This is a genomic window from Lacimicrobium alkaliphilum, assembly GCF_001466725.1.
GTDB lineage: Bacteria > Pseudomonadota > Gammaproteobacteria > Enterobacterales > Alteromonadaceae > Lacimicrobium > Lacimicrobium alkaliphilum_B.
On the sequence record NZ_CP013650.1, the window covers coordinates 113,463 to 228,805 of the forward strand.

A 115,343-nucleotide genomic window follows, 5' to 3' on the forward strand; every position below is an offset into this window, starting at 1 on the left:
AGGGGGTATTCACCCAACAGCGCCGGATAACCTCATGGATTACAACACCTCAGAACTGTGTGACTTGTTTGCCGATAATGTTGACGTGGTTGAACCCATGTTTGTCAGTTACGGAGGGCGGCGTTCTTACGGCGGTGAAATTACCACAGTAAAATGCTTCGAAGACAAAGGCCTGCTGGAAAAGGTTCTGGCACAGCCGGGTAAAGGTAAGGTCTTGCTGGTGGACGGCGGGGGCTCCCTGCGTCGCGCCCTGATCGATGCCAATACCGCTCAACTGGCGGTGGAGAACGACTGGGAAGGCATTGTTTGCTATGGCAGCGTCAGAGATCTGGACACTCTGGAAGATCTGGATATCGGCATTCATGCGCTGGCCTCCATTCCGGTATCGGCGGATTATGAGCAAACCGGTGATGCCGATATCGCGGTGAACTTCGGTGGGGTGACCTTTTTGCCCGAAGATCACCTGTATGCCGACAGCACCGGCATTATCCTCTCTCCCGAGCCACTGGATATTGAATGAACCCGGCGCTTATCCGCACGCTGGATAAGCAGCGTATTCTCAGTCTGGTCAGCCAGCGCCCCGGTGAAACCAAGCTCGGGCAAAGCCTTCGTTTGCCTGCTGAATACCAGAATTGGCAAGCTGTGCGTGGCGACGGCTGTCGCTATGTGTTGCTGGGCGTGCCTGAGCAGGTTGGTCCACGTGCCAATTGCGGTAAAGGCGGGGCGCACCAGGGCTGGCAGGCATTTTTATCCGCCTTTTTAAATCTGCAGGACAATCAGCTGATGGGCGGTGGACAGCTCCTGCTGCTGGGTGAACTGATCTGCGATGATCTGCCGGATACTGACGATCTTGTGCAGTTGCGAGAGCAGTGTGAAGAGATCGACAGGCGATTGCTGGAAGTCTTGCGACCCATCTTTGCAGCCGATCTGATCCCCGTGGTGATTGGTGGTGGCCATAACAATGCCTACGCCATAATCCGTGCCTGCAGTGAAGCCCGTGGTCAACCCCTGGCGGTGAGTAATCTCGATCCCCATGCGGATTTTCGTCAACAGGAAGGTCGCCACAGCGGCAATGCTTTTCGCTATGCACATGCACAGGGTTACCTGTCTCACTACAGTATTCTTGGCTTACATGAGCAGAAGAATTCACAGGAAGCCCTGCAGGCACTGGCGCAAAACGGTTTTCCCTGGTTCAGCATTCAGCAGATTCAGTGGCGCAGAGAGCTGACCTTTACACAGGCCCTGGAAAAGGTGTTGGCTTACCTTAAAGGCCCGAATCTGCCGGTGGGCGCAGAACTGGATCTGGATGCCATCAGCGATATGCCCACCAGTGCCATAACCCGTGCCGGTGTGGCTCTGGATGATGCCATTTATTATCTGCATCGGCTGGCGTCCCAAACCCGGGTGCAATATCTGCATCTGGCCGAGGCCGCACCACAGAGGCATCCTGCAGGCGAAGAGGCTGGCATGAGGGTCACTGGTCAGGCGCTGGCGGAGTTGGCCTGTACTTTTATCAGTGCGGCAGGATGATGAAAACCATAGGCTTGTTGGGTGGTATGAGCTGGGAATCCAGTCTTGGCTATTACCAGAAAATTAATCAGGGTATCAGGCAGCATCTGGGCGGTTTGCATTCCGCTCAGATTGCCATGTACAGCGTGGATTTTGCGCCCATTGAGAGATTACAACATCAGGGTGACTGGCAGGGCGCCGCAGAACTGTTGATCCAGGGAGCCAGAGCGGTGGAAGCGGCCGGTGCGGATTTTTTACTGATTTGTACCAACACCATGCACAAAGTCGCGCCGGAAATTGAGGCCAGTATTTCCATCCCCCTGCTGCATATTGTTGATGCCCTGGCGGCCCATTTGCAGTCGCAGAATATCTCCACGGTAGGATTGCTGGGTACCCGTTTTACGATGCAGGACAGTTTTTTCAGACAGCGTCTGCAACAGCAATTTGGTATTCAGGTACTGGTGCCATCAGAACCTGACATGGAGATTGTTCACCGGGTGATCTATGAAGAGTTGTGTCAGGGCAGAATTGATGAGCAATCCCGGGAAAAATACCTTAGTATTATCAATCAGTTGTCCGGGCAGGGTGCGCAAGGTATGGTGCTGGGTTGTACTGAGATTGGCTTGTTGTTGCAGCAACATCACTGTGCGGTGCCATTGTTTGATACTCTGGACATACATGTTGATGCGGCTGTACAAAAAGCCCTGATTGATTAAAAAGTACTGGCAGGAGAGTCCACTATGGGTTTGCAAGGGCGTGTTGACCCTTCATCTTTGTCGCTGACAAGAGCAAAGGCCTGTTCAATTGAGACGGCTAAAACGGCGCTTGGTCAGTTAATCCGGCGGGCAGGGATCTTTTGTATCGCCTTATCCCTGGCTGGCTGTGAGCTTATCTCTGCCTTGCAGGTGAAACAGGATAAGCCAGTGGAGTTTTCCCGGCAGCAACATTATCAGTGCGCCTCCGGTGAAAACATTATGATCTCTTACAGCCAGGCCGGTGATTCAGCCATGCTGCTTTACAGTGGACAGACACAAGTACTGCCCAAAGTGGAATCTGAAACCGGTATGCGTTTTCAGGGGGGCCAGTGGGCCTGGCAACTGAACGGGGATAAGGGGGAGCTGTTTTATGATCGCCAGCAGCAACCCAAAGAGCGCTGTACCCGGGTAGATGAAAATAAAGGCAATAGTCGTACGCTGGTGACCGGCAATATCAATCTTCCTGCCTCCCTGGCATCCATAGACAGAGCGGTGCTGGATCTGCGGTTGTACAAGTACGAGCCCTTTGCTGCGGATCAGCGTGCCGAAATGGTGGATTGGGTACAGAGCCCGGCTTTTGTGCATCAGCAGGGCAGCAGTACTGAAAGACCCTTTCAGATTGGCACACAGGAGCCTTATGATCCGCAAATGGGCTACTATCTGACATTATATCTGCTTGAAGATGGCCACCGTACCCACATCGGTCAGTGCCGGCATAATAAAAAGGGGCTGTGCAAGGTGCTGACCCGGGAGCAGCCGGATGAGGTTGAGGTGGTATTTAAGAAACTTGGGCTCTGACTCACCGGCACAAAAGATTCTGATTATGTCGCAACATCCATCACCGGCCCTGGTCAGTATCAACTGGCTGAAGCAGCATCTCCAGGATAGAGAGGTACGGGTGCTGGATGCCAGCATGGCACCTCCTGGTCAGTCGCAGAATAAGACTTCTGATACCGCTGTTATCAGTGGCGCGCAGGTTTTTGATATGGACAAGGTCATCTGCGACCCGGATTCTGCCCTGCCTCATATGCTGCCCGATGCTGGCCGTTTTACCCGCCTTGTACGACAACTGGGCATTAATCACAACACTCAGGTTGTGGTCTACGACAGTCAGGGCCTGTTTTCTGCCGCCAGAGCCTGGTGGATGTTCCGTCTGATGGGCCACCAGAAGGTGGCGGTGCTTGATGGCGGCTTGCCGGCCTGGCAGTCGGCAAAGGGTTTAGTCGCCACCCGTCATAGTGTTGCAACTGAAAAGGGGGATTTTACTGCACAGTTTCATGCCGATGCTGTAGTCAGTGCCACCGAGGTATTAAAGGCCATAGATAGCAAAGATAGCCTGATTATTGATGCCCGCAGTGCCGGACGTTTTGACGGCACTGAGCCCGAACCCAGAGCGGGACTGCGGCCCGGCCATATTCCCGGCTCTGTAAACCTGCCATTTACGCGGTTGCTGGATCAGGGCCATTTATTGCCGGTGGCGGAACTGCAAAAACACTTTCAGGCACAGGCAGCGCAGCAAAACCAGCAGCTGATTTTCAGCTGTGGCTCCGGGGTCACAGCCTGTATTCCTTTACTGGCGGCCTGGCTTTGCGGTTATCGCAATCTCGCCCTGTATGACGGCTCCTGGAGTGAATGGGGCAGCCGGGATGATTTGCCCGTTGAGCTCAGTCACTAAGAGTTAAAATAATTGCGGGTACCATGGGCCTCTACCGCTTCGCCAAGACGTTTGAGGGCCAGGATATAGGCCGCGGCCCTTAAGTTGGTCTGATGCTGCTGTGCCTGCTCCCAGATATCCTCAAAAGCTTTTTCCATGCGTTGTGACAGTTGATCCTGCACGGTGTCAGCATCCCAGCTGTAGCCCTGGCGATTCTGCACCCATTCAAAATAGCTGACGGTAACGCCGCCTGCATTGGCCAGCACATCGGGCACTACGATACAGCCCTGCTCCTCGAGTATGACATCGGCATCCGCCTCTACCGGGCCGTTGGCAATTTCCACCAGGTGCCGGGCCTGAATTTTCTTAGCGTTGTGTTTGGTGATCACGCCCTCCAGCGCGGCAGGGATAAGAATATCCACGTCCAGTTCCAGCAATTCTTCATTGGTAATAACATCGTGGTCCACTTGTTCGCAAACCGAGGCATTACAATACACGGCTTTGACTTTCCTGTTACGTTGCTTTTCTTCGTAAATGCTGTCGACGTCAAAGCCTTGTGGGGAGTAGATTCCTCCCTGAGAATCACTGATGGCGACAATACGAAAGCCTGCTTTTTGTAGCAGGTGGGCGGCATGATAACCGCCATTACCGAAACCCTGAATGGCGACAGTGGTGTCCTGAGGCTTCAGCTTCTGCTTGCGGGCCAGTGCCAGAGTGCAGAGATAGGCGCCACGGCCGGTGGCATCGTCGCGGCCAAGACTGCCTCCGAGTCGTACTGGTTTGCCGGTGATCACGCCGGGGGCTTTAACACGTTTGATGGCCTCGTATTCATCCATCATCCAGCCCATGATCCTGGCGTTGGTATACACATCCGGCGCCGGAATATCGGTTTGTGGACCGATAAAATCTGCCATCGCCCTTACATATGCCCGTGACAGGCGTTCCAGTTCCATCGGCGAGAGCTTCTTCGGGTCGACGATGATACCGCCTTTGCCGCCACCAAAAGGCAAATCCATCACCGCACACTTGATCGTCATCCACAAAGCCAGTGCCTGTACCTCTTCGATACTCACATCTGGGTGAAAGCGGATACCGCCCTTGGTGGGGCCAAGCTTATTATTATAGTGGCATCGAAAGCCCGGAAAGTAACAGGTTGAGCCATTGTCCATACGCACCGGCAGACTGGCGGTCATGGTCGCCTTGGGCTGCATCAGACTGTCGATGACTTCCTGGGTGATTTTTGCCTGTTTGGCAAAACGGGTGATTCTGCTGAGTGCATCTTCGAGCAAATTCGCGGACATGCTTCTCCCCTGTTTATTATTGGATTACCGTCATTACACCAATATCCGTCAGTCAGACAAAGGGATCAACTCTGTTGTCTTTACGGTCAATCCAGATTCCAGTTCCAGACCTGACAGGTAGTGATGCCGGTTCTCTGGATGGCATGGCGGTCACGCTCTGCGGCACGCTTCCTTTCATAGGGGCCGAGAATGACCCGGTACCATCTGCCATTGCTACCTTCACTGGGGCGGATTTGTGACTCCAGCCCCTGGAAGGCGATTTTCGCGCGCATCTGTTCTGCCTGATCGCTACTGCGAAAAGAGCCACATTGCATCAGCCAGCGTACATCCGATTCGACCTCTTCCGGCAGCTCTACTTCAACGGTTTGCTGTGGCAGAGTTTCTACAAATTGCCACTCTTCCTGGGGTAATTCCGGCAACACTTCCTGTTGTTCAGTCTTTGGCATCTGAATAATTTCCGGCTTTTCCTCGGCGCTGTTGCGGATACTCCAAAGGAAATAGGCAAAGGCCATTATCAGTGCCAGCGTTACGATAATACGCAACCAGGGAACCGGTGCCTTAGGTGGAGGAGTTTTGGCGGAGCGACCGCGGGAAATATAATCTTTATGTGCCATAGTATTGTGAATACCTTATCTCTTTTTGAGAACTGCTAAGCAGGCCGATTCTACTGTATACCCGGATAACCTCAAAATCAGAATATTGGCGCTCTAGGTGAAATCCATCGGATCCATATCTAGCGACCATCTGACCTTGTTCGCCAGCGGCAGTTTCTCAATCCGGGTCATCATATTACTGAGCCACTGCTGAATGCCGGTACGTTTGTCAGACTGTAACAGCAATTGCATCCGATAGCGGCCCTGACGTTTTTCCATCAGCGCAGGTAACGGGCCGATAAGGCTGATATCTGTCTGGCGCAGGCAGGCTTTAACCTGTTCCAGAAAGTCATAGGCCAGATTGCCGTTAACTGCTTCTGAGCGAAACAACGCCTGATAACTGTATGGCGGTAGAGCGGCAAACTGACGTTCTTTTAAGGCGAGTCGGGCAAAGTGCTGATAGCCATTATTGAGCAGGTCCTGCAACAACGGATGGCCCGGGTTATGGGTCTGAAGCCACAATTCGCCCTGAATCTGCGCCCGTCCGGCGCGTCCGGCTACCTGGGTAATAAGTTGTGCCAGGTGTTCGGCAGCACGGTAATCGGCGCTGAACAGGGCGCTGTCTACATCGAGGATCACCACCAGCGATACTCTTGGGAAATGATGGCCCTTGGCCAGGATCTGGGTGCCAATGAGTAACTGACTATTGCCCTGATTAATCTCATCTAACAGCCCGTGCAATTTTTGTTTGCCACGGGCTGAGTCACTGTCGATGCGCATGGCAGTGTATTGTGGGAATAGCCGCTGTATACCATGCTCCAGCTGTTCTGTGCCCATGCCCACCGGCTGCAGATCAGGATGGCCGCAGGCGGCACAGCGCGAAGGCACAATTTTGGCGTCGCCGCAGTGGTGACACTGTAATTTGTTCAGTTGCCGGTGCAGGGTGAAGCTGCGCTCACAACGGTGGCATTCTTCCACATGGCCACATTGATGGCAGATCAGCGCGGGCGCAAAGCCTCGTCGGTTAATAAACAACATCACCTGATGGCCCTGCTGAAGATGCAGCCGGATACGTTGTTGCATACCTTTGGCCAGCCCGTAATCCAGTGCCTGGCCTTTGATATCCAGCACCTGATGCTGCACCGCTTTAGCGCCCCCGGCCCGTTGTTTCAGCGACAGGTGCTGATATTTTCCGGTAAGGGCATTGTTGAGGGTCTCCAGTGAGGGCGTGGCGCTGCCGAGTATCAGCGGGATATTTTCCAGCCGTGCTCTGACGACGGCCAGATCGCGGGCATGATAGCGCCAGCCATCCTGCTGTTTGTAGGAGCCATCATGTTCTTCATCGACGATGATCATGCCGGGGTTGGCCAGCGGCGTGAAAATCGCCGAACGGGTACCAATAATAATCCCCGTTTCACCCAGCCCGGCCTGCTGCCAGACTGTCAGCCTTTCTTTGTCGGTCAGGCCGGAATGCAGCACGGCCACATCAATACCAAAACGCTGTTCGAAGCGGGCGACAGTTTGCGGAGTCAGACCAATTTCCGGCACCAGGATCAGGATCTGTTTACCCTGTTGCAGCAAAGGCGCGATGCATTGCAGATAGACTTCTGTTTTTCCGGAACCGGTGACGCCCTCCAGCAGAAAAGAGTGAAAGCCCTGAGCCTGATTATTGATGGCGGTAATCGCCAGTGACTGCTCCAGATTGGCGTTGAGCTGGCCACTGATTTTGATGCGTGCTGGCCAGTCAGTATCCGGGATATAGGCATCATCTGTCGCTTCAATCAGCTGTTTTTCCTTAACGGCCCGGATTATGGCTGCAGAAAATTCCTGCTTCAGGATTTTGTCTTCGCAGCGTCCTGCCCGCAGCCGCTCAATAATAGCCTGCTGCTGCGGGGCTCTTTTCAGACTATCGCTATTCAGCGCCTGGCCTGTTTCGGTTAATCGCCAGAAACTTTGCTGGCTTGTGGCCGGTTCGCCTTTACGCAGGCGGGCCGGCAGCGCAGTGCTGATGACATCGCCCACAGGATGCTGATAGTAGCGACTGGCCCAGTTCAGCCAGTCAAGCATCAGTGCGCTGAGTACCGGTTTATGATCCAGCAACGCCGTTATCCGGCGTAACTTATCTGTTGGTTGGTCGGAGTTCTGTTTGATTGCGGTAATCACACCTACCAGTTGTCTGGAGCCAAAGGGGACGCGCACCCTGGCTCCCGGCGTCGGCTGAGCATGGTCTTCGGGCAACAGATAATCAAACCCGCCGCGCATGGGTACGGGCAGGGCAACTTCTACTATCATTAAACTTCTGTTCCGTATTGCTGGTGTGTTGTGATTGTGGTGATAATTCCAACGATTTATTCTTGAACCCCACATCAGGATACATTAATATGCGCGTCCCCCGGCGGCAAGCCGCCAGTTTTTAATTTTTCGTATGGTGTTTGGTCAAGCCCGTTGTGTTTGGATCAAATAGCGGTACGGCCTGATGATGAGGTAACCCATGAAAGACGGTATCCACCCGGATTATCAAGAAATGACTGCAACCTGTTCTTGTGGCAACAAGATCCAGGTTCGTTCTACCCTGAAAAAAGATATCAACCTGGACGTATGTTCTGAATGTCACCCATTCTACACTGGTAAGCAGCGTAATGTTGATACCGGCGGCCGTGTTGATCGCTTTAACAAGCGTTTCGGTGCTTTGGGTAAGAAATAACACCCGGAACTATCCGTTAAAAAAGCGCCTCAGGGCGCTTTTTTTATTCATATCTGAAAATATTAATCCTCTCTTTATTCATAACTATTCGCTATATTCAAACTGGTTTTTAATTAGATGAAATTGTGTGTCGCTATATAGGTTGCTGATCTGATATGTTGATATCGGATTACGTGATAGATTCGCGCGTCAACAATAAAGGCCAATAATAAAAAGCCCCACCAACAGGGGATGCAGAACAATAAATCTCCAGTACCCAACAATATCAGAGGCAAGCATGTCTGACTTTCGTCAAAAAGCCTTGGACTACCATTCCAAGCCCGTCCCCGGAAAAATCAGTGTTGAGCTGACTAAGCCAGCAGAGAGTGTCGGCGATCTGGCCCTGGCATACAGCCCGGGTGTGGCTGAGCCGGTAAAAGAAATTGCCGCTAATCCCGATGCGGTGTACCAGTACACGGCAAAGGGCAATATGGTGGCGGTGATCTCCAACGGCACCGCGATTCTGGGGCTCGGTAACCTTGGTCCCATGGCCTCCAAGCCGGTGATGGAAGGTAAGGCATTATTGTTTAAACGCTTTGCCGGGCTGGATGCCATAGACATCGAAGTCAGGCATCGTACCACTGAAGAATTTATTACCACTGTGGCCAATATTGCCGATACCTTCGGTGGTATTAACTTAGAAGATATCAAGGCACCGGAGTGTTTTGAGATTGAACAGGAACTGATCAAGCGCTGCCGTATTCCGGTTTTCCATGATGATCAGCATGGCACAGCCATTGTAACGGCTGCCGGCATGCTGAATGCGCTGGAGATTCAGGGCAAGAATATTCATGATGTCACCATTGTGTGCATGGGCGCCGGCGCTGCGGCTGTGGCCTGTATGGAGCTTTTGATAAAATGTGGTGCCCAGCGTGAGCGTATTTATATGCTCGACAGAAAAGGGGTGATTCACACCCGCCGTGATGATTTGACCCCTCATAAGCAGTTTTTTGCCAATAACACCGATAAGCGTACCCTTGAAGATGTGATGGAAGATGCCGATGTGTTTGTGGGCGTATCGGGCCCTGATGTGTTGCCGCCGGAGACCCTTAAGCTGATGGCTCCAAACCCGGTGGTGTTTGCCTGCTCTAACCCGGATCCTGAAATCAGGCCGGATCTGGCTCATGCTGCCAGAGACGATTTGATTATGGCCACCGGTCGTTCTGACTATCCTAATCAGGTTAACAATGTGCTTTGTTTCCCCTTTATCTTTCGTGGAGCGCTGGATGTCAGGGCGTCGACCATTAATGATGAGATGAAAGTGGCGGCGGTTGAGGCCATTCGCAGTATCGCTAAAGAGCCGGTTTCTGAAGCGGTGCTTAAGGCCTCCGGAGTGGATTCACTGACCTTTGGTCGGGAGTATATTATTCCCAAGCCTATGGATCCGAGGTTGTGCCAGCGGGTAGCGAAAACCGTTGCTCAGGCCGCCATCGATACCGGCGTGGCCCGTATTGAAACCCTGCCGAAAGGGTATATGGAATAAGTAGGAAAAGTGGGGTCAGAGTAAACTTTTCCGTTTTATCGCTGGTCTGCTTATCTGGAAAGAGAGAAAAGTTTACTCTGACCCCACTTTTCCTCACTCCTCACATACAGATTAGTAGCCCGGATTCACTCAATATTCGTCCTTCCCGCAATCCGCTGCGCTCCTTGAAGGCTACAGTTGCCTGGCGGAATAGAAAAAGGCACTGGATTCCCGCCAACAACACGCGGGAATGAAAACCGGTCATGCCCGAAAGCCGTTATCGGGCATCCAGTGCCCTTTGAGAAAAACAAAGATACAAAGAGTGCGGACAGAAGTGGGAGCTAATCCCTCACGCCTGCCCCCTCACTCATCACTCCTCACTTTTCATATAATCCAGCGTCAGGTTGGTAAGCAGTTCAACCCCCAGCTTCATGCCGGCTTCATCGATTTTAAACTCAGGGGTATGGTGAGCCGGGGCTTGTTCCCTGGGCAGATCCAGTGGTTTGCCGCCTACAAATAAGTAAACCCCAGGCACTTCCTGCTGGAAAAATGAAAAGTCTTCGGCACCGGTGACGGCCTTCACTTCTTTAACCTTACCCTCGCCTGCTGTGCGATGCAGGGTTGGTAACATCTTGTCCATCAGTGCCGGGTCGTTATAGGTAACCGGGTAGCTGTAATCCAGCGGCAGGGTGACTTCCGCTTCAGCCCGCATACTTTCGGCGATACTGGTGGCTTTGCGGTGCACAGCCTGATGCAGCTGATCGCGCATATCCTGGTTCAGAGTGCGTATGGTACCCACCAGTTCCACTTCATTGGGGATGATATTCGAGCGGTTACCACCGTGAATTGACCCTATTGTCACTACGGCCGCATCTTCGGTCAGGGGCAGTTCCCGACTGACGATAGTCTGCAGGCCCATCACAATCTGGGCTGCGGTTGTAATGGGATCCACACTCAGCCAGGGGTAGGCGCCGTGAGCCTGTTTACCTCTGACCACAATTTTAAAGGGATCCACCGCCGCCATAATGCCGCCGTGGCGATACTCTACGACACCGACATCGGTATCGGAGCTGATATGCAGGCCGAAGATCACATCCACATCTTTCATCACGCCTTCTTTAACCATCAGCTCGGCACCGCCTTCTTCACCGGCTGGCGCGCCCTCTTCGGCCGGCTGAAACACAAATTTGATTTTGCCGGTCAGCTCAGATTTCATTTCTGTCAGGATCTTCGCTGCGCCCATCAGCATCGCCATATGGGTATCATGACCACAGGCATGCATTACCGGTACTTCATTGCCGTTATATTCACCAATAGCTTCAGAGCGAAAAGGCAGTTCGTTTTGTTCCGGTACCGGTAATCCGTCCATATCCGCTCGCAGGGCAATAGTGGGACCAGGCTTGCCTGTGTCCAGCACTGCCACCACGCCCGTTTTGGCGACGCCTGTCTGCACCGGTAAACCCAGACTACGCAGATACTTTTCAATATATTTGGCGGTTTCAAATTCGCGATTCGATAATTCAGGGTATTGATGAAAGTGTCGGCGCCACTCAATGACCTGGGGCTCGAGCTCGGCGGCTCTGTCACTGACTTTATCAGCCTGGGCAAAGGGCGCTGCACTGAGCAGTGCAATAAACAGGATGCTGGGTTTCATTATTATTCTCCGCTGGGGTAATGCCATAGGTACAGAGCCAATGTATGGCCTGAGTGCACAGCGCGTCAATGCATTTGGTCGGCTCAGCCAGTGATTTCCCCTTGATTATCCTTGTAGCAGCCCCGAATATGATGACGTATTCAGTAAAAAAACCTCAAAGCAACAGCAATAAGGACAGTATGAGCTTTACAGATGACAAGCAGGTGCCTTGCTTTGCCGTGGTGGCAGAGGGCGGCGGTCAGAAGGGAATTTTCACCGCCGGTGTGCTGGACAGTTTTCTGGACCAGCAATTCTGGCCTTTCCATCTCAAGGTAGGTGTGTCAGCGGGAGCGCAGAATCTTACTGCTTATTGTGCCAGGGCCAGACAGTATGCCAAGACCGCAATTCAGCAACTGACTACCAATCAGTCTTTTTTCCGGCCTGCCCGGTTCTTTACCGGCGGTAATGTGATCGACCTCGATTGGTACTTTCAGCAAGTGAGGCCGCAGGGGCCGCTGCGTTTTCCCACAAACCCGGCTGCGCTCGACAAGGCCTCGAACCTGTATGTGGTAGCGGCCGATGCCGATTCTCTGGAGCCGGTGTACCTGCATACCTGGCATGAGAATATGCACGAAAATCTTAAAGCCTCCAGTGCTATTCCTTTTTTGTACCGCCAGGGCGTGGAAATTGATGGCCGCAGACTGATCGATGGTGGTGTGGCCGATCCTATTCCGGTTCGCTGGGCCTATCAGCAGGGGGCAAGAAAGATTCTGGTGATCCGCACTGTGAGTGAAAATTTTAACGGCCAGTCACCTATGCTGGAGCGTTTGCGACCAATACTCAGGCGGGCAAAACAATCCCCCAGAATGATGGAGATGTACGTGAATTATCAGCGTCATTATGCCGATGCCCTGCAGTTTATTCAGACTCCGCCTGAGGATCTGGAAATTGTGCAGATTGCGCCCCCCACCAACCTGCGAAGCATGGTGCTGGGCTCTTCCAACGAGGTACTCAAATACGATTATCTGATCGGCAAAAGAGAAGGGCGCAAATTTTTGCGCCAATGGTTAAGACAGCAGCGCCAACGAGCCTGATTAATCCAGACTCGGTGGGTGGCTGAGGCGATCGATAAGCAGATCCAGTACCCGTTGTTTATCCACTTTGAAGCAGACTTGTTGGTTGGGTTTATTTTCCCAGCCCGGGTACGGGTAACGCCGCCCGGCCGGAGCGAAGATGGTCTGCCCCATTGCCAGACCGTCGGTGGCTACTCTGATGGGGCCTGAAAGTATCTCGAATAAACTGGAGTCGATAAGATAGGCGATGGTAGAAGGATCATGAACCATGCAGCCCGGTATGCCCAGTTCATCCCGATAATAATCAATATAGAAATCGCAGGCCCGATATAATAATTCACCCTGTCTGGGATTGGCTTCGGCAATGGCGGCGGTATGTTCCTTACTCAATAAGACCTGACTGGTGACATCCAGCCCTACCATTACCAGTGGCCAGCGCGCGGTCATCACCTTGTCTGCTGCGTGGGGGTCGCCGATGATATTGGCTTCGGCTACAGGTGAGACGTTGCCAGAGGTATGCACAGCTCCGCCCATAATCACCACTTCTTCAACCAGTCCGGCAATATCAGGGGCCTGCTCCAGCGCTTTGCCCAGATTGGTCAGGGGACCCAGGGCCACCAGGGAGATCTGGCCGGGATTGGCGCGGACCTGCTGAATAATAAAATCAACTGCGTTCTGTGATTCAGCCTGCTTATCAGAGGCCGGCCAGTCAATATTACCGAAACCGTCTGCACCATGAACAAAATCAGGATAGTTGGGTGTGTCCCGTTGCATGGGCGTACCCTGGCCCTGATAAACAGGTACAGGATAACTGGCAAACTCAGACAGGATCAGGGCATTGGCAGTGGAGCGCTCAACGGCGACATTGCCAAATACGGTGGTGAGTCCGATGACGTTCAATTCCGGTGAATTAAAGGCCAGCATAATCGCCAGCGCGTCATCCACGCCCGGATCGGTATCGATGATGATTTTTTTAGTCATGATGAATGGGTTTCCAAAAAAGTCCTTACCTGCTCTGCATCTGGTATGGATGCAATAGCTCCTGCTTTGGTGACACACAACGCGGCCGCCGCACTGGCTTGCTGCAATGCTTCACCGAGATTGTCGCTGACACAACGCCTTGCCAGAAAATAGCCGATAAAGGTATCGCCGGCGGCGGTGGTATCTGTGGCATCCACTCTGAACGCCTTGACCTGTTGTCGTTGGTCGGCAGATACATAGAGTGCGCCCTGACTACCCAAAGTAATCAGCAGATTGACTGATGACTGGCGCTGAATCGTTTCTATTGCCGCCTCCAGCTCGTTCTCCTCGCTGAGATCCTGCAGCTCGACCTGATTAACGATCAACAAATCCAGTTGTGGCAACAGTTTCAGTGTGATGGCTTTGTCCATAGGTGCTGGATTAAAAGCCACCTGCATACCCTGTTGACGGGCAAAGCGGGCACTTTGTTCCAGCAGGTTAGTCTCATTCTGCATCAGTAACCAGTCACCTGGTTGGCCCTGACTGAGTTGCTGCTGTACCCATTGCCAGTTCAGCGCACCATTGGCACCGGAGTGCAGTACGATGGCGTTCTCGGCGTCACTGTCAATCTGAATAATGGCATGGCCTGTGACCCGCTCCGTCTGCTGTTCAATACCAGAGGTATCCACGCCCAGTTGTTGTAATACCTCAATGGCAGCGTCCCCTTTGGCCACGGCACCGATATGTTTAATACTGGCCCCGGCCTTGCTGGCGGCGACCGACTGATTGGCACCCTTACCGCCGAGATTGAGATTGTAGCTCTTTGCGCTCAGCGTCTCACCGGGTCGCACAAAATGCGAAACCTGATAGCAATGGTCCCAGTTTATGGAACCGAGATTAAAAATTGTCATGATGATTTAAGACTGATAACAGTAGCTCGCCACAGGATATATGACAGGTTGAGCGAGCGCCAGTTATTCCATTTGCTATTAGGTAAAGGCCGGTTAATCCAAAGGTTAAAGCTTTGCTATCTATGTTTGTACGACTATGTTGTTCAATACACTCACAATTTTTGTTTGCATAACACTTCAGATAAGGAGCCAGGATGTTGGGACTTAGCGACAAAGCGCTGGTCAGAACCGGTGCGTTTATTGATGGCCAATGGTGCGACAGTGATGAAAGCTTTGCCGTCACCAATCCGGCCAATGGCGATACCCTGGTGCTGGTGGCCAATCACGGCGCCGGGGGAGCAGAGAAGGCTGTGGCTGCGGCACATAAGGCGTTTAAGGCCTGGGCGGCAAAAAGCGCAGGTGAGCGTGCCAGCCTGATGCGTAAATGGTACGAACTGATGATGCAGCATCAGGATGATCTTGGGCGTCTGTTGACCCTCGAGCAGGGTAAACCGCTGGCCGAGGCAAAAGGTGAAGTGGCTTATGGTGCCTCCTATATTGAATGGTTCGCAGAGGAAGCTAAGCGTGTTTATGGCGATACCATCCCTGCGCCCTCGTCGGATAAACGTGTACTGGTGATCAAGCAGCCTGTTGGCGTGGTATCCGCAGTGACACCCTGGAATTTTCCTAATGCCATGATCGCCCGTAAGGCCGCCGCAGCCTTAGCCGCAGGTTGTACTTTTGTGGTTAAGCCGGCGGCGGAAACACCGCTTTCGGCGCTGGCGATGGCGGAGCTCGCGCAGCGGGCGGGGATCCCGGACGGGGTGCTGAATGTGATCACAGGTAAAGATTCCAAAGCCATAGGTAAGGTGCTGACCGAAGATCCGCGGGTCAGAAAGTTTACCTTTACCGGTTCCACCCAGGTGGGCAAAGTACTGATATCCCAGTGCGCGAGCACGGTTAAAAAGGTATCGATGGAGCTCGGCGGTAATGCGCCTTTTATTGTTTTTGATGATGCCGATCTGGATGCGGCGGTGAAGGGGCTGCTGGCGTCTAAATTCCGCAATGCGGGTCAGACCTGTGTCTGTGCTAACCGGATTTTTGTGCACCAGAAGGTATATCAGACTTTCAGCGAAAAACTTATCGCTGCGGTGGCAGACCTTAAAATCGGCGATGGCCTCGAGCAGGGCACCACTATCGGGCCTTTGATCTCCAGTGATGCGCTGGAAAAGGTTCAGGGTCTGATTTCTGACTCCGTGTCCCAGGGCGCCAAAGTGGTGGCCGGTGGTGAAGCCGTCGATAAAGACTCATTATTCTTTAAACCAACCGTGATGACAGGTGTTACCAACCAGATGCCGGTGGCCAGCGAAGAGATCTTTGGCCCTGTGGTGCCATTGATCGCCTTTGATGATGAGCAGCAGGTGATTGATATGGCCAATGATACTGACTTTGGTCTGGCTGCCTATTTCTATGCCCGGGATATGGGACGTGTCTGGCGGGTGGCCGAAGGGCTTGAATACGGCATGGTCGGCATTAATGAAGGGGCGATTTCGAACCCGGCGGCACCTTTTGGTGGGGTTAAGCAGTCGGGTAACGGACGTGAAGGTTCCAGATATGGTCTGGATGATTATTTAGAGTGCAAATATTTGTGCATGGGAGGAATCTGAGTGAGTACCAATGCAGAGTTGCAAAGTCGTAAGCAACAGGCCATAGCCCGGGGCCAGGGTAATGTGTATCCGGTTTATGTGTCACACGCCCGCAACGCCGAAGTCTGGGATGTAGAAGGTAACCGCTATATCGATATGGGTACGGGTATCGCTGTGTGTAATACCGGTCATGCCCATCCGAAAGTGGTGGCGGCCATCACTGAGCAAGTGCAAAAGTTTTCACATACCTGTGTGATGGTCAATCCCTATCCGCAGGCGGTGGAGCTGGCAGAGAAGCTGAATAAACTGGTGCCAGGCCCGACACAGAAGAAGTCGGTATTTGTCAGCACCGGTGCTGAAGCAGTGGAAAACGCGATTAAAATTGCCCGGGCGCATACCGGGCGTCGTGGTGTGATTGCCTTTAATGGTGGTTTTCATGGCCGCACTAATATGGCCATGGCGCTGACGGGTAAAATTACTCCCTACAAATATCAGTTTGGGCCGTTTCCGGCAGATATTTTTCATGTACCTTTTCCAAATAGTCTGCATGGGGTGTCGGTAGAAGACGCACTCAAGGCATTGCAAAATCTGTTTAAAGTGGACATTGCGCCGCAGGATGTGGCGGCGATTATTATTGAGCCGATTCAGGGCGAAGGTGGTTTTTATCACGCGCCGCCAGAGTTGTTGCAGGCCCTTCGTCACCTCTGTGACGAACAGGGTATCGTGCTGATTATGGATGAGATCCAGACCGGCTTTGCCCGTACCGGCAAGTTCTTCTGTAGCGAATATGCCGATGTGGAAGCAGATATTATGACGGTGGCCAAGGGCATCGCCGGTGGTTTTCCGATTGCCGCTGTGGTGGGCAAAGCTGAAGTGATGGATGCGCCACTGCCTGGCGGTTTAGGGGGTACCTATGGTGGTTCGCCGGTAGGCTGTGCCGCAGCGCTGGCGGTGCTGGAGGTGATTGAGCAGGAACAGCTGTGTCAAAGGGCGCTGGCCATTGGCGAACAGGTGCAGGCAGCGCTGGAAAAAATCCGTGGCAAACACCCACAGGTGATCGCCGAGGTGCGTATTAAAGGGGCGATGATCGCCATTGAGCTGATGCACGACGGTGATCCGAATCAGCCGAATACTGCCCTCACCCAGGCATTGATTGCCAGTGCTGCAGAGCAGGGTCTGATCCTGCTTTCCTGTGGTTTCTATGCCAATGTTATCCGTTTGCTGCCAGCCCTTACCATAGAGGATAAGGTGCTGCAGGAAGCACTGGAGAAACTGGCAGAGCTGTTTGACCGGCTGGCCTGATCGGATCACTTAGAGTAAGAACGTTTGTTCTTACTCTAAGCCGGAGCGACCAACAATCTTCTTAACAAAGAGTAAAAATCCTACTGACGATTATCATATCCCCAGCGCTGCATCAGTTGCTGTTCTATGCCCAGGTGATCCAGCACCCTTGCCACCACAAAATCTATCAAATCGTCGATACGCTGTGGCTGGTGATAAAATCCCGGGCTGGCCGGCATAATGGTGACGCCAAGGTTGGAGAGTTTGAGCATATTCTCAAGGTGCAGGCTGGAAAGCGGCATTTCTCTGGGTACCAGAATTAACTGACCCTTTTCTTTGAGCACCACATCGGCTGCCCGCTCTATCAGGTTGTCGCTGGCGCCGCAGGCGATGGCCGATAAGGTGCCTGTGGAACAGGGGCAGACGACCATTTGTTTTGGGGCCGCCGAACCTGAGGCTACCGGTGAAAACCACTCGTCTTTACCAAAAACCCGAATCTGCTCGGATTTTGCAGCAAAGCGTTTACCCAGCCAGCCAGCGCACTCATCGGGGCGGGCCGGCAATTTAATATCCTGCTCGGTGGCCAGCACGACCCTGGCGGCTGAGGATATCAGCACAAACACCTGATACTCTGCTTTTACCAGTATCTCAAGCAGGCGAAGCGCATAGGGGGCGCCTGAAGCGCCGGTGATAGCCAGAGTAATTTGTTTTCTAAACGCCATGGTTGTTCTCCAGAGCCTGTTGCAGTTTCTGATGAATACCGCCAAATCCGCCATTGCTCATTATCAGTATATGATCACCGCGTTGTGCCTGTGTGACCAGCGCTTCGATCAGCGTGCTAAGGGTTTTGTAACAGGATAAAGGCACGACACTCGATTGTTTAAGTTCATCCACAGACCAGTTTAATCCATCGGGTTCAAACATATACACCAGATCAGCCTGCTGCCAGCTTGTTGCCAGGCTGTCCTTGTGTACGCCCTGCTTCATGGTATTTGAACGCGGCTCTAATACCGCCAGTATGCGATCTTTACCGACCTTATCACGCAAGCCCTGCACCGTTGCAGCAATTGCCGTGGGATGGTGGGCAAAATCATCATAGATACGGATATCAGCCACCACAGCTTTGAGCTGCATACGTCGTTGTACATTTTTAAACTCGCCCAGAGCGGCAATGGCATCGGCAGGCCAGACGCCTGCGTGGCGGGCGGCGGCTATCGCCATTAAGGCGTTGTGCTGATTGTATTTACCCATCAACGACCAACTGACACGACCCTGAATCTCATCATTAAGCAGGATATCGAAGCTGCTGCCATCGGCAGCGCCGTTATCGATTCTCCACTGCTGACCGGTTTTTTCGGTCTCTGTCCAGCAGCCCATTTCCAGTACCTGTTCGAGATTCTCATCATCGGCAGGGCTGATAATGCGGCCATTACCGGGCACCATTCTCAGCAAGTGGTGAAACTGGGTCTGAATTGCTCCCAGATCAGCAAAAATGTCTGCGTGATCAAATTCAAGGTTATTAAGAACTAACGTTCTTGGTCTGTAATGGACAAACTTAGAACGTTTGTCGAAAAAGGCGCTGTCATATTCATCGGCTTCGATGACAAAAAAAGGTGATGCGCCGAGTCGGGCGGACAGATTAAAGTTCTGAGGAATGCCGCCAATCAGAAAGCCGGGTTCAAGGCCAGCCGATTCAAGGATCCAGGCCAGCATACTGGCTGTGGTGGTCTTGCCATGCGTGCCAGCCACTGCCAGCACCCAGCGATCCTTAAGCAGATTATCCAGTAACCATTGTGGCCCGCTGGTATAAGCAAGGTTACGCTCCAATACGTACTCAACAGCAGGATTGCCGCGACTTAAGGCGTTGCCGATGACCACCAGGTCCGGTTCGGGTTTTAACTGCTTTGGATCGAAGCCCTCGGTCAGGGTGATCCCCAGTTGCTGCAATTGGGTGCTCATAGGGGGATAAACATTAGCATCGCTGCCGGTAACCTGATGCCCCATGGCTTTGGCCAGTGCCGCAATGCCACCCATAAAGGTGCCACAAATGCCAAGAATATGAATATGCATAAAAATAATAGATGGACGCAAGTGCCGGCAAGCCTATCAGAATCAGGCTGACAGCGACAGACTAACTGATCTGGGTTACAATCCCCGGAAAAATATAATACTAACCAGACCAGTATTTGATCCGGTTGGTATAACCCCTGTACCTACACACTCAATCTGAAGACGTAAAGGTTTAACCTATGAAACGACTTAATACACAATTACAGGAAGACGATTGTCCTCTGGAGTTGATTCTTCTTATTCGCACACTGCTGGCAGCCTGCAAGGAAATCTCGTTCCGGGTCAGTCAGGGAGCGCTGGCCGGTGTGCTGGGCTCAACCCTGAGTGACAATGTTCAGGGTGAAAGGCAGAAAAAGCTGGATGTCATCTCCAATCAGATCCTCAAGGACATTCTCAGTGAGTCAGGCTATGTCAAAGCCGTGTCTTCTGAAGAAGAAGATAAGGTCATAGGTTGTACCAATGATGGTAAATACCTGATCAGTTTCGATCCGCTGGACGGTTCTTCCAATACCGACATTAACAGTCTGATTGGTACCATCTTCTCGGTGATGCATGCGCCCCAATGGATGGAGCCGGATGATCCTTCAGCCTTCCTGCAGCCCGGTACGCAGCAGGTTGCTGCAGGTTATGTGTTGTATGGTCCTTCTACCATGCTGGCCATGACCACAGGCCGTGGAACCCATTTATACACCCTGGATAAGACTCATGGCGGCTTCCTTTTGACCCGTGAACGGGTGCAGGTGCCCAGAGAAACTCAGGAGTTTGCCATTAATACCTCTAACCAACGTCACTGGGAGCCCTGCATGCAGAAGTATATGGCTGACCTGCTGGCCGGTGATCAGGGGCCCAGAGGCAAAAATTACAATATGCGCTGGGTGGCGGCAATGGTGGGCGATATTCACAGGGTGCTGTGCCGAGGCGGCATATTTGCTTATCCCTGGGACAACAGAGAACCTGAGAAAGCCGGAAAGTTACGCCTGATGTATGAAGCCAATCCCATGGCCTTTCTGATGGAGCAAGCCGGCGGCGGTGCCTCTACAGGAAAAATGCGTATTCTTGAAGTAATGCCCGAAGATATCCATCAAAGGGTGCCGGTTATTCTGGGCTCTGCAGATGAGGTGGAAGCCTGTCTGGAGTATTTCAAGGGCAACTAATATATCGGCCAATAAAAATCTATCTGGCGCCGCCGGAAGCGATAGCGGCGCTGATAACACTGGCAATGAGTTGCAGTATCTGTACATCTACATCGTCAAAAGCATTGGTTTTTGCGGAAAAGACTTTCAGTACACCGACCAGCTGTCCGTCAGTCTGTAGCGGAACGACCAGCATGGATCTGAGCCCGACTCTTTCACAGGCCTCGGCGTCCACTCTGTTATCTGTGTTGGCGTCCTGGCAATTCAACACCTGACCTTTCTGAATACACAGGCCTGACAGGCTGGTATTGGCTTTGAGTCTTAATCCGATATTGTTTCTGGCCAAGCCCGTGGCAGCCATATAGACCATTTCATCCCCTTCAGCCAGTTCCACCACGCCGCCACTGGCAAAGGTCAGGTCTGAGGCCAGTTCTGCCATGCGCTCCATAATCTGTGTGGGATTAAGATGCTTACGGATAATTTCGGTTTGGGCGTCAATAACAGACAAAAGCTGCTGCTTAGTTAACAGTGAGGTAGAAATCGGCGATTTGCTTAGCATGGATGCCAGAGCTCCGGGTTATACTGAGCATCCATGCTTTGTTATTATTATTTTTGCATTCAGTACATTCTGTTACATTTATTTTAGCAGATGGGGATCGAACTCGTGACCTAATTTTTGTGTTTTGGTGCGGATATATATCCTGTTGTCATCGGTGATGCCGTGATCTATCGGGGTGCGGGCAACCACCTCAATCCCCAGATCTCTGAGGGCCTGAATTTTACGGGGATTATTGGTCATCAGATTAACCTTGCTGACTTTCAGACAATCAAGCATATAGCCGCAAATACTGTAGTCGCGCAGATCCGCGTCAAAGCCCAGATGTTCATTGGCCTCTACCGTATCCATGCCTTTGTCTTGCAGATGATAAGCACGGATTTTATTCAGCAGTCCTATGCCCCTGCCTTCCTGGCGTAAATAAAGTAATACCCCCTTGCCCTGCTCGACAATATTCTGCAGCGCTTTTTCCAGTTGAGCTCCACAATCGCAACGGGTACTGAAAAGGGCGTCACCGGTCAGACACTCAGAGTGAATACGTATGGGCACCACATCGTCTTCCTGCCATTGTCCGTATGACAGCGCCACATGCTCCTGTCCTGAATGTTTCTCAACAAAACCATGGATAGTAAACTGACCCCAGCGGGTCGGTAAGCGGGCAGAGCTGATGTAATCAAAAAGCGGATCTTGGTGTTTCATTAGCGTCCGGGAGTCAATCGTCTTAGGGTATAAGCAATGGGTATCATTGCGGCCATTATACACCCAAGGCGCATCTTACGCCCTGGATATTAGCAATATACTGGTGCAGAGATGGCATTAAAAACCTGAAATTCCGGCTCATTTAATCGATTTTTTCTGCTGATATTGTCAGTGGCGCGAATTCTCTGATACTGGCCGGCCTGGCAACGCCATAACCCTGGGCATAATCGACACCGATTTTTCCCAGTTCAATCATGATTTCCTTACTTTCTACGAATTCAGCCACAGTCTGCATGCCCATGGCCTTTGCCACTTCTTTTATTGAGCGAACCATGGCCATGTCCACCGGATCAATAAGCAGATCCCTGACGAAACTGCCATCGATCTTAACGAAGTCTACCGGCAGGCTCTTCAGGTACCCATAGGAGGAGAAACCACTGCCGAAATCATCCAGTGCAAACTGGCAACCCAGCTGATGGAAAGTCTTTATAAACTGTAAGGTCTCATCCATTTTGATAATGGCAACGCTCTCGGTGATCTCAAAACAAATCTTGTTATAGGGAATGGCATATTTTTCAAAGGCGTTGAGCACGAACAGACGCAACTCTTTGTCACCCAGAGAATGGCCACTGAGATTGATATTGGCCTTAACCAATTGCTGTTTATGCTGAGGATTATCAGCCAGCCACTTAAAGTAATGTTCTATCACCCACTTATCGATCTGGGCGGTCAGATTGTAACGCTCCGCTGCGGGTAAAAAGGTTCCGGGTGAAACCATTTCTTCGCCTTCCTCGCCGCGCATCCGCAACAGGATCTCGTAGTGATAGCCTTCGGCCAGTTTATGCAAAGGATGGTAATGCTGATAAAACAGTTCAAATCTGTCGTGTTGCAGTGCCTGATTAATCAGCGACACCCAATGCAATTCGGTTTCGTACCGCTGAATTTTCTCATCTTCCTTGGAGTAGGCGTGAATCTGATTACGGCCCTCCTCCTTGGCCATATAACAGGCAGAGTCAGCCATGCTGAGCAACTGTTCGGAGGTTTGAATCTGTTCGTCATAGGGCACCAGACCAATACTGATACCGAGAGTGAAAATGCGGTTTTCCCACACAAACCGGAATTGCTGCAATACATTCAGTAGTTTGTTAGCCAGCAGAAAGGCGTTGTCTTTGCTGGCCTGTTCCCCCTGGAGTAGCACGCCGAATTCATCGCCGCCGAGTCGGGCCAGCAACCCTTTGCCTTCGACCACATCATTAAGTTGCTTGGACAACTGTTTAATCAGGACGTCGCCAGCCTTATGGCCACAGGTGTCGTTGACCACTTTAAACTGATCCAGATCCATATACAGCAGGGTAAGTTCTTCGCCGCTCTGATTGGCCTGCTCCAGGGCAGATTTCAGACTGCGTTCAAACTCTCTTCTGTTATGCACGCCGGTGAGGGGATCATGGGTGGCCATATATTCAAGGCTGAGGTTGGACTCTTTACGTTCGGTAATATCGAAGATGGTGCCAAACAGATAATCTTCGTTATGCTCCCGGCGCAATTGCACCGATATGGAAAACCAGAACTCAGAGCCGTCCCGGCGTACGCCGCGGATCTCTTTGCCCATCACCACACCTTTTAGCCGCAGGTCATCCACCAGGCTGAGTCTGTCCTGCTGATTAGCATAAAACTGGGCCGTGGTCCGGCATTCCCGCAGCATCTGTTTTTCATCATCGTAGCCAAATAAGCTGCACATGGCGGGGTTTGTGGTGATCAACCGGCCGTCCATGGTTGAGGTGTACAATCCCTCCGCCGAATTGCGGAACAGATCATAGAAGCGACGCAAATCATTGATGGTATCGCTTTGCCGCTGCTGGCGTTGTTGATGCTTAACCTGCTCATGAGCTTCCAGTGCCAGTGCAATCAACAGCACCCCAAACAGGATCAGCAGCATCATATACAGGCTCAGGTCAGCGTCCAGTATCACGCCACTGAGATAGAGCCCGGCCTGTACCAGCGCCACCAGCGCAATACAGGACCAGCCAATGGCGTAGATGCGATTGGGTCTGCCATCCCGACGATTACTGAAGCGCCAGGCCAGCACAAATTGCAGGGCCACAGTGGCGCCAGCGAGGCCGATGGCTGCGATCAGTTTCCAGTAATCATTCAGTACCAGCGCAGAGAAAAACAGCAGATATGACAACACATAAGAGGCGTAGCGCCAATAAAGGGGGACGCCTCGTAACATCAGGTGAGAAACTTTGGCAGCATTGAACAGAACCAGGGCCGCCAGCACCGAGCTGATAACCGAAATATACAGAGACAACCCCGGGATCAACTGCGCCAGAATGCCTTCAATATTCAGAAATAACAGCATAAAGCTGAGGCTGGCCAGCGCAAACCAGAAGCGTACCGGGCTTCTTAACAGTACATAAGTGATCAGATAGTAGAAGAACAGGATCGCCAGGGCTCCGCCGATCATGCCGATCAGGGCCATGTTGACCTGTTCGGTTTTTATCAGACTCTCGTCATGCCAGAGTTCGGCCGAAAACACCATGGGGCCACTATCGGCAATGCGGAAGTAGACATCTAATTGTTCGCCGGATGACATATCCAGCCGGTTAACAAAGTGTCTGTGATTGACTTCTCTGGCAGACAACGGGCGCATGGCGCCCATCATCAGGGCTTTGCGAATACGCCCCCGGTCATCGAGTACATGAATATCCACTTCATCCAGACTGGGATTGGCAATAATCAGGTCAAAACGTTCCGGAGCACCGCTGTCATTGCGCACCCTGAAGCGTCCCCACAGACTCTGGTCTTCAGTCAGTGGCTCAATACTGAAACCGTTCTGCCAGCCAGCCATGTGCTGCACTTCCGAGAGCAGGGCATATTTTGGAGTACGCAAAAACTGGGCATACTCCTTGACGTCCAGATGCCCGAACCGGGCATCCAGTGTCAGAGTTTCCAGTGATTGTGCCGGAAACGGATTCAGCAGGGCGCTGAGCAACCAAATCAAAAAGCCTATTCGCTTCAAAGCAGGACTTCGTTATTGTGATTATTTGTGCCAGTATAAATTCTTTGCCAGCCCATGAAACCCCAAAGCGTAAAATTCAGCCAAATATCCGGACCGATCGGTATTCCTATGCAAATGCCTTGAGAAGCTGATACTTTATCGCTGGTGTCTATTTGCAGACGTTGCGTTATAGCAATCCACATAGATAATAGATCTCCCAGAGCGGACAATTATCTATGTGGATTGGTATTAAAAAGGAAAAAGAATGAAAATCATTTTACTGGTATCTGCTTTACTTGTGAGTACCCCGATTCTGGCGGCAGACAAAGACGCTGGCAAGGCTAAATCAGCCACCTGTGTGGCCTGTCATGGCAGCAACGGTATCTCTGCTATTCCAATGTATCCGAACCTGGCAGGACAAAAAGAAGCCTACCTGGCCATTGCCCTGAAAGCCTATCGTGACGGAACCAGGAAAAACATGGTAATGGCGCCGATGGCTAAGCCTCTCAGCGATGAGGATATCGCTAATCTGGCGGCCTATTACTCCAGCCTGGATCCCAGCGGCAAATAATCAGACATAGCAGCGTCAGATGCGGATTTTACTGATTGAAGCCGACAGGCAGTTATGCCAGCAACTGGCGCTGGTTCTGCAAAGTGGCGGTGGTTACAAGGTCACTCAGGTTTCATCGGCGCAACAGGCGGTACCGCTGTTGCTTAGTCAGCAGTTTGATCTGGCAGTCGGGCGTGCTGCAGCTCTTTGCCAGTTGCCGGTGCAACTTACCAGGATTGGTTTTGGTGCCCGGCCCGACGAAAAGCCACCCCGTTGTCTGGGCTGGATCGATTCGGTGATGCCGCTGCCCGGTTTCGCCGAACAGGTGCGACAGCTCTGGCAGCAGCATACTACCGGCAGCGATCAGTGATCCCCGCGCTCCAGTGCCAGTGCCGCCAATAACAACAGGACTACCAGTAACGCCGGCACGCCGATAAATTGTACCGCAGGTGCCAAAGCTATGGCCTGTTGCAGCCAGAAAGTCAGCCCCCAACCCGCCGCCAGGATCAGCAATATCAGATAAAATTTTCCATGGGTACGAAACATTTTTCACACCTCTTAGTTGATGGATTTTTAGTCTACTCTCTTGCATAGACAGCGATTAGTGGCAATAATGATAAAAAAGATGCTGATATTGACATATGAAACATATTGCCATTCTTGCCACTGATAACGCGCTGGGTTCAGAGATAATGGGGATTAAGGATTTCCTTGCCTTTGCCAATTCCTATCAGCGTTTCCTTCATCCTGGTGCCAATCCCTTATTCGACAGTGAGATTTACTCTTCGAAGGGCGGAGACATAGTCTGTTCAAACGGTCTGTCGGTGCCGAGTAGGGGGGTAGCGGAGCTTGTTCCGACGGATGCCTTAGTGGCTGTGGCAGCCTATGCCTATGACAAAGAATCGTTGTTTTCTTATTTGTGTCAGGCCGAAGCCGTGAGCAGTGTCTTACAGCAGGCCGCATCCTCGGGCCAGTTAGTCGCCAGCCATTGCGTGGGCACGTTTGCACTGGCCGAAGCGGGGATATTAGAGGGTAAACGCGCCACCACCTGCTGGTGGATGAAAGAGGTGTTCTCCCGGCGGTATCCGGGGGTGGAGATGGTGATGGATGAGCTGGTGGTGCAATCTGACAACCTGATCACCGCTGGCGCAACAACGGCGTTTTCCAGCATATTGATGAAGCTGGTGGAAGAAATGGTATCCACAGAGTTTGCCAATGGACTGTCTAAGATTCTGCTGCTGGACAGGCAAAGATTGTCGCAGAAGGTTTTTATGAATCCGGCGATGGTAATAGGACACAGAGACAGCCTGGTAACCAATATTCAGCTATGGATGCGTCGTCATTACACCGAATCTGTTTCGCTGGACCAGCTCTGTGACAAGTTTGCGGTAACCAAACGTACCCTGATACGCAGGTTTAAGGCGGCGACCGGACAAACACCGCTGGTCTATTTGCAACAGTTGCGTATAGAAAAAGCCAAGAATTTGCTGGAGGCCACTGATCAGCCCATCGAACGTATCGTCGAGCAGGTAGGTTATGACGACCCTGCTTCGTTTCGCCGCTTGTTTGTCAGTCACACGCAGCTTACACCCAAGGTGTATCGGCAGCGATTCAGCCTCAGTCCTGACTGAGCTGTTTCTCCAGTTCACCGAGGCGGGCTTCCATGGCTTCAAGCTTTTCTCTGGTGCGCTGCAGCACATGGGTCTGCACATCAAATTCTTCGCGGCTGACAAAATCCAGCCGGCTAAGCTGAGACTGCAGCACCTGCTTGACCCGGGTTTCAGCACCCTCGGCCATATTTTTAACGCCCGGGGGAATGGATTCGGCAATCTGCCTGGCGATCTCTTCAATTTTCTTTGGGTCTAACATAAGACGGTTTCGCTCCTGATAATTCTGGCAATAATAGCAAGGTATCAGTGCCTTGGCACGCGTCGCTGCGGCACTGATACTTTGCTGACTCGCGCATAATTATCTGCCCAGTTTCTCAGCCATTTCTGAGGGGGCCATAATCAGGCCTTCTTCAGCAGGCAAGGGAAACAGCGCAATCTGGATTTCATCTTCTTCAAGTCCGGGAAGCCATCGCTGTTGCCACTCGTCCAGGCTGATGCTGTGTGCCCGGCAATGAGACCATTCGTCATTAACCCAATCCATAGCAAAGATTTCATCTGGCCAGACAGGAATGCAGTCTTCTTCATCTGTGGTCAGGATCATCGCGCCGTCGTCATCCACCAGAGTCCAGATTATCTTGTTCTCGACCAGTGCTGTAAGCAGATAAGCAGAGCGTTGTTCAGGGTTCTGAGCCAACAGGCTGTGCCTGTCTTGTGGGGTTGTGCTCATATTGTTACTCCTGAGAGCCGGCAAGTGCAGAGGACAGAATCTGCGCATGCTCAATAAGATCATGGCCGAGATCCGTGAGGTAGCCGCCATCTGCCCGGTCGATGATACCTTTTTCAAACAGACGCTTTGCGGCGGCTATGGTACCAGGGTCGGCATCCTGGTGAATCTTCAGACCCTGATGGAGGCTGGACAGAGGAAACTTTAACAGCAGGTTCATTTCTTCAAGCATGGGTTGGGTAAAGGGCATGTCTATCTCCGCATTATTCATTTCAGCATCAGGCCAGCCGAATGATCCAGAGCAGGGTCATTTGGCTGTGTCACTGATCTTCTTATACCGACCATCGAACAGACTCGACCAGCTCTGTCCCATGTCTTTACTGTATTGCCAGTGTTGACGAACAGTGTTGTCTTCCATATTGGGTGTCCAGGTGATTCGGTGCAAGACTTTTTCGCCCTTATCGGTGATCCCCTCACCACTTAACTGCATATTGCCCTGTTGAAAACGGCCTTCAAGGACTAATAACAAACCGGTATTATCGACCCAGGTCTGATGCCAGAGGTCTCGTTTGGCGTCATAGATGTTGAAGCTCCTTCCTTCATAACCGTTGTCGGTTTTGTAGTGTTCGCGGATAACACAATTATTCAGGTCTTTACTGATATGATTGAGCCCGGCAAGCTGACCCTCAGCAAAGACGCGCCAGCTTCCCAGCCAGAAATCGAACTGATTGAAAGAATCTGACTGGCATTTGGCCATGGCAGGTAATGAAATCAGGGTGAGCAGGATGCAGACTGTCAGGATCCTCACGGGCTTCTCCGATATACTATTTGTTTGTTGTGGCTAACAGCAAAAGTTAACACACTCTAGTTCAGGCAGAATGAAATTGGCAGCAGCCTGGTATCAACCGGGTCGAACCGGGGATCAGGAGCGGTCTGGCGGGTATCAATGTTGTCTGCATCGGCTTTCGTCTGGTAAATCGCATTTGTAGTTGTGAAATAAGCAGCGCCCCGAGGAAATAAACGAACCTTATGAAGTACAAAGACTTACGGGACTTTATAGACAAACTGGAACAGGCCGGTGAACTCAGACGCGTCACTCAGGAAATTGATCCGGTTCTGGAGATGACAGAGATCGCCGATCGGACTCTGCGTGCAGGCGGGCCGGCAATACTGTTTGAGAACCCCAGGGGGCACAACATGCCGGTGCTGGTGAATCTGTTCGGCACACCGAAGCGGGTTGCGCTGGGTATGGGACAGGATTCAGTCGAGGCGTTGCGGGACGTCGGCAAATTACTGGCCTACCTGAAGGAGCCGGATCCGCCAAAAGGCTTTAAGGAGCTATGGGAAAAGCTGCCGCTGTTCAAACAGGTGTTGAATATGCCCGCCAAAGAGCTTAAGAAAGCGCCCTGCCAGCAAGTTGTCAGAACCGGTGATGAGATGGATCTGACAAAGATACCGATTCAGACCTGCTGGCCGGAAGATGCTGCCCCGCTGATTACCTGGGGCCTGACCGTTACCCGCGGGCCCCACAAGAAACGCCAGAATCTGGGCATTTATCGTCAGCAGTTGCTGGGCCCCAATAAGCTTATTATGCGCTGGCTCAGTCACCGTGGTGGTGCGCTGGATTTTCGTGAATGGTGCGAGCAGCATCCCGGAGAGAACTTTCCCGTGTCTGTGGCATTGGGCGCCGATCCTGCCACTATTCTTGGCGCGGTGACGCCGGTTCCTGACACCCTCTCAGAATATGCTTTTGCCGGATTGCTGCGCGGCGACAAAACCGAGGTAGTGAAATGTATCAGCAATGATTTGCAGGTGCCGGCCAGTGCCGAAATCGTGCTCGAAGGCTATATTGCGCCGGGCGAAACGGCTCCGGAGGGCCCCTATGGTGACCACACGGGCTATTATAACGAAGTGGATGACTTCCCGGTTTTTACTGTTACTCATATCACCCATAGAAAAGACCCTATCTATCACTCTACCTACACAGGCAGGCCGCCGGATGAACCGGCCATCCTTGGCGTAGCGCTGAATGAAGTCTTTGTGCCGATACTGCAAAAGCAATTTCCGGAAATTGTGGACTTTTATCTGCCCCCCGAAGGTTGCTCTTACCGGATGGCAGTGATCACCATGAAAAAGCAATATCCCGGCCACGCCAAGCGGGTGATGATGGGAGTCTGGTCATTTCTGCGCCAGTTTATGTACACCAAATTTGTGGTGGTCTGCGATGATGATGTTAATGCCCGGGACTGGCAGGATGTGATCTGGGCGATTACCACAAGAATGGATCCGGCCAGGGATACCACCATGATTGAGCATACGCCTATTGATTATCTGGATTTTGCCTCACCGGTTTCCGGTCTCGGTTCGAAAATGGGCCTGGATGCTACCAATAAGTGGCCCGGTGAGACCAACAGAGAATGGGGGCGCCCTATAGTGATGGATGATAAGATCAAACAAAAGATAGACAGCATCTGGGACCAACTGGGGCTGGATTAAGGTAAAGAACACAGAAGATGTCAGAATTTGAATGCCAAGTAGTGACCATTGAACCTCTTACTGCCAACGTACAGCGGATCCTGTTAAGGCCCGAGAATGCGCCGGATTTCAAAGCCGGGCAATATATCCGCGTGGTGATGGATGAAGGTGATAAACGCCCCTTTTCTATTGCTAATGCCCCGGATGAATCGGGTCTGATTGAGCTGCATATCGGCGCTGCCGAGCATAACCCCTGGGCCATGCAGGTGATTGAGAAAATGCAGTCCGCACCCGGGATAATGCTGGATGGTCCTCATGGTAATGCATTTTTGCGTAACGACAGGCCTCATCCGACTATTCTGATGGCTGGTGGAACGGGCTTTTCTTATACCTGGAGTATTTTGCAACAGTTACTCAGGTCACCTTTAAAAGAACCATTATTCCTGTATTGGGGCACCCGCACCCAGGATGATATGTACGCCTTACAGGAGTTAGAGGAACTGGCTCAGCAGCATTCAAAATTCCGCTTTATTCCGGTACTGGAAAATCCGGACTCCGACTGGCAGGGCCGCTCAGGGCTGGTGCATCAGGCGGTACTGGAAGATTTTGTCAGTCTGGAACCCTATCAGGTGTATATCGCCGGGCGATTTGAGATGGCCGGCGCGGCGCGGGAAGATTTCCATAATCAGGGGCTGATGCTGGAAAACCTCTTTGGTGATGCTTACGACTTTATCTGATCAATTCCGGATATTGTCGGGACTCTGTCGCCGATTGTCCGGAGCTGGGCCGTCAAGGCAGTGTAGGTCGGAATTTATTCCGACAACGATATAAGTTCCTGCCATCCAAATAAAAATGCCAGACAGCTGTCTGGCATTTGTTGTTTATCTGGAGCGCTGTAGCGTTATTTTTGCTTAGACAACCAGACCACCAGTTCCACTATCTGATCCGGTGTCATATCGCGGGTAAATTTGGCTTTGTACTTGCCATTAACAATAAAGGCCGGAACGCCACCAAGGTGCTGACGATACTTTTCAATATTTTTATTGTTACGACCCATCATATTGTTCACACCAAAGCTCTCTGCAAGTTTGTCGAACTCATCGGCTTCAACACCCTGAAGCTGGAATATATTCCGTAGATCTCGCATTTCAGTGATGCTGGCACGCTGTTTGTGGATATAGTCGAAGATGGCTTTATTCATCTTCTCTTCCTGCTTCAGTGAGCGGCCAACCAGCATGGCACGGGTGGCACTTTCCTGAGTTTCCTTTTCTGCGAATCCCATAAAGTTCACATGTACTTTCTCAAACTTGACGTTGTCGTCAATTTTGCTTTTCATCTGTGCCACTAAGGGCTCAAAAGCGTTACAGGCGGGGCACCAGAATGAGAAAAATTCCAGAATTTCAGGTTTAGAGGTTGCCTCGTCGGCAATCACTTCGTAATGGGTACCCTCCTGCCATTGCTGTTGCTGAGCGCAGGCTTGCAGGGGAAAAATCAGAACAAAGGCCAGCAGGCCGAACAACTTTTTCATAGCGTTTGTCATCCTTTAATGTAAACCGCAGCAAGATTACCACTATTTTCAGTAAATGCCGATCCTGCTGCGACCTTATGCATTTTTAGTCAGTCAGGGTTCAGGTAACCGGCATTGCGCCGGTCTAAAACTGATAGCGGGCAGACAACCAGAATTGTCGTTGCTGACCCACAAAACCCAGTACATCCTCATGCTCTTTATCAAACAGGTTTTCTGCTCTAAGCCGCAACTTCCATTGCTCATCCAGGCGGTAGCTTAGCGCCAGATCCACCAGCGTATAGGCAGGCAACTTGACCGTACTGAAGGTGAGAAAATTGGTATCCAGCTGGGTGCCCTGATAACTGGCCCTGATAAAAAGCTCAAGGGGTAGACGGGGAAAGCTGTAATCTGCCGAAATGAACCCGGAGTGATTTGCGCGGCGCAGTTCAGGCTGCAGTTCGCCACTAAAATCGGGCTGTTGTGAGTCGAGGTAACTATAGGCCCCGGTCAGTTTAAGCTGATGCCATTGGCCTCTTATCTCCAGTTCGGCACCTTTGCGTTCGCTGGTGTCCTTAAGATTAATGGAACTGGTAAAATCAGCACTGCTGGCGATTTCGTCCTTGAGGCGGGCTTTATATAAAGCCCCGCTGAGCTGCCATTGTTGCGACAGTTGTAACTCCCCGCCAATTTCCATGCTTACGGAGTGTTCTGCCTGAAGATCCGGGTTGCCAATGAAACTGCCGGGGAAAAAGCCGAACAATTCGATAAAGGTCGGGTTCTTTATGGCCTTGCCGGCACTGATATAGAGCTTATGGCCCTGGCCCGGATAAAAGCTGAGTCCGGCCTGATAACTTTCTGCATTCTCAAAAAAATTGTTGTTGTCATGGCGCATACTGGCAGACACCGACCATTGCCCGCTGAGCTGATGCAGCCAGTCAATACCTATGCTGTTAGCATCGTTGGTACGTGCCTGGTCAGAAAAACCGCTGGGGTCCTGCTGGTCAAAGTCTTCCTCAACCCTTTCTGTCAACAGACTCAGATGGCTGTTCTGCTGATATTGATAGCTACCCTGCCAGTAAAGGCGCAGTTTTTCACTTTGATTGGCGTTAGTGTAGGCGCCATTGGCAAAGTTCTGGTTGTCATTATGATTCAGTTCCAGCCCTAAATCCTGTTGCCATTCTGTGCCTTCGGGGGCGAACAGCCAGTTTAGTTTGCCCTGATATTGTTCGATTTCCGTATAGTGATCGGTATCCTGCGGCAGGCCGGTAACCGCATAGTCTGTTTCATCGTAGTCACTGCTGGCGCTGACATGACGCACACTAAGATTAACCTTCGAAGCAGGGGTGATTTGCCAGCCCAGCCCCGTGCTGAACTGCCTGTTCTCATAGCCGTCTTTTTCATTGCCCTGACGGGACACATTTTGTCCGTCACTGTTGTAGTCACTGGCATTCAGCGCATAGTTAAACTCGCCCTGTTTGCCGCTGATACTGGCAGCCAGATTGGAGCTGCTGGCGTCTCCGGCTTCCAGTTTCAGCTGTCCGGAGAGCGGTTCCTGTGCCTGCAGGGTGGTGATGCTGATCACTCCTCCTACAGCGCCGTTGCCCCACAGTGCACTTTGTGGGCCGCGCAAAATCTCGATGCTGGTGATGTTATCCAGGTGCAGATGGGCAAAATCCACGCCGCCATCGCTGAGATCGTTGATCTCAACGCCATCTACCATTACCAGTACATGGTTGGCTTCGCTGCCACGCATCCTTACCTGGGTAACGGCCCCTCTGGCGCCGGACTGACTGAGACTGATACCAGCCTGACCACGCAGCAGTTCGGTGACGCTGATGGCTCCTGATGCTTCAATATGGGCGCGGTCTATTTTCGTCAGCGCCGCACTTAGCTGAGCTTGTTGCACTGGCAACCTGGCACCAATAACGCTGATAGTTTCGATTTGTTGTGCTTGAGTCTGGTGGCTGGCAAACAGCACAACCGCCACGGCCGCTGCGGCCTTGGAATAGGAATGGGTCATAATAATAAATCCGGATTGGCACTCCGCCCGAGCGCGTTTTCTTCATACCGAAAAGTATTTCTCGGCAACCTGATCAGGCCGGTATCCGGGCTGGCAAGGCTTATCTGTTAGTACAGATAAGTTGTTGCAGCGCCTTCCCATCATTATATGACAGTGGCACCGTGCTGCAGTCTCTTGCTTACCGTTGCGGGGGCAGCGTCTTGCGAACTTCCCGTTTAACTTTTGGTTATCACCAAAAGCACCATAATCGGCGGCCATTATAATTGCATGGTATAAAAATGATAGGCCTGAACGGGATTAAAAATGCACTGACGGCGGTTTCCTGTCCGCTCTTAACCAATCCGTTATTGAATCTGATTGGTATTGGCTATGCTTTAAGCTGACACAAAGATCGGGAGGGGTTTATGACACAGTGCTACAGGAATTATATTCACGGTGAGTTTATTGATAACACCAGCGGTGAAAGTTTTGAGGTCATCAATCCGGCCACCGGGCAGGTCGCTTATGAGGTTCAGGTGGCCGATGAAACTGTACAGCAGGCCGCCATCGAAAGTGCACGCAAGGGTTTTGCCCAGTGGTCGGCGATGATGCCGGTGGAGCGCAGCCGGATACTTTACAAAGCGGTGGCACTGCTGCGCGAAAAAAATGATGAACTGGCCAGACTGGAAGTGATCGATACCGGCAAACCTATTCAGGAGGCGAGTGTGGTGGATGTGGTCACCGGAGCCGATGCGATTGAGTTTTTTGCCGGCCTGACTGCCAGCATTGAGGGGAATCAGCAGGATCTGGGCGGTGATTTTTATTACACCCGTCGCGAGCCCCTCGGTATTTGTGCGGGTATTGGCGCCTGGAATTATCCCATACAGATTGCCTGCTGGAAAGCCGCCCCGGCTCTGGCCTGTGGTAACAGCATGATTTTCAAGCCTTCAGAGGAAACGCCGATGGGGGCTATGCAACTGGCGCAAATTTTTACTCAGGCCGGGGTGCCTGATGGCGTGTTTAATGTAGTGCATGGCGATGGCAGAGTCGGCGCCTGGCTGACAGCGCACGAAGCCATTGCCAAGGTGTCTTTTACCGGCGAGGTGGGGACAGGTAAGAAGGTGATGGCTGCAGCCGCGGCGAGCCTCAAAGAAGTCACCATGGAGCTGGGCGGCAAGTCGCCGTTGATTGTGTTCGAAGATGCCGATATTGAGGAAGCTGTATCTGCCGCCATGTTAGGAAATTTCTATACTCAGGGTGAGGTGTGCACCAACTGCACCCGGGTTTTCGTCCATGACGTCGTCTACGACAGTTTTATGCAACAACTGTTAAGACGCACCCGCGAGAATATTGTTGCCGGCGATCCGCTGGATCCTGACACTAATCTCGGTGCGCTGATCTCCGCTAAGCATCAGCAGCTGGTGCTGGATTACATCGAAAAGGGTAAACAACAGGGCGCGACACTGGCCTATGGCGGGCGGGCCATTCAGCCTGATTCGTCTGCGGGCGGCTTTTTTGTGGAGCCCACCATATTTACCGATTGCAGCGATGATATGACCATTGTCAGGGAGGAAATTTTCGGGCCGGTGATGTCGGTGCTGCGTTTCAGCGATGAACAGGAGGTGATTGACCGAGCCAATGATACCCCTTATGGTCTGGCCGCCGGTGTTATGACTCAGGACTTGCGTCGGGCTCACAGAGTCATTCACCAGCTTCAGGCTGGGATCTGTTGGGTCAACAGCTACGGTGCCTCGCCTGCTGAAATGCCGGTTGGTGGGTATAAGCTGTCCGGTATTGGCAGAGAAAACGGCATGGAAACTCTGAAACAATATACCCAGCTGAAGTCTGTCTATATGGGTATGAGTAAACTGGAGTGTCCTTTTTAGTGTAAAGCGCGAAGATGTCCCTTGGCATGGGTAGACGATACCGTATACTTACCACTAAAGTTGTCGCAGAGTTAAGAACAGATATTCTCTGAGGAGAGGTTGTGGGACGCAGTGACGATAAGCACCAGGATATTCTCTGTGCGGCGATCAGGGAGTTTGGTGAAAAAGGCATGATGGCCACCACCATGGAGTCAATTGCGAATCAGGCCGGCGTGTCCAAGCGTACATTGTACAAACACTATTCGTGCAAGGAGGATTTGCTTGATGCTGTGGTCACGCTGTTGTTGCAGCGTATTGAACCGCTCAAAAATATTACTTACAGCCCGCAAAAGCCCTTGCTTGAGCAGTTAAGAAATATCGGAGAAAAAACCCTTCAGTTGGTGTGCGATGAAGACTATTTGCGTCTGTCACGGATTATCATTATTGAGTCTATGCGCAGTGAGCAGGCGGCCAAAGTTCTGAACCAGAAGTTCAGTGATTGTGAAAAGCAGTTGTATCAATGGTTTACGCAGGCTTCGGAAGCAGGTGCGTTGGGCACTATGAAACCGCAACTGGCTGCCACTCTGTTTTATGGTGCAATCAGGGAAGGGGCTTACTGGGATCAGGTGGCGCAGTGGAAACCTGTGCTGAAAAAAGAACAGGGAAAAGAACTGATCGACAGAGTGTGCTGCTTTTTTGTCAAGGGTATGCAGTAATCCTGACTCAGAATTCTACTTTGCGTATTTCTGAGCATAAGTAAATGCGGGTGTTTCCATACACATAGGGATTCTTGTCATCTGTCTGGCAATAGTAACGTTGAAAGTGCTCAATCTTGCCACGGCTTGAAGTGATATCCATTATATAGTCATGCTGATACTCGTTCAGGTTGGCAATGTAAGGGCTGATCCGCTTCTGTAAATCAGACAATACTTTACGCTCACCCATTTCTGCCACATGGGCGATCCAGCCAGACAGGGAATGTTGCATATCTGTCAGCAGATACTGAGCAAAAGAAGAGCGCAGTATTACCAGCAGCGAGGCAATTTCCAGTAACAGTACAACAGTGCGTTTCATCTCTCAGACCATTTTTAAAACCTGTGTGGATTATACCCGAGCATATCGGAGCTGCCTATGACTGTTACTTATGCAATTAGATAACAAAGTTTACTGGTCAATATTTAAACAGTTCTCAACGGAAGGATAGCGCGAGTTTTGATGCAGAACAAAGCAAAGCAAGTGGGCTGATGGTATACTGCCGCCACACTGGTCAGTGCTTTTCGTGAAATATACAGTCAGATGCGGCTAACGCCGCATACTAAAAGTAATGCGATGGGTATAGCAAAGAGATCCTTATGAATAATCAGATCCCTGTGAAAGATGTTACTCAGGTGAAGATTCATCAGCCTGACAAAGGCCGCCATGAACAGCAGGATCCTTCCAGAAAACGCATTTATGTGCGTGCAGTGCAGGGGCCGCTGGAAACTTTTCGGCGTTATTTCGGCTTTATTTTTCTGGCGCTGTTCGCGTTGCTGCCGTGGATTAGTTACAACGGCGAACAGGCTATTTTGCTGGATATCGCCGAACAACGATTCAGCTTTTTCTCGTTGACCCTGTGGCCACAGGATCTCACTCTGCTGGCCTGGATCTTTATTATTGCTGCCTTTGCGTTGTTTTTTGTGACGACTTTCGCCGGGCGGGTCTGGTGTGGTTTTATGTGCCCACAAACCACCTGGACTTATATGTTTGTGTGGCTGGAAGAGAAAATTGAAGGCGGTCGCCACCAACGCATGAAGCTGGATCAGCGCCCTATGGACTTCGACAAGTTCTGGCGTAAGAGTCTTAAACATCTTTGCTGGCTGATCATTGCCCTGCTCACTTCCCTGACCTTTGTCGGTTATTTTACACCCATAGATGAGCTGTTTGTGGACTTTGCTCTTTTCGAAACCGGCTTCTGGGCGGCGTTCTTCATATGGTTTTTTACCTTCTGTACTTATGGTAATGCCGGCTGGATGCGGGAGATCATGTGCACTCATATCTGCCCTTACGCCCGATTCCAGTCGGTGATGTTCGACAAAGATACCTTTACCGTTGCCTATGACAATCAGAGAGGTGAGCAGCGTGGCCCCCGTTCCAGAAAGACTGACAGGCAAGAATTGGCGGCTAAAGGGCTGGGGATTGTATCGATTGCCATTTATGCGTGCAGGTCTGCCCTACCGGCATAGATATCCGCAATGGTCTGCAATATGAGTGCATTAACTGCGGCGCCTGTGTAGATGCCTGTAATGGCGTGATGGACAAAATGGGCTATCCACCGGGGCTGATTAGCTATACCACAGAAACCCGCCTTAAGGGTGGTAAGACTCATATTGTCAGGCCAAAGCTGGTGGGTTACGCCGTGGTATTGGTCGTTATGCTGGGCTTTCTGGTGTTTGAAATTATGACAAGGGTACCCTTGCAGGTGGATATCATCCGGGATCGCAACCAGCTTTACCGTGAGACGACTGACGGTCTGGTGGAGAATGTTTACACACTGAAAATACTCAACAAATCGCAGCAACTGCAACGCTACAGCATTTCCGTGGAAGGCCTTGAAGAGCACCGGCTGATCGGTAACAGCGAGGTTGAGGTCAGAGGCGGTGAGGTTTATGTGGAGCCGGTGAGTGTGGCGGTTGATCCCTATAATTTAGAAGACACCATGCAGGATATTGTTATTGTTGTTCAGGGTGTAGATAAACAAGGACAGCCGGTAGAAGTGCGCACCAAGACACGGTTTTTGTACCGCTGATGGCAGATTTCAGTTATGCCAGCCTGACACCCGATCTGATTCTGGATGCCATTGAAAGTACCGGCATTTTAGTGGACTCTGGCCTGCTTGCTCTTAACAGTTATGAAAACCGGGTGTACCAGTTCGCCGATGAACACAAGCAGCGCATGGTGGTTAAGTTTTACCGCCCTGCCCGCTGGAGCACTGAGCAAATACAGGAAGAACATGATTTTGCCCTGGAACTGCAGGAGCAGGAAATTCCGGTAGTGGCCCCCCTCGTGCTGGGTGGAAGCACTCTGCATCAGTATCAGGGCTACGCCTTTGCGTTATTTCCTTCTGTGGGCGGCCGTCAGTTTGAGGTGGATAATCTGGATCAACTGGAGTGGATGGGGCGTTTTATCGGTCGTATCCATGCCGTGGCCGCCACCCGCTCTTTTGCGCACCGCCCTGGTGTCAGCGTCGAAGCGTTTTTGTACCAGCCCCGTAAGGTGCTGGACCAAACAACATTGGTGCCCGAGGAGCTAAGACTGCCACTGTTTACGGTCATGGATCAGGTCATAGTACAAACCGCCGGGCAATATCAACAAGGCACATTTACGCCCATACGCCTGCACGGTGACTGCCACCCCGGTAATATTCTCTGGCGTGACGGCCCCACTTTTGTGGATCTGGATGATTGCCGCATGGGGCCACCGATTCAGGATCTATGGATGATGCTCTGTGGAGACCGCCCCCAGCGTCTGTTACAGATTGATACCCTGATTTGTGCTTATGAGGAATTTTGTGATTTTGACCATCGGCAACTGGTATTGATCGAGCCCCTTCGGGCCATGCGCATGATCCATTATATGGCCTGGTTAAGCCTGCGCTGGGAAGATCCCGCTTTTCCGCGAGCCTTTCCCTGGTTCAGCACACCGAAGTACTGGGAGCAGCAGATCCTGTCCCTGAAAGAACAGCTCTCCGCTTTGCAGGAGGAGCCACTTTCCCTGATGCCCTAGAGCGCCATATAGTTTAAATAAACAACACCAGCGAGAGTTCAAAAAGCGCGCAGGCAAGGCAAATTTTTGAAGGTTTAGTGGGCCTAAATCAAGAAAATTTGCCGCCGGATGCGCGTTTTTTGGGCCTCGCCCTTCGGGAGCGCCTGAAAAAGCCTCACTCTGCGTTCTGGTTGCTTAAAAGAGCACCACTATTCCTGCGCAACCACGCCTTGATTGAGACTCTTTCAGGCAGCTCTGCTGTTCGTTTTTTAAACTATATGGCGCTCTAGTTGCTTTCTTTGTGTCAGTCACTTAGCATAATTTCTAGGGCCTGTTGATCTTTTCTGTATGAATTTTGTTCTAATTAAACGCTTTTTAATCGAGGCGCAGCGTTGAAGGCCTAATGGATTAAGTCGAAATGCTGCAACAAAGAGTAAAAAGCGTTTAAGACGAATCCGAAGGACAGCGTTTGTGCGGCATTTCTACTGCTTTAGCACTCATTCATGTAGAACAACTACACTACAATCGTGCTTCATTGTATAAATACCGCACAACTCGCTGCAAAAGCATACAGCAAAGATCAGCAGGCCCTAGTCAATATAGTCCGCAGCCGTATCACACTTTCATGCAGTACTTCATTAATGGAGAGGGTCATGTCAGAAGAGACAGCAGGAACAGATAACAAGCTCGACAAGTACAGCAGCGTACCGCACGGTACAGCAAAGGAAGTACCATCATGGCTGGAACACCTGCTCAGTTCCACTGGTATTACCGTCAATGGTTCCAACCCCTGGGATCCACAAATTCATGATCACCGTTTTTACCGCCGGGTGCTACAGGAAGGCTCCCTGGGTGCCGGTGAAAGCTATATGGATGGCTGGTGGGATTGTGCCAGGCTGGATGAATTCTTCACCCGGCTGATGAGCCGGCATCTGGAGAAGGAGATCACCGGCAAATGGGTGGCAGTCAAGCACTGGATGATGGCCCGGCTGGTCAATCTGCAATCTGTCAGTCGCGCCTTTCAGGTGGGGGAGCAGCATTACGATGTAGGTAATGATCTGTATCAGGCAATGCTTGACCCGACTATGTGTTATTCCTGCGGGTACTGGCATCAGGCTCAGGATCTGCATCAGGCCCAACGACAAAAACTGGATCTGGTATGCCGTAAGATGGATCTGCAACCCGGTGACAGGGTACTGGATATCGGCTGTGGATGGGGCAGCTTTGCCGAATTTGCCGCCCGCCAATATCAGGCCAGTGTCACAGGTGTGACGATCTCCAAAGAGCAGCAAAAACTGGCTACAGACCGCTGTGAAGGTCTGCCTGTAGATATCCGCTTGCAGGACTATCGTAGCCTGCAGGGGCAGTTCGATAAACTCGTTTCTATCGGCATGTTTGAACACGTGGGGCAGAAAAACTATGACACCTACTTTCAAAAAGCCAGAGAATTAATGGAGGACGAGGGCATATTTGTGCTGCACACCATCGGTAAGATGGAATCCCGGCTGGGCACTGATCCCTGGATCCATAAGTATATTTTCCCTAACGGGGCTATTCCGTCACTGGCCCAGATCAGTAAGGCCTGCGAGCCCTATTTCGTGGTGGAAGATGTGCATAATTTTGGCCCGGACTATGACCACACCCTGATGGGCTGGCTGGACAACTTCAGAGCCGCCTGGCCACAATTGAAACATCAGTATAATGAGCGCTTTTACCGCATGTGGACCTATTATCTGCAGTGCTGTGCCGGTGCCTTCAGAAGCCGTAATCTGCAATTGTTTCAGGTGGTATTGCGTAAGCCAGGCTCAGGCCTGAGCCGATACCATAGTCCCAGATAAGAATAAAGGTTCTCAATCGCGTTTAATCCGATAAAATACGGTATAGAGTACCGGCACTACACCTAAGGTCATTAGTGTGCCGATGCCCAGCCCAAAAGCGATGGCGCTGGCCATGCCATAAAACAGCGGGTCTTTGCCGATAATCAGTGGCATCAGCCCCATAATGGTCGTGATGGTGGTCATGGCGATAGGCCGGACCCGCATCAGGCAGGCATCGATTACCGCCTGGTAGTCGGACTTGCCTTCCTGCTTTTCAAGATTGATGCGATCAATCAGCACAATGGCATTGTTGATGATTATACCGGCCAGGCTGTACAGCCCCAGCGATACCATAAAGCCGAAAGGCGCCTGCATTACGAACAAGCCAATTACCGCGCCAATAAAAGACAGAGGGATGGTGAGCACTATCACCAGTGCAGGCCGGTAAGCATTAAACTGGGCTATCAACAGAACCAGAATCAGGCCCAGCACCATGGGCATACTGGCACTCAGCGCCCGCTGAGCTGCTGCAGACTCCGTAATGGCGCCATCATACTCGATACTGTGGTTCACCGGCAGGTCGGCAGCAAGAGCCTGGATATCGGCGTCGATCTGCCGCTGCAGATCCTCCGCTGACAGTTTGATATTACGCGCTTCCACACTTACGGTTCTGAACATATCCTCGCGGTGGATAATGGCGTACTGATTTACCGGTGCGAATTCGGCCACCTGAAACAGCGGCACAGCACGCCCGGTGCTGTGGGAATATACATTTCGCGTGCGCAGGCGATCGAGGTTGGAGCGCTCTGCATCCTCAGCCCTGAGCATAATAGGAATGATCTCATCCTGCTCCCGGAACTCGGTGATGGTGAGTCCTGAAAAATACCCTTGCAGGGCGTTGGCAATGTCCTGTGAGGTGACCCCTGCACGGCGGGCACGGTGCTGATCAACCCGCACTTCTACTTTGGTGATACGGTTTTCCCAGTCACTGCGAATATCCAGGGTGTCGGGAATTTGCTGTAACAAGGCCATAACCTGCTGTGCCTTGTTATAAATCACTTCTTTGTCCGGACCTTTAACCTGGATCTTAATGGTGCTGGAATCAGAGGGGCCAAGAAACATCTTTTTCACCCGCGCCACCAGGTTGGGAAACTGTCGTTCCAGTTCATTATTCAGCTTCAGCGTCAGCGCGTTAAGATTCTGCCCGGGGTGAGTATTCAGCACAATGAAACCCTTATTCTCGGCAGGATCCTCGGGGTTGAGTGACAGCACAAATCTGGGGCCGCTAAAGCCCACATAACCGGAATAGGATTCAATCACATCATTGAACCTGTCCTGATCCAGCCAGGCAAACACTTCCTGCATCTGGCGGTTGGTTGCCCGTGCCGAGGTGCCGCTGGGTAAATCGATATTGATCAGAACCTGAGTACGATCCGAGTTGGGAAAGAACTGCTTGGGTAGCTGCCTGATCCCCATCACACAAACTACAAATACCAGAACCAGGGCCCCCATAAACAGGGCCTTGTGTGCCAGTACCCAGGTGAGAAACTGCGCATACTTATCATGCAGCGCCCAGTGCCGTATGGGTTTATCACTGTCGCCTCTGGTTTTAACACGGATAAAGAAATAACAAAGTACCGGCGTGATACACAGCGCCAGCACCCAGCTGGTAAGCAGAGTGATCAGGATCACCAGTGAAATGGAGCGGGTGTATTCACCTGCAACATGATCGGCCAGCATCAGCGGCAGGAAAAACAATACCGTGGTAGCCGATGAACTCAGCAGTGGCAGCGCCAGTTCTCTGCCACTTAAACACATGGCTTTAAATCGCTCTTCACCCTGCTCCAGCCGTCGTTTGAAGTCTTCCGCCAGCACAATACCATTGTCTACCAGTAAGCCCAGCGCGATAATCAGCGTGGCCAGACTCATTCTCTCCAGTTTAATATCCATAAACTGCATGATGGTGAGGCTGGCGAGCATCACCATAGGCACTATGGTGCCCACGATCAGCCCGGTGCGCACACCGAGAAACAACACCACTACAACCAGCACTATGGCCAGCGTCTGCAGCACGCTGATGGAGACATTATTCACGGTCTTTTCCACCTGTTCTGCCTGATAGGTGGCGATATCTAACTGGTAACCGATAGGGAGGCTGGACTCAATTTCCCTGATTTTGTTTGTCATCCGCGGCGCATATTCGAGAATGTTGTATCCGGGTAGCATGGCGATGGCGAAAAAAATCGCAGGCTCGCCGTTGAAGTAAGCCGGTTTTTCAGGGGGATCCTGCAACCCCCGCCGGATTTCCACCACATCTTTAAGGGCGATAAATTCACCGCTGCCGGGAATGGTGATATGTGTATCGGCGATTTCACTGAGGCTGTTAAAGTTGCCTGAGGGCTCGATAATAAAGCTGCGGGTGCCAGTATCTACCTGCCCACCGGGGCTGATAATATTCTGATTCTGCAACTCGCCGATCAGTGACTGGGGTGAGATACCCAGCTGTGCCAGGCGGGCATTGGAAGCTTGCAGATAGATACGTTGCTCCTGTTGGCCGAGCAGATCGATCTTCTTGGTACCCTCTACCCCATAAAGGCTGTCGCGGATATGCTTGGCCATTTCGTGCATGGCTGCCATATCAAAACCGTCGGCGGTCAGGGCCAGGGTGATCACCGAGACATCACCAAATTCGTCATTGACCATAGGTGTGCGGGTACCCTCAGGCAGACGCCGCTGGGCTTCGAGCACTTTGTTGCGTACGTCCTGCCAGATTGCATCCAGATTGAAATAACGGTCATAAATTTTCACATGGATGATGGAAAGCCCCGTGGAAGAAGAGGAAGTGAGCTTTTTCACCTCAGGGATTTTGCGGATCTCCTCCTCCAGCTTTTTGGTAATCAGCTGCTCCACCCGCTCCGGCGCCATACCCGGATAGGCCGTGGTAACAATGGCTTCGCGGATGGTAATGCTGGGATCTTCCTGGGCGGGCATGGTGAAGTAGGCGTATACGCCGTTGATTAACAGCAGCGCCAGTATCACAAACAGGGTTTTACGGTATTTAAAGGCCAGCTCGGTGAGATTCATATCCGGCCCTCAGTTAAACAGCTTCACTTGATGATCCAGCAGCGTAACCGGCTGGCCATCACGCAAAAAGGCCACACCCGCCACCGCGATAATCTCTCCTGCTTCCAGCCCGGATGAAATATACACCTCATTATTGAGCAGGTTTTCCGTCTGTACCTGACGTTTGTTTACCACCTGTTTTTCGCTGTCATACACGAATACGTGAGCGGTTTGTCCGGTGCCTGCTGCTACAGCGGCCACCGGCACTCTGATGCTGGTGTCGCGATGCCCGCTGCGTCCGGCCGCTTCAAAGGTAAAATCCACTTCTGCCGTCATACCACCCCGTAGCCGTGAAGGCGCCTCCTGCAGCACGACTACCACCGGAAAGGCGTTTGCGGCCTCGGCCCGGGTGCCTATTTCACTGACAATGCCGGGTACGGTCAGGTTATCGGCGGCGGGAAAATGCACCGGTACCTGCATATCCCGGTGCAGTTCCTGAATAATGGTTTCGGGCACCATTACCCGGGCTTCCAGGCCATGATTTCCCTCAATTTCAAACACCGTCTGTCCCGGACTGACTTGCTGAGAAGGCTCAATCAGACGGCGTGTGATTACCCCATCATAAGGTGCAGTGAGAATGCTGTCCTGGAGGTTTTTGCGGGCGATATCCAGTTGCGCGTTAGCGACCGCCGCAGCGCTGCGGGCTGTTTCGTAGGCACCTTTGGCATTGTCAAATCCGGAGCGAGAGACGACCCCTTCTTCCACCAGTTCGGCATAGCGTCTGTATTCGTTTTCTGCTTCGGTGAGGGTGGCCTGAGCCTGTGCCAGAGAGGCCTGAGCTGACTGCAGGCTCAGTGAGAAACTGCGCTGATCCAGTTGGGCAAGTTCTTGCCCCTGGCGGACCGATTCGCCCAGTTTTACTGAAACTGATTCGACCTTACCATTCACTTCGAAACTTAAACTTGCCGCCTCAACGGGGGCCAGGGTGCCGGACAAGCGACGGATTTGTTCAAGTTGCACTGGCTGTACCTGCATCCAGGCAATCGGACGGATGTTCTCTGAAGATTCCCTGACAGGCTCGTCACATCCGAATAGCGCTAAAGCGCTCACAGCAAACCAAAACGTGCGCATAACCGTATCTCCTTGTGGCAGTGGTAGTATCCTACAGATCCGATGCGTATTGGAAAAGGCTTTACCCGTGATACCGGGTCGTTCTTTGGCAATGGCTGTCAGACCTTTGTTATGATGCCAGGATACCGGAGTGCGATTTCCATTTTATTAAATCAGTTGGCGACGAGCAAAGATGACAACACCTTACCCAATAGGAATACCGGGCAAACCCTGGACAGATAAAGAAAAGGCCCAGTGGCTGGCAGTGCAACAAATCAGGCGCAGCTATACACAAGAAGTGGCGGAGCAACTGGATCGTTTGCCGGAAGGCTTTGCAGTCGAGCAATATGGTCAGCTCGACTACGGTGATAATTCCTACCCCTTGTATGGTGTAAAAAGCCCGCAGTGGCAGGAAGGCAGGCCTACCGTGCTTGTTACGGGCGGTGTGCACGGCTATGAGACCAGTGGTGTGCAGGGGGCATTGGGCTTTCTGGCCCGGCGTGCAAAAGATTATAACCATAAGCTTAATTTATTGGTCGCACCCTGTATCAGTCCCTGGGCTTACGAAACCATCAACCGATGGAATCCCGAGGTACTGGATCCAAACCGGAATTTTACCCCTTATAGTCCGGTCCCGGAATCGGCGCTGCTGATGGCCTGGGTACAACAGCAAAGAACAGATATTCTTGCTCATATAGATTTACATGAAACCACAGATTCAGATAATGCAGAGTTCAGACCGGCTCTGGCGGCAAGAGACGGCATAACCAACCATAACTGGAATATTCCGGATGGTTTCTATCTGGTAGGCGACAGTGATAAGCAGGAGCCGGATTTCCAGCAGGCAGTGCTGGATTCGGTGAGCAAGGTCACCCATATCGCCGACGCTGACCATGAAGGCAAACTGATTGGCACACCTATTGCGCGGCGGGGTCTGATCTATTACCCCACCAGACAATACGGGCTTTGTATCGGTTTCAGTGAGGCAAAATTTAAGACCACCACAGAGGTTTATCCTGACAGCCCCCGCGCTACGCCCGAGCAGTGCAATCAGGCGCAGATAGCAGCGGTGATAGGCGCACTGGATTATATTCTTAAGCAACTACCCTGATAAGCCACAAAAGAAGCTTTTACCGCAGAGAACGCGAAGAGATAAATATCTGTTCGTGTTTTTCGTGTGGTTGGTAGGAGAAACTTTTAACCACGAAAAACACTAAAACCACGAACAAAGCATGGTCCTGTAGCCCGCGATGCAGCGCAGCGGAATCCGGGGGTACCTTAGCCTGAGAAAGGCTGAATTAACCACAGAAGCACAGAGAACACAGAGGTATTAAGGGTGGAATCTCCTTTGCTTCTCTGTGCCCTCTGTGACTCTGTGGTGAATAGCGTTTTAAAACAAAAAAAGCCGCAGAAGAAACTCTTCTGCGGCTTTGGCGGCAACCCCGGTGGGCGGCGATGTTAATCGCTGCTTCTGGAAGCCCGCTTACGTTCGTTTTCAGTCAGGAATCTTTTGCGTAAACGAATATGGTTAGGTGTGACTTCTACCAGTTCGTCATCGTCGATAAATTCCAGCGCCTGTTCCAGCGTCATCTTAATTGGCGGTGACAGGGTCAGTGCTTCATCAGTACCGGCCGCACGCACGTTAGTCAACTGCTTGCCTTTGAGACAGTTCACGGTCAGGTCGTTAGAGCGGCTGTGAATACCGATAACCTGGCCTTCATAGACTTCTTCACCATGGCTGGTAAACAAACGGCCACGCTCCTGCAGGTTGAACAGGGCATAAGCCAGGGCCTTGCCTTTGCCGTTAGAGATCAGCACACCATTGTTACGCTGGCCGATACGACCACCAACATGGGGCTGGTAACTGTCAAACGTATGGTAGATCAGACCACTGCCCGAGGTCAGGGTCATAAAATCGGTCTGGAAGCCGATCAGACCACGGCTGGGTACGAAAAAGTCTATACGAACCCGGCCTTTACCATCAGGGTTCATATCGCGCATTTCTGCTTTACGCAGGCCCAGTTGCTCCATGATGGCACCCTGGTGTTCCTCTTCGATATCCACAGTCAGCATCTCAAAGGGTTCCATGAGTTGCTCGCCTTCTTTCCTGAGAATAACTTCCGGGCGCGATACGGCCAGTTCATAACCTTCACGGCGCATATTCTCAATCAGTACACCAAGATGCAGCTCACCACGGCCGGAAACACGGAATTTATCCGGGTCGACGGTTTCTTCAACACGCAGGGCAACATTGTGTTTAAGTTCGGTTTGCAGACGTTCAAGGATCTGTCTTGAGGTCACAAACTTGCCGTCCTGGCCGGCAAAAGGAGAGGTATTGACCTGGAAAGTCATGGTCACGGTCGGCTCATCAACGGTCAGTGCCGGCAGGGCCTCAACCGCATCTACGGCACAAACCGTATCGGAGATCTTCAGTTCACCCAGGCCGCTGATGGCAATGATGTCACCGGCGGAGGCGCTCTGGGTCTCATTACGATCCAGGCCCAGATAACCGAATACCTTGCCAATTTTGCCGTTACGCTTGCTGCCATCGGCACCAACAATAGTCACCTGCTGGTTGACCTGAACCTGGCCCCGTTTCAGGCGGCCAATACCAATAACCCCAAGATAGCTGGAATAATCCAGCTGGGAAATCTGCATCTGCAGTGTCCCTTCAGGATGGGCATCAGGCGGGGAGACTTTTTCCACAATGGCTTCAAACAGCGGGGTCATGTCACCGCCAGTGGCGGATTCGTCCATACTGGCCCAGCCCTGCAATGCAGAAGCGTAGACAACCGGGAAGTCCAGTTGCTTATCATTGGCGCCAAGGTTGTCAAACAGATCAAAGACCTGATTCATTACCCAGTCAGGGCGTGCACCAGGGCGGTCAATCTTGTTGATAACCAGAATAGGATTGAGGCCATGAGCAAAAGCTTTCTGAGTCACAAAGCGGGTCTGCGGCATGGGCCCGTCAACGGCATCTACCAGCAGCAGTACCGAGTCAGCCATGGACAATACCCGTTCCACTTCGCCACCAAAATCGGCGTGCCCCGGGGTATCAAGAATATTTATCCGGTAATCCTGCCAGTTAATAGCGGTGTTCTTGGCCAGAATAGTGATACCGCGCTCTTTTTCCAGTGCGTTTGAGTCCATCACCCGTTCATCAGCATCTTTGCGGCTGTCCAGGGTACCGGACTGCTGCAGCAGTTTGTCTACCAGGGTGGTTTTACCGTGGTCAACGTGGGCGATAATGGCGATATTCCTCAGTTTATCAAGTGAGGTATGTTGTGAACTCATAATGCATTTCTCAGTAAGTGGCTTGGCAAAGACAGAGCGGATCGCTGCGCAGATGTGCAGAATTTAATCGAAAGCCGTTTTTCAGGCGGCGGATTGTACAGTTTTATCGCATAGACCAAAAGCAATAAATGCGTTTACCAAGAATAGCAGGGCAATGATGACCTTTCGATGACAATTATTTGCTGTCATCAATATTTATGCAGGCTGGCATATTGCACCAAATTGGAATTCGGCTACCTTTAGGTGCAACCGCCACAGATTTATAGTCCATAATGGTGCAAGGATGCACTAAAATGGTGCCTCTTATTCTTGAGAGGTCAGTGGTTAGCGGATTATGCACCGGCGAAGTGCGGCCTGTAGCCAAGTCAATGTGATTGGCACGATTATCGCTTCATCAGGAGAACTGAGCGTATCACGTATAAATCAGCCTTGAAATTTTAACCTGGAGGACAGTATGTCAGTACAAAAGGCCCTGGATCTTATCCAAGAGAGCGAAGCGAAATTTGTAGACCTGCGCTTTACCGATACTAAAGGTAAAGAGCAGCATGTTTCTATTCCTTGTTCACTTATTGACGAAGAATTTTTTGAAGAAGGCAAGATGTTCGATGGTTCATCCATCTCCGGCTGGAAAGGCATTAATGAATCCGACATGATCCTGATGCCAGTTCCTGAATCCGCAGTACTGGATCCTTTTTCTGAAGAAACTCAGGTGAATATCCGTTGTGATATCGTTGAACCTACGACTATGCAGGGTTATGACCGTGATCCGCGCTCTGTGGCCAAGCGTGCAGAAGAATATCTTAAGTCGACCGGTATCGGTGATACCGTGCTGATTGGCCCTGAGCCAGAATTCTTTATGTTTGATGATATCCGCTTCCATACTGATATGGCCGGTTCATTCTATGAAATTGATTCCATGGAAGCCAAGTGGAATTCAGGCGCCGATATTGAAGGCGGCAACATGGGCCACCGTCCCGGCGTCAAAGGGGGTTACTTCCCGGTTCCACCCGTTGACTCAGCCCATGACATCCGTACCGCCATGTGTCTGGTGATGGAAGAAATGGGTCTGCATATCGAAGCCCACCACCACGAAGTGGCAACCGCCGGGCAGAACGAAATTGCCTGTCGTTTCAACACCCTGGTGCTCAAGGCTGACGAGATCCAAATCTACAAGTATGTGGTACATAATGTGGCCGATGCCTACGGTAAAACGGCGACCTTTATGCCCAAGCCGCTGGTAGGGGATAACGGTTCAGGTATGCACGTGCACCAGTCCATCAGTAAAGACGGAAAAAACATCTTTGCCGGTGATAAATACGCCGGTTTGTCTGAAGAGGCGCTGTACTACATTGGCGGCATTATCAAACACGCCCGTGCTATCAATGCCTTTACCAACGCCTCTACCAACTCATACAAGCGTCTGGTACCCGGCTTTGAAGCACCTGTGATGCTGGCCTATTCGGCCCGTAACCGTAGCGCGTCAATCCGTATTCCTCATGTGAGCAGTGCCAAAGCGCGTCGCATTGAGGTGCGTTTCCCGGATCCCACAGCCAACCCTTACCTGGCCTTCACTGCCATGATGATGGCTGGCCTGGACGGCATTCGTAACAAGATTCACCCTGGCGATGCCATGGACAAGGATCTGTATGACCTGCCTGCCGAAGAAGCGAAGGAAATCCCAACCGTTGCTTCTTCTCTGGAAATGGCACTGGATGCATTGGATGCAGACCGTGACTTCCTTAAAGAAGGCGGCGTGATGTCAGACGATATGATCGATGCCTATATCGGCCTCAAGCGCGGTGAAGTGGAGAAACTGGCCATGACGACGCACCCGGTAGAATTCGATATGTATTACAGCGTCTAATCGCTTAACTGATACAAAAAAGCCCGCAAAGCGGGCTTTTTTTATGTCCAGGGGCCGGGCACGCCCGGGAAATGCGCAGCATTTTCAGTGGCCGGCGCGGAGGCATGGATGCCGCAGCTGGACTTTTGATAAAGGCAGGAAGCCTGATTCAAAAGGACGGTATGTCGGGAACGTTTTTCCGGCGATGTCCGATAATGGGAATCAACAGACATACCTTTGGGCCAGAGCAGTTTTCAAAAAAAAGGCGTAAACTGAGTCAGGAATGGTTTTAGAGTCCGGCCAAGGGGGCGCAATGAAATACTGTTGGTTATTCTTGTTACTGGTAGCGGTTGTTCAGGCAGACACGCTGTATAAAGTGGTGAAAGCAGACGGCACCGTTATGTATACGGATCAGCCTGTGGCCGGTGCTGAACCTGTTGCGTTGCCCAGGATTAATTCTGCAGATTCCCTCGCTCCCAAAACCAATACAGCTCTAGCCAGCAAATCGGATCGACCCGAAGTGCAGTATCAGCTCTCTATTCTGTTTCCGAAATCACAACAAACCCTGCGTGATAATCAGGGCAATATCACTGTTGTTGCCCAGATGGAGCCTCAGACTACAGGGGCTGGTATCTTTGAACTGTATATGGACACAGAGCTGGTGGCGGCTAATCCTTCCCCCCGCTTTGAGCTTACCGAAGTCAATCGGGGCGCCCATACTATCGAAGTGCGCTATGTGGACAATTCAGGCAAGGTCCTTGCATCATCCCCTTCAACAGAGTTTTTCCTGCATCAGGCATCGGTACTGAACAGGCCCCAATAGCCCCGGCGTGGCCTGAAAGGGCCAGGCATAAGTACTGATACTGATATGGCAAATATAAGTTGCACTATTATGGTGCATTGCTATCTTTGCAGGCAGCGTCAATTCATAAGGGGAAGCGGTGACTACCTGGTCAGCACAAAATCTGGTGAGCAATCTGTCAGTAGGCATACTGGTTGTAGATGAGTCCCTGAAGGTTTGCTTTGCTAATGCTGCGGCGGAGTCGTTTTTCGAGCAGAGCTGTAATCAGCTCCAGGGGCAGCCGCTGAACAAAATCCTCCTTTATTCGAGTCTGGAAACGGCGCGCTTACAAAAGGCCATACGTTATCGGGACAGCTTTTCCGATGGCGAAGTGCAACTGACCTTTGCCGATGGTCGTCACAGCCTGGCCGAAATCACCGCTACCAGCATCGAAAAAGAAGGCAACAGCTATTTGCTGCTGGAAATAAAGCAGATCGACAACCTTAAACGCATCAGCCAGGAAAATCAGCAGTGGGCCCAGCAGCAGGCGGCCCGCGATCTGGTGCGGGGATTGGCACATGAGATCAAAAATCCGTTGGGTGGTTTGCGGGGGGCGGCGCAACTACTGGAAAAAGAACTCGCCGATGACGAATTGCGGGAATATACCGGGCTGATTATCGAGCAGTCCGACCGGCTCCGGAATCTGGTAGACAGGTTGCTGGGCCCCAACCAGCCGCCGCGGTTCAGATGGCACAACCTGCATAAGGTGCTGGAAAAGATTCGTACCCTTTTAAGCCTGGATGATATCGCCGATATTGAGTTATACCGTGATTACGACCCCAGTATTCCGGAGGTGTGGATAGACGATGAAAAGATCCAGCAGGCCGTACTGAATATCGCCCGTAATGCGGTACAGGCGCTGAAAGGCAAGGGGCGTATCGATTTTATCACCCGGATCGAAAGGCAGGTGACTATCCATGGCAAACGCTATCCGCTGTGTGCCCGCATCCGCATTATCGATAACGGCCCCGGTATTCCCGAGCAATTAAAAGATACGCTGTTTTACCCCATGACAACCGGCAATCAGGACGGTACCGGTCTGGGCCTGTCGATAGCCCAGACCCTGATTGACCATCATCGGGGCAAGATCGAAGTGGACAGCTGGCCTGGCCATACCGAATTTACCATTTACCTGCCAATAGATAAGAAGGAGCCAGCCTGATGAGTGCTGCACCGGTTTGGATAGTCGACGATGACAGCTCGATCCGCTGGGTATTACAAAAAGCCCTGAAAAGCGCCGATATTGAATGCTACAGCTTCGATAACCCGGAGGACTTACTGTTGCAGCTCAATGCTGAGCAACCCCCGCAGGTAATTGTATCGGATATCCGTATGCCGCAGATGGACGGCATGGAGCTTTTGCAGGAGGTACACAAGCAGTTTGCCAACATGCCGGTGATTATTATGACCGCACACTCTGATCTGGATAGTGCGGTGAACGCTTACCAAAGCGGGGCCTTTGAATATCTGCCCAAACCCTTTGATATCGATGACGCGGTCAATCTGGTGAAAAGGGCGTTGTCTCATGCCCGCGAACAGCTAAAGCAACAATTGCATCAGGAACCGGCCATCGCCACCGAAATCATCGGCGAAGCCCCCGCCATGCAGGAGGTATTTCGCGCTATCGGCAGGCTGTCACGTTCCAGTATCAGTGTGCTGATCAACGGTGAGTCCGGTACAGGTAAAGAGCTGGTGGCACAGGCGTTACACCGGCATAGTCCGCGCTCAAAAGAGTCTTTTATTGCCCTGAATATGGCGGCTATTCCCACGGACTTGATTGAATCGGAACTCTTTGGTCATGAGAAGGGCGCTTTTACCGGCGCCCAGACCACCCGTCAGGGGCGTTTCGAACAGGCCAATGGCGGTACCCTGTTTCTGGATGAAATCGGCGATATGCCGCTGGATGTTCAGACCCGCTTGTTGCGGGTTCTGGCTGACGGCCAGTTTTACCGGGTCGGCGGCCATAGCCCGGTAACCGTAGATGTACGTATTATTGCCGCAACACACCAGAACCTGGAGCAGCGTGTGGCCCAGGGTAAATTCCGGGAAGACTTGTTTCACCGCCTCAACGTGATCCGTATTCATATTCCCCGCTTGTCGGAGCGGCGTGAGGATATTCCGTTGCTGGCCGGCCATTTTCTGATAAAGGCGGCAAAGGAGCTGGAGGTGGAAAGTAAGGTGATGGGTAAGGAAACCCGCCAGATCTTAAGCCAGTTGCCCTGGCCCGGTAACGTCAGGCAACTTGAAAACCTGTGCCGCTGGCTGACGGTAATGGCCAGTGGCCAGGAAATTATTCCGGCAGATTTACCGCCTGAGCTTTATGAACAGCCACTGAGCAGGGAAGAACAGCAACATGGCAGTAACTGGCAATCATTGCTCAGCCATTGGGCGGATAAACAGTTACAGGCCGGAGAGCAGGATATTCTCAACGAGGCACAGCGGCTGATGGAAAAAATCCTGCTGGAGCGGGCCCTGCATTATACCCATGGCCATAAACAGGATGCGGCCAAAAAGCTCGGTTGGGGCCGTAATACCCTGACCCGCAAACTCAAAGAACTGGATGTGCAATAGTTAGGATATGGTATAGGGTTATCATAACTGTCTTTAATGAGGACATTTATGAGCCGTTATTTGCTGGGTATCGACCAGGGCACCACCAGTTCAAGAGCCATATTGCTGAACCCACAGGGACAGATAGTGGATATGGTGCAACAGGAGTTTCCTCAGCACTATCCTCAATCAGGCTGGGTTGAACACTGCCCCGAAGATCTCTGGCTAAGCATACTGTATTGCTGCACCACGCTGCTATCCCGCCACAAGCTGAGTGGCAAGGACATTATTGGCCTTGGTATCAGCAACCAGCGCGAAACCACCCTGGTCTGGGACAAGGAGACCGGTGAGCCGGTATACAATGCCATAGTCTGGCAGGATCGGCGTACCGCTGCCTATTGCCAACAACTTTCTGAAGATGATCCAAAGCTGGAGCAGCGGTTGCAGGCTAAAACCGGGCTGCTGCTGGACCCGTATTTTTGTGCCAGCAAGATTCACTGGATCCTGAAGCATGTCAGTGGCGCCCGTGAGAAAGCCAGCCAGGGCAGATTGCTGTTTGGCACTGTAGAAACGTATCTATTGTGGAAGCTTACCGGTGGCGAGCGCCACTGCACCGATGCCAGCAATGCCTCGCGGACCCTGCTGTTTGATATTCATACCCAGCAATGGGATGAAGAATTATTAGTCTTGTTTGATATCCCCCGCAGTATATTGCCAGAGGTGTGTGACAATGCTGCCGATTTTGGTTGCACCCGGCCAGAGCTGTTAGGTGAGCCGGTACCGGTTCTGGCCATGGCCGGTGATCAGCAGGCGGCGTTAATAGGCCAGTGCTGCTTTGAATCCGGTATGGCCAAAAGCACTTATGGTACCGGCTGTTTTCTGATGCTTAATACCGGCAAACAGGCCCTGCAGTCACAAAACCGCTTGCTGACAACTGTTGCATATCGCTTAAAGGGTGAAGTGACCTATGCCCTTGAAGGCAGTATTTTTATGGCCGGGGCGACCATTCAGTGGCTACGTGACGGCCTTAAGCTGATTCAGCAGGCCGGAGAATCCGAGGCCCTGGCCAAAGAAGCGGATATTGATCATGGTGTGCTATTGGTGCCGGCGTTTACCGGCCTCGGCGCACCTTACTGGGATCCCGATGCCAGGGGGGCCATTTTAGGGCTGACCAGAGATACCGGGATCAGAGAAATTGTCAGTGCAGGGTTGCAGGCGGTATGTTACCAGAGCAAGGACTTACAGAAATCTATGCAGGCCGATGGGGTGAGGCCAACAGACTGGCGGGTGGATGGCGGCATGGTGGCCAATGACTGGCTGATGCAGTTTCTCGCCGATATGCTCGGTGCCAATGTCAGGCGCAGCAGTATAGCGGAAACCACCGCGCTGGGGGTGGCCTATCTGGCCGGGCTTCAGGCCGGAGTGTTTAAATCACTCGAACAAATCGCGACCCTCTGGCAGCAGGATAAACTCTTTACCCCGAAAATGGCTAAAGCCGAACGTGACAGACTCTATGCCAGCTGGCAGCAGGGTGTAAAGCGAATTCAGACCAGGGACTGAAAATACCACTGTATTTGATTATTCAGGACATCAGTACAATCTGCGTCTTTGCACGGGCTGATGGCAAGCTCAGATATAAAAATCGAACTGTTGCATTAGCCCCAGTTGGTTGCCCTGGTAGATAAAGGCCCCACTGCGACGCAGTCGGGCCTGGTCTTTTCCCTGCGGAGCGATGTCGGCCTGAGTGTCAGCACCTTGCAGGAGCAATCCGTCAACCTTGAGATCTGCAAGTGAGAAAAGCTGCCTGCCGGCTCCTGGTTGCCACCAGTATAGCTGCTCAAAGGATTTATCATCGCTATTCAGCCAGCCATCACCGTTACTGTCCATCTGGCGGATATCGGCCCAGGCATCACCACTTTTTGCGCCTGCCAGTTCTGCTGGTCCATCTATTCTGGTGTTGTTGTTAATATCTTTGACCAGATAACCGGCGTTACCCCGGGGGGTAGGCAGAGCGTCAGTTTTGCCATCACCGTCCAGGTCAAAAGAGGTGTCGCCATCAAAGCTTACCGCCTGCCAGTCAAAGTTCAGTACCAGCGGATCTTTAAGCTGTTGCGCTGTCATCACAGTCAGGCGCTCGGTGATATTCAGTTGCTCCCAGTCCATTGAGGCAGAAAAAGCGCGGCTCAGGCCATCTTTACCCTGCACCTGAAGCTCAAATTGTAACTGATAGGCCTGATAATCCAGCGTTTGTTCCCGCACCAATAATCTGGTTCCAGGCTCAGGCTGCGAGGATTGCGGCTCTGATTCAGACTGATTATTCTTGTTGCTTATTTGACTGGGATCGTACCATTCCAGTTCACGACCTGACATCAGTTCAATCAGCCTCTTCTTAAGGATCTGGCGGTAGTCTTCATCAGTTGAGGCGATATCTTCGCTTTGTGACTGCTCTGCTTCGGTTTTTGGGAATGGGGCACTGTGTTGCTGCTGATTATCACCTGCCGGATTACGTGCAAATTTTTGTTCGCCAATAACCTGGCGCTGATGATGAAATAACCGCTGTTGTGCCAGTTCAAAGCTGGCCTGGTGTGATTCAATCCGCATAACCTTACCCCCTGACTTACTATCGGCCCGAGATGGTGGTTTTTTATACTGGGGAGGGGATTTAACCTTTGTTGATTATTACAGCAGCGAAATACGCCCGGCAACGGAATTGCCGGGCTGTTTGACGAATTACCAGCTATAACGCAGGCTGACCTGCAGATTACGCTCCGGACCCCAGAAACCCTGATTATAGAAATCTATGCTGGAGTAGTATTTTTTATCCAGCGCATTGTTGAGGTTGATTTGCGCCTGTAACTGTTCACTGATGTCATAGCTGGCCATCAGGTTGACCAGGGTATAGGCATCCTGTCGGGCACTCTCGCCGTTGGGGCCCACGCCAGGGTTCACCATTTCACTCTGCCAGTTGATATTGGCACCAACTTTTATCTGGTCGCTAATCCGGTACAGGCCACTGAGCCTTATCATATCTTCAGGCAGGTAGGTTTTAAAAGGACTGCCATTGGCCTGCTCAGATTCACTGTGGGTAAAGCTGAAATACAGATCCAGCTGGTCATTGGGATTACCGTTGACTTCCAGCTCATAGCCTTTGTTCCGGGCACCTTTGACGGCAATATAGGGGAAGCTGCCATCGGGTAAAGGCTCAGTGAAGTTGGGATCGAGTATGGCAACATTGTCTTTTTCCACTTTAAACAGGGCAAAACTGGCGGTCAGCGCCTGGCCGAAGAAATCTCCTTTGACGCCGATTTCGGCATTGCTGCCCTCAACCGGATCCAGCCGTCTGCTGTTGATGTCTTTGGCATCCTGAGGCTGAAAAATCTCGGTATAGCTGACATAGGCAGAAATCATATCAGTAAGATCGTACACCAGCCCGGCGTAAGGGGTGGTGACGCTGCCGTGTTCGTAATTGCCTGTTGCACCCTCTACTTCATAATCGCTGAGACGGCTGCCGAGGATCAGATTGAACTGATCATGCAGATTGAACTGCGCGGCAAGGTAGCCGCCTTTTTGAGTGATGGTCTCAGAACCTGAGCTCGAGGGTTCTTCAGTAAACGGCGGTTTGGCTGCACTGCCGTCCCATTCCAGAAAGTTGCCTACAGGTACGGCCTCCAGAGCGCTGAATGAATCGGAGCTGATGTCCTGCTGCGAATAAAGTAAACCTGCGGTGAGGTTATGCTCGCGGCCCAGAGCAGAGAAGGGACCGGAGGCCATGACACGTAACGCATCCTGTTCGCGCTTTGACTGGTAAATCAGCGGGCTGGTGCCCATGCCCAGGCCTGTCTCTTTATCCGGCAGGCCGAACACATAGAGCAGGTGGCCATCCATTTCGCCTTCACGGCGCTCCAGCTCGGCATGCACATCCCAGCCGTTATCAAAGGCATGTTCGATCGCAGCAAAGGCATTGGTGCCGTCCCGCTCCCACTTTGTCCAGTTAGCCGCAGTGGTGGTGGACACAGGTAAATCGTCGGCCGGGCTGCCGTCGGCATAAAACAATGGCAGGGCACCCCAGGTTGAGCCCTTCGGATTGCGGCGGCTGTGATCCAGACCCACAGTGAGTCGGGTCTGGGTGCTGAGATCGGCTGTGATCACGCCATAGAGTTGCAGATCGTCTTTTTCAGCCAGATCCACGTAGCTGTCACCCTGTTCATAGGCGCCGGCAACACGGGCATTGACCGCCCCGTCTTCGGACAATGAAAGAGAGTGATCCAGCTCCAGACGCCGCTGGTTCCAGGAACCGAGACGGGCATTGATATATCCGCCGCCTTCGGCTTTGGGGCGTTTGCGGATCAGGTTGATGGCGGCCGAGGGTTCACCCGCTCCCGTGAGCAGGCCGGTTGCACCGCGTACCACTTCGACCCGCTCGAAAATGATGGTGTCGGTGACCGCATCGTTGAAGAAACTGTTGTAATTAACCGGTACACCATCGAACTGGAAGTTAGTGATGTCATTGCCCCGGGCGCGGAAAAAATAGCGGTCAGTTTCGGCCCGCTGGGCCTGAAGCCCCGGTGCGAAGGTCATAATATCGGCGATACTCTCAAGCGCGAAACTGTCGATAAATTCACTACCGATAATGGATACCGATTGTGGGGTCTTGCGCAGGGTCAACGGTAAACCTGTGGCCGTACTGGCCTTATCCAGACGGCTGCCCCGCACTTCCAGGCGCTCGACAGACTGTTGTTCATTTTGTTCCTGTGCGTTGGCGAGTGGCAGGCTGCAGACGGACAGCAATGCCAGAGACAGTGCCGTGTTGAGTCGCGAAGGGGTGAACGTGCGTGGTCCGGTTGGGGTCATGGAGGCTCCTGCTGATTGAATAAAATTAAACAGCGCGGAGTATAAATGAAAACTATTTGCATTAACAGGAATTGATAATCGTTCGTATTCCTTTTATTATCCTGCCATTGGATTTTACTCTTTTGCGGGCAAGATAAAATGAGTCAACGTTTCTGGTTCAGGCTGCATGGCTGGTTTTCCCTGCCGATCTGGCTGATATTCTGTTTTGTGTGCATCACAGGCACCATCGCCGTATTCAGTCACGAGCTGACCTGGCTGACCAACCCCAATGCCCGCGCCAGCAACCCGGATAATCTGCCGGCCAAGCCTGTGGCGGAATTGGTTGAGCGGGTTGAGCAGGCCTACCCAGGCGCCGATGTGAGCACGGTAATGACCTTTGAACCCTATCTGGTCAACGCGGTGGTTTTTACCGATGCTGACAAACCTTATGCTATCGCCTATGTGAATCAGTACAGCGGTGAGATCCAGCAAATTAACCAGGACATCACCTTTATCAATTTTATGCGTTCTTTACATGGCTGGTTGTTGTTTCCCTGGCAAAGTAGCTACAGCCTGGGCTACTACCTGGTATCAGCCATGAGTATTGTGATGCTGGGTGCGCTGGTAACCGGGCTGGTGATATATAAAAACTTCTGGCGTGCTTTTACCCGCCCCAAAATACGTGTTACTCAGGGTCGTAAGACACTGCTCACCGATTTGCACCGGCTGGCTGGTGTCTGGTCTATCTGGTTCCTGATGCTGATGAGTCTGACCGGTTTATGGTACCTGACCCAGCAAATTTTCTGGCATGCGGATATCGATATCGAGCCCCATGCTCCGCTGGTAGAGGCCCGCCAGCTGCCTGTAACCGGCCAGCAGGCACCGGCTATGATCAGTTTCTCCGAAGCCATGGATGTTGCCAGGCAGCACTATCCTGACTTCAAGGGCGCTTATCTGATGATGCCAGAGCATAACCGCGATATGTATAAACTGATGGGGGGTGGCGATCATATCTTTTATGATCAGTATTCATACCGCCTCTCCATCAATCCCTGGACCGGAGAGCTTGCAGAGGCCATTGAACCGGCCAATATGACGGCATTGCAAACCCTTTCGCATATCGCCGACCCGCTGCATTACGGCACTATTGGCGGTATCTGGACCAAGATTATCTGGTTTATATTCGGTCTGATCCTCTCTGGCATGTCGATCACCGGCTTTATGATTTGGGGCAGTCGTACGGTACGTGCCTCACGTCAGCGCCGGGCAAAAGTGCAGGGGCAAACTCTGGCTGAGGGGATGAACTGATGGCAAGACGCAAGGATACCTTCTGGCAGCGGCACAAGTACAAACTCAATGGCCTGGTGTTGATCCTGCCGTTCTGGTTTTTATATCAGCAACTGACGCCCGTGTTCCCCGATGCCTGGGCCAGTCAGCAAGTGGGGCCTTATGAAATTACCCTGATGCCGGCGGATATGGAGCAGCCCTACGCCCACCACGATGACTATGTGAAGGATTTTACCCTGACTTTCTCGTCAGGGCGGATTGACAGTATTCGCCAGGGTTTTGTGAGTATCGGGCCAGAGCCGCTACCTTTGAGTCGCCTGCAACAGGGAGACACCGGGATATTGCACGGCAATCGTCATTCTCAGCATGTGCATGCTATTGCTCCAAAGCAGATAGGTGCCGGCGATAAGTTATGGCTGAGAATACAGGACTGGCAGGGAGAGCAGTTTGTGGCAAGCTGGCCCCTGCCAGAGGTGCTGATCAGCAAAGGCTAAACCTGCATCAGGCATGACTTGGGGAATCACCGGTGATAGCCTTTTAGCTGTGGCTTGGATTTTTGGCGGCGTTTGGAAATGTGCGGCAGACTCAATGTAATCGACGATCCTGGTGTCAGAGAACTCTGTGATCAGCTCGACATAGCGCTGTGGCCTGCACAGGGGCAACTATTCAGCCGTTTTATTCGTGCTGCGCAGCCGGTATCTGTAGTGCGACAAATCCAGGGCAAACGCTGCATGCAAAACGCTATTTGGTGGTTGTTACTGGAGCCGACAATTGAGGGGTTTAAGCCTTCCCGCTTTGCCAGTTTTAATACCCGTTTCGATAAACTGGATGTTCCCAGTAGCGCAGGATTCCATGCTTACCGTCATAGCCGTTGTATCATTCCTGTAAAAGGCTTTGGTGAAACCGAGTACCAGAATGGCAAGCCTGTTCATTACTATGATCTGGAAGCGGCGCCTGGTGAAGCGCTTGCTCTGGGGGGGTTGTGCAGGGAGTGGCATCATCACGGAACGGGTCAGCACATGCTTTCCTGTTCCGTGATTACGCTACCACCACATCCTAAACTGGTGGATATTCATGTTAAATCCATGCCACTGATTCTGCCGCAGCAAGATGACACGCTGTCACTCTGGCTGGATGAAAGTGTTACCAGTACTGACATTTTCAGTGACTTGTTAGCCCCGCAAATTCCGGCGAAACTGATCGTTACCCCAATCGATAAGCCGGCTTCATATCAACCTATAGCTGATCCATTTCTGGTAGAAGAGGATTGAGTAAACCGGTTTCCGTATGACTAAAATGCCCTGTTAGCCGGATTGCTCAGGTTGCCAGAGCTCTATCGGGTTGCCTTCAGGGTCGTACAGGCGGGCAAAGCGGCCATTGGGATAAGACTCAGGATCGACTTCCACCGGAATACCGGCGCTCTCCAGTTGCTTAACCATGGCACTAAGGTCAGTCACACGAAAGTTGATCATCCACATTTGCTCTGGGCGGCCAAAATAATCGGTGTCTCTGGAAAATGGTGCAAATACGGTTGGCCCCGCGCTTTGCTGCCAGGGTTGAGTATCATAATCCTGTGGAACCCGAGTAATGCCCAGGTTGCGCTCATACCAGGCGGCCAGGGATTTGGGGTCTTTGGCGCGAAAAAAGAGACCACCCATTCCGGTTACTTTTTGCATTGCTGTATCCTCATCTTTGCAGATCAACGTATAGGCGTTTAGCAAATCAATCGCCAGTAATCCCCTCTCATTGTCCGGTATAACCGTATTGATCAATATTGATGAAGTTCGGAATAAGTCTGTCAGACCGGACACGGATAAGGCATGCCGGCCTGATATTCGGCAACCAGAAGCGATTACTGTTTTTGGTAAAGTTCCAGTTCGTCAATTTCGATATAGTTAGCATCACCGAAATTGTTGAGTATCTGCAGGCGCAGGTATCTGGCCTCAATCGCAGAATTGAAGCTACCGGTTTGGTCGGCGATATTAGACAGCCTGAAGGACTCATGATCAGCGAAGTTTTCGCCGTCATTGGATACCTGCACAACTACATCTCTTGGCCCTCTGCCCAGCTGTGAGGCTTTTTCGTTGAGTATGATACGCATACCTGAAATGTTGGCTTTCTGACCGAAATCGACCTGGATCCAGGCATCCTTGTTTTCTTCCCTTCGCAACAACCACAAGCCACGATTAATTTTCTGCCCGGCGTCTTCATTCACTTTGTCAGACCAGGTATGGCCATCGAATGCAGCAGCAGGAACGTCATCCCGGTAATAACTGCTGGCTGTGAAACTGGCCTGAGTGAGGCCGTTACTGTCAATCAGGGCGATATTACCGTAAATGCCGGTTTCGATCAGTTTGTCATCCTCACCACCGATAGGATCAGAACCATCACCGTAGCCATCTGCAGCGGTTGCCGCCACGTATTCCACGGCGCACCGGCTGCTATGGGCGGGCAAATAGCCGATGCGGATTTTCTGATTGGTATTACGTGCCAGCATCAGAAAATCCAGCCAGTTCTGACCGACACCGGAATCTGACTGGAAAATCAGCGGCCAGTCACCTTCCTGACAAGCCAGCACGTTATCGTCATCCTGATTCACGCCGACCAGAACATTACCGGTTTTAGTGATCATCAGGTCGGTGACCTTACCTGCATATTCCTGAACAGAATCCTCTGCCGCAGGCCCGGCAATTGGCGTTAACAGAGCCAGTGTTGCTGCAATTTTTTTCATCATATCTCCATATTCCGGAACTCATTCCACTACCTGCTCAAATCCGTAACAGGATTAGCAAGTTATGTGCCTGAAACAGGAGACAAAAATATGGCGGTCCGGGGTGCAGGTGCAAAATAGCCCGTATGAAGGCCAAATTCGTTGCGAGTTTAACCCGTGCTTTTCTCGCTCAGACTGGCGACCAGGCGCTTAAGCCAGCGTTGTGTTCCTGTTGGCTTCATTATCGCGCCGGTGTTTTCAGGTGTTGCTGGCAATGAGGAAAACTCGGTCAGCGATGGCAATCTGGTCTGCTGTTTGGTGATGAAATCGCCCAGATGCGGAGCAAACTGATAATCTTCAGCCCAGCGTGAGGCATTTTTGACCACTTGCGCCACCGCATCGACAATATAACCGGCTTCTTCGTTCGTATTGGTGGGATGCAGAGAGATTCTCACCCAGCCGGGTTTTTCTGACAAATCACCCTGATCGATCTTACTGGTAATGGACTCGGACTGTATCTTGTCGACTTGCAGCAGAATATGGCCATAAGTACCGGCGCAGCTACATCCGCCGCGAACCTGGATGCCGAATTTGTCATTCAGCAATCTGACCATCAGATTGTAATGCAGATCTGTCACGTAAAAAGACACGATGCACAGCCGGTCTCTGATGTTTTCTTCCAGCACACAGACACCGGGAATGGCCGCCAGACCGTCCATCAGTATCTGCGTCAGTTCTGCCTCCCGTCTCAGCATCGCCGCAGTGCCCATGGCTTCTTTCACCTGAATTGCCAGCGCTACCCGGATAGCTTGCAGAAAACCCGGGGTGCCACCGTCTTCTCTGATTTCGATATCATCGTAAAAGCCCTGCTGCCCCCAGGGGTTGGTCCAGCTCACTGTGCCACCGCCGGGTTGATCCGGATACTGGCTGGTGTAGAGGGTTTTATCAAAGATCAGAACTCCACTACTGCCGGGGCCACCCAGGAACTTGTGTGGAGAGAAGAACACCGCATCCAGCTTCTGTTCCGGATCCCCAGGGTGCATATCAATATCCACATAAGGCGCCGAGCAGGCAAAATCCACAAAGCAGATACCGCCGTGTCGGTGCATAATTTTCGCCAGGGCGTGATAGTCGGTCTTGATTCCTGTGACATTGCTGCAGGCGGTAAATGAACCGATTTTCACGGCTCTGCTGCGGTATTTTGTGAGCAGTTGTTGCAGGTGTTCAGCACAGGGTTTGCCGTCATCTCCTCTGTTTATTACTTCGACGGTGACCTGGCAGGTATTCCAGGTGGTCTGATTGGAGTGATGTTCCATATGGGTCACAAACACGACCGGTTTTTGCTCTTCGTTAATCTCTGCCCGGGCATGTTGCGGTAATCTCAACCCCATCATCCGCTGCAGCTTATTGATCACCGTGGTCATGCCGGAACCGGCACAGATCAGGGCATCATTCTCGTCTGCATTGACATGACGTTTAATAACTTGCTGTGCCTCATGATACAGATGGGTCATGGTTGAGCCGGTCAGATTGGTCTGGGTATGAGTGTTGGCCACATAGGGGCCGAGCTGATGGGTAAGATATTGTTCAACAGGCGCATACAGACGGCCGCTGGCTGTCCAGTCTGCATAAAGGATATGCCGGGATGCACCACCCAGCTGGTATTCCAGATCCTGGCCGATAATCTGATTTCTGAATCTTTCGAAGTGCTGTTCTGACTGACTCATTTCCGCTCTCAATCCGTGCGTGTAGGTCAGTTATTGTGCCTGTGCAGCCTTAGAAAAAGTTTACGCAATCAGGCTCAAAGCACAGAAGATTAGAACTGTTTTCTTCAATTAATATAATCGTAGAAAATTATTCCTGGCAGGCCCTTTTATTTGTGAATATAGTCCAGAGGCACCTCGGTGGAGTACTTCATCTGCTCCATGGCAAAACTGGAACTGACATCAGAAAAGCCTGCCTGGCTGATTAAGCGTTTATAAAATTCATCATAGGCCTTCATATCCGGCACCAGCACCTTAAGCAGATAGTCGGTTTCACCGCTCATACGATAAAACTCAGTGATCTCAGGCGCGCGTTCGGCAAAGTCCGCCACAGAGCCAAGCCACTCGGGATTATGCTGGTTGGTTTTCAAGTGCACAAAAACCGTCAGGCCAAGGTTTACCGCTTCGGTGTCAAGTAACGCTACCCGTTTACGGATAACTCCCTGTTTTTCCAGCATCTGAATACGCCGCCAGCAAGGCGTCTGGCTGAGGCCCACACGCTCAGACAACTCCGCCAGTGACAGCGAGCAGTCACGTTGCAGTTCGAATAATATTTTCTTATCGAAGCTATCCATAGATATATTTTCTTATCTGGATGTAAATGTTAGAAAATACCGTTGATTGGCAGAGAGTCAAGTGGGCACAGCATTTCTCACTATGCTCTGTACAGATATGCGTAAGGGGAAGGCAGATATGAACATTAGACATCCGCAGGATGGTCGCTAAGCAACGAACTACAGGGATGTAGTGAGTCGAGAGGCGGAATGCTCGTCCCGTCCCTGGGACTCGGCCTTCGGCCCGCCCTCCGGGCGTCCAGCCTGATTGCCGGGAGCAATCCGCAACCGCTCAAGCGGGCCTGCGAAGCAGGTGAGCCACAAGGATGTGGCGAGTAAAAATGCTCCCGGCATTTTTGTCGAACAAGGCGGTGGTTCTCATCCGCCTCTGAGCCCCAAAAGAAAAGTTGTATGTAAAGAGGCGGACCAAATGGTCAGGAACCATTTTGGACATCCGAAGGATGGTCGCGAAGCGACGAACTACAGGGATGTAGTGAGCAATCTAACGCGGCTTGCCGCGTGAGAGCGTCTGGCAGTGTTTTAAATAAAAAAAGCCCCGCTGTATTTCAAGCGGGGCTTTTTTTATTTATTAATGGTGCCCAGAGGCGGAATCGAACCACCGACACGAGGATTTTCAATCCACTGCTCTACCGACTGAGCTATCTGGGCGCGCTGTGGGTGCGTATTAAACGGATTTGCACCGCGCAAGTCAACCTCTTTTTTTGCTATTCGGTGCCTTTGCGCAAGGAATAAACAGAAAAGGGCGGAAAACCCCTTAAAGGGATCTCGTTATCAGTCTTTCTGCTGCGGCACATAGCCGTCGATCTTCACATCCTTACCTTCAAACAAAAATGCCTGCATTTCTTTTTCCAGCATGGCGCGGTGTTCGGCGTCCATCATATTGAGCTTTTTCTCATTGATCAGCATGGTTTGTTTTTTCTGCCACTCGGTCCAGGCCTGCTTGGAAATATTGTCGAAGATGCGCTTGCCCAGCTCGCCGGGGTACAGCTGGAAGTCCAGCCCTTCGGCTTCTTTGTTGAGGTATTGGCAAAATACGGTGCGGCTCATGTTCACTTCCTAATTTTGTTGTCGGGGCGTTTTGCTCAGTGTACTAAAAAGTTTGCTGGTTGGCGCGGCCAGTCCTACGTTGGCTGGCTTGCTGAGATCGTACCAAAGCTGTTGATCTTCATGCACGGCACCGGCATTTGGCGGCGCTTTAAGCTCCAGCAACAGCGGTTGTATATGCAGATGAAAATGACTGAAGGTGTGGCGAAAGGGCTCCAGCTCCAGCGTTTCAAATAAGCTCAGGCCCAGTTTTTCTGCCATTGCCGCTACCTGCTGTGGATGTTCCACTTCATAAAAGCCCCACAGCCCGCCCCATAACCCTGAAGGGGGGCGTTTATAGAGCAGGATCTGCCCCTGCCAGCTTGGCAGCAGCATCACAGTGTGCTTTTCCGGCAGGGTTTTGCGTGGTTTTTTGCCGGGAAATTCATGTTGGCGGTCGCTGAGCCTGGCCTTACATCCTGCATTTACCGGGCATGCTTCACAATCGGGTTTGCTGCGGCTACAGAGGCTGGCGCCGAGATCCATCATCGCCTGATTATAATCGGCAACCCTTTGCTGTGGGGTCAGCGCCTGTGCCAGTTGCCACAGGCGTTTTTCCACCGCCTTTTCGCCGGGCCAGCCGCCAATTGCGCGGTAGCGGCTCAGTACCCGCTTTACATTGCCATCAAGAATCGCATGGTGCTGGTTTTTTGCCAGCGATAACACCGCCCCGGCAGTAGAGCGGCCAATACCGGGCAGGGCCACCACCTGTTCAAATTCATCGGGGAACCGGCCCTGGTACTGATCGCGGATAATCTGTGCGGCTTTGTGCAGGTTCCTGGCGCGGGCGTAGTAGCCCAGGCCTGTCCAGTGGTGCAAGACCTCATCTTCCGGGGCATCGGCGAGGCTTTTGATATCGGTAAAACGCTGCATAAAGCGCTGATAGTAAGGGATGACGGTGCTGACCTGAGTCTGCTGTAACATGATCTCTGAGACCCAAACAGAATAAGCAGTCTTGTTTAACTGCCAGGGCAGATCCTTGCGTCCATGATCATCGAACCATTGCAGAATGTTATCTGAAAACTCTGTCACGGGGCGGGTTTGTCCTGAATACTGCGGATTGAGCTGATATGATAACCGCAACCATGAGTCCTCACCAATAAAAGGCAGCATTGAGATGCAAAAGCAGCAACCTGTTGTGTTTCTTCCCGGCACTCAGTGTGATGAACGGGTGTTTCTGCCCCTGTGGCGGCAAATGCAGCTGGCTGAGCGGCGTTATGTACCCCTGCAATGGGCCGAAACGCTGGAGCAGATGGATGGCCTGACTGAACATGCCGTGGCGGCAGATAAAGTGCATCTGTTTGGTTTTTCCATGGGCGGCTATATCGCCTGTCGTTTTGCCCTGGCGAATCCGGAACTGATAGCGTCTCTGACGCTGGTGGGATTTTGCAGTGCCGGCCTGACCGTCAATGAGAAACAGCAGCGCCAGCAGATTATCCGGGCACTGGAAAAAGGGCCGGTGGGGCCGATGCCGGAAAAACGACTGGCGCAGATGGTGAATATCAATGGCGCCAATGGGCAGCAGGCGGTGCAGAGCATCCGCGATATGGAGCAGGATTTGGGCCCCAGCGTACTTAAATATCATCTGCAGTCGGCCTCACAAAGGAGCGATCTTACCGACGCGCTGGCCAGCAGCGGCCTGAATATTCATGTTATCGGCGCTGAATATGATCAGGTTGCGCCGGTTGAGAAAATGCAGCAGATGCACAGGCAGATCCCCGGCAGTCGTTTCACCCTGCTAAAGGGCTGTGGCCATATGGCACCACTGGAGTGTCCACAGGCGCTGGCAGAGGCTTTCCATTCGCTTATCCCTGAGGCTCAGGTATAATACGCGGCCGTTTAAGTTAACCCTGACCAGATTTAAGAGTGCCACAAACCATGACCGAGCAGCAGGCAGACACCCAACAGGGTGTGTATATTCGCAAGATCCGCAGTTTTGTTAAGCGCGAAGGCCGCCTGACTCAGGGCCAGGCCCGTGCCATCGACAAAAACTGGCCGGCCATGGGCCTGACCATGGAGCAGGGATTGCTGAATCTGACTGAAGTGTTTGGCCGCACTGCGCCTGTGGTGCTGGAAATCGGCTTTGGTATGGGTAAGTCACTGGTAGAGATGGCCGCTGCCGAGCGGGATAAAGATTTTATCGGCATCGAAGTGCACCGCCCGGGCGTCGGTGCCTGTTTAATGGATGCCGAAGCCAGTGAGCTGACTAATCTGCGTGTGATTGAGGCCGATGCCGTGGAAGTGCTGGAAAAGTGTATCCCGGATAACAGTCTCGCCCGCCTGCAATTGTACTTTCCCGATCCATGGCACAAAAAACGCCATCATAAGCGTCGCATCGTACAGCCGGACTTTGCTCAGCTGGTGCGCCGTAAACTTCACACAGGCGGTCTCTGGCACCTGGCCACAGACTGGCAAAATTATGCCGAACATATGCTGAAGGTGATGTCTGCGGCCCCCGGTTTCAGAAATCTCTCTGCCAGTGGCGACTATGTGCCACGGCCCGAATTCAGGCCACAAACCAAATTTGAACAGCGTGGTCAACGCCTGGGTCATGGAGTATGGGATCTGATGTTTGAGCGGGAGTCCTGATGTTAAGTCCGGTCAGTCAGTTATTAATACGCAACCGTGCCCGTTTCACCGGGCGCTGGTTACTGGTCAACCCTCAGGATGCGCAGGTATTTCAGGAGCTGGACGGGGATATCAGCGGTTTTCATCAGTATTTTGATATTTATTCCCAGGCCTGTGCGCAGGGGCAGAGCGAGAAGCACTATTTTGGTGTCAGCTACCCCCTCGAGGCGACCTTTGATGGCATTGTGATCATGATGCCAAAGGCCAAAGAACAGGCACAGATGCTGATCGCTAATCTGGTTCATTGTCTGGTGCCGGGCGGGCAGTTGTTGCTGGCCGGCGATAATAAAGGCGGGGTAAAAAGTGCGCCCAAAATCTTTGCGCCTTACAGCGAACATTGTGTGAAACTGGATTCGGCCCGCCACTGTGCTTTGTTCGGTATGCAGCCGGATAAGGCGACATCTGAATTTGCCGTCGACAACTGGCTTAAATTCGTGGATATGGCAGTGGCTGAACAGCGTTATCCCATCGCTTTTCTGCCGGGCGTATTCAGTGCCGGTAGCCTGGATCCCGCTACCCGTATGTTGCTGGAAAATCTGCACCCGGTGCCAAAGGGCCGGGTACTGGACTTCGGTTGTGGTGCCGGGGTGATTGGCTGTTATCTGGGCCTGAAAAATCCGGATGCAGAGGTGGTAATGACAGATGTCAGCGCCCTGGCATTGTATTGTGCTGAACAAAGCGCTGCCAAAAACGCCGTCAAAGCAAGGGTGATTCCGTCTCATGGCCTGAGCGCGGTCGAGGGTAAATTTGCGGCAGCTTATACCAACCCGCCTTTTCATACCGGTCTGAACACCGACTATGAAGTGACGCTGGGGTTTATACGTCAGCTGTCAACATACCTGCAACCGGGTGCCTGTTTACAACTGGTGGCCAACAGCTTTATTCCCTACCTGCCGATACTGCAGGAAAGTTTTAAAGCGGTAAAAGTGCAAACCGAATCGAGTAAGTTCCGGCTCTATCTGGCGAAATAGCAGTGCACTATTAAGGTGCTCTGCTGCCTTGTAACGACGCATTCACCAAAGTGTCACCCTCCCTTCACGCAGCTGTCATCCTCCTTGAATAGGCTTTAAAGCCCTTAATTCAGCCACTTCGGCTAAATATGATGTTTCTGGCACCAATTTTGTACCATCCGGCAATAGTACTGTTCTGTCGGTAGCGTAATTTTTCCGGGAAACCCCGAGGAGTATCACTTATGTCCAATGTGACCCCAATTTGTCAGAGATACGGCCATACAGAGACGATTTCAGCGATTAAAGAGCGTATCCGCACCATATTGGCAGGCATTCAGTTGTGTAATGAGCTGATCGCTGAAGAGCCGGAGTTCAGGTACCAGCATGAAATTCAGCGAGACAGGCTGGTTGATGAGCTGAACTATCAGCAGCAGCAAATAGCCAGTCTCAGAGGGCGCTATCTGGCACAAACTGCCTGAAGCAAAACCCGACGTGCCCTAATCCGGCACGGGAAAGTTTCCAGGGAAGCAAAGGCTCAGGGACTGAGCTCCCTTTAATCTGGGTTCCGCAGATGCGCTATCGGGCCATTCTTTGATCAGGATCAGCAACACAGTGCTGTAGGCCTGAGCCGGTTGACTATACTTTTCGCTGATACCCGGGCTCCTGATCGGGAGCCCAAAACCAATCCATCTTAATAGTATCAGGAGTATTCATGTCACGAACCCTAGCAATGATCCTCGCCGGCGGCGCCGGTACCCGTCTGTTCCCTTTGACACAGTCCCGTACCAAACCCGCAGTACCCTTCGCAGGAGGATTGAGGCTGGTTGATTTTGTTCTTAATAACTTTGTCAATTCGGATTTGCTGAAGATTTATCTGCTGACCCAGTTTAAATCTCAGTCTCTGAATATCCATCTGCGTCAGGCCTGGTATCTGTCCGGGCTGACCGGCAACTTTATCGACGCCATACCGGCGCAGATGCGCATGGGCGCCCGCTGGTACGAGGGTACCGCCGATGCCATCTACCAGAATATCAAGCTGATTGAAATTCATGACCCGGATAATGTATGTATTTTTGGCAGCGATCATATCTATAAAATGGAAGTCAGGCAGGTGATCCGCTATCACGAAAAGCGCGATGCCGCGCTGACGGTCTGTGCCACCCGGGTTCCTATTGAGCAGGCCAGTCGTTTTGGTGTGATAGAGGTTGATGATGACTACCGCATGATTGGCTTTGAAGAGAAGCCGGCCAAACCTAAACCCCTGCCTGATGACCCCGGCATGGCACTGGTCTCCATGGGTAATTATGTATTTGATACTAAGGTGCTGTTCAAGGCGCTGCACAACGATGCCGAAGACAAGCTTTCAAGCCATGATTTTGGCAGAGATATTATCCCCCGGTTGTTCCGCGATAAGCCGGTTTATGTGTATGACTTCACCCAGAACAAGATCCCCGGGGAAGAGCAGAGCAGCCATTACTGGCGTGATGTGGGTACTCTGGAGTCATACTGGCAGGCACACATGGACTTGCTGGCGTGCAAGCCGCCCTTTGAGCTGAATAACGAGAAGTGGCCACTGCGCAGTTATCATCCGCCGGTGCCGCCGGCCAGGATCCTGGCTGATGAAGAGGGCAATCACTCCGCTATCCTCAATTCCATCATTTCTTCGGGCAGTAAAGTGGTGGGGGCCAGAGTCGAACGCTCGGTGTTGGGCTTCAATACTTATCTTGGTGCTGGCTCAAGGCTTAGTGAATGCGTTATCCTCAGTAAATCTCATATTGGCGCCGGTTGCCTCCTCAACCGTGTGATTACTGACAAGGGTGTTAGCATCGCTCCCGGTACCGAACTTGGCGTCAACCCGGCACAGGATAAAGCCCGCGGGTTGACGGTAACGGACCAGGGGCTGGTGGTGATCCCCAAAGACATGAAGGTTGGCTTTGAATGAAAATACTCTTTGTGGTTTCCGAAGTGGAAGACCTGGCAAAAACCGGTGGTCTGGCTGATGTAGCCAAGTCTTTGCCGATGGCTTTGCGCGCTTTGGGCCATGATGTCAGGATTGTAAAACCTTATTACCGGCAACTGGCGGAGAAGTTCAACCTTGAGAATCTGACAGAGCCGCAGAAGCTGGTTTCGGGTGATAAAGAATACCGTTTTAATATCAAGCGTCTGGAGCTTGAATCCGTGCCGGTGTATTGCATTGACTATCCGGACTATTTTCACAGGAACGGGCTTTACTCTGATGGCTATGAGGCTTTCGGAGACAACGCCGAGCGTTTTGCCTTTTTCTCAGCCGCGGCACTGCAGGCGGCCAAAGCGGTTAATTTCCAGCCCGATGTGATTCATTGCAATGACTGGCATACTGCACTTTGTCCGTTTTTTGTGAAGCAGGACGAGAGTGAGTTTTTTGCCCGCAGTCGCACCCTGTTTACCCTCCATAATGGCGCTTATCAGGGCATCCACAAATTTGCCGATATCCCCTTTATTCGCCCTTACGGGGAACTGGCCTCACAGATAGACAGCCAGGGTAATCTTAATTATCTGCGCATGGGGCTGCGTTATGCCGATAAAATCAATGCGGTCAGCCCCAATTATGCCCGTGAGCTGCTGACCCCACTGGGTTCCCATAATCTGTATCAGGATTTCCAGCTACGGGCCAACGACGTCAGCGGCATACTCAATGGTTGTGACTATCAGCAGTGGGATCCGGCCACAGACAAGTTTCTGCCGAAAAATTATAATTCTGAATCTCTTAAGGGCAAGGCCGCCTGCAAAGCCGCGTTGCAGGAAGAAGCGGGCCTGCCGGTAAATGACAAGGTGCCGTTGGTGGGCATGTTATGTCGCCTGACTGAGCAAAAGGGCTTTGGTTATTTATTGCCGGTACTCAGCCAGTTACTTCAGCATAATGTGCAGCTGCTGGTAATCGGCACCGGCGACCCGGTGATCAGTGATGTACTCGAGTTTAATGCCTCACAGCACCCGGATAAGCTGGTGTTTCGTAATGATTTCAGTACCCGCATTGCCCATTTACTGGAGGCGGGTTGTGATTTCTTTCTTATGCCCTCGTTATTCGAACCCTGTGGGCTGAATCAGATGTACAGTCTGGCCTATGGCACTATTCCTATAGTGCGCGCTGTAGGAGGCCTGCGGGACACGGTGCTGGATCTGCAGATGTTGCCGGATCAGGCTACCGGCTTTATGTTCGAAGCCCCCGACAGTTCGGCGCTGTTAAACTGTGTACGCCGTGCCTTGTTGTTTTATCACGAGTATCCGCAAGAGTTTATAGCCATGCAGAAACGGGCCATGCGCCATCGTTTTACCTGGTATGACGCGGCACTGAATTATCAGGCGTTGTACCAGCACTGCTTACCTATGGATTAGTCGTTCGGCGAAATGCCCCAAAGAGCGTGTTGGCATGCCTTGCAGCAGGCAGGGGCAAAGGTAAAGTTCATCATTCTCAATCCAGAAAAAGGCATTCTGTTTAAACTCTCCGGCCAGGCTCATGGCCTGATCCTGTGTACAGGATACCAGCAGGCTGGGCTCCCGGTGCCTCAGATCCGGGCTGCAGCCAGAGAGTCTGATATATGGCAGGCTGAGCCGGTGAAGATGGTTGCTTAGCTTGTCGTTAAGTGCCGCGTTCTCGTTATCACTGAGTACTTTTCCGCGCGGGTTGCAGGCTGTCACAATGCCAGCCTGCGGCCAGTCAGGCAGCGGCTGCTCAGGCAGAAAAACCGTTTCACTGTAATGCTGCCAAAGCTGCCGGATCGCACAAGAATCTGTATTTTCAGTCATTTGAACGGTAAAAATTGTTAATTTCGGCAAGATTGTATCAATATGGTGATAAGCTTATCGATAACCTGGTGCAAGAATTAAAGCCTGACCATGCCAGAACATAAACGCACATTGTCTATCAAGAACCTGTTTATCTGGGTTGTGATGTCTATTACAACCATTGTGCTGATCCTGGCATCCACTATCTCCCTGTACATGCAGATTACCAATGCAAAAGAGGAAATGCAGGGTGAAGTGGTGACTTTCGCCAAGATCATCAGCCACAACGCCGCCAGTGGCATCGTCTTTAATGACAATGTTACCGAAGAGAAAAGCCTGGAAGCGCTCGCCGCGGCTACGGTTATCAATAATGTTCACCTGTATAAACTCAACCCGGCCAACGAACCTGAATTTTTTGCCAGTTACAATAAAACCGGTCAGGCGCCGGTGCGGGCAATGTTTGACCGCGTACAGGAATTGTCAGAGCCCAGATTCGGCTCAGATGGACTGGAACTGATTACGCCAATCAGGCTGGATGGTAATCACGTCGGTTATGTTTATGTGAGGGCGTCGACGGAGCCGCTTAATCAACTGACACTGAATACCGTAATGATCACCCTTTCAGTGCTGTTGCTGGCTCTGGTTCTGAGCTTTTTACTGACGCTGAGGTTACAGAAAATCATTACCCGTCCTATTGAGGACCTGGTGTATCTGGTACAGCAGATTTCCAGTCAGAAAGATTATTCTAATCGCGCTAATGCATCCAGTTTGCGGGAACTGGATATTCTGGCGGAGGCCTTCAATGGCATGCTGGAGAAAATTCAGCAGCATATCCAGCGCCAGGAGGAGGCCGAAGAAGAGCACCGCCGTCTGAATCTGAGCCTGGAGGAGAAGGTCAGTCAGCGCACCACTGCCCTTAAAGAGGCCAATAAGGAGCTGATTCAGACCCTCGAGAAGTTGCATCAGTTCCAGCGCCAGATCGTGCAAAATGAAAAAATGGCATCCCTGGGTGATATGGTGGCGGGAGTGGCCCATGAGGTTAATACGCCTATAGGCCTTGGGGTTACGGCTTCGACTATGATGCTAGACAGGCTTAACCAACTGCAACTGGATTTTAAGAACAAAACCTTAAAAGCCAGTGCACTGGCAAGGTTCCTGAATGAAGGGGAAGAGAACCTCAATATTATTTACCGCAACCTTAACCGTGCGGCTGAGCTGATCTCCAGCTTTAAACAGGTGGCCGTAGATCAAAGCAGTGAGAATACCAGGGTCTTCAGCTTCACTCAGTTGATGGATGAGATCCTGATGTCACTGCGGCCGAGATTGAAGAAGGTCAACCATGAGATCAATATAGATTGTGATCCGGATTTGGTGATTGAGAGCAAGGCCGGACCGATAAATCAGGTCATCATTAACCTGATTATGAACTCTCTGATTCACGGTTTTGAATTTATCGATAAAGGCCGCATCGACATTATCGTCAGGATGCAGGGCAACGACAGATTACATATCGACTATAAAGACAACGGCAAGGGTATCCCTGAGCACTTGTGCAAGCGCATTTTTGATCCCTTTGTTACCACCAAACGCGGTCAGGGTGGCAGTGGTCTGGGTATGCATCTGGCTTTTAATCTGGTCACTCAGGCACTGGACGGCTCGATCACGGTCAGCAGTGAGGAAGGTCATGGTGTGGCTTTCGAAATACTCTTTCCGGTGAGAAAGGTCGAAAGTCAGGCAGCTCAGGTAAGGAACCGGTGATGCTGATAATGGCAAGTTGCAAGCGCCTTTTATTGGCCGCAGTGTTGTTTACCTCTTTGTCAGCTACTGCCATAGGTTTTACCTCAGAGCAGCTAAGGGCGCCATTTTTACTGCATATTGCCGGTTTTACGCAATTTTCCGGGCCGTTGCCTGCGGCCTCGACTCTGCAGTTCTGTTTTCTTGAAGGAGAAGATTTTCCTCATGCACAGATATTTCGACAGGCACCGGACAAGACGGTGCAGGGCCGGGACGTTAATCTGCTGACCCTGAGTGATATCAGTGAAATACCCGATGACCAGCGCTGTCATCTGTTGTTTATCGGTGAAGAGCGGGAGAGTGAAGAGGTATTTGAATTATTGAACGAGTTAAATCAGAACACCATTTCCGTTGGTGAAAGCCTGAACTTTATTGAGCAGGGTGGCATGATGGCAATATTGCCTTTGCAGTCAAAGATGAAAATATTTTTTAATCGAGACGCGTACCAGAAGACCCAGTTGAAATTCAGTTCGGCGCTGTTAAAGCGAGTGAACTTTCGATAACAAAAGCCGTCCTAAGGGACGCGAGTTTCTGGTAAACTAAAGGGCTAGAGGCCCAGTGCCAGTGATAACATTAAATGCCGACAGGTATAACAAAGCGTGGAATTGACAAGATGCAGACTCCAAACATTCTTATAGTCGAAGATGAGGTAGTGACCAGAACAACCCTGACCAGCCTGTTCGAGGCTGAGGGCTATCAGGTGTATGAAGCTGAGAACGGTGAAGAAATGCATGACATCTTCGCTAATCACAGCATCAACCTGGTGATCATGGATATTAACCTGCCCGGCAAGAATGGCCTGATCCTGGCCAGGGAAGTACGAGATCGCAAGAATGTGGGATTGATCTTCCTGACCGGACGCGACAACGATGTTGATCGTATTCTGGGGCTGGAAATCGGCGCCGATGACTATCTGACCAAGCCTTTTAACCCCAGAGAACTGACCATCAGAGCCCGTAACCTGTTGTCACGCACGCTCAACAGCAGTGAAGATGATGATCTGCCGAATAAGGTCAGCTTCAATGGCTGGGTGCTCGACAGCGACAGTCGCAGTCTGATTTCCCCTTCTGGTAAAGAGTTCCGCCTGCCGCGCAGTGAATTCCGTGCCATGCACCTGTTTCTGCGTCACCCCGGTAAAATCCTTACCCGTGAACAGTTGATTATGGAAATGACCGGTCGTGAACTGCGCCCCAACGACAGAACCGTGGATGTGACCATTCGTCGCATTCGTAAGCATTTTGAGTCTGAGCCCAGTGCCGAGGAACTGATCGTCACCATCCATGGTGAAGGTTATCGTTTCTGTGGCGAAGTGGATGGGTGATTTTTTGTGAGGTGTGAGGAGTCAGGGGAGAGGTGATATCCTCCTCACTCTTTTCTCCTCTCACCTCACCAGATATCCTACTCCCCTGCTATCTGCATTCCATCCACTAATACCGAGCCACATTGCACTGCGCCACGTGTTTCGGTATCGGTACCGATGGCTCGGATATTCATCAGCATCTGAGCCAGGTTGCCGGCAATGGTCACTTCATGCACCGGATACTGAATTTCACCGTTCTCTACCCAGAAACCGGCGGCGCCACGTGAATAATCACCGTTGACGATGTTTACGCCCTGCCCCATGAGTTCGGTCACCAACAGGCCGGTACCCATCTGCTTAAGAAGCTGGTCAAAGTCCTGGCCACTGTTACTGATCAGCCAGTTATGTATGCCACCGGCATGACCATTGGTGGTCATATTCAGCTTTCTGCCAGAGTAGCTGGTGAGCAGATAGTGTTGTAAGACGCCCTGCTCGACGATGTCCATATCCCGGGTTGCGACACCTTCATGATCAAAAGGCGAACTCGCCAGGCCTTTTAGCAGATGAGGGCGTTCCTTAATCGTTATCCAGTCAGGCATTACCTGATGGTTTAACTTATCCAGTAAAAAAGAAGATTTACGGTACAGGCTGCCGCCACTGATAGCAGACACAAAATGGCCAAATAAGCCGGAGGCGATTTCATGATGGAAGATCACCGGCACCTTTGCCGTTTTTGCCTTGCGGCCGCCCAGTCTGGAAAGGGTGACGCGAGCAGCTTCCAGGCCAACCTTTTGGGGTGTATCAAGTTTATCAGGCTCACGACTGAGGCTGTAGGCGTAGTCCCGCTGCATGTCGTCGCCCTGTTTGCCGATCAGTACACAACTGAGGCTGTATCTGCTGCTGGGATAACCGGCATTAATACCATGACTGTTGCCATAAACTTTGACGCCGAGATTGGCGTTATAGGCAGCACCATCGGAATTAACGATGCGGTTGTCTGATTCAAAAGCCGCCTTTTCTGCTTCGATGGCGAATCGGATACCGGCCTCGGCATCCAGCTCCTGGGGGTGATATAGATCTAAATCGGGAATATCACGGGCGATAAGGGCCTCATCAGCCAGTCCGGAAAACGGATCTTCGCTGGTGTAGCGGGCGATCTCAATGGCTTTTTCTACCGTCATTTTCAGTGCCTGTGGGCTCAGATCTGCCGTTGAAGCACTGCCCTTGCGCCGGCCCACATAAACGCTGATGCCCAGACCACCGTCATTGGTAAACTCCAGCGTTTCGATCTGCTGCATTCTCGAAGACACAGAAATGCCCTGAATTTTGCTCATGCTCGCTTCAGCCTGAGTGGCACCGAGTTTTTTCGCCAGTTTCAGGGTGTCTTCTACTATGTTTTGAATATCTGTCAGTGTCTGTTCTGGATTCATATTCTGGAACTGCTGCCTTAGTGTTACAATCGCTCGTATCTCGGCACAGTGTAACATTAAAGATTAAACGATGACTGAAATGTGGCAAGACGAAGAGGATTTTGAACCCAAGAGTAAGACCCAGCTCAAGAATGAGATGCATGAATTGCAGCAACTGGGTGTGAAACTGGTGGATCTGGGGCAGGGGGCGCTGGATAAAATCCCTATGCCAGCGGATCTCAGGGAAGCGGTTATGCTGGCCCGACGCATCAACCGTAAAAAGGAAGGTTTCCGTCGCCAGTTGCAGTTAATCGGTAAACTGATGCGCAATACCGATGTGCAGCCTATTCGCGAGGCGCTGGATATACTGGAGAACAAGCACCAGCAACTGGTAAAACAACACCATCATCTTGAGCAGCTAAGGGACGATATTATCGCTCAGGGAGACGATGTGATTAATCAGGTGGTTGAAGAACACCCTGTGCTGGAGCGGCAGAAACTCAGGCAGCTCAGTCGCCAGGCAAACAAAGAAAAGGCGGCCAACAAGCCGCCAAAATCATCCCGTGAGTTGTTCCAGTATCTTAAAGGTGAACTGGAATAAGCTGGGGCTGGTATCAGGCAGTCCCGCCAACGGTAAGCTGATCCACTCTCAGAGTGGGTTGGCCGACGCCCACAGGTACGCTCTGGCCATCTTTTCCGCATACACCCACACCTTTATCCAGCGCCATATCATTGCCAATCATGGACACCTGACGCATGACTTCAGGGCCGTTACCGATCAGGGTGGCCCCTTTGACCGGGGTGGTGATTTTGCCCTTTTCTATCAGATAGGCTTCTGAGGTGGAAAACACGAATTTACCTGAGGTGATGTCCACCTGGCCACCGCCGAAGTTCGGCGCATACAGCCCTTTATCTATACTGGCGATAATTTCTTCGGGCTGATAGTTTCCGGCCAGCATATAGGTGTTGGTCATACGGGGCATGGGTAAATGGGCATAGGATTCACGTCGGCCATTGCCTGTGGCGGCCACGCCCATCAGCCGGGCATTGAGTTTGTCCTGCATATAGCCCTTTAATACACCATCTTCGATCAGTACATTGGCCCGGGTTGGTGTGCCCTCGTCATCCATATTCAGCGAGCCGCGTCTTTGGCTCAGGGTGCCGTCATCCACCACGGTAACGCCTTTGGCCGCCACCTGTTCGCCAATACGGCCGCTGAACGCCGAGCTGCCCTTGCGGTTAAAATCGCCCTCCAGGCCATGGCCAACGGCTTCGTGTAACAGCACGCCAGGCCAGCCATTACCCAAAACCACTGGCATGGTACCGGCAGGAGCATCGATGGCCTGCATATTGACTCTGGCCATATGCAGGGCTTCATCGGCCAGTTGCTGATATCTGGGCTGACCCTTTTCCAGTTCCAGCAACCAGCTGTATCCGTAACGGCCACCCATTCCAGCGCTGCCCCGTTCACGGCGGCCATCTTTTTCCATCAGCACAGAACAGTTGAGTCTGACCAATGGCCGGACATCGGTACTGTATGTGCCATCGGTGGAGGCCACCAGAATCTCTTCATAGACACCGGTGAGGCTGACAATAACCTGGCTGATATCCGGCTCCAGCTGGCGAACATGTTGATCCAGGTTACGCAGCAGTGTCACTTTATCCTGCTCACTCAAATCGGTTAAGGGATTAAAGGCCTGATATAAAGACTGGCTTTTAGGGTTCTGCCCATGAAAAGCGGCAACCTGATGTTGGCCGCCGGCACGGGCAATACTGCGGGTAGCTTTACAGGCCTGAAAAAGGGCCTCTCTGGAGATTTCATCTGAATAGGCAAAGCCGGTTTTTTCACCGCTGACGGCACGTACGCCGACACCGCGCTCTATGTTATAGCTGCCATCTTTAATAATGCCGTCTTCCAGCACCCAGCTCTCGTGATGGCTGGACTGAAAATACAGGTCGGCGAAGTCATTGTCGTGGGCATAGATAACCCCAAGAGCCTGCTGTAAGTCCTGCGCCTGCAGATCTGAGGCATGGAGTAAATTTTGTTCAACCTGTTGATTCAATCGAATAGCTCCTGAATTGGTTGTGTTGGCTGACGGGCATATTGCGGCGGATTTTCTGCAGTTCTTCGTTATCCGGACTGGCCTGAACAATCCCTGCACCATGGCGAATCATATTCAGCACTTTGCCCCAGGGTGACAGAATGACCGAGTGGCCATAAGTCTGGCGGCCATTGGCATGTTCTCCGCCCTGATTGGCGGCTACCAGATAACATTGTTTTTCAATGGCTCTGGCCTGCAACAGTGGCATCCAGTGGGCCTGGCCGGTTACCTGAGTAAATGCAGAGGGCAGCGCCAGTACATCCACCTGCTCCATTGCCTGAAACAGCCCCGGAAAACGCAGATCATAACATACTGCCAGACCAAGACGTCCAAAGGGACTGTCGACCACCACTACCTTGTTGCCAGCCTGGGTTGTGGCCGATTCTTTGTAGCTGCGTGTATTGTCTTCTACCTGTACATCAAACAAATGGATCTTCTGATATTCAGCTACCTGCTTTCCCTGCGGATCAAATAACAGACAGGAGGCCGTAAATTTGTTGTTGTCGGTTTGCGATTGCAGGGGCATGGTGCCGGCTACCAGCCAGATTCCATACTTTCTGGCCAAATCCGACAGGGCTGACTGAATCGGCCCCTGCCCCGGCGGTTCGGCCAGTTCCAGTTGTTTTTTATCACTGCCGCCAAAACAGGCGAAGCATTCTGGCAGCACCACCAGTGTCGGCTCATTCACCTGCAGATTAGCAAGTTGCTTGTCCACCTGCTGCAGATTCTGCTGCGGGTCTGGTGTTGAAATCATCTGTAAGGCAATCAGGTTAGCCATTTACTGCCTCCTCTGTATTAATTTCCAGCGCGCCTTTATTCTGCTGCTGTTCCTGAGGTAATGCCTTGGCCGGCAGCTGAATTTCTCTGCTGTCACGGCCCAGCTCCTCTAGTACCGGCTCATCCAGGGTGCCGGTAAGAGAATACTTGATATTGGATATCACCTTGGCAGAGGTTAACACTTCATCGATGGCCAGTGCAGCAATAGCCGCCGGCGTATTAATCATCCACGCCAGAATCACCGGCAGGCTGGAGGTCACTTTAGGGGTAAAGCCGATATTGTAATTGATGGCCTGGGTATTGAGATCCGTATATCCGGCCAGGGTCATTTTGCCGGCAGAGCCATCTATCAGGGTATCTTCGGTGCTGACCAGGCCATCTTCGATCTGGAAGGTGCCGCCCATCTGGTCATAGAAGAAACCTTTGGCAAACACATCACGAAAGTCCAGTGTGAGTTTGCGGATCAGGGACTCAAGGCTGAGGATGCTGAATATTCGTGCGCCTTTATCGCTGACCTCAGTCAGATAGCCATCGCTTAAGCGCCAGTCTACATCCCCGCTCATGGTGGCAAAGTTGAATTCATAAGGCGCCTGTTGCCAGTTCAGATCAAAATCCATACTGGCTGAGGAGTCCCGTACGCCGGCATCAAAGCCGAAGTCCTTGAGCAGAGCACCGAAATCGTCGGATTCGAATTTGCCCGCCAGCCGGGTTTCGTTGCGTACATCACCTATCAGCCAGTCACCCGTGGCGGTGAGCCGGTCGCCATTGCGGCTGATATCCAGGGTTTCTATCTGCATGCCGTGACTGGCAGGGCTCAGTTTCAGACGCACCTTGCCCAGCTCACGGCCATCGTAGCTGCACCGCCTGCAGTTAACTTCCAGTGGTGGCAGGCTGTTACTCCTGTCGGGCTCGGGCTTTGTCTGTTGTTGCCAGGCCGGCAGGTTGAGGTAATCGGCGTCGATTCGCAGGCCCCGACCGCGCCAGTCATGGCTGATTTCAATATCGGCGCGGCTTTGGCTTGAATTGAGGCTGGCCAGCCAGGCGATATCGGTGTTCTTAACATTGACTTCAACCCGGTTGAACTCGCCACCAAACAGATCCAACCGCTCGGCGTTAACAAAGATCCGCTCCGGCATTGCCAGCAGGCTCTGCTCGGGTTCTTCGATGGAGCCCGTTAATGCCTGCAGGCTTTCATAGACCTTTTCGGCACTAATAAAGGGCAGGTTGGCAGAAATGCTGAAGCCCGTGCCCATGCCGGTGAAGCTGCTGTCTCCCAATGCCAGATGGGCCCGTGAGAAACGCATCTCTTTATGGGGTAACAGGCCATTGAATCTGACCCTGTCACCAAACTGAATGCGTACATTGGAGACCAGTTCATCACCTTCCACATTAATCAGCAGGGGTTTGTCCTGCTCCAGGGGCTTGGCGAAAGGATCGGGCAGGGCTGAGGCAAAACCGGCCATATCAGATTGCAGGTGGAACTCATATTCATAGCCCTGCTCTGGCAGACTGAGATTGAGCTCTGCCTGCCAGTCGGCATTGCCCTCCACAAACTCGGCCAGACCACTGCCTTGTTCGCTCAGCAATTGACGCACATCCCAGTCACCGGCAAGACTGATGTCGGCGCTATAGTTGTCTTTTTTCTGTTTGCCGGCCAGGCTCACAACAATATTGCTTTGCAGCAGCCGGGCCTGCAGATCTTCGGCGGCAATTTTGTCGTTTACAAACTCAAGCTCGCCGGTGAGCTGGTCCAGGTTCAGATCCAGGCTCTGTATATAGACCGGATTATCAGCAAAACGGACAATGCCGCTGGCGACCACGTTAGTGCCGCTCAGCGGGATCTCAAGATTCATGCTTGTGCTCAGATCGCCCCCGATCTGAATTTCCGACAGCACTTTTCCCAATGAGTCAGCCATCTGGCTGTTATTCATCAGTGCAGTAACATGCTCACCACTGGAGCGGGTATTGATATCGACAGACAGTATCGCATCACTGACCAGTCGTGGGATCACTGCAGTGACCTCGCCAATCTCCAGGTCCTGCAATTTGCCTGACTGGCTGGTCATGGTCAGGCTCTCGTTTTCAAACAGCAATTGCATATCCAGTTCAGTCAGCGACGGCCAGTTGGGATCAAAGTCGAATTCACTGTCTTTGATAGCTACCCGGGCCTGAAAGACCCCCTGGTCTTCGGCAAAGGGAAACTGATCCACCGGCCCATGCCAAAGTACCGTTGCCTGATCTATCCGGCCCGACACCAGAGCTCTTTCCAGATAAGACTGAGTGCCTTTTCCCATCAGCTCGCCGGGGAAATAATCCCGGGCGTGTTCTACGGCCATTTCTTCAATACGTGTTAGCAGACTCAGATTGTTATTACCTGACTGATAATGCAGGGCCTGTGTCAGCTGCAGATTCTTACTGTCGAAGTGGATTTGTGGGGCGGCAATGCTAAGTTGTTGTTCTTCAAGGCTGAAATAAATATCCCCTGCCAGTTGCTGGTAATCCAGATTATTACCAAGCAGCAATTCGCTGTGCAGTGTGCTGTCCTGTGCATCAAACTGAAGGCGACCTATGTTATAGCGCCAGTCCATACGGCCCGACAGATCCCGCAGACCAGGCACCAGCGCGGTCTGGGTGGTGCTGAAGTCTTTAAATTCCAGTGCCAGCGCGGTACCGGCACCGTCAACGGCAACGCTGAGCCCGGTGATATCGGCTTGTGGATCGAGCTGCGATAATTCAGCAAAACGCTGCTGCGGCATAAACAGGGCGGCGAGAGGGAACACTGATCCCAATCCGAGCCTGTCTGTGTGCATCTCAAGTTCACCCAGTGCCGTGCGCTTGCCCCGGAAGTTAAGACTGACAGGCTCGTGCTGATTAATCTGCAGTTGCAGATCGTGGATAGCGTAGTGCCATTCTGAGCCTGTGGGTTTGGCACTGAAGTTGCCATCGATCAGTTGCAGGTCCAGGGTAGTGCCATCTTTCCAGCGAAAACGACTGTCATTGATATCCGCCTGCAACGAGGTGGGCTGGGAGTCATTAATATCTGCCCACAGAGTCATATTGACCCGGGCAAAAGCCAGATCTTTGTCGCTCGGATTCAGTTGCTCAAGCCAGGGGGAAATATCCAGGTCTTTGGCGTCGGCGTAAAAGGTGCCGTTAAGGTTATCTTTGCCACCCTGCAGGTCGAGAATAAAACGGGTCGAGTTACGGGTCAGCTCGGCCACCTGCATTAATCCAACGCCCTGATGCTGGTTGTCTTTGTTCAGCCAGCTCAGCTGCTCAATATGCACCTTCTGGCGCTGGCGGTTGGTGGCCAGAAAAAGCTCGCTGTTATTGACCGAGAAACGATGCAACTGCTCAAGAAACAGTTCTTTCAGTGCACCGACTACGGGGTAGTCAGAGCTGCCGGCTTCCAGCCGTGGAATATCCAGTGCCAGGGTCAGGCCATTAAGATTAAAACGCTGGGATTGAAAGCGTCTGTTGAGCAGGCTGGACCAGAAGTCGAGTTCTATCTGGGTTTCCTCGATATTCAGCTGAATCGGTGAATCCAGTTGGTTATTCAGGGCGATATCCTGTAGCACAATGGCCGGCCCGGTACCTTTCCATGCGGCACTGATACTGCCAATTTTCAGATCGGCGCCATATTGCTCACTGATATAACTTTCAAGCCAGTGTTTGTGGTCGTCCATGTGCGGCAGCGCCAGGCGCAGCAGGCTGAGCAGTACTGCCAGTGTCAGCAGTAGCACTGCGCTTAAGGTCCAGATTTTTCTTAAGGTCCAGGACAGGTAGAAGATGACCGGCCTGCGGGTGGCTGTGGTCACATCATCACCACGTCGTACTTGTCCTGATGATACAGGGGTTCTGTCTGAACCTTGATTTGTTTACTGACAAACAGCTCAAGTTCGGCGAGCATATGTGACTCTTCTCCCATCAGGGCGTCAGCCACGGCGGGAGCGGCATACACCACGAATTTATCGGCATCATAGGCCCGGTTTACCCGCACAATTTCACGCATGATCTCAAAACAGACGGTTTCCACTGTCTTCATCGAACCGCGGCCCTTACATACTGGACACTCGCCACACAGAATATGTTCCAGACTTTCGCGGGTTCTTTTGCGGGTCATTTCAATCAGGCCCAGTGCGGTAAATCCATGAATATTGATTTTTGCCCTGTCTTTGCTGGTGGCCATTTCGAGGCTGTGTAGTACCCGGCGCTGATGATCGCTGTCGGTCATATCGATAAAATCAATGATGATCATACCGCCGAGATTGCGCAATCTGAGCTGACGGGCAATGGCCAGGGTGGCTTCAATATTGGTATTGAAGATGGTTTCCTCGAGATTGCGATGGCCTACAAAAGCGCCGGTATTGATGTCTATGGTGGTCATGGCTTCGGTCTGATCGATGATCAGATAGCCGCCGGATTTAAGATCTACCCGACGCTCCAGCGCCCGCTGCACTTCGTTCTCTACATCGAAAAGATCAAAGATGGGACGGTCACCCTGATACAGTTCCAGCAGGCTGTGCAAGCCCGGCACATACTCCTTGGTAAAGTCTACCAGCTCATTGAATACCAGCTTGGAATCGATACGGATCTTGTCCAGCTCGGTGCCGACAAAGTCGCGCAGTACACGGCGGGCGAGGGGCAGGTCTTCATACAGCACATGGGTCTTGCGTTCTTTTTTGCGTAATTTGACTTTGTTCCAGAGGCGGCGGAGAAACTGGGCATCCTGAGACAGTTCGTCCTCTTTGGCGCCCTCTGCGGCCGTGCGCAGAATAAAGCCGCCCTCGTCGTCACAAAAGGTCTGTACCAGCGTTTTCAGCCGTTCCCGCTCCTGTTCATCTTCAATCCGTTGCGATACCCCGACATGAGAGACACTGGGCATAAACACCAGATAACGGGAAGGCAGGGTGATATCTGTGGTCAGTCTTGCCCCTTTGGTACCGATAGGATCTTTGACTACCTGCACCACAATATCCTGGCCATCTCTGACCAGGTCGCGGATATCCTGACGTACCAGGTGGTTCTCAGTGACCTCATCAATGACTTCGCTATGAATAACAATATCCGAGGCATGCAAAAATGCGGCTTTTTCAAGACCGATGTCCACAAACGCAGCCTGCATGCCGGGGAGCACCCGGCTGACCTTGCCGCGATAAATATTGCCCACCAGCCCCGTTTGGTATGACGCTCAACATGCACTTCCTGCAATATGCCGTTTTCTATCAGCGCCACTCTGGACTCAGAGGGGGTCACATTGATCAACAGTTCTGCACTCATAACACCTGGTTTTCCCTGAGTAATTCGCTGGTTTCATACAAAGGCAAGCCGACCACTGCGCTATAACTGCCTTTGATATGGGTCACAAACTGGCCCGCCAGCCCCTGGATCCCGTAGCCGCCGGCTTTGTCTTTCGGCTCCCCGGTTTGCCAGTACCAGTCGATTTCTTTGTCGCTGAGCACTTTGAAACTGACTTCGGTGAGCACCAGCCGGTGCTGAAGACCGTGGTCTGTGTACAGGGCCACTGCAGTCATCACCTGATGGGTGGCACCGCTTAGCAGCGCAAACATCTTCTTAAAGTCGTCTTCATTAACGGGCTTGCCCAGCAGTCGGTTTTTGCATACCACCAGGGTGTCGGCCCCCAGTACGGGATCAATATGACCGCCCCTCTGTCTTCCCGCTTCGGCCTTTTTGCGCGCCAGCCTGACTACGTAATCCCGGGGGTCTTCATTTTTCAGCATGCTTTCGTCCACATCCATCGGCAATTGACGAAAAGGCACCTGAAGCTGCTTCAGAAGCTCAGCGCGACGGGGTGAGCCAGATGCAAGAATCAACATATCAATTCACCTTGAGTTGTCGGCGTACTTTGCGCAGGATAAGAAAACACCAGGGCCAGAACAACATAGTGGTGAGCACCGGCCAGAGGTACGTAAACATAAAATAGATGTCAGTAAGCAGATGCTGCAACCAGAAAATCACCAGGTGATACAAAGAGGTCAGCAGGCCCACCATAAAGGCCTGTTGCCACACAGAGTAGTTCCGCAGGCGCTGGTAATTCGCGGCCAGGATAAAGATCACCAGACTCAGTGCAAAGCCATGAATACCCAGTGTGGTGCCCAGTAACAGATCCAGCAGCAGGCCGTTGATAAACGCCACGCCCACATTGACCCGTTGCGGCAACGCCAGGGTCCAGTACGCCAGTACCAGCATGACCCAATCTGGTCTGAAAGGATCGGCCACAATCGGCATTGGCATGATTTGCAGCATTAATGCCACCAGCAGGCTGATAGCAATAGTGTAATTACGCAGGCTAAACATCGGGATCCTGTTGCTGGTCAATTACCGGCTCTTGCGGTGCATCATCAGGCCAGAGCAACAGTAAGTGTTTGAGTCTGTCCAGTTGCGCGGCTGGTTTGGCTCTTATCAGGGCGAAGGGCCGGGTTTCATCCCGGACCACCGCGGTAATCTCACCGACCGGATAGCCTTCAGGGAAAACGTGACCCAGGCCCGACGACACCAGAATATCACCCACTTCGATATCTGTGCTGTGAGGTACATGATTGATCGTCAGCCGCGATAACTGCCCTGAGCCTGAAGCCACCAGACGCACATCGTTACGTACAATTCTGACCGGTACACCGTGGGTCACATCGGCGATCAGCAGCACCCGGCTGGTGGTGGTACCTACCTGCATGACCTGGCCGACAATGCCTTTGTCATCCAGTACTGGCTGGCCTTCATAGACACCATTAATGGTACCTTTATTAATCACAATCTGATGGCTGTAGGGGTTGTTGTCTACGGCCATCAGCTCGGCAACGATCTTTCTTACCCCGGGCCGCACCGGCGAACCAAGCAGGCTGCGTAATCTGTCGTTTTCTTTTTTCAGCAGGTTAAAGCGTTGTATCTCTTCACTCATGAGGATGTTTTGCCGGATAAGACGGGCATTCTGATCCAGCAACTCACGCTGGGTAGTCACAGCACTGGATGCCTGATTCAGCATCTGACCCGGTAAATTGGCCATATACTGCAAAGGGCTGACCAGTGAGTTGAGATAAAGTCTTACGGTGCTGAAACTGTCGAGCCTGTGGTCGAGAATAATCAGCAGTAAAGACAGCAGGCTGGCAAGGACTAACCTGCTGACCAGTGACGGGCCTCTGGCAAATATGGTATCCATATTAAGCAAACAGGCTCTGGATGCAGAGCGGGTTCATCGCGAACTTGCCCCTGAATAAAACCATAGCCTGATTGTCCACCTTATTCGTAACTGAACAGGTCGCCGCCGTGCATGTCGATCATTTCCAGCGCCTTGCCGCCTCCGCGAGCCACACAGGTGAGCGGATCATCGGCAATCACCACAGGAATGCCGGTCTCTTCCATCAGCAGGCGATCGAGATCTTTGAGTAATGCACCACCACCGGTCAGTACCATACCGCGCTCGGAAATATCCGATGCCAGCTCTGGTGGCGATTGTTCCAGTGCCACCATCACCGCAGAGACGATGCCGGTGAGGGGTTCCTGCAGGGCTTCAAGAATTTCGTTGGAGTTGAGGGTGAAACTTCTGGGCACCCCTTCGGCCAGATTACGGCCACGCACTTCAATTTCGCGAACTTCTTCACCGGGGTAAGCGGCGCCGATTTCATGTTTGATGCGCTCAGCGGTGGCTTCTCCAATCAGGGAGCCGAAATTACGGCGAATATAATTGATAATGGCTTCATCAAATTTGTCACCACCGATACGTACCGATGATGAATAGACCACACCGTTAAGTGAGATAATCGCCACTTCAGTGGTACCGCCACCGATATCTACCACCATCGAACCTGTGGCTTCAGAAACCGGCAGGCCGGAGCCGATGGCTGCCGCCATGGGTTCATCAATCAGAAACACTTCCCGTGCACCAGCGCCAAGGGCGGATTCGCGGATAGCCCGTCGCTCTACCTGAGTGGAGCCGCAGGGCACACACACCAGCACGCGAGGGCTTGGGCGGAGGAAATTGTTGTCGTGCACCTGTTTGATAAAATACTGCAACATTTTCTCGGTAACATAAAAGTCGGCAATCACGCCGTCTTTCATTGGCCGGATGGCCTTGATATTGCCCGGGGTACGGCCCAGCATACGCTTGGCTTCGGTGCCTACTGCTGCGACACTTTTGGGGCCACCGGCTCGCTCCTGGCGAATGGCAACCACCGAAGGTTCGTTTAGCACTATGCCCTGATCTTTCACATAAATCAGTGTGTTGGCTGTACCCAGGTCGATAGATAAGTCATTAGAGAACATTCCACGAAGCTTTTTGAACATGAACAGACCCGGTCCTTATAGTCCCCATTTTGGGTAAAACAGGGTATTACTGCAAATTGCCTAACTTTACCAATGCCCCGGTCACTGCACAAGTTGACAGTGACTACTTAGGTATAAAAAAAGGTAAAAAGTGGATTTTTTTGCCTTTGGCCAGAAATTTCTGACCAAAGTCAGAAAATCTGTCTTTTCGCTTCAGGCACAATGGCATCATTCAGACAACAGAATCGCCATATCATTCCACGGGCAAGCAGAATTCAGTTTAAAGGTAGGTTGAAGAGATTTCACCGCAGAGTCGCAGAGCAGTATCAAGTAGATACCAATTTATTGGACTGCCCCAGAATATTGATCGAGTAAATTCGACCCTACAACTCAGTGGTGAATTACAGCATTAAATTCGATCTCGCAGAGGCGCAAAGCCGCAGAGGACACAGAAACTTGAACCTTTAACCTTCGTTACCTCCGCGACTCCGCAGTGAAATTGCCACCATAAAAAGTCGCTGGATGCCCGACAACAACTTCGGGCATGACAGGGGGGTGTTTCCTCGTGTTGTTGACGATTGAAAAGACCTTGCCGCAGAGTCGCAGAGCACGCGGAGAAGTATAAAGTTTATACCCTGACCTCTCTGTGTTCTTTGCGACTCCGCGGTGAATAAGTGTTTTACTTTGGTTCGGCGCAGTTATTCAAAGACTTCGCGCCAGTGGATAATGCGGTCATTACCGCGGTACTGGCCAAAAGTGGCTACTGCAGTGGGGTTGGACAGGTCAGTGCCATCCCCCTGCCAGTCAAACTGCAGCGATTCGGGCACTTCCCATTCTAGCCGAACTTCGCCCATTTCATCCGGCGCGCTGAGTATAAAACTCATTGCAGGCACCAGAGGCCGACCACCGGTAACAAGGCCATCCCCACTCGCTAAGGTGGTAAGTGCGGTGTTCAGTTGCAGATCATCGGCATTATAAGTGCTGCAGTTATCATCGGTATTAAGTAGCCAGCGTGCGCCATCATAATATTCCAGTTGCAGCGGTACGGGCAGAGGCTCAGTTTCCTGACCATAAGCATTAGCTAAACGGGCACGGCCATAGCGCAGATTGGCACCAGTGATGTTGCTTATGGTGAATGGCTGACAGGGATCGGTAGCAGAACTTCTGAAGCATACACCATCGCTATCGGTTAGTGCCGCTTCGGTGATAGTGATAGCCAGTGATGGCTCGAACGGCTCCAGAGTTGTCAGACCTTTTTCATAAGTTACTGTAGGATTTTTAATACGAAAAATACGTTTGCCATCGTAGATATTTTGTTCATCCTCATCCTGAACCACTTGTTGCTCACTAAGGTTGGCGTTAAGGGTTTCATTGAGGTCATTTTCATAGTTGCTGTCGCTATAAATGATGGGGGCGGGAGTTCCATCCTGAGGGTCCGGCTCCCAGATATCCAGTTTCCAAAAGTTACCGGCATAATTTTCTGTCACACCACCGAGCTGGTTGTAGGCTTCAATATGGATCCCCGACAACTCCTCGCTCTCTTCGTTATAGCCAATAACTTCGCCCACAAAGCCTATTGGCTCACCCACATAGCTAAAGGGGGTTGTGCCCTCAGTGCAGGTGTCTAGCAATTGGGGTACATCGGCGGTCACAGAAAAGTAAGCGGGGATAAAGTGGCCCAGAGCCAGTGTATTGGAACCGATACTGCCAGCGCCCATATAATCCGAGTCCTGCAACTGTATCTCTATGCTGCCGACTTCAGAGTAATTTACCAGGGAACTGCCGGTCCCATTATCAAAATCAAAGGCATTTTCATTGCTGATTTGTGTCAATACTGCTTTGGCGGGGTCACGACTGGCCACATTCTGGTTGCCAAGGCTTAACGCCCCTTGCGTGCCCTCATTTAACGGCAGAGCTTTTATTAATTGCAGGTAAAGGTCACTCGGATTGCCTGATATACCATCACTGACATTATAATTCGGTGTGACCATCTCTCGGTAGCCAACTGCCTGTACCGTCAGATTAAAATCGGCACCGGCAATATGAGGATTGTTATTATCTGCGCTTAGCACCAGTGTGGTAGGTTTAACCACAAAGCCATTGCTTAACCCGATGGCATTTTGTTCGCTGTTTCTGACCCTGAGTTGTACCTGCCCGGCATCATCATAGCGCAGCCATTCTTGCGGAATCACGGCAATACCCTGCTCATTAAAGGTGATGCCAGTGCTGAAATAATCGTTGGGGTTGCCGGTAGGGGAATCATTGCCTATCAGCATATTGTTATTGCAGGAGGCCGGATCCAGGCAATCCAGTGCCAGTTCCAGTTCCTGTCCTTCGAGGTCGGCTTCACAGGTCTCTGCCTGTGCCACTCCGACATAAATCGCTTTAGTAAAACCCTGTTGAGAGAGTTGATTGGGGATCTCTTCCTGCGGTGCCGCGGCGGCCCATGAAAGTTCCAGCCCCACTTCAACAAAGTCAATCTGGCAATTCGATGCCGTGTCACCGATATAACATTCAACCGGCGCTTCGGGGTCAGTATTGATGGCACCGATAGTCGCTATGCCGATTTCATCAACACTCAGTGCGGAGGTGGTGGAGCCGATAAAGGACAGGTTGGCTGCTGACCAGCTACTACCTTCTGAACTGGTCAGATTTAGTGATGTTTCGTTGTTGTATAACTCATCGCAGCCCTGATTCGCACAAGCCTTAACAATTACTTCACTGGCGCCGCACAGGTAGCCGGTCGGGTTATGCTGCAGCCTGTAATGATGAGGGCCGACAAAAATATCCTCAGCCTCAATGGCACAGACCTCGAGATTGTCTATTTCATGGATATTGACTGACCCACCTGTGCTGCCTGTAAAACTGAGCAGAAAATCTTCCGGCACCACAGGTTGCTGGTCGGGGAACTCGGCAAATACATCAAAAGGCGCAATCAGCTCAACAAAGCCACTGCCGGTATCCCGGCTGACACTGATAAAGGAGGTACCGGCTATTTGTGAGTCCACCACAATACGGTAGCGATGACCCGGGCCGGGAGTGGCACCGGACACATCCAGAGCCGGGCTGAGTCCGGTGGCAGCTTTTAAAAAAGGATAATCGTGTTGCGCCGCACCGCGCAGAGCGACGCTGTCTGGTCTGAAGCCAATGCCGCCAGTGCGCCCTTCCGTCGGATTGGAGAAGTTGCCGTATTCATCCAGGCCGATACCCAGCCAGCCACCGGCAAAGCCGGCATCACCGTTATTACGCTGTGCATAACCTAAAGACCCCCCAAAACTGCCTGATTGCGGGGTGATAGTGGCATCAGAGAGAACGATGGCAATACCATCGGCGCTGTTACCGTTATAGGCATAATAATCAAATTCAATTTCGACCCGGTTACCGGCCGCAGGGAATTTCTTGTTCAGGGTAATACGGGTGGACTGATTATTAACGGCTTCTGTCAGTCTGACCCGCCCACTGACAGGCGCCGGAGTAAACGACCCTGAGCTGGTGGATACCTGCCAGTTTGTCGCAAAATCGCCCTCTGACTGGAAGGTATAGCTGTCACATTGCAGATCCGGTGCCGGACAATCAGACGTGTTGGCGATATCGGCGTTGATCTGTGCATTGCTCTGAACAAAATTATACACCCGCCACTCATCAATCAGCCCGTCTGCTGAATCACCGCTAGCGGATACCGTTGAGCTGCGATTATCGCCAATATACAGGGTGCTGAGTTGCGGCAAGCCTTCATCGAAGGCCACAACAGAGCCCATATTCAGCAGGTTCTGCTGGTTACCATTAATAAACAGCCTGATGGTGTCAACGGTCATGTCCCAGGCGAAGGCAATATGTACCCAGTCACTTGATGTAAAGCTGTACAGGCTCTGACTGACAATTAACTGGGTATCGCCGTCGGACTCAGACAAACGAAAGCTGATCCCGCCCTGATCATCCAGCCACAGAGCAAACTGGGCATTACTGCCAGCCGAGGCGTCAAACAGCATCTTATTGCGGTTAACCTGTTGCCAGTTTTCATTACTGCGATACCAGAACGATATGGTGCCTTTATCGCCGATATCATTGACATCCAGCTGAGTGTTGAGGGCATCCTGGATGAATTCGCTGCTGTTGTCAGGGATGCTGGTGGCACTGCAGGAGATCTGTGAGGTCAGCAACAATGGCTCTGCATTACCTATGCCGCTGGCATGGTTACCAAGGGAAGAGCTATCCAGCAGCCAGTCGGGTTGTTCAAAAGCCAGCCATTGCAATTGGGTTGTGGCGACAGCATCACAATCGGCAGGGTCGGAGCCATCGGAACTGTCACAGCTTGTTGAACCACCAATTGTGCCGTTGTTGGTAATATGAGGGGCGGTAATATCCCCGGTTACTGTGCCGTTATTGACCACAGTATCGGTGGCAGTGATATTGCCGTCCACCGTACTGTTCCCGCCATTAATGTAGACATTGTCCGCTTCAATGTTTCCGGTCACGCTAACGTTCTGGGCTATCTCGACGGTACCGGCGCTGATATTGCCACTGACACTGCTGTTATTGCCGAGACTGAGGGTGCCGGAAACGATCAGGTTCCCTTCCAGCTCTCCATTGTTAGCAGCGGTTATGGAGCCTGATACTGTCAGGCTGGCATTAATGGTCGCGTTATTGCTCATCAGCACATTACCGGCCACCGTTACCTGCATATCGTCGGCGTTGCCTGCGGCATTGACGCTAAATCCATTACCGAACTGCAGGTTGCCACTGATATTAAGCGTCAGCGGCTGGCTGATCTGAATCGTATCATTATTGCCAAAGTTAAGATTGCTGGAACAGTTCACCACATTGCCGCTACCAGAGCAGGTACCGGGTAAAGAGGCTGCATCCCCGGGCAGGGTATAGGTTGCTGAATAACTGATAGCAGGAATCAGCAATAACAGCAGTAAAATAACCGGAAAGCGCTTCATAATTCCACCCTGGCATCCACCGACACCGTGCGGGCGGTAACCGCATCACCGGCTTCACAGGTGCCGGTGCTGGTAAACTGGTAGTAGCGACTGTCGCCGGTGTTGTCAACGCTGCAACTGCTGCTGACACTGCAGTTCTGTAGCCCTTGCAGGGCAAAGCTCAGGGTGGTGTCAGCATCACAGGCAGAGGGAAGATTACGACTGCCATCTGCGCAGACCGGATTGACCGAACCAAGAGGGCACAGGGGAAACACTTCGGTCAGCTTTAGTTCCAGCCCGGACTTTGCCGCCTGATGGGCGCGCAGGCCATAGACTTCATAAATCAGCGAATCGCCGGAGGCTGACAATAACCGGATCAGCGTCAGCACCAGCAGCGCCATGACCACAATCACAAACAGGCTGATCACCAGCATACTGCCACGCTGGTTTTGCTGAAAATGAGAGGGTCGGGTTCTAGGGAACATTAGGTAAATGCACTTCACTGTTAAATACCACCAGCTCTTCGTTCAGCTCAAATCTGAGCTGTAATTGCACCAGAGCATTTCTGTTCAGCGTAGCAGATTCCAGTCTGAAAGGCCGATCATTGGCATCCAGAGGATCATTGATAATATAGTTGGCCATCAGTACTCCCGGGCCAATCCCTGCATTGCTCGGGCTCTCAGACTGTACATCGCGATAAGCGTAACCTGTGTGACGGGTAAGCTGATTATTTCCCAGTAAGCAGTAACTGACCGGTTGCCTGCCAATATACAGCCGGCTGGCCGGACTGTCGGTGGCAAACTGATGGGCAAAGGCCAGCGTCAGGGTGTTACCGGATACCGGATCAGCAGCAGGGGGCACATTATGATCATCTCCGGCCAGATAAACATGCTCAGGCTCTAAGGGGTAAACGACTACTCTATCGTTCATTTCCCGCTGGTAACCATCGAGGCTGGCCAGCTCAATTTCATCTGTGGCCGGTTCAGGGGATACGGCAATATCCTCATAGAAACTGCTCCAGGCTATCGGAGCAAACTCAATACAGCGGTAATTATCGGAAATGCGAATGCTGTTGGGCACCGCCCGGCGCAGCTCACGGCTTAACCGCTCCATCACAAAGCGGGCTTCGCTTAAGATCTGATCCCGTTTGGTCACATCCACATAAATACGGGTGCCGATACTCACGAAGCTGAATACGCCCAAAGACACTATCGCCAGAATCACTATCACCGTGATCAGTTCAATCAGGGTAAAACCCCGTTTAAGTCGCATCAGTAGTTGCCCCGGTAGGTGGCAAAATCCATGGTTTCACCGTTGGGAGTGGTGATGCGCACGCGGATAAGTTTCAGCGAACTGATGCTGCCGTCATTATTGCCGTCCATATCGCCGTCATAAAAGCCCTCTACGCTCACCAGAAAATCCTGATAAAGGGGCTGAATGGAAGCATGCATGGGCCTGTCGGGAGTATTGAGTACCGTCACCGCGCTCATATTACTGATACAGTAATAATCATCCACATCATCAAAGCTGTCTCTGTTGCTGCAATCTTCGCCGCCATCCAGCCCAAGTCCGGCAGCGGTTGTGCAGTTGTCAGTATTTCCATCGCCGCTCATATCCTCACCACAACGCAGTGAGCCGCCGCTGCGATCAGAGTTTTCATCAAAGGATTTAGCACCGATTTCATTTAACAGTGACTGAGCCAGTTCGGTGGCCCTGGCCTGATAGATGGGATCGATGCTGCGGGCGGACTGGGGCAGCAATAAACTGGTGATCAGAGTCAGGGCTACGGCAAATACAATGATGCCGATCACCATTTCAATCAGGGTAAAGCCTTGAGAGTAGCAAATGGCTTGATTCCGGGTACCGGCGCTGCCTGTAATCCACCCATTCGGTGCTCTGCTAACAGGCATAAATATAACCTTCAGATGCTACACAGACCCTGGCACTGGCTGTGCCGGTAAACCTCAGGGTGCAGCCACTGGTGCAGATGGGCTGCTGGGTATTATCCACCGGCCGGCCAAGGCCATCAAAACCAATATGATCGATTGGGCTGACACCACTTAAGACGCTAAGCAGCACATTCTCACCCGGCATTTCATCGTTTCCGGTACGAAGATACTCAGGAGTTGAAAAGTCGATGCTGGTCGCACAGCTCTGGGCCTGCTGCGGTGCACCGCCGCCCACAGCATAGGCCAGTGTGGGCGGGCCAAAGGCCGGGGTGGTGGTATCCAGATTAATCTGATAGCAATACCCGGGGCGGGTATCCTGCATGGCCCGGGTCTGCATATTGCGCAGCGCACTGACAAGGCGTGCCTGATAGGTATATTCCACCACCCCATCGGTGCCCTGAAAACGGCTGTAAGCAGACACCGCCAGCACCCCCAGAACGGTGATAACGACAATCAGTTCCAGTAAGGTATAGCCAGCGGTTTTCATGTTATCAGTAGAGCTTAGCAGCTACCTGAAACCACGGTAATAACCGGAGCGGCGCCGTTACCACCTGAATTAGTGTAAAGCACATGGCAACTGGCATCTCCAACTGCATCAAAATCCGGGGTTACCCCCTCAGGATATATTCCAAAACTGCCAACCGGAACATCATCAGCACCAGCTGCGGTGAAATCCCAGTCGCTATCTGGTAGATCTACCCATGGAGAGATGTCTGCCAGACCTGTTACTTCATCCGCATCAGGGTAACCGTTGTCTAAGCTGACATTAGTGTTGCTAATAGATACGGTGGGGGCACCGTTACCGTCTGCTGCCTGATTCTGCACCCCGGCAATAGCCGCTTTGGCATAAACCAATTGTGCACCGCCCTGCATGGCAGCCTTAGCACCCTGTAGCGTGGATGCCGTAGCATCAGACTGAATATCAATAAATTTAGGTGCTGCGGTCACGGCCAGGATACCCAGAATCACGATCACGATAATCAGTTCAATTAATGTAAAACCTTTTTGCTTCATAATATTGCCTTAAAGTTAACGAGTAGATATCCCTTGTAATTATTGTGCTGTCTTCCATCCCGAAAGCAACATTTTTAGTTGTAGGTCGGAATTTATTCCGACACCTAAACTCGCCTCTGTCGGATTTAAACCCAACCTAAGGATTACTGAACACAATCACCTGGCCGATACGGGGATCATAAACAAAGCCGTTGCCGGTACTGTTATCAACCGGCTCGTTCTGCTGATTTTTAATGGTCTGGGTCAGATAGTAGTAGCACACATCATTGCCGGCCGGCGCAATGGCTTCGGCACTTTTGGTAAAATAGCGATGAGACTCAAAGGGGCGCTGATTCCAGTCTTCTGTAATAGTAGGGGCGCTCTGCATAATCAGGTTGAAGATGCTCACGCAGTCCAGATCAACCAGCGCGTCGTCTTCGGTACTGGCATCATTGGCGGCTTCCCCGGTGGGGTAGCCGGTGTCTTTGTCTATGCCTATCTGGATACCGCCCACTGTTACAAAGGTGATATTGGCGCCGCCGTTCTGGGCCGGTCTGCCTTCCAGTTCCCACTGCGCCCGCACCAGCCCTACGCCTGTGGCGAAGCCTCCGGCCACGCCCTCAACGGTGGCTTTTTCGGCATCTTTTGTGACCTCCAGCATGCGTGGCAGGGCCACTGCTGCCAGCAGGCCCAGCACTACTACCACAATAACCAGTTCGATAAGGGTAAAGCCCCTGGATTGTTTGTTGATTTTCATAGCCATCCTGTTGTCTCTGCCATCTTCAGTTCTGTTTGCGTGCGCCGTACCAGCACGGCGCACGTCAGCGTTTGATTACCTGTCCGGTATAAATTTTGTAGTCAAAATAGGGGCCCGTTGAGACCCTGAACCTGCACATGCTGTCCAGCGCCTTACCACTCATTTTGACGCCATCAAAAAACTCACCATAGACCCTGAAGTTATTCACCTGCATGGGTGTATTGAGCACCGTTTTCCAGAGTTGGTCGCATCCATCGGCGCTGGGCTCAACCTTTGGCCAGCCTAAATGACTCATGGCAATAGGCCGCCGGTCTGTTTCCTTGCCGTTGCGGTCATAACGGATCTGTAAAATTCTCGCCGGTCGTCCTTCCGCTTCCCATTGCCAGCGGGCACTGATCACACTGCGGGCCATTTCATCGGCGAGCAAATCCAGGGTGGTCTGTTGTATATCTTCTTCGCTGTCTTCGAAATACCAGATAAAAGCGGCCATCAGAGAGGCAAACACCAGCACAATGGCTATCTGCATAATCAGCCGCAGTTGTCGGTTTTCACTTTCTGACTGTTGATTCATCTCATCCACACTCAGCGTCCTCTGTATGCACTCATCATGTCCCACATAGGTGTGAAGATCCCCAATGCCAGTACCAGCACCATAGCCGCCACGATGGCAATCAGCACAGGCTCAATTTTTGAGGTCAGGCTTTTAAGATCGTAGGCCACTTCACGTTCGTAGAAATCAGCCACGTCGGTTAACAGCTCATCCACCTGACCGGTTTCTTCGCCGACACTGATCATCTGTAACACCAAGGGTGTAAACAGTCCACTTTCACCACAGACCCTGGACAAACCTTCACCCTTTTCGATATTTTTGCGCATTTCCAGAATCTGTTTGCCCATGTACCTGTTATCTACTGCATCGGCCACCAGGGTCAGAGCGTGAGTCAGGGGCACGCCAGCCCTGACCATCATCGCGAAGCTGCGGGCAAAGCGAGACAGCAATGAACGCTCGATAATATTGCCAATGGCATAGATTCTGAGTTTTCGTCTGTCCCAGTTCAGGCGGCCTGCGTCACTTTTCAGGTAACGGCGCAGCATCCAGATGAAGGCAATGGTCGCCAGTAACATCAGATGCCAGTAATTCACAAACGCATTAGACATGCCGATTAGAAAGCGGGTCATCAGCGGTAACTCGGCGCCGACGCGGTCAAACATGCTGGAGAAGGTGGGGATAACCACCAGGTTCATAATCACCAGGGCCACCACAATGGCAATCATCACAAACATCGGATAACGGGTGGCGGATTTAATCTGTTTGCGGGTTTCCTGTTCACTCTCAAGATACTGCGACAACAACAAAAACGCCTCATCCAGTTTGCCGGTATTCTCACCCACATGCACCACACTGACAAACAAGGGGCTGAACACCTGAGGATGGCGGTTCAGGGCACTGGAAATATTACGACCACGCTCAAGCTGCTCCACCACGTCTTTGAGTGCCTGTCTGAGACGCCTGGAGCCGGAGGATTCTGCCAGACCGCCAATGGCTCTGAGTATGGGAATACCAGCCTTACTCAGGGAGTACATCTGGCGGGCGAAAATCACCATTTCTTCGAGTTTGACCTTTGGTGTCAGCAACTGCCCGAAAAACTGATTCTGACGCTCTTCCTGCTGTGGGCGGATGTCGATGGGGATCAGTTCACGATTAAGCAGGATCTGCGCGGCGGTGGCCTGATCGGCGGCTTCCAGGCTGCCATCCTGCAGCACACCATTGGCGCTCCTGGCTTTGTAACTGAACCTGGCCATTTAAACCGGCCCCCCACTTGTTGCTCTGCCACCATTTCTACCAGTTTCAGTACTTCTTCAACGCTGGTGACGCCCTGCCGGGCATAGGCCAGTGCCGACCTCGCCAGCGGATGATAGCCCGGACTGGCTTTGGCTATCTGGCTGAAGGTGGAGGTGTCGTCAGATTTGAGCGCATTCATCATGGCATCGGTCATTTCCAGCAATTCGAATACACCGATCCGGCCGCGATAGCCGGTCTGGTTGCAATTATCGCAGCCCCGGCCATGTTTAAAGCTTATCTGCCCGATATCATCACTCAGACTGCCCAGCCAGAATATTTCCTCCTGGCTGGGCTGATAATCTTCACAGCATTTTTCACACAGCCGCCGTACCAGCCGCTGAGCGACAATAGCACGCAGCGATGTGGCCACCAGATAACCGGGCGCGCCCATATCCAGAAGGCGAATGGCGCTTGAGATGGCGTCATTGGTATGCAGGGTGGATAACACAAGGTGACCGGTCAGGGCGCCGCGCAGGCCGATTTCCGCCGTTTCATTGTCGCGCATTTCGCCGACCATGATGATATCCGGATCCTGGCGCAGGGTGGTTCTGAGTATGCTGGAGAACGTCAGGCCAATCTTGTTGTTGGTCTGTACCTGGTTAATTCGTGGCAGGCGATATTCCACCGGGTCTTCTACGGTGATGATTTTCACCCCCGGCTGATTCAGTTCACTCAGCGCGCCATACAGGGTGGTGGTTTTACCCGACCCTGTAGGCCCGGTGACCAATACCATGCCATGGGGGCGATGCAGCAGATGGCGGAAACGGCCGAGGATCTCCTGCGGCATACCGGTTTCATCCAGGCTCAGCAGTCCGGCCGATTGATCCAGCAGTCGCATCACCACAGATTCGCCGTGTTGTACCGGCATGGTAGATAAACGCACATCGATGCTGTGGCCTTTGACCCTGATGTGGGTACGGCCATCCTGAGGCAGGCGTTTTTCCGAAATATCCAGACCCGACATCAGTTTAAGACGCAGCACCAGTGCCGAGGCAATATTACGTTCTTTGATCAGGCTTTCCTGCAGCACGCCGTCTACCCGTAAGCGGATGCGCAGTGTGTCTTCGTCGGGCTCAATATGAATATCTGAGGCCTGCATCTGTACGGCATCCTCGAAGATGGATTTGAGCAAGCGGGCAACGGCAGTATCGCCGTCTTCGGTACCCAGATCGGCAAAATCGAATTCATCGGCTTCGCTGTGTTCACTGGCCAGCTCCTGAGCAAAGGAAGCAATATCTTCGGTACGACGGTAATGGCGATCAAAGGCGCTGAGAAGCTGTGATTCTCTGACGACTGCAACTTTAATCGGCTTAGGCAGAATATTGCCCAGCGCATCCATGGCGGCCAGGTCGGCCGGATCGCTCATGCCGATCAGCAGGTGATCCGGGTGTTCTTCTAACACCAGTGCCCGGTGGCGGCGGGCCTGCACCTCAGGTAACTGTTTTACTGCATTACTATCCAGGCTGCGCTGGCTGATGTCGATCAGCGGCACCTTTAACTGTTGGGAGAGAAACTCCAGTAACTGTTCTTCTTTTACCAGCCCCTGATCCACCAGGGTATGGCCAAGCTTACGACCGCTTTGTTTCTGCGCATCCAGGGCTTGTTGTAATTGCGCTTCGCTGATAATACTTTCATGCACCAGCAGATCGCCAAGACGCATCTTAAGTTTTGGTTGTAAGCCGGACATTCTGATTACCCTCCCAACGCCGTCAGCCGCTGCTGCACAAAATCGCGGATTTCTGCCGGTGTATCGGCACCCGCCAGCCAACGGTATACCTCTGCGGCGGCCTGATACTGACCATCCTGATCCAGCGACACCGCCAGACCCAGACGCCACTTGATATTGTCTGGCTGATAGCGGCTGAGCAGGGCGTAATCCTGCTGGGCCTGTTGATGATCCTGCTGTTGTTGGGCCAGCCTGGCCCTTAACTGAATATAGTCAGGATGTTGCAACACCTCAGGATTGTGGCCTTTGAGTAACCTCAGGGCATTGTTGGTCTGCCCGTTCTGAGCATAAAAGCGTGCCAGCGACTGCAGCAATGACAGCTCTTGTGGATAAAGCTTTACCCCTTGCTCCAGCAGCAGTCCACTGCGACTATGTGCCCCGTTTTTAAGCAGCAGTGCCGCCAGATTGCGTCTTACCTGATGGTTGTCAGGCTGAATCTCCAGCATCTGTTCCAGACCTGAAATGGCCTCTGCATCTTTCCCCTCGCTCATGGCTTTACTGACCCGGGCTTTTAACTGTTGCCAGCGTTGTTCAGCCGTGGTGGCCGTTTTGCTTTTACTAAAGGCCGGTGTTTTCTGTACCGGGGATTCAGGTGCAGACTGGCCGGAGTCTTGTGTTTGTTGCCGTGGAGCTGTGGTGGCATCGTCATCCGAATCATCGGGCCGGGGTGCTGACGCCTGCCCGGCCCCGGCGGCAGTGGCAGAATCCGTTACCGGCCGTTGTGGTGGCGTCTGTGGCTGAGAGGCTGTTTCAGTAACTTCGCTGTCGTCCTCTTTGTCAGGCTGAGTCTGAGGTTTTGCTGTGATCCCGGCCGTCTCAACTGGCTGAGTGTTTTGTACAGGCACACTTTGCTTAGCCTGCGTTACCGGCCCGGGTGGCGGTTCAGGTTCGCTGGCATCCCATAAAACCGGCCAGAACCAGTAGATGACGGCCAGAATTAATGCCAGCGGCAGTACCCCAAAGATCCACCAGCCATGGCGCCTTTTCGCCGGCGGCTGAAAATTGGCATTGTCGGGTTGTTGTTTGCGTGACTCCAGATCCTGGAGCATCTTGTTGACGACACTCATAAGGTACCCGGCGGATAAAAGTAATAACTGCCCAGCACCAGCATTACCAGTAGCAGGGAGGCATACAGCCATAACCAGTTAAAGGGGCGGCTTTGCCAGGCGGCTTCAGTATCGGCGATGGCCAGTTGAATATGCCGTGGACTGACCTGCAGTTTGCCCTCGCCATAGGCCAGCATCAGCGCCTTGTGGCACAGCACATTGACGATCCGCGGTGTGCCCTGAGATGCCCGGAACAGTAATTTGCAGCAGCGTCGATTAAACATCTCGGTGCCACGATAGCCCGCTACCCGCATGCGATGCTGCACATATTGAATCAGTTGCTCCAAATCCATACAGGCAAGCTGATAACTGAAAGTAATACGTTGTTTTAGCTGGCGTAATTCCGGTAAGGCCAGCTTTTGATTCAGCTCCGGCTGACCGAACAGCACGACCTGCAACAATTTCCTCGACTCCGTTTCCAGGTTGGTAAACAGTCGCAGTGCTTCAATGCTTTCCACTGGCAGCGCCTGGGCTTCATCAATAATCAGCACAGCGGCTTTATGCTGTTGATTAATTTCGATCAGCCGTTGCTGAATACGCTGGGTAAATTCCTGTTGATCCGCATCAATGCTTAAGGTTACCCCAAGTTCGCGGGCCACCGCGGCCCGCAACTCAGCCGGAGACAGGTACGGATTGGGAATATAGGCGGAGACAAAATGATCCGGCAGTTCATTCAGTAACTTGCGGCATATCAGGGTTTTGCCGGTACCCACTTCGCCGGTGACCTTAATAAAACCCTCACCGGTTTTCAGCGCAGTGGTGAGCACTTCGATGGCCTGATTATGACTGGGCAGGCCAAAGAAATAGCTGGTATTGGGCGTCAGCGTAAAGGGCAGTTCCTGAAGTCCGAAGTGATACAGATACATGGTCAGTTACTATCCGTCCAGTCCCGGATCTGGTCACGACTGCTTCTGAGTTGCTGTTGCCAGGTGCCCCGTTCCACGACTGTGGGCTTGAGCAGGATCACCAGTTCCTTCTTCTGTTCTGATTCCCGGCGGTTCTTGAATAGCTCGCCAAACAGCGGAATGCTGCCAAGAATCGGGGTCTTCGAATGGGTTTCATTGATAATGGTCTGCATCAGGCCACCGATCACCACAATCTCGCCGGTGCGGGCGTGGATCACCGTGTCTGATTCCCGGATATTGCTCTGCGCCAGCGGCAGCACAAAGCGTTCTTCGTTCAGGGTGACCACCTTTTCCTGTTCCTGGGTTTCAATCACCGAAGGATGTACATGCAAGAGCACACCGCCATCGGCATCGATCTGTGGTGTGACATCCAGCGCGATGCCGGAAAAAAACGGGGTCAGCTCGATATTCGGGCCGGTGGAAGTGGTGGCCGCAGTGATGGTGCTCTGACTGGACACATCAGTGACAAAATATTCGTCATCGCCGACTTTGATTACCGCTTTTTGATTATTGGTGGCGGTTACCCGCGGGCTGGAGAGTACCTGCATATTGCCCTGGGTAGACAACAGGGTCAGTACACTGGAAAAGCTGCCGGTTTCAAAGCTCAGCCCGGTAACACCACCAAGACTGTTGCTGATGGCATTGCCTACATTCATACCGGAGAAACTGATGGGACCAAGGCGACTGCTGTTGGCGATCTTGGTCCAGTCAATGCCTTGCTGGTATTCATCATTGAGCGTGACTTCGATAATTCTCGCTTCCAGTACCACCTGACGTTGCACGGTTTGTTCAGTGAGTTGCAGAAAGCTTTGTACTGCCCTGATTTCTTCGGGCATGGCTCTGACAGTGACCAGACCCGCCTGGGGAGAAACGATAACCGCTCTGCCATCCTGCTCACCGATCAGGCTTTGCAGGGTTTCTTTGAGATCTTTCCAGAAATCCGTCTGGGTGCGGGTGAAAATATTGGTACCATTACTGTTGTTGGAATTGGTGTTCAGATTGCCGCTGTTGCCATATTGGTTGCCTCCGGTCAGTTGATTACCGCCGAAGCTGTTAACATTGTTGCCACTGGAGCGGTTGCCATCCTGGGAGGAAACACCACCGGACACGATACTGGATTGAGTAGAGCCATCGCGGGTCATCATCAGATAGTTAACCGGAAAGGTTTCTGTGCGCATTCCTGAGGGATAGACACGAAACACACTGCCGTTGCGCTCTACATGATAGCCGTAAAGCTCAGACACCAGTTCAAAGACTTCGCTGAGGCTGACCTGCTTGAGATCCAGTGCGATATTGCCGCTTACCTGCGGATGAACCGCAACGGAATAGGGCGTGCCTTCTACTAGCCCGGCAAAGAAGTCTCTGGCTTCAGTCTGATTGGCGGAGATATCGTAGCGCTCTTCACTGAACAAAGGGTTCTGCTGTTCGCTTGCATCGGGCGCCAGCAATAATTCTGACACCTGTTGAGGTAACTCCTGCAGTTTCTTATCGCTGTTATCCCGGGGGCTGCTGCTGTCTTCCAGCGCATTATCCAGCGAGCGTGAAGCCTCTTTGCCAACCTGATTGCTCTGACAACCGGCGATCAAAACCAGCAATGAAACTAAAATTACATGCTTAAAAGCCATTGGCTTTACCTTTTTTCAATGTCTTGTCCTGCCTGAGGGCAACCTCAATATCATTATCGTTATGTCTGAACAGCACCGATCCGGCTCGGATCTCAAGCACCTCCATGTCCCGGAATTGCTCGCCCTGATAAAGCGCTTTACCACCCACTATGGCATATCGGCGCTCAGGACCAATAAAAATCGCGGTCACTGCAGGCATTCCTGCATTGCTATCCTGCACATCCTGTCCGGCTGCAACCGGGGAGTTGGTCTGAGCAGGAGGAGGACGGGTAGGATCTTTCGGCAATTGTGCCTGCACAGCGGCACTGCCAATCAAGATTAACCACAACAGCCGCTTCATGATCATATTCCTACAAACGCCTTATCGGTGCTGAGTGTATAAAGCTCCAGTTGCATTCTGGCAACAGGGTGTTCCTGTACACTATAGTCCAGGCGTTTCCAGTGAAAACGCCATGGCAACAGCTCAAGCTCGGCCAGATACTCCTGCAGGTCAAAATACTTTCCTTCGAGTATCAGCACTATGCCCTGCTGATATAAGCCGGGCATGGGAATATTTTGCCCGGGCGAGTCCTGTTCCTGTTCAGTCAGATTTACCGCTGGCAGTGAGCGCATCTCCAGCAGATGCAGTTTATCGTTGTCAGCCAACAGTGCCTGCAATAATTCACGCATGCGATGGGGAGGCACCAAATCCCGGGTGCCATCATTAATATTCTGTTGCAGCTGTTGTTGTTGCTGTTGTAACTGACTGATACGACGCTTAACCGCTGCATTGGGATCCTGACTGTTGCGCTGTATTGTTTCAATCTGACTCAGCAAACCCGACGCCTGAGCCTGATATTGTCTGACCTGTGTCTGAAACTGCTGGGTTCTGATCTGTGCAGGCTCAATAAACAGCACATAGCCGCCATAGAGGATCAGGAACAGCGCCGCGATCAATACCAGTTGCCGTTCTCTGGGTTGTCTGGCGCTGAACCATTGCTGCAGTTGCTGATAGTTCATGATTTTGGCCTCAGCGCGTTGTCTGGCTGCAGTTCCGTGGCCCCGAGGATAAAATTAAGTAACTGCTCTTCATCTCTGAACACTTTGAGGGAACCAAACCGGGTACCGACGAAATAATCGCTCTTGCTCAGACCCTGTAGCCAGCGGGGTACCGATTCTGCACTCAGGCTCTTGCCCTGCAGTTGCAGGCGGTTACCCGTAACGGCTATATGGGTCAGCCAGATGTCCTGCTGGTGCTGACTGGCCAGCGCCAGCATCAACTGAGCATAGGTTCCGCGACCTGTTTGCTGCTCATTGCGCAGGCGGCCAAGCAGGTAGTTCTGCGCCTGAATTTCCCGCTGCAATTGTTCGGCCTGTTGCACCAGCCTGACATCGGGCTGGGTATCCAGAGCGGCGGTGGCCTGTTGTAATCTTTGTCTGATATTGTCCAGATCACGTTTTTGCGCTTTTTCTCTGGCCTGCCACTGGTCAAGTTCGGCGCTGCTGTAGACTGACCACCCTGCGACTAATACCGTCGCAATCAGGCAGCAGATCAGTACCAGGTTCAGATTGACAGACTCTGATCCGGACTTGGGGGATGGCTGATAAAAATTGACCTGATTCTTCATGCCACCGCTCCGTTACGCTGACGCAGGGCAGCACTTAAGCTGGTAATGGTATCAGGAGAGATGCGCAGACCTTCTGCTTTATCGATGTTGGTTTCCAGCAAGTGAGTTTCCAGCATCAACATCTGCCCCAGAGTCTGGCTCAGTTCATCAAGAAAGGGCGTGTCGATGCAAATCAGCAACTGCTTGGCCGGAGCCTGGCGAAGCTGACTCTCGAAATAATCCATCGAGCGTTGGATTTCCAGGCTCAGGGTCTCGGCGATGCCCTGTTGTATCTGTTCCAGACCGTAAGTGCTGAGTTGTTCGTAGCCTTTCAGGCGTCGGCTGAAATAGAGTTTCTGCTGGCGGATAATGCTCAGGCAAACCTCTTCGCCGGGTTCCTGTAGTAAAGTAATTTGTGCCTGATCTGTGGGCTCAAGCAGATCGCACTGACTGAGCTCTTCAATACCAATACTCTGCAGATCCAGATCTGCGTGAATAATCCCTTCTGACACTTCTTTGACCAGTGTCATGGGTACCGCAACCAGATTTACCTTGTTGCTGCCGGTGGGTTGGGCGGGCAAATCAAAATAATCCACGGCCATTTCTTCATTGCTGCTAAGCAGCTCTTTGGCCGACCAGCGCAATGCCTGCACCAGCTCCTGTTCTTCAACGGCGGGACGGTCTACCTGCATTAACTGGTATCTGTTGGTGGAGAAAACCACATGACAGGGGGTATCTGCGGCATGATGCTGTTTAACCCATTTGGCCAGCGATTGTTGCCAGTTGTCGATGCCAAGCCGCTGTTGCAGTAACCACTGCAGCCTGTTCTGTTGCCGGGTGATCACCGAGATCAGCAGCGCCTGTTGGCCGAACTCGATGCCAACAGCAAAGAACGCGGACGACTTAGCAAATCTGTTGGTGATCTTTTCCCAAAAAGCCAAGCGCAGTATACCTTTGTATTAATTGTTATAATTTGTACTAATTAGAGCAGACATTAACTTTGTGTGCCAGCCCCCTGATACAATTCCCGGTGCGGGATTGATGTGTGTCAATGTGGCTGGGCCTGACCATCGGATAAGAGGTTGGAAATAGTTGCACATGTTCAGATCTGGTCTATTTATTAAAGCTAGGTCGTGTCAGGGAAAGCACATCAATGCAGCATACAGGTATTACGGAGAAATTCAGGGCAACCCATTGTTATGACAGGGAATCGGGACTCTTGCATGTCACCGCCAGTGGTCTGGCCGAACCCGAAGACATTCTTGCCATGTACAATAAAATCATGGAACTGAGTTGTCGCTATGATTGCCATCGGGCACTTATTGATATGCGAGCGATGATGAAGAATGTGGATGACAACAGGTTGTTGGTGATGATTGACCAGTTAGACAGCCTGCTCAGACGTATCCGGGTGGCAAGAGTGATCAACACCCGCGACTCACAACAGAATCTGGTGCAATCCATTGCTGACAGCAGAAACTACCCGCTAAAAAACTTTACCAGTCAGGATCAGGCTCTGGCCTGGTTGTTGCCGGGCCTCTGAACAAAGGTTTTCTGTTGTTAGTGACCCGACAGAAATAGGCTTTGCCCCGTGTTGCTCACGAGGCAAAATTTTTATTTCTGGTATGGACAAGCTGATTTCTGAGTGGAAACCTGTTACCTGGCTGGTATGCCGGTTTTAATCCTGCTTCACCAGCGCATCATCGAGCTGATTGGCACGGATAGCCGCTTCTCTTGATTCCAGTCGCTGCACATAGCGTTTAAAAGCCGGGCGCTCTTCCAGCGTCTTGAACATCATGCCCCAACTGATATGGCTGCCCACATAAATGTCTGCCGCCGTAAACTGCTCCCCACATAAATAGGGACCCTTCTCAAGAGCACTTTCCAGTGTAGTCAGCACATCCTGATACAGACCAGAGCCCACGGACTGGGCATTTTCTGCGTCTATTCGCCAGTCATAGGCTTTGGCCGTGGTCGCCATTTCCAGTGGTCCGGCAGCAAAGAACAGCCAGCGGTAGTAAGTGCCGCGCTCGGGGCTGTTAAGGGCCGGAGCCAGCTGTTTGTCGGCAAAGTGATCGGCCAGGTAGGCGCAGATGGCGGCACCTTCGGTGACCACCAAATCGCCGTGTTTGATTGCCGGTACTTTACCCATGGGGTTCAGTTTCAGGTAATAGGGCGATTTAATATCACCGCTATATTCCAGTACGGTCGTATTGTAAGGGACTTCCAGCTCTTCCAGCATCCAGCGTACGATACGGCCTCTGGAATTAGGGTTAGTGAAAAACGTCAGTTCTTGCATAATTCAGCTCCTTGATTTGAAGTGGTAATGGACCTTTGTGGCGAACATCAGCCAGTGCACTTTGCTGATACCGGATTAACATAAATCCTATATAGGACAGAATTGATCCTAATTAAAAGATATATTTAAGTTTGGTTGATTCGCAGGAAAATACTATGAGTGGCCCTACTATCCGGGTGCTGACATTGCTGGAATTATTGCAGTCTCACGGGCGCATGACAGGCACAGAGCTGGCCGAACAGCTGAACGTGGACAAACGCACGGTGCGCCGATATATCCGCTCACTGGAAGATCTCGGTATTCCGGTCACCACAGAGCAGGGCCGTGATGGCGGCTATATGCTGATTGCCGGATTTAAACTGCCGCCAATGATGTTTACCAATGAAGAGACCCTGGCGCTGTCACTGGGGTTGCTGGCGGCCAGGACCTTAAAGCTGGCTGATACTGAACCCGCCATCAGCAGTGTGCAGGCCAAACTCGAACGGGTCATGCCCGCTAAGCTTAAGTCCAGAGCGCGGACGATTTCAGAAAACATCGACCTGATGCTGCCGGAGTCCCTGCCGGGTAAACCGCAGCAACATCTGCAACCTTTGCTGGAAGCAGTACAACAGCAACGTTCACTCAGAATTTTGTATGCCTCTCATGAAAAGGGCGCTATGGAACGGGATGTGGATCCCTACGGGCTGTTGTTCCGTCGTGGTCGCTGGTATGTGAGCGGTTATTGTCATCTGCGCCGGGAACTGCGCACCTTCAGGCTGGACAGGCTGGAGCACGCCGAAATGCTCGAACAGACCTTTATACGACCACAAAACTTCAACACCGCCGAGCACTTCCGTCAAAGCCTCAACAATATGCCCGGCAACCTTAAGGTGAGGGTATTGTTGCATACCCAGATGGAGCAGGCGGCAGAGACAATGGGCTCGATGGCGGCCATGCTGGAGTCACGGGAACAAGGGTTGTTGCTGGAAACACGCACCGACAGCGCCTGTTGGTTTGCCCTGTGGTTGAGTCAGTTGCCTTTTGATTTCAGCATTCTGGAACCGCCTGAGCTTAAACAGGCGCTGAAAGCTCAGGCAGACAAACTGGCGGCGATTGCCCGGAAACATGTATGACTATTCACCTGGATTTACTCAGAGACTGTCTCTGTTAATTCCAGTGCCAGCTTATTATATATCTGACGATGATAGGTATGCAGGCTGTCAGGGTTTAATGTGGCAAACAGCTTTTGTGCCTGCTCAGTTTTAGATTGTGCCAGCAACACCTCACAAAGTCGCAATTGCACGTAGAACTTGTCGCGAAGTTCGGATTTCTGGTTTAGTTGATCGTATAAACTGACAGACTTTAAGAGCATTTTTTCCGCTTCAGACCATTGTTCTGAAGACTGCAGAGAGCGGCCGGTATTGGCATAGGCAACCGCGGCGCCAATCAGGCTTTTTGCTTCAAGGTGAGCCTCGGCTGAGCGCTGATAGAGGCTGAACGCCTGTTGCCAGTTTTTAAAATGAAAGGCGTTGTGGCCAGCCGCCATCAGCAGGTCTGCTTTGATATAACCCTTTTTAATATCTGAAAAATGCGCCATGGCTTCATCAATCAGCTGTTGAGCTTTCTTGTAGTCGCCCAGATATTGGTAGAGCTCGATAACGTCACTGTACCGACGAGGGGTCAATGCGCTGCCCGGCATGCTTAGTAACAGTGATGCCGCATTCTTTGCATATTGCCTGCCTGTTTCCGGCTCGCCGGCACTGATGAGTTGCTTGGCGTAAATGGTATTGGCGGTCGCTGCAAAGACAGGCGGGCTGTCAGGAATACCTACGTAGGAAGCCATTTCGCTTCTGGAGATGCTCAGGCGGTCTGTTTCCCACATCGCATTCATTAACAGGTAGGTTGCTCTGAACCATGCCGTCGAGTGCTCAGGGGCCTGGAGTTGCATGCGTCTGGCCAGTTGTTTGCATTTAAGAGCATTAATGACGCAATCCTCGACTGAGGATAATACGGAATGAGACGCTAGCTCTGTTTCAGATTGCGATGCGCTCAAAGTGGCTGAACAAATCAGGCAAAGCCATAACAGGATTATTCTGAAAAGCATCCATAATCCCTCAGGACAAGTGGGTCAGCAGCATATGCAGTCAATACAACGGGCCATCTGTCTGCTGTAAACGAGTTCAGTGCGTACTGTCTGACACTGTGATTCCGACATTTTATAAACAGTGCATTGGGCTGGCCCATAAGGCTTCGTCAGGCCCATATCTGACAGTTCAGACTATGGGCCTGAAAGTTGCCGGACTAGAAGGGGATATCATCATCAAAATCAAAGTCCGGCTCCGGCATTGAGCCCGGCTGATTCTGTGGTTGTTGCTGAGGTTTCGGCTGACCCTGACCGCCGCCCTGATTAGGGTATTGCTGATACTGGGGCTGTTGTTGCGCCGGTTGTTGCTGTGGTGCCTGGTTAAAGTTATTGGCCGGGGCATTGCCTCTTGGGGCACCCGTTCCGGCACCGCCGCCTGCGCCACCACCTAACATCTGCATCACGCCATTAAAGGGATCCAGTACAATTTCTGTGGTGTATTTGTCCTGGCCCTGCTGATCCTGCCACTTGCGGGTTTGCAGTTTGCCTTCCACATAGATTTGGCTGCCTTTGCGCAGATACTCGCCGGCAATTTCAGCCAGCTTGCCAAACAACACAACTCTGTGCCACTCGGTTTTTTCCTGAATCTGGCCGCTCTGATCTTTCCAGCTTTCAGAGGTGGCAAGACTCAGGTTGGCCACCGCCTTACCGTTTGCGGTGTAACGTACTTCCGGATCCTGGCCCAGGTTGCCTACCAGGATAACTTTATTGATGCCTCTGCTTGCCATGTTCGCTCCTTACGCGCCGCTTTCCAGCTTATATTTTAGTTGCTGGTATCCGGCTTAGAATACTTAATTTGATGGACTGATGATCTGCCTGGCCTGTTGCAGGTTAAACACCCGGCTGTCGACTTTCAGATAAACCGCTTTTTCCTGCTCAACCCAGGTCATATCGGTGACGCCGGCCAGTTGCCTGAGTTGTTCTACACAATGTTCAGCCGGGATCCCGTCCGCATCCAGCGCTAGTGTATAACGTTTAGCATGAGGGGCGCCAGCAGCAAGGCCGCGAATCAGCACAATCCAGATAATGCAAAGCAGAATCGCCAGGGCATAAAGCCAGTTGGCATGCAGGTACTGACTGATTGCGCCCGAGAGCATGCCGCCAGTGAAGGCACCAAGAAACTGAGCGCTGGCATAGGCACCCATGGCTGAGCCTTTTCTGCCAGCCGGAGCAACAGTGGAGACCATAGCTGGTAGGTTGGCTTCGAGATAATTAAAACCGGTAAAAAACAGCCAGCTGAGTAATAGCAGGGCGGGCAAACCCGTATCCAGCATCAGACCGGCAAAGCTGGTGGCCAGTAATAAAATCGACGAACACAGTATCTGCTGCTGGCCAAGTCGTTTACTCAGACGCATCAGTACAATCAGACCAAGCACTGAGGCCGTCAGAACCGGCAGATAGAGTTGCCAGTGATCGCTGAGCAGCCAGCCCTGATCCACCAGGCGAGCGGGAAACTGTACAAACAGCAGAGTGATCATTAAATGCAGTAAAAATACACTGAGACTGAGTTTAAGCAGCGGCCCCTGGCTGAGCAGGGCGCCCAGGTCAGTAAGTTTGGGCAGGGTATCGCCACTTGGTGCCAGATTGCGCGCCGAGGGCACCACAAACAGCACCAGCGGAATACAGGCCAGCGCCAACATGGCGGTAATTAAAAATATGCCCTGTAATCCGTGTTTTTCAGCCAGCAGCGGTCCCAGTAACAGCGCCAGATAAAAGGAAAAGCCAATGGCAACGCCGATAATGGCCATCACTTTGGCGCGCTGGTTTTCGCGGCTGATATCGCCGGCCAGTGCCATCACCGCACCGGCAATGGCACCACCACCTTGCAACAGACGCCCCACTACCACCCATAACAGAGTGTCTGCCATTGCTGCAATTAAGCTGCCGAGGGCGAACAGTATGAGTCCGGCGATGATCACCGGTTTGCGGCCCAGGCGATCGGAGAGCACACCCATAGGAATTTGTAACAGCGCCTGTGTCAGGCCATAGCCGCCGATGGCCAGTCCAACCAGCATCGGAGAGTAATCAGGATATTCTATGGCCAGCACTGCCAATACAGGCATCACCATAAACAGGCCAAGCATGCGCATCACATAGACTATGGCCAGGGCGCTGGCGCCGCGGATTTCGGTATTGTTCAAAATAACCCGTCGAAAGTCAGATAATTAAATTGGTTTTAAGGCAACAGGCTGCCGGTTTTCAGGCTGCGCAGTTTAACATAGCCGGTATATTTCAACAGTATTGTTATCAGGGCAGAATCCACCCTTTGTCCGGGTTTAAATTTGAACTTTTATTCGTTAGTCGGGGCAGGGATATGCGACAATAGAGGTTTCATTCTGCAACCAGGTGCCTTTTTTGTGGATAAGATAGAAGTTCGTGGGGCCCGCACCCACAATCTGAAGAATATCAATCTCACCCTGCCCCGCGACAAGCTGATCGTGATCACTGGCCTGTCCGGTTCCGGCAAGTCATCCCTGGCATTTGATACCTTGTATGCAGAGGGTCAGCGGCGTTATGTAGAATCCCTGTCCGCCTATGCCCGTCAGTTTCTGTCGATGATGGAAAAGCCCGATGTGGATCATATTGAAGGCTTATCCCCGGCCATTTCCATTGAGCAGAAGTCTACCTCTCATAACCCGCGCTCTACGGTAGGCACCATCACCGAGATCTATGATTACCTGCGTTTGTTATTTGCCCGGGTCGGTGAACCCCGTTGCCCCGACCACAAGGTACCGCTGGACGCCCAGACCATCAGTCAGATGGTGGACAAGGTGCTGGCCATGCCAGAGGGCAGCAAACTGATGTTATTAGCTCCTGTGGTACAGGACCGTAAAGGTGAGCATATCAAGATCCTGGAAAATCTTGCCGCCCAGGGCTTTATTCGCGCCCGAATTGACGGTGAGATCTGTGACCTGTCCGATCCGCCCACCCTGGATCTGCACAAGAAGCACAGAATCGAAGTGGTGGTGGATCGCTTCAAGGTGCGCGAAGATCTGCAATTGCGTCTGTCTGAGTCGTTTGAAACGGCGCTGGGGCTTTCCGGAGGTACCGCCAAGGTGGCCTGGATGGAGGATGCGGATCGTGAAGAAGTGGTGTTCTCGGCTAATTTTGCCTGCCCTCACTGCGGCTACTCCATGTCGGAGCTGGAGCCACGGATGTTTTCCTTTAACAACCCGGCCGGAGCCTGTCAGACCTGTGATGGTCTGGGCACCAAGCAGTTTTTCGACCCTTCCAAGCTGATTCATAATGATGAACTGAGTCTGGCCGGTGGCGTGATCCGGGGCTGGGATAAACGCAGTTATTATTATTTTCAGATGCTGCAGGCAGTGGCCGATCACTATCAGTTCGATCTGAGCAAACCCTTCCGGGAACTGGACAAGGCCCATCGTGATATCGTGCTCTATGGTAGCCAGGGTACGTCGATCAAATTTCGTTATATTAATGACCGCGGCGATGTCATGGAGCGCAAGCATCCGTTTGAGGGCATTATTCCCAATATGCAGCGCCGCTATCGTGAGACCGAATCCAATGCGGTGCGTGATGAACTGGCTAAATATCTCAGTCAGCAGCCCTGTGACAGTTGCGGCGGCACCAGGCTGCGTCTTGAGGCCCGCAATGTGTTTATTGGTGACACCCGCCTGCCCGATGTCACTGATATGTCTATCGCCGGTAGTCTGGAGTATTTTCAGCAGCTCAGCTTAAGTGGTCAGCGAGCCCAGATAGCCGACAAGATCCTGAAAGAAATCAACGACCGCCTGCGTTTTCTGGTCAATGTGGGGCTGAATTATCTGTCCCTCTCCCGCAGCGCCGATACCCTGTCCGGGGGCGAGGCTCAGCGTATCCGTCTGGCCAGCCAGATTGGCGCCGGGCTGGTAGGAGTGATGTATGTACTCGATGAGCCCTCTATTGGTCTGCACCAGCGGGACAATGAACGTCTGCTCAGTACGCTTGTGCATCTGCGCGACCTCGGCAATACCGTAATCGTGGTGGAACATGATGAAGATGCCATCCGCGCCGCCGATCATATTCTCGATATTGGCCCCGGTGCCGGTGTGCATGGCGGTGAGATCGTGGCGCAGGGGCAGCTGGAAGATATTATTAACAGTGAGCGTTCATTGACCGGAAAGTATCTGTCTGGTGTGGAAAAAATAGAAGTACCGCCACAGCGAAATAAGAATAAAGACAACAAGTGGCTGGAGCTGGAAGGGGCGACAGGAAATAACCTCAAAGCAGTAAATCTGCGCATCCCTATCGGCCTGATGACCTGCGTGACCGGTGTCTCCGGTTCCGGAAAATCTACCCTGATCAACGA

General features: G+C 52.0%; 102 protein-coding genes, 1 tRNA gene, 2 pseudogenes and 1 riboswitch (1 of these 106 only partly in view). Of the genes and pseudogenes, 43 read left to right on the top strand and 62 right to left on the bottom strand.

The annotated features are described in order from the left end of the window. Positions 1 to 34 precede the first annotated feature (34 nt). Genes rraA through sseA form a run of 5 tightly spaced genes read left to right on the top strand, consistent with a single transcriptional unit; the run spans position 35 to position 3,939 of the window. Positions 35 to 520: a ribonuclease E activity regulator RraA gene (gene rraA / locus AT746_RS00625; protein WP_062474980.1), complete on the top strand. Its 486-nt coding sequence runs from the start codon at positions 35 to 37 to the stop codon at positions 518 to 520. Continuing rightward, a complete protein-coding gene (locus AT746_RS00630; protein WP_062474983.1) occupies positions 517 to 1,530 on the top strand; it encodes a formimidoylglutamase in 1,014 nt (337 codons plus the stop codon). Before rraA ends, AT746_RS00630 begins: the two co-directional genes overlap by 4 nt. Next, complete coding sequence (locus tag AT746_RS00635) at positions 1,530 to 2,225, top strand: aspartate/glutamate racemase family protein (protein ID WP_062474986.1); 696 nt, start codon at positions 1,530 to 1,532, stop codon at positions 2,223 to 2,225. The genes AT746_RS00630 and AT746_RS00635 overlap by 1 nt, the downstream gene beginning before the upstream one ends. 24 nt (positions 2,226 to 2,249) lie before the next feature. Further along, positions 2,250 to 3,062 (top strand): MliC family protein, encoded by an 813-nt coding sequence (locus AT746_RS00640; protein WP_062474989.1) that lies wholly within the window; start codon positions 2,250 to 2,252, stop codon positions 3,060 to 3,062. A 25-nt stretch (positions 3,063 to 3,087) separates the two neighbouring features. Further along, complete coding sequence (gene sseA, locus AT746_RS00645; protein ID WP_197414306.1) at positions 3,088 to 3,939, top strand: 3-mercaptopyruvate sulfurtransferase; 852 nt, start codon at positions 3,088 to 3,090, stop codon at positions 3,937 to 3,939. On the opposite strand, the gene AT746_RS00650 is transcribed toward sseA, so the two are convergent. The 3 genes from AT746_RS00650 to priA all read right to left on the bottom strand — a co-directional run bounded on the left by AT746_RS00650 (position 3,936) and on the right by priA (position 8,104). Then, positions 3,936 to 5,219 (bottom strand): Glu/Leu/Phe/Val family dehydrogenase, encoded by a 1,284-nt coding sequence (locus AT746_RS00650; RefSeq protein WP_062474996.1) that lies wholly within the window; start codon positions 5,217 to 5,219, stop codon positions 3,936 to 3,938. The genes sseA and AT746_RS00650 overlap by 4 nt on opposite strands. An 86-nt stretch (positions 5,220 to 5,305) precedes the next feature. After that, entirely contained in the window at positions 5,306 to 5,833 is a 528-nt protein-coding gene (locus tag AT746_RS00655) for an SPOR domain-containing protein (protein ID WP_062474999.1), read from the bottom strand. A 93-nt stretch (positions 5,834 to 5,926) separates the two neighbouring features. Next, positions 5,927 to 8,104: a primosomal protein N' gene (priA, locus tag AT746_RS00660; protein ID WP_062475001.1), complete on the bottom strand. Its 2,178-nt coding sequence runs from the start codon at positions 8,102 to 8,104 to the stop codon at positions 5,927 to 5,929. Between the two features lie 199 nt (positions 8,105 to 8,303). Between priA and rpmE the strand changes: the two genes are divergently transcribed. Then, the gene (gene rpmE / locus AT746_RS00665; RefSeq protein WP_062475003.1) at positions 8,304 to 8,516 is read left to right on the top strand and encodes a 50S ribosomal protein L31; all 213 of its coding nucleotides are present in this window, start codon (positions 8,304 to 8,306) and stop codon (positions 8,514 to 8,516) included. 277 nt (positions 8,517 to 8,793) lie between these two features. After that, complete coding sequence (locus tag AT746_RS00670; RefSeq protein ID WP_062475005.1) at positions 8,794 to 10,038, top strand: malic enzyme-like NAD(P)-binding protein; 1,245 nt, start codon at positions 8,794 to 8,796, stop codon at positions 10,036 to 10,038. 349 nt (positions 10,039 to 10,387) lie between these two features. On the opposite strand, the gene AT746_RS00675 is transcribed toward AT746_RS00670, so the two are convergent. Then, on the bottom strand, positions 10,388 to 11,671 hold the full coding sequence (locus AT746_RS00675; protein ID WP_062475006.1) for an amidohydrolase: 1,284 nt from the start codon (positions 11,669 to 11,671) through the stop codon (positions 10,388 to 10,390). 179 nt (positions 11,672 to 11,850) lie between these two features. Between AT746_RS00675 and AT746_RS00680 the strand changes: the two genes are divergently transcribed. Beyond that, positions 11,851 to 12,744: a patatin-like phospholipase family protein gene (locus AT746_RS00680; protein ID WP_062483832.1), complete on the top strand. Its 894-nt coding sequence runs from the start codon at positions 11,851 to 11,853 to the stop codon at positions 12,742 to 12,744. On the opposite strand, the gene AT746_RS00685 is transcribed toward AT746_RS00680, so the two are convergent. Together AT746_RS00685 and AT746_RS00690 are read right to left on the bottom strand one after the other, a co-directional pair. Then, complete coding sequence (locus AT746_RS00685; protein ID WP_062475007.1) at positions 12,745 to 13,704, bottom strand: nucleoside hydrolase; 960 nt, start codon at positions 13,702 to 13,704, stop codon at positions 12,745 to 12,747. Further along, on the bottom strand, positions 13,701 to 14,594 hold the full coding sequence (locus AT746_RS00690; RefSeq protein WP_062475009.1) for a ribokinase: 894 nt from the start codon (positions 14,592 to 14,594) through the stop codon (positions 13,701 to 13,703). The genes AT746_RS00685 and AT746_RS00690 overlap by 4 nt, the downstream gene beginning before the upstream one ends. Positions 14,595 to 14,788: 194 nt before the next feature. Between AT746_RS00690 and AT746_RS00695 the strand changes: the two genes are divergently transcribed. After that, on the top strand, positions 14,789 to 16,240 hold the full coding sequence (locus tag AT746_RS00695; RefSeq protein WP_062475011.1) for an NAD-dependent succinate-semialdehyde dehydrogenase: 1,452 nt from the start codon (positions 14,789 to 14,791) through the stop codon (positions 16,238 to 16,240). Further along, positions 16,241 to 17,521 carry a 4-aminobutyrate--2-oxoglutarate transaminase gene (gabT, locus tag AT746_RS00700; RefSeq protein ID WP_062475013.1) on the top strand — a complete coding sequence of 427 codons (1,281 nt, stop codon included), beginning with the start codon at positions 16,241 to 16,243 and terminating at the stop codon, positions 17,519 to 17,521. An 80-nt stretch (positions 17,522 to 17,601) separates the two neighbouring features. On the opposite strand, the gene AT746_RS00705 is transcribed toward gabT, so the two are convergent. Both AT746_RS00705 and mpl read right to left on the bottom strand, forming a co-directional pair. Next, positions 17,602 to 18,222: a flavin prenyltransferase UbiX gene (locus tag AT746_RS00705; RefSeq protein WP_062475016.1), complete on the bottom strand. Its 621-nt coding sequence runs from the start codon at positions 18,220 to 18,222 to the stop codon at positions 17,602 to 17,604. Next, entirely contained in the window at positions 18,212 to 19,570 is a 1,359-nt protein-coding gene (gene mpl, locus AT746_RS00710; protein WP_062475029.1) for a UDP-N-acetylmuramate:L-alanyl-gamma-D-glutamyl-meso-diaminopimelate ligase, read from the bottom strand. Before mpl ends, AT746_RS00705 begins: the two co-directional genes overlap by 11 nt. A gap of 179 nt (positions 19,571 to 19,749) precedes the next feature. On the opposite strand from mpl, the gene AT746_RS00715 reads away from it, so the two are divergent. Beyond that, the gene (locus AT746_RS00715) at positions 19,750 to 20,724 is read left to right on the top strand and encodes a class 1 fructose-bisphosphatase (RefSeq protein WP_062475032.1); all 975 of its coding nucleotides are present in this window, start codon (positions 19,750 to 19,752) and stop codon (positions 20,722 to 20,724) included. 19 nt (positions 20,725 to 20,743) lie between these two features. On the opposite strand, the gene AT746_RS00720 is transcribed toward AT746_RS00715, so the two are convergent. From AT746_RS00720 to AT746_RS00730, 3 genes are all read right to left on the bottom strand, one after another. Then, positions 20,744 to 21,262 (bottom strand): GAF domain-containing protein, encoded by a 519-nt coding sequence (locus AT746_RS00720; protein WP_062475036.1) that lies wholly within the window; start codon positions 21,260 to 21,262, stop codon positions 20,744 to 20,746. A gap of 78 nt (positions 21,263 to 21,340) precedes the next feature. Then, positions 21,341 to 21,958, bottom strand: a complete 618-nt coding sequence (ribA, locus tag AT746_RS00725; protein WP_062475039.1) for a GTP cyclohydrolase II — start codon at positions 21,956 to 21,958, stop codon at positions 21,341 to 21,343. 142 nt (positions 21,959 to 22,100) lie between these two features. Beyond that, positions 22,101 to 24,977 carry an EAL domain-containing protein gene (locus AT746_RS00730; protein WP_062475042.1) on the bottom strand — a complete coding sequence of 959 codons (2,877 nt, stop codon included), beginning with the start codon at positions 24,975 to 24,977 and terminating at the stop codon, positions 22,101 to 22,103. Between the two features lie 244 nt (positions 24,978 to 25,221). On the opposite strand from AT746_RS00730, the gene AT746_RS00740 reads away from it, so the two are divergent. Further along, positions 25,222 to 25,527, top strand: coding sequence for a c-type cytochrome (locus AT746_RS00740; RefSeq protein ID WP_062475047.1), 306 nt, complete (start codon positions 25,222 to 25,224; stop codon positions 25,525 to 25,527). 19 nt (positions 25,528 to 25,546) lie between these two features. Then, on the top strand, positions 25,547 to 25,876 hold the full coding sequence (locus AT746_RS00745) for a response regulator (protein WP_062475050.1): 330 nt from the start codon (positions 25,547 to 25,549) through the stop codon (positions 25,874 to 25,876). Here the strand turns inward: AT746_RS00745 and AT746_RS00750 are convergent. After that, positions 25,870 to 26,052, bottom strand: a complete 183-nt coding sequence (locus AT746_RS00750; RefSeq protein WP_062475053.1) for a hypothetical protein — start codon at positions 26,050 to 26,052, stop codon at positions 25,870 to 25,872. The two genes, AT746_RS00745 and AT746_RS00750, sit on opposite strands and share 7 nt — an antisense overlap. 95 nt (positions 26,053 to 26,147) lie before the next feature. Here AT746_RS00750 and AT746_RS00755 point away from each other — a divergent pair, with 95 nt between their 5' ends. Continuing rightward, positions 26,148 to 27,137 (top strand): GlxA family transcriptional regulator, encoded by a 990-nt coding sequence (locus AT746_RS00755; RefSeq protein WP_062475059.1) that lies wholly within the window; start codon positions 26,148 to 26,150, stop codon positions 27,135 to 27,137. Here AT746_RS00755 and ubiK read toward each other — a convergent pair. The 4 genes from ubiK to AT746_RS00775 form a co-directional block, all read right to left on the bottom strand. Continuing rightward, positions 27,124 to 27,375 carry a ubiquinone biosynthesis accessory factor UbiK gene (gene ubiK / locus AT746_RS00760; protein WP_062475060.1) on the bottom strand — a complete coding sequence of 84 codons (252 nt, stop codon included), beginning with the start codon at positions 27,373 to 27,375 and terminating at the stop codon, positions 27,124 to 27,126. The genes AT746_RS00755 and ubiK overlap by 14 nt on opposite strands. 99 nt (positions 27,376 to 27,474) lie before the next feature. Next, positions 27,475 to 27,843 (bottom strand): DUF2750 domain-containing protein, encoded by a 369-nt coding sequence (locus AT746_RS00765; RefSeq protein ID WP_062475061.1) that lies wholly within the window; start codon positions 27,841 to 27,843, stop codon positions 27,475 to 27,477. Positions 27,844 to 27,847: 4 nt separating this feature from the next. After that, the gene (locus AT746_RS00770; RefSeq protein ID WP_062483834.1) at positions 27,848 to 28,090 is read right to left on the bottom strand and encodes a TIGR02647 family protein; all 243 of its coding nucleotides are present in this window, start codon (positions 28,088 to 28,090) and stop codon (positions 27,848 to 27,850) included. A 57-nt stretch (positions 28,091 to 28,147) separates the two neighbouring features. Beyond that, a complete protein-coding gene (locus AT746_RS00775) occupies positions 28,148 to 28,648 on the bottom strand; it encodes a hypothetical protein (RefSeq protein WP_062475063.1) in 501 nt (166 codons plus the stop codon). 221 nt (positions 28,649 to 28,869) lie between these two features. Between AT746_RS00775 and ubiD the strand changes: the two genes are divergently transcribed. After that, entirely contained in the window at positions 28,870 to 30,336 is a 1,467-nt protein-coding gene (ubiD, locus tag AT746_RS00780) for a 4-hydroxy-3-polyprenylbenzoate decarboxylase (protein WP_062475065.1), read from the top strand. A gap of 17 nt (positions 30,337 to 30,353) precedes the next feature. After that, positions 30,354 to 31,052, top strand: coding sequence for an NAD(P)H-flavin reductase (fre, locus tag AT746_RS00785; RefSeq protein ID WP_062475067.1), 699 nt, complete (start codon positions 30,354 to 30,356; stop codon positions 31,050 to 31,052). Positions 31,053 to 31,216: 164 nt separating this feature from the next. Here the strand turns inward: fre and AT746_RS00790 are convergent, their stop codons facing one another. Both AT746_RS00790 and AT746_RS00795 read right to left on the bottom strand, forming a co-directional pair. Then, on the bottom strand, positions 31,217 to 31,843 hold the full coding sequence (locus tag AT746_RS00790) for a thiol:disulfide interchange protein DsbA/DsbL (protein WP_062475070.1): 627 nt from the start codon (positions 31,841 to 31,843) through the stop codon (positions 31,217 to 31,219). A gap of 124 nt (positions 31,844 to 31,967) precedes the next feature. Then, entirely contained in the window at positions 31,968 to 33,842 is a 1,875-nt protein-coding gene (locus tag AT746_RS00795) for a TonB-dependent receptor plug domain-containing protein (protein WP_062475074.1), read from the bottom strand. Positions 33,843 to 33,900: 58 nt separating this feature from the next. After that, positions 33,901 to 34,103, bottom strand: a riboswitch (cobalamin riboswitch). A 143-nt stretch (positions 34,104 to 34,246) separates the two neighbouring features. On the opposite strand from AT746_RS00795, the gene betB reads away from it, so the two are divergent. Then, positions 34,247 to 35,707: a betaine-aldehyde dehydrogenase gene (gene betB / locus AT746_RS00800; protein WP_062475076.1), complete on the top strand. Its 1,461-nt coding sequence runs from the start codon at positions 34,247 to 34,249 to the stop codon at positions 35,705 to 35,707. 101 nt (positions 35,708 to 35,808) lie between these two features. Further along, positions 35,809 to 36,402 (top strand): TetR/AcrR family transcriptional regulator, encoded by a 594-nt coding sequence (locus AT746_RS00805; RefSeq protein WP_062475079.1) that lies wholly within the window; start codon positions 35,809 to 35,811, stop codon positions 36,400 to 36,402. 7 nt (positions 36,403 to 36,409) lie between these two features. Here AT746_RS00805 and AT746_RS00810 read toward each other — a convergent pair whose 3' ends face one another. Next, the gene (locus AT746_RS00810) at positions 36,410 to 36,760 is read right to left on the bottom strand and encodes a hypothetical protein (protein WP_062475082.1); all 351 of its coding nucleotides are present in this window, start codon (positions 36,758 to 36,760) and stop codon (positions 36,410 to 36,412) included. A gap of 278 nt (positions 36,761 to 37,038) precedes the next feature. Between AT746_RS00810 and ccoG the strand changes: the two are divergent. From ccoG to cfa, 3 genes and pseudogenes are all read left to right on the top strand, one after another. Further along, positions 37,039 to 38,471 (top strand): annotated as a pseudogene (gene ccoG / locus AT746_RS00815) (cytochrome c oxidase accessory protein CcoG). Then, positions 38,471 to 39,448: a serine/threonine protein kinase gene (locus tag AT746_RS00820; RefSeq protein ID WP_062475085.1), complete on the top strand. Its 978-nt coding sequence runs from the start codon at positions 38,471 to 38,473 to the stop codon at positions 39,446 to 39,448. Before ccoG ends, AT746_RS00820 begins: the two are co-directional and overlap by 1 nt. A 632-nt stretch (positions 39,449 to 40,080) precedes the next feature. Next, complete coding sequence (gene cfa, locus AT746_RS00825) at positions 40,081 to 41,265, top strand: cyclopropane fatty acyl phospholipid synthase (protein WP_062475088.1); 1,185 nt, start codon at positions 40,081 to 40,083, stop codon at positions 41,263 to 41,265. A gap of 12 nt (positions 41,266 to 41,277) precedes the next feature. Here cfa and AT746_RS00830 read toward each other — a convergent pair whose 3' ends face one another. Together AT746_RS00830 and AT746_RS00835 are read right to left on the bottom strand one after the other, a co-directional pair. Then, positions 41,278 to 44,328 (bottom strand): efflux RND transporter permease subunit, encoded by a 3,051-nt coding sequence (locus tag AT746_RS00830; RefSeq protein ID WP_062475091.1) that lies wholly within the window; start codon positions 44,326 to 44,328, stop codon positions 41,278 to 41,280. Between the two features lie 9 nt (positions 44,329 to 44,337). Beyond that, positions 44,338 to 45,438 (bottom strand): efflux RND transporter periplasmic adaptor subunit, encoded by a 1,101-nt coding sequence (locus tag AT746_RS00835; protein WP_062475094.1) that lies wholly within the window; start codon positions 45,436 to 45,438, stop codon positions 44,338 to 44,340. A gap of 172 nt (positions 45,439 to 45,610) precedes the next feature. Here AT746_RS00835 and AT746_RS00840 point away from each other — a divergent pair, with 172 nt between their 5' ends. Next, positions 45,611 to 46,528: a M14 family metallopeptidase gene (locus AT746_RS00840; protein ID WP_062475097.1), complete on the top strand. Its 918-nt coding sequence runs from the start codon at positions 45,611 to 45,613 to the stop codon at positions 46,526 to 46,528. A gap of 347 nt (positions 46,529 to 46,875) precedes the next feature. Here AT746_RS00840 and typA read toward each other — a convergent pair whose 3' ends face one another. Then, entirely contained in the window at positions 46,876 to 48,711 is a 1,836-nt protein-coding gene (gene typA, locus AT746_RS00845; protein ID WP_062475100.1) for a translational GTPase TypA, read from the bottom strand. A 454-nt stretch (positions 48,712 to 49,165) separates the two neighbouring features. On the opposite strand from typA, the gene glnA reads away from it, so the two are divergent. The 5 genes from glnA to glpK all read left to right on the top strand — a co-directional run bounded on the left by glnA (position 49,166) and on the right by glpK (position 55,505). Then, the gene (gene glnA, locus AT746_RS00850; protein ID WP_062475103.1) at positions 49,166 to 50,575 is read left to right on the top strand and encodes a glutamate--ammonia ligase; all 1,410 of its coding nucleotides are present in this window, start codon (positions 49,166 to 49,168) and stop codon (positions 50,573 to 50,575) included. A gap of 292 nt (positions 50,576 to 50,867) precedes the next feature. Continuing rightward, complete coding sequence (locus tag AT746_RS00855) at positions 50,868 to 51,377, top strand: DUF4124 domain-containing protein (protein ID WP_062475107.1); 510 nt, start codon at positions 50,868 to 50,870, stop codon at positions 51,375 to 51,377. A gap of 118 nt (positions 51,378 to 51,495) precedes the next feature. Further along, entirely contained in the window at positions 51,496 to 52,557 is a 1,062-nt protein-coding gene (gene glnL / locus AT746_RS00860) for a nitrogen regulation protein NR(II) (RefSeq protein ID WP_062475110.1), read from the top strand. Continuing rightward, positions 52,557 to 53,966, top strand: a complete 1,410-nt coding sequence (gene glnG, locus AT746_RS00865) for a nitrogen regulation protein NR(I) (RefSeq protein ID WP_062475113.1) — start codon at positions 52,557 to 52,559, stop codon at positions 53,964 to 53,966. The genes glnL and glnG overlap by 1 nt, the downstream gene beginning before the upstream one ends. Positions 53,967 to 54,014: 48 nt before the next feature. Then, positions 54,015 to 55,505, top strand: a complete 1,491-nt coding sequence (gene glpK / locus AT746_RS00870; protein ID WP_062475116.1) for a glycerol kinase GlpK — start codon at positions 54,015 to 54,017, stop codon at positions 55,503 to 55,505. 69 nt (positions 55,506 to 55,574) lie between these two features. Here the strand turns inward: glpK and AT746_RS00875 are convergent, their stop codons facing one another. After that, positions 55,575 to 56,546 (bottom strand): hypothetical protein, encoded by a 972-nt coding sequence (locus AT746_RS00875; RefSeq protein ID WP_062475119.1) that lies wholly within the window; start codon positions 56,544 to 56,546, stop codon positions 55,575 to 55,577. Between the two features lie 129 nt (positions 56,547 to 56,675). Beyond that, the gene (locus AT746_RS00880) at positions 56,676 to 58,796 is read right to left on the bottom strand and encodes a TonB-dependent siderophore receptor (RefSeq protein ID WP_082633093.1); all 2,121 of its coding nucleotides are present in this window, start codon (positions 58,794 to 58,796) and stop codon (positions 56,676 to 56,678) included. 138 nt (positions 58,797 to 58,934) lie between these two features. Between AT746_RS00880 and AT746_RS00885 the strand changes: the two genes are divergently transcribed. The 3 genes from AT746_RS00885 to AT746_RS00895 all read left to right on the top strand — a co-directional run bounded on the left by AT746_RS00885 (position 58,935) and on the right by AT746_RS00895 (position 61,333). Beyond that, positions 58,935 to 60,083 carry a PepSY-associated TM helix domain-containing protein gene (locus AT746_RS00885; RefSeq protein ID WP_062475122.1) on the top strand — a complete coding sequence of 383 codons (1,149 nt, stop codon included), beginning with the start codon at positions 58,935 to 58,937 and terminating at the stop codon, positions 60,081 to 60,083. Further along, positions 60,083 to 60,556: a hypothetical protein gene (locus AT746_RS00890; protein ID WP_062475125.1), complete on the top strand. Its 474-nt coding sequence runs from the start codon at positions 60,083 to 60,085 to the stop codon at positions 60,554 to 60,556. The genes AT746_RS00885 and AT746_RS00890 overlap by 1 nt, the downstream gene beginning before the upstream one ends. A gap of 78 nt (positions 60,557 to 60,634) precedes the next feature. After that, positions 60,635 to 61,333, top strand: a complete 699-nt coding sequence (locus tag AT746_RS00895; RefSeq protein WP_062475130.1) for an SOS response-associated peptidase family protein — start codon at positions 60,635 to 60,637, stop codon at positions 61,331 to 61,333. 33 nt (positions 61,334 to 61,366) lie between these two features. On the opposite strand, the gene AT746_RS00900 is transcribed toward AT746_RS00895, so the two are convergent. The 7 genes from AT746_RS00900 to mutY form a co-directional block, all read right to left on the bottom strand. Continuing rightward, positions 61,367 to 61,738, bottom strand: coding sequence for a VOC family protein (locus AT746_RS00900; protein ID WP_062475135.1), 372 nt, complete (start codon positions 61,736 to 61,738; stop codon positions 61,367 to 61,369). A gap of 176 nt (positions 61,739 to 61,914) precedes the next feature. Further along, a complete protein-coding gene (locus tag AT746_RS00905) occupies positions 61,915 to 62,796 on the bottom strand; it encodes a discoidin domain-containing protein (protein ID WP_082633094.1) in 882 nt (293 codons plus the stop codon). A gap of 146 nt (positions 62,797 to 62,942) precedes the next feature. Then, entirely contained in the window at positions 62,943 to 64,499 is a 1,557-nt protein-coding gene (locus tag AT746_RS00910) for an aminotransferase class V-fold PLP-dependent enzyme (protein ID WP_082633095.1), read from the bottom strand. 146 nt (positions 64,500 to 64,645) lie between these two features. Continuing rightward, a complete protein-coding gene (locus AT746_RS00915; RefSeq protein ID WP_062475142.1) occupies positions 64,646 to 65,110 on the bottom strand; it encodes an Lrp/AsnC family transcriptional regulator in 465 nt (154 codons plus the stop codon). 572 nt (positions 65,111 to 65,682) lie between these two features. Continuing rightward, positions 65,683 to 65,758 (bottom strand) — tRNA-Phe (locus AT746_RS00920). Positions 65,759 to 65,881: 123 nt separating this feature from the next. Beyond that, on the bottom strand, positions 65,882 to 66,157 hold the full coding sequence (locus AT746_RS00925) for an oxidative damage protection protein (RefSeq protein ID WP_062475144.1): 276 nt from the start codon (positions 66,155 to 66,157) through the stop codon (positions 65,882 to 65,884). 9 nt (positions 66,158 to 66,166) lie between these two features. Continuing rightward, the gene (gene mutY / locus AT746_RS00930) at positions 66,167 to 67,225 is read right to left on the bottom strand and encodes an A/G-specific adenine glycosylase (protein ID WP_062483838.1); all 1,059 of its coding nucleotides are present in this window, start codon (positions 67,223 to 67,225) and stop codon (positions 66,167 to 66,169) included. Positions 67,226 to 67,310: 85 nt separating this feature from the next. On the opposite strand from mutY, the gene AT746_RS00935 reads away from it, so the two are divergent. The 6 genes from AT746_RS00935 (at position 67,311) to glgA (ending at position 73,146) form a co-directional block, all read left to right on the top strand. Continuing rightward, positions 67,311 to 68,021, top strand: coding sequence for an alpha/beta fold hydrolase (locus AT746_RS00935; RefSeq protein WP_062475147.1), 711 nt, complete (start codon positions 67,311 to 67,313; stop codon positions 68,019 to 68,021). 50 nt (positions 68,022 to 68,071) lie between these two features. Then, positions 68,072 to 68,782 carry a tRNA (guanosine(46)-N7)-methyltransferase TrmB gene (gene trmB, locus AT746_RS00940; protein ID WP_420480308.1) on the top strand — a complete coding sequence of 237 codons (711 nt, stop codon included), beginning with the start codon at positions 68,072 to 68,074 and terminating at the stop codon, positions 68,780 to 68,782. Then, positions 68,782 to 69,792 (top strand): class I SAM-dependent methyltransferase, encoded by a 1,011-nt coding sequence (locus AT746_RS00945; protein ID WP_062475154.1) that lies wholly within the window; start codon positions 68,782 to 68,784, stop codon positions 69,790 to 69,792. The genes trmB and AT746_RS00945 overlap by 1 nt, the downstream gene beginning before the upstream one ends. A 221-nt stretch (positions 69,793 to 70,013) precedes the next feature. Further along, complete coding sequence (locus AT746_RS00950; protein ID WP_062475157.1) at positions 70,014 to 70,250, top strand: hypothetical protein; 237 nt, start codon at positions 70,014 to 70,016, stop codon at positions 70,248 to 70,250. 233 nt (positions 70,251 to 70,483) lie between these two features. Next, positions 70,484 to 71,713, top strand: coding sequence for a glucose-1-phosphate adenylyltransferase (glgC, locus tag AT746_RS00955; protein ID WP_062475160.1), 1,230 nt, complete (start codon positions 70,484 to 70,486; stop codon positions 71,711 to 71,713). Then, complete coding sequence (gene glgA / locus AT746_RS00960; protein ID WP_062475164.1) at positions 71,710 to 73,146, top strand: glycogen synthase GlgA; 1,437 nt, start codon at positions 71,710 to 71,712, stop codon at positions 73,144 to 73,146. Before glgC ends, glgA begins: the two co-directional genes overlap by 4 nt. Here glgA and AT746_RS00965 read toward each other — a convergent pair. After that, the gene (locus AT746_RS00965) at positions 73,132 to 73,557 is read right to left on the bottom strand and encodes a DUF3293 domain-containing protein (protein WP_062475167.1); all 426 of its coding nucleotides are present in this window, start codon (positions 73,555 to 73,557) and stop codon (positions 73,132 to 73,134) included. The genes glgA and AT746_RS00965 overlap by 15 nt on opposite strands. Positions 73,558 to 73,647: 90 nt before the next feature. On the opposite strand from AT746_RS00965, the gene AT746_RS00970 reads away from it, so the two are divergent. From AT746_RS00970 to arcA, 3 genes are all read left to right on the top strand, one after another. Beyond that, the gene (locus tag AT746_RS00970) at positions 73,648 to 75,294 is read left to right on the top strand and encodes an ATP-binding protein (RefSeq protein ID WP_062475170.1); all 1,647 of its coding nucleotides are present in this window, start codon (positions 73,648 to 73,650) and stop codon (positions 75,292 to 75,294) included. Then, positions 75,294 to 75,833 (top strand): YfiR family protein, encoded by a 540-nt coding sequence (locus AT746_RS00975; protein ID WP_062475173.1) that lies wholly within the window; start codon positions 75,294 to 75,296, stop codon positions 75,831 to 75,833. The genes AT746_RS00970 and AT746_RS00975 overlap by 1 nt, the downstream gene beginning before the upstream one ends. Before the next feature lie 110 nt (positions 75,834 to 75,943). After that, positions 75,944 to 76,651, top strand: coding sequence for a two-component system response regulator ArcA (gene arcA, locus AT746_RS00980; RefSeq protein WP_062475175.1), 708 nt, complete (start codon positions 75,944 to 75,946; stop codon positions 76,649 to 76,651). A 77-nt stretch (positions 76,652 to 76,728) separates the two neighbouring features. On the opposite strand, the gene pmbA is transcribed toward arcA, so the two are convergent. Then, the gene (pmbA, locus tag AT746_RS00985) at positions 76,729 to 78,060 is read right to left on the bottom strand and encodes a metalloprotease PmbA (RefSeq protein WP_062475177.1); all 1,332 of its coding nucleotides are present in this window, start codon (positions 78,058 to 78,060) and stop codon (positions 76,729 to 76,731) included. Positions 78,061 to 78,130: 70 nt separating this feature from the next. Here pmbA and yjgA point away from each other — a divergent pair, with 70 nt between their 5' ends. After that, positions 78,131 to 78,640 (top strand): ribosome biogenesis factor YjgA, encoded by a 510-nt coding sequence (yjgA, locus tag AT746_RS00990; RefSeq protein ID WP_062475179.1) that lies wholly within the window; start codon positions 78,131 to 78,133, stop codon positions 78,638 to 78,640. 13 nt (positions 78,641 to 78,653) lie between these two features. Here the strand turns inward: yjgA and tldD are convergent, their stop codons facing one another. The 25 genes and pseudogenes from tldD to AT746_RS01115 all read right to left on the bottom strand — a co-directional run bounded on the left by tldD (position 78,654) and on the right by AT746_RS01115 (position 107,551). Further along, a complete protein-coding gene (tldD, locus tag AT746_RS00995; RefSeq protein WP_062475182.1) occupies positions 78,654 to 80,102 on the bottom strand; it encodes a metalloprotease TldD in 1,449 nt (482 codons plus the stop codon). Beyond that, on the bottom strand, positions 80,086 to 80,919 hold the full coding sequence (locus AT746_RS01000) for a carbon-nitrogen hydrolase family protein (RefSeq protein ID WP_062475185.1): 834 nt from the start codon (positions 80,917 to 80,919) through the stop codon (positions 80,086 to 80,088). Before AT746_RS01000 ends, tldD begins: the two co-directional genes overlap by 17 nt. Beyond that, the gene (locus tag AT746_RS01005) at positions 80,912 to 84,736 is read right to left on the bottom strand and encodes a YhdP family protein (RefSeq protein ID WP_062475188.1); all 3,825 of its coding nucleotides are present in this window, start codon (positions 84,734 to 84,736) and stop codon (positions 80,912 to 80,914) included. Before AT746_RS01005 ends, AT746_RS01000 begins: the two co-directional genes overlap by 8 nt. Beyond that, positions 84,733 to 86,198 (bottom strand): annotated as a pseudogene (rng, locus tag AT746_RS01010) (ribonuclease G). Before rng ends, AT746_RS01005 begins: the two are co-directional and overlap by 4 nt. Continuing rightward, complete coding sequence (locus AT746_RS01015) at positions 86,195 to 86,755, bottom strand: Maf family protein (protein ID WP_062475191.1); 561 nt, start codon at positions 86,753 to 86,755, stop codon at positions 86,195 to 86,197. The pseudogene rng and the gene AT746_RS01015 overlap by 4 nt, the downstream one beginning before the upstream one ends. A gap of 1 nt (position 86,756) precedes the next feature. Further along, positions 86,757 to 87,236 carry a rod shape-determining protein MreD gene (mreD, locus tag AT746_RS01020; RefSeq protein ID WP_062475194.1) on the bottom strand — a complete coding sequence of 160 codons (480 nt, stop codon included), beginning with the start codon at positions 87,234 to 87,236 and terminating at the stop codon, positions 86,757 to 86,759. Then, positions 87,229 to 88,095, bottom strand: coding sequence for a rod shape-determining protein MreC (mreC, locus tag AT746_RS01025; RefSeq protein ID WP_062475197.1), 867 nt, complete (start codon positions 88,093 to 88,095; stop codon positions 87,229 to 87,231). Before mreC ends, mreD begins: the two co-directional genes overlap by 8 nt. 80 nt (positions 88,096 to 88,175) lie before the next feature. Then, entirely contained in the window at positions 88,176 to 89,219 is a 1,044-nt protein-coding gene (locus AT746_RS01030; protein WP_062475200.1) for a rod shape-determining protein, read from the bottom strand. Positions 89,220 to 89,896: 677 nt separating this feature from the next. After that, a complete protein-coding gene (locus AT746_RS01035; RefSeq protein ID WP_062475203.1) occupies positions 89,897 to 94,141 on the bottom strand; it encodes a DUF6701 domain-containing protein in 4,245 nt (1,414 codons plus the stop codon). Beyond that, on the bottom strand, positions 94,138 to 94,605 hold the full coding sequence (locus AT746_RS01040) for a hypothetical protein (RefSeq protein ID WP_082633097.1): 468 nt from the start codon (positions 94,603 to 94,605) through the stop codon (positions 94,138 to 94,140). Before AT746_RS01040 ends, AT746_RS01035 begins: the two co-directional genes overlap by 4 nt. After that, the gene (locus AT746_RS01045) at positions 94,595 to 95,392 is read right to left on the bottom strand and encodes a PilW family protein (RefSeq protein WP_062475208.1); all 798 of its coding nucleotides are present in this window, start codon (positions 95,390 to 95,392) and stop codon (positions 94,595 to 94,597) included. The genes AT746_RS01040 and AT746_RS01045 overlap by 11 nt, the downstream gene beginning before the upstream one ends. Further along, positions 95,392 to 96,030 carry a type IV pilus modification PilV family protein gene (locus AT746_RS01050; RefSeq protein WP_062475211.1) on the bottom strand — a complete coding sequence of 213 codons (639 nt, stop codon included), beginning with the start codon at positions 96,028 to 96,030 and terminating at the stop codon, positions 95,392 to 95,394. The genes AT746_RS01045 and AT746_RS01050 overlap by 1 nt, the downstream gene beginning before the upstream one ends. Next, on the bottom strand, positions 96,020 to 96,556 hold the full coding sequence (locus tag AT746_RS01055) for a pilus assembly FimT family protein (RefSeq protein ID WP_062475214.1): 537 nt from the start codon (positions 96,554 to 96,556) through the stop codon (positions 96,020 to 96,022). The genes AT746_RS01050 and AT746_RS01055 overlap by 11 nt, the downstream gene beginning before the upstream one ends. 14 nt (positions 96,557 to 96,570) lie before the next feature. Further along, positions 96,571 to 97,083 carry a prepilin-type N-terminal cleavage/methylation domain-containing protein gene (locus AT746_RS20190; protein ID WP_062475217.1) on the bottom strand — a complete coding sequence of 171 codons (513 nt, stop codon included), beginning with the start codon at positions 97,081 to 97,083 and terminating at the stop codon, positions 96,571 to 96,573. Between the two features lie 136 nt (positions 97,084 to 97,219). Further along, entirely contained in the window at positions 97,220 to 97,825 is a 606-nt protein-coding gene (locus AT746_RS01065; RefSeq protein WP_062483840.1) for a prepilin-type N-terminal cleavage/methylation domain-containing protein, read from the bottom strand. Between the two features lie 58 nt (positions 97,826 to 97,883). Continuing rightward, positions 97,884 to 98,399 (bottom strand): hypothetical protein, encoded by a 516-nt coding sequence (locus tag AT746_RS01070; protein WP_062475220.1) that lies wholly within the window; start codon positions 98,397 to 98,399, stop codon positions 97,884 to 97,886. A gap of 2 nt (positions 98,400 to 98,401) precedes the next feature. After that, positions 98,402 to 99,622: a type II secretion system F family protein gene (locus tag AT746_RS01075; protein ID WP_062475223.1), complete on the bottom strand. Its 1,221-nt coding sequence runs from the start codon at positions 99,620 to 99,622 to the stop codon at positions 98,402 to 98,404. Continuing rightward, positions 99,511 to 101,349: a GspE/PulE family protein gene (locus AT746_RS01080; protein WP_197414307.1), complete on the bottom strand. Its 1,839-nt coding sequence runs from the start codon at positions 101,347 to 101,349 to the stop codon at positions 99,511 to 99,513. Before AT746_RS01080 ends, AT746_RS01075 begins: the two co-directional genes overlap by 112 nt. A 5-nt stretch (positions 101,350 to 101,354) precedes the next feature. Beyond that, a complete protein-coding gene (locus AT746_RS01085; RefSeq protein WP_062475227.1) occupies positions 101,355 to 102,455 on the bottom strand; it encodes a tetratricopeptide repeat protein in 1,101 nt (366 codons plus the stop codon). After that, positions 102,452 to 103,360: an ExeA family protein gene (locus AT746_RS01090; protein ID WP_062475231.1), complete on the bottom strand. Its 909-nt coding sequence runs from the start codon at positions 103,358 to 103,360 to the stop codon at positions 102,452 to 102,454. Before AT746_RS01090 ends, AT746_RS01085 begins: the two co-directional genes overlap by 4 nt. Before the next feature lie 2 nt (positions 103,361 to 103,362). Beyond that, the gene (gene mshL / locus AT746_RS01095; RefSeq protein ID WP_062475233.1) at positions 103,363 to 105,024 is read right to left on the bottom strand and encodes a pilus (MSHA type) biogenesis protein MshL; all 1,662 of its coding nucleotides are present in this window, start codon (positions 105,022 to 105,024) and stop codon (positions 103,363 to 103,365) included. After that, positions 105,014 to 105,364, bottom strand: a complete 351-nt coding sequence (locus tag AT746_RS01100; RefSeq protein ID WP_156413594.1) for a hypothetical protein — start codon at positions 105,362 to 105,364, stop codon at positions 105,014 to 105,016. The genes mshL and AT746_RS01100 overlap by 11 nt, the downstream gene beginning before the upstream one ends. A gap of 2 nt (positions 105,365 to 105,366) precedes the next feature. Beyond that, a complete protein-coding gene (gene gspM, locus AT746_RS01105; RefSeq protein WP_062475239.1) occupies positions 105,367 to 106,023 on the bottom strand; it encodes a type II secretion system protein GspM in 657 nt (218 codons plus the stop codon). Continuing rightward, positions 106,020 to 106,631, bottom strand: coding sequence for a PilN domain-containing protein (locus AT746_RS01110; protein WP_062475242.1), 612 nt, complete (start codon positions 106,629 to 106,631; stop codon positions 106,020 to 106,022). The genes gspM and AT746_RS01110 overlap by 4 nt, the downstream gene beginning before the upstream one ends. Continuing rightward, positions 106,628 to 107,551 carry a hypothetical protein gene (locus tag AT746_RS01115; RefSeq protein WP_062475245.1) on the bottom strand — a complete coding sequence of 308 codons (924 nt, stop codon included), beginning with the start codon at positions 107,549 to 107,551 and terminating at the stop codon, positions 106,628 to 106,630. The genes AT746_RS01110 and AT746_RS01115 overlap by 4 nt, the downstream gene beginning before the upstream one ends. A gap of 212 nt (positions 107,552 to 107,763) precedes the next feature. On the opposite strand from AT746_RS01115, the gene AT746_RS01120 reads away from it, so the two are divergent. Then, positions 107,764 to 108,153 (top strand): STAS/SEC14 domain-containing protein, encoded by a 390-nt coding sequence (locus tag AT746_RS01120; RefSeq protein ID WP_062475247.1) that lies wholly within the window; start codon positions 107,764 to 107,766, stop codon positions 108,151 to 108,153. A gap of 135 nt (positions 108,154 to 108,288) precedes the next feature. On the opposite strand, the gene AT746_RS01125 is transcribed toward AT746_RS01120, so the two are convergent. Beyond that, positions 108,289 to 108,909, bottom strand: coding sequence for a glutathione S-transferase family protein (locus AT746_RS01125; RefSeq protein WP_062475251.1), 621 nt, complete (start codon positions 108,907 to 108,909; stop codon positions 108,289 to 108,291). A gap of 155 nt (positions 108,910 to 109,064) precedes the next feature. On the opposite strand from AT746_RS01125, the gene AT746_RS01130 reads away from it, so the two are divergent. Further along, positions 109,065 to 110,021 carry a helix-turn-helix transcriptional regulator gene (locus AT746_RS01130; RefSeq protein ID WP_062475254.1) on the top strand — a complete coding sequence of 319 codons (957 nt, stop codon included), beginning with the start codon at positions 109,065 to 109,067 and terminating at the stop codon, positions 110,019 to 110,021. 14 nt (positions 110,022 to 110,035) lie between these two features. Here AT746_RS01130 and AT746_RS01135 read toward each other — a convergent pair whose 3' ends face one another. The 3 genes from AT746_RS01135 to AT746_RS01145 form a co-directional block, all read right to left on the bottom strand. Continuing rightward, entirely contained in the window at positions 110,036 to 110,836 is an 801-nt protein-coding gene (locus tag AT746_RS01135; RefSeq protein WP_062475257.1) for a hypothetical protein, read from the bottom strand. Between the two features lie 353 nt (positions 110,837 to 111,189). Beyond that, the gene (gene ssb / locus AT746_RS01140) at positions 111,190 to 111,759 is read right to left on the bottom strand and encodes a single-stranded DNA-binding protein (RefSeq protein WP_062475260.1); all 570 of its coding nucleotides are present in this window, start codon (positions 111,757 to 111,759) and stop codon (positions 111,190 to 111,192) included. 63 nt (positions 111,760 to 111,822) lie between these two features. After that, positions 111,823 to 113,172 carry an MFS transporter gene (locus tag AT746_RS01145; RefSeq protein WP_062475263.1) on the bottom strand — a complete coding sequence of 450 codons (1,350 nt, stop codon included), beginning with the start codon at positions 113,170 to 113,172 and terminating at the stop codon, positions 111,823 to 111,825. A gap of 216 nt (positions 113,173 to 113,388) precedes the next feature. Here AT746_RS01145 and uvrA point away from each other — a divergent pair, with 216 nt between their 5' ends. Next, positions 113,389 to 115,343 carry the 5' portion of an excinuclease ABC subunit UvrA gene (gene uvrA, locus AT746_RS01150; protein WP_062475266.1) on the top strand. 892 nt of this gene lie beyond the right edge of the window, so only the first 1,955 of its 2,847 coding nucleotides appear in the window; its start codon is at positions 113,389 to 113,391; its stop codon lies off the right edge, out of view.

Excerpts from the sequence above, each read along its gene's own strand:
- rraA (WP_062474980.1), top strand. The coding sequence starts at position 35 with ATGGATTACAACACCTCAGAACTGTGTGACTTGTTTGCCGATAATGTT.
- AT746_RS00630 (WP_062474983.1), top strand. The coding sequence starts at position 517 with ATGAACCCGGCGCTTATCCGCACGCTGGATAAGCAGCGTATTCTCAGT.
- AT746_RS00635 (WP_062474986.1), top strand. The coding sequence starts at position 1,530 with ATGAAAACCATAGGCTTGTTGGGTGGTATGAGCTGGGAATCCAGTCTT.
- AT746_RS00640 (WP_062474989.1), top strand. The coding sequence starts at position 2,250 with ATGGGTTTGCAAGGGCGTGTTGACCCTTCATCTTTGTCGCTGACAAGA.
- sseA (WP_197414306.1), top strand. The coding sequence starts at position 3,088 with ATGTCGCAACATCCATCACCGGCCCTGGTCAGTATCAACTGGCTGAAG.
- AT746_RS00650 (WP_062474996.1), bottom strand. The coding sequence starts at position 5,219 with ATGTCCGCGAATTTGCTCGAAGATGCACTCAGCAGAATCACCCGTTTT.
- AT746_RS00655 (WP_062474999.1), bottom strand. The coding sequence starts at position 5,833 with ATGGCACATAAAGATTATATTTCCCGCGGTCGCTCCGCCAAAACTCCT.
- priA (WP_062475001.1), bottom strand. The coding sequence starts at position 8,104 with ATGATAGTAGAAGTTGCCCTGCCCGTACCCATGCGCGGCGGGTTTGAT.
- rpmE (WP_062475003.1), top strand. The coding sequence starts at position 8,304 with ATGAAAGACGGTATCCACCCGGATTATCAAGAAATGACTGCAACCTGT.
- AT746_RS00670 (WP_062475005.1), top strand. The coding sequence starts at position 8,794 with ATGTCTGACTTTCGTCAAAAAGCCTTGGACTACCATTCCAAGCCCGTC.
- AT746_RS00675 (WP_062475006.1), bottom strand. The coding sequence starts at position 11,671 with ATGAAACCCAGCATCCTGTTTATTGCACTGCTCAGTGCAGCGCCCTTT.
- AT746_RS00680 (WP_062483832.1), top strand. The coding sequence starts at position 11,851 with ATGAGCTTTACAGATGACAAGCAGGTGCCTTGCTTTGCCGTGGTGGCA.
- AT746_RS00685 (WP_062475007.1), bottom strand. The coding sequence starts at position 13,704 with ATGACTAAAAAAATCATCATCGATACCGATCCGGGCGTGGATGACGCG.
- AT746_RS00690 (WP_062475009.1), bottom strand. The coding sequence starts at position 14,594 with ATGACAATTTTTAATCTCGGTTCCATAAACTGGGACCATTGCTATCAG.
- AT746_RS00695 (WP_062475011.1), top strand. The coding sequence starts at position 14,789 with ATGTTGGGACTTAGCGACAAAGCGCTGGTCAGAACCGGTGCGTTTATT.
- AT746_RS00705 (WP_062475016.1), bottom strand. The coding sequence starts at position 18,222 with ATGGCGTTTAGAAAACAAATTACTCTGGCTATCACCGGCGCTTCAGGC.
- mpl (WP_062475029.1), bottom strand. The coding sequence starts at position 19,570 with ATGCATATTCATATTCTTGGCATTTGTGGCACCTTTATGGGTGGCATT.
- AT746_RS00715 (WP_062475032.1), top strand. The coding sequence starts at position 19,750 with ATGAAACGACTTAATACACAATTACAGGAAGACGATTGTCCTCTGGAG.
- AT746_RS00720 (WP_062475036.1), bottom strand. The coding sequence starts at position 21,262 with ATGCTAAGCAAATCGCCGATTTCTACCTCACTGTTAACTAAGCAGCAG.
- ribA (WP_062475039.1), bottom strand. The coding sequence starts at position 21,958 with ATGAAACACCAAGATCCGCTTTTTGATTACATCAGCTCTGCCCGCTTA.
- AT746_RS00740 (WP_062475047.1), top strand. The coding sequence starts at position 25,222 with ATGAAAATCATTTTACTGGTATCTGCTTTACTTGTGAGTACCCCGATT.
- AT746_RS00745 (WP_062475050.1), top strand. The coding sequence starts at position 25,547 with ATGCGGATTTTACTGATTGAAGCCGACAGGCAGTTATGCCAGCAACTG.
- AT746_RS00750 (WP_062475053.1), bottom strand. The coding sequence starts at position 26,052 with ATGTTTCGTACCCATGGAAAATTTTATCTGATATTGCTGATCCTGGCG.
- AT746_RS00755 (WP_062475059.1), top strand. The coding sequence starts at position 26,148 with ATGAAACATATTGCCATTCTTGCCACTGATAACGCGCTGGGTTCAGAG.
- ubiK (WP_062475060.1), bottom strand. The coding sequence starts at position 27,375 with ATGTTAGACCCAAAGAAAATTGAAGAGATCGCCAGGCAGATTGCCGAA.
- AT746_RS00765 (WP_062475061.1), bottom strand. The coding sequence starts at position 27,843 with ATGAGCACAACCCCACAAGACAGGCACAGCCTGTTGGCTCAGAACCCT.
- AT746_RS00770 (WP_062483834.1), bottom strand. The coding sequence starts at position 28,090 with ATGCCCTTTACCCAACCCATGCTTGAAGAAATGAACCTGCTGTTAAAG.
- ubiD (WP_062475065.1), top strand. The coding sequence starts at position 28,870 with ATGAAGTACAAAGACTTACGGGACTTTATAGACAAACTGGAACAGGCC.
- fre (WP_062475067.1), top strand. The coding sequence starts at position 30,354 with ATGTCAGAATTTGAATGCCAAGTAGTGACCATTGAACCTCTTACTGCC.
- AT746_RS00790 (WP_062475070.1), bottom strand. The coding sequence starts at position 31,843 with ATGAAAAAGTTGTTCGGCCTGCTGGCCTTTGTTCTGATTTTTCCCCTG.
- AT746_RS00795 (WP_062475074.1), bottom strand. The coding sequence starts at position 33,842 with ATGACCCATTCCTATTCCAAGGCCGCAGCGGCCGTGGCGGTTGTGCTG.
- betB (WP_062475076.1), top strand. The coding sequence starts at position 34,247 with ATGACACAGTGCTACAGGAATTATATTCACGGTGAGTTTATTGATAAC.
- AT746_RS00810 (WP_062475082.1), bottom strand. The coding sequence starts at position 36,760 with ATGAAACGCACTGTTGTACTGTTACTGGAAATTGCCTCGCTGCTGGTA.
- AT746_RS00820 (WP_062475085.1), top strand. The coding sequence starts at position 38,471 with ATGGCAGATTTCAGTTATGCCAGCCTGACACCCGATCTGATTCTGGAT.
- cfa (WP_062475088.1), top strand. The coding sequence starts at position 40,081 with ATGTCAGAAGAGACAGCAGGAACAGATAACAAGCTCGACAAGTACAGC.
- AT746_RS00830 (WP_062475091.1), bottom strand. The coding sequence starts at position 44,328 with ATGAATCTCACCGAGCTGGCCTTTAAATACCGTAAAACCCTGTTTGTG.
- AT746_RS00835 (WP_062475094.1), bottom strand. The coding sequence starts at position 45,438 with ATGCGCACGTTTTGGTTTGCTGTGAGCGCTTTAGCGCTATTCGGATGT.
- AT746_RS00840 (WP_062475097.1), top strand. The coding sequence starts at position 45,611 with ATGACAACACCTTACCCAATAGGAATACCGGGCAAACCCTGGACAGAT.
- typA (WP_062475100.1), bottom strand. The coding sequence starts at position 48,711 with ATGAGTTCACAACATACCTCACTTGATAAACTGAGGAATATCGCCATT.
- glnA (WP_062475103.1), top strand. The coding sequence starts at position 49,166 with ATGTCAGTACAAAAGGCCCTGGATCTTATCCAAGAGAGCGAAGCGAAA.
- AT746_RS00855 (WP_062475107.1), top strand. The coding sequence starts at position 50,868 with ATGAAATACTGTTGGTTATTCTTGTTACTGGTAGCGGTTGTTCAGGCA.
- glnG (WP_062475113.1), top strand. The coding sequence starts at position 52,557 with ATGAGTGCTGCACCGGTTTGGATAGTCGACGATGACAGCTCGATCCGC.
- glpK (WP_062475116.1), top strand. The coding sequence starts at position 54,015 with ATGAGCCGTTATTTGCTGGGTATCGACCAGGGCACCACCAGTTCAAGA.
- AT746_RS00875 (WP_062475119.1), bottom strand. The coding sequence starts at position 56,546 with ATGCGGATTGAATCACACCAGGCCAGCTTTGAACTGGCACAACAGCGG.
- AT746_RS00880 (WP_082633093.1), bottom strand. The coding sequence starts at position 58,796 with ATGACCCCAACCGGACCACGCACGTTCACCCCTTCGCGACTCAACACG.
- AT746_RS00885 (WP_062475122.1), top strand. The coding sequence starts at position 58,935 with ATGAGTCAACGTTTCTGGTTCAGGCTGCATGGCTGGTTTTCCCTGCCG.
- AT746_RS00890 (WP_062475125.1), top strand. The coding sequence starts at position 60,083 with ATGGCAAGACGCAAGGATACCTTCTGGCAGCGGCACAAGTACAAACTC.
- AT746_RS00895 (WP_062475130.1), top strand. The coding sequence starts at position 60,635 with ATGTGCGGCAGACTCAATGTAATCGACGATCCTGGTGTCAGAGAACTC.
- AT746_RS00900 (WP_062475135.1), bottom strand. The coding sequence starts at position 61,738 with ATGCAAAAAGTAACCGGAATGGGTGGTCTCTTTTTTCGCGCCAAAGAC.
- AT746_RS00905 (WP_082633094.1), bottom strand. The coding sequence starts at position 62,796 with ATGATGAAAAAAATTGCAGCAACACTGGCTCTGTTAACGCCAATTGCC.
- AT746_RS00910 (WP_082633095.1), bottom strand. The coding sequence starts at position 64,499 with ATGAGTCAGTCAGAACAGCACTTCGAAAGATTCAGAAATCAGATTATC.
- AT746_RS00915 (WP_062475142.1), bottom strand. The coding sequence starts at position 65,110 with ATGGATAGCTTCGATAAGAAAATATTATTCGAACTGCAACGTGACTGC.
- AT746_RS00925 (WP_062475144.1), bottom strand. The coding sequence starts at position 66,157 with ATGAGCCGCACCGTATTTTGCCAATACCTCAACAAAGAAGCCGAAGGG.
- AT746_RS00935 (WP_062475147.1), top strand. The coding sequence starts at position 67,311 with ATGCAAAAGCAGCAACCTGTTGTGTTTCTTCCCGGCACTCAGTGTGAT.
- trmB (WP_420480308.1), top strand. The coding sequence starts at position 68,072 with ATGACCGAGCAGCAGGCAGACACCCAACAGGGTGTGTATATTCGCAAG.
- AT746_RS00945 (WP_062475154.1), top strand. The coding sequence starts at position 68,782 with ATGTTAAGTCCGGTCAGTCAGTTATTAATACGCAACCGTGCCCGTTTC.
- AT746_RS00950 (WP_062475157.1), top strand. The coding sequence starts at position 70,014 with ATGTCCAATGTGACCCCAATTTGTCAGAGATACGGCCATACAGAGACG.
- glgC (WP_062475160.1), top strand. The coding sequence starts at position 70,484 with ATGTCACGAACCCTAGCAATGATCCTCGCCGGCGGCGCCGGTACCCGT.
- glgA (WP_062475164.1), top strand. The coding sequence starts at position 71,710 with ATGAAAATACTCTTTGTGGTTTCCGAAGTGGAAGACCTGGCAAAAACC.
- AT746_RS00965 (WP_062475167.1), bottom strand. The coding sequence starts at position 73,557 with ATGACTGAAAATACAGATTCTTGTGCGATCCGGCAGCTTTGGCAGCAT.
- AT746_RS00970 (WP_062475170.1), top strand. The coding sequence starts at position 73,648 with ATGCCAGAACATAAACGCACATTGTCTATCAAGAACCTGTTTATCTGG.
- AT746_RS00975 (WP_062475173.1), top strand. The coding sequence starts at position 75,294 with ATGCTGATAATGGCAAGTTGCAAGCGCCTTTTATTGGCCGCAGTGTTG.
- arcA (WP_062475175.1), top strand. The coding sequence starts at position 75,944 with ATGCAGACTCCAAACATTCTTATAGTCGAAGATGAGGTAGTGACCAGA.
- pmbA (WP_062475177.1), bottom strand. The coding sequence starts at position 78,060 with ATGAATCCAGAACAGACACTGACAGATATTCAAAACATAGTAGAAGAC.
- yjgA (WP_062475179.1), top strand. The coding sequence starts at position 78,131 with ATGACTGAAATGTGGCAAGACGAAGAGGATTTTGAACCCAAGAGTAAG.
- AT746_RS01000 (WP_062475185.1), bottom strand. The coding sequence starts at position 80,919 with ATGGCTAACCTGATTGCCTTACAGATGATTTCAACACCAGACCCGCAG.
- AT746_RS01015 (WP_062475191.1), bottom strand. The coding sequence starts at position 86,755 with ATGTTGATTCTTGCATCTGGCTCACCCCGTCGCGCTGAGCTTCTGAAG.
- mreD (WP_062475194.1), bottom strand. The coding sequence starts at position 87,236 with ATGTTTAGCCTGCGTAATTACACTATTGCTATCAGCCTGCTGGTGGCA.
- mreC (WP_062475197.1), bottom strand. The coding sequence starts at position 88,095 with ATGGATACCATATTTGCCAGAGGCCCGTCACTGGTCAGCAGGTTAGTC.
- AT746_RS01030 (WP_062475200.1), bottom strand. The coding sequence starts at position 89,219 with ATGTTCAAAAAGCTTCGTGGAATGTTCTCTAATGACTTATCTATCGAC.
- AT746_RS01035 (WP_062475203.1), bottom strand. The coding sequence starts at position 94,141 with ATGAAGCGCTTTCCGGTTATTTTACTGCTGTTATTGCTGATTCCTGCT.
- AT746_RS01040 (WP_082633097.1), bottom strand. The coding sequence starts at position 94,605 with ATGTTCCCTAGAACCCGACCCTCTCATTTTCAGCAAAACCAGCGTGGC.
- AT746_RS01045 (WP_062475208.1), bottom strand. The coding sequence starts at position 95,392 with ATGCGACTTAAACGGGGTTTTACCCTGATTGAACTGATCACGGTGATA.
- AT746_RS01050 (WP_062475211.1), bottom strand. The coding sequence starts at position 96,030 with ATGCCTGTTAGCAGAGCACCGAATGGGTGGATTACAGGCAGCGCCGGT.
- AT746_RS01055 (WP_062475214.1), bottom strand. The coding sequence starts at position 96,556 with ATGAAAACCGCTGGCTATACCTTACTGGAACTGATTGTCGTTATCACC.
- AT746_RS20190 (WP_062475217.1), bottom strand. The coding sequence starts at position 97,083 with ATGAAGCAAAAAGGTTTTACATTAATTGAACTGATTATCGTGATCGTG.
- AT746_RS01065 (WP_062483840.1), bottom strand. The coding sequence starts at position 97,825 with ATGGCTATGAAAATCAACAAACAATCCAGGGGCTTTACCCTTATCGAA.
- AT746_RS01075 (WP_062475223.1), bottom strand. The coding sequence starts at position 99,622 with ATGGCCAGGTTCAGTTACAAAGCCAGGAGCGCCAATGGTGTGCTGCAG.
- AT746_RS01080 (WP_197414307.1), bottom strand. The coding sequence starts at position 101,349 with ATGTCCGGCTTACAACCAAAACTTAAGATGCGTCTTGGCGATCTGCTG.
- AT746_RS01085 (WP_062475227.1), bottom strand. The coding sequence starts at position 102,455 with ATGAGTGTCGTCAACAAGATGCTCCAGGATCTGGAGTCACGCAAACAA.
- AT746_RS01090 (WP_062475231.1), bottom strand. The coding sequence starts at position 103,360 with ATGTATCTGTATCACTTCGGACTTCAGGAACTGCCCTTTACGCTGACG.
- mshL (WP_062475233.1), bottom strand. The coding sequence starts at position 105,024 with ATGGCTTTTAAGCATGTAATTTTAGTTTCATTGCTGGTTTTGATCGCC.
- AT746_RS01100 (WP_156413594.1), bottom strand. The coding sequence starts at position 105,364 with ATGAAGCGGCTGTTGTGGTTAATCTTGATTGGCAGTGCCGCTGTGCAG.
- gspM (WP_062475239.1), bottom strand. The coding sequence starts at position 106,023 with ATGAACTATCAGCAACTGCAGCAATGGTTCAGCGCCAGACAACCCAGA.
- AT746_RS01110 (WP_062475242.1), bottom strand. The coding sequence starts at position 106,631 with ATGAAGAATCAGGTCAATTTTTATCAGCCATCCCCCAAGTCCGGATCA.
- AT746_RS01120 (WP_062475247.1), top strand. The coding sequence starts at position 107,764 with ATGCAGCATACAGGTATTACGGAGAAATTCAGGGCAACCCATTGTTAT.
- AT746_RS01125 (WP_062475251.1), bottom strand. The coding sequence starts at position 108,909 with ATGCAAGAACTGACGTTTTTCACTAACCCTAATTCCAGAGGCCGTATC.
- AT746_RS01130 (WP_062475254.1), top strand. The coding sequence starts at position 109,065 with ATGAGTGGCCCTACTATCCGGGTGCTGACATTGCTGGAATTATTGCAG.
- AT746_RS01135 (WP_062475257.1), bottom strand. The coding sequence starts at position 110,836 with ATGCAACTCCAGGCCCCTGAGCACTCGACGGCATGGTTCAGAGCAACC.
- ssb (WP_062475260.1), bottom strand. The coding sequence starts at position 111,759 with ATGGCAAGCAGAGGCATCAATAAAGTTATCCTGGTAGGCAACCTGGGC.